This is a genomic window from Candidatus Saccharimonadales bacterium (assembly GCA_039928925.1).
Taxonomy (GTDB): Bacteria; Patescibacteriota; Saccharimonadia; order Saccharimonadales; family Saccharimonadaceae; genus UBA6022.
The window spans coordinates 1-115,343 of record JBDSSF010000001.1 but is presented as its reverse complement, the minus strand read 5'-3'; the positions used below and the strand labels follow the sequence as shown (position 1 = coordinate 115,343).

The following is a 115,343-nucleotide window of genomic DNA, read 5'->3' as shown; positions in this document are numbered from 1 at the left end:
CTACGGCTACTGACGCCGTTTATAAAAACAACCTGACTTGCAACGACATTTGTTCCACTCATATGACTAATATCGTAGCCTTCGATTCGTGCTGGAATCTTCTTAAGACCAAGTAAGTCAACGAGATCTCCCAGAGCTTTATCTTTACTAATATCAAGAAATTCCTTATCACCAAACATGATACGGTGCTGCAGCTCTCGAAGATTATAAAGCTTATTGCGAAGGATTGTCGCACGCTCAAAGTCCTGCAGACCCGCTGCAGTTTTCATTTCTTTTTCGATTTCAGAGACTAATGATTTGCGGTTTCCTTTGACATAACTAATAAGCTTTCTAAGGTTTGCTTTATACTCCTCGTTCGTCATACCAATTGGAGAGAGCCCGAGATGTGCATCAAGATCTGGACGTGCATCCGACTTAGGAGGTTTCGTGTAATATGGAAATACTTTCCTAAGATATCGTAAGGCTTTTTTTACTGCGTAGCCATTGAAGTATGGACCAAAGTACTCAGCGTTATCATCTGCTGGGTTATGAGTAAAACAAACATATGGCCACTCGCTTTTCATATCGATTCGAACAAATAATTGTGATTTATCATCCCTTAGTAAAATATTGAACCTTGGCATGTACCGTTTCACCATTTCAGATTCTAAAAATAGTGCGTCAATTTCACTTTCTGTTTCAACCCAGTCGGTATCATCAATTTCGGCAACAAGGGCCCTGGTCTTTACGTCCATGTCGCGCGTGGATTGAAAGTACTGCCTGACACGATTTTTGAGAACTGCGGCCTTACCAACATAAATGATTTCACCAGCCTTTGACTTATGAAAATAGACGCCAGGAGTTCGTGGCAATGTCTTTAATTTAGTCTCTAATCGTTCATTCATCCTCCTATTATATGTTGTTTTTGCAATATTTTTAGCGCATACTATAGACACGAGCGAGATAATCGCTGCAATGTAGTTATTTTATCGCTACATTAAAACAGTAACGGGAGACTCCACTATGGCTAAAAGCAAAGATCAGCACAAGAATATTAAGAAACCAAAGCAAAAAAAAGTGACTGCGTAGCTACTTGAAAAATACCCCGCTAAGTAGGCGGGGTATTTTTATTGTATTGTCCGCACTGAGAGTTTTTTACTTAAGTATCATGCCAAACAAAAGCCCAATTCCATATGTTGCAGCTGCGCTAAATAGGACAATGCCCAGCTGCCTCAACGCACCAAACGTAATATTTTTTCCACTCGAACGAGAAGTAAAGCCACCAACAAACAGTCCAGCGAGGCCTGTAAGCGTGATGGCAAGAATGATTGCAGGATCATGGCTCATACCAAACATCCATGGAAGCAGTGGTACAACCGCACCAACCATAAAGAGAAGGAACGATGAAATAGCAGCGTTCCAAGGTGAACCTAGCTCATCTTGGTTAAGTCCAATGACCTGTGATGAATAAAGTGACATGAAGTTCTTATCATGTTTTGCGATATCCGCCGCCGCCTCGTGGGCAACATGTTGGTCCATGCCTTTATGTGCTAAGGCGTGAGCTAAGTTATCCGTAAGAGCCGGTCGATCAGTTTTTGTGGCAGATTTCAGATCACTTAGGACACCCTCGAGTAAATCTACTTGAGATTTTACGGATATCCACTCACCTGCTGCCATTGACGTTGCCCCAGCGAGAAGTCCCGCAAGACCAGCAGTAAGAACTGCCTTAGGATCACCCCCAGCGCCCGCTACACCCACAACGAGACACAGTGTACTAACAAGTCCGTCATTCACACCTAAGACGGCCGCTCGGGCACCGCCGCGCTGAACCAATATCGCTCGCTTTTTTAGTGAATCTGTCACTGGTGAAGATATCATGTGTTTCATTATTCTAACTCCTATCCGACTGCTTTGAGAGCACTACTCGGCCAATTTCTTTTAAATGCTTCTTACGATGTTCGTCAAAACTGTGTTTATTAATTCCATGAAGATGAATGAACATGTTGAGCTTTTCTGATCCAATGAAGTGCGGCAACATGACATAGCTTGCCCCCAGGTCATATAGTTCAGCTGCTTCGTTATGGTCTTTAGAATAGCATATGACGACAGCGTCTTTATTATACTTCCTTACGAAACGTACAACTGACATATTAACATTATGATCGCTTACAATGCTAACAACTAGTTTTGCTTTTTCAATATTGATCTCCGCAAGTAGCTCAGGGTCTGTTGCATCTCCGTATAGGTACTCAATGTGCTTTCGTTCTAACTCTTCAATTATTTCTGGGTCATAGTCCACAACAACAAACCGCTGTTTCATCTCACGAAATGTTTTAAGAAACTGCTGTCCGCCATTTTTGTATCCAAATAATACGAGTGGAAATGCTTTGGCGTGGTATTTATGTTCTTCGGTATTTTGCCGTTCAAACAAACTAAGGTGTTTTTCGAGCTTTGTATAAATCCAGTTGTCGTACTGCATTAAGTACGTCGAGGTTGCGATAGTGATGATCGCAACAAGTGTAATCACGACACTAAGGACACCGCCAACCAGACCGGCTTGTGTCGCTAGGAGAACTAAAATAATTGAGAACTCACTAATCTGAGATAAGTTAATGCCAGTTTTAAAACTTGTCCTTTTTGTGTAGCCAAGTATGCCAAGTGACATCATGACGACAGCTGGTTTTATGACTATCGCAACAACTGACAAGACAAGCGCTGGAATAATTGCATGTTCGATATTATGTAGCTGGAGGCTTTCTCCTAGGGTTATAAAGAAGAGGATAATGAAGAAGTCTCTGAGTGGCTTTAGCCTTGCGCCGATCTCATGGACATACGGAAGATGCGCAAGGGCAACGCCAGCAAATAGTGCGCCGATCTCAACGGAAAATCCAACCATGTTGACGATCGTCGCGACACCAAATCCCCAACCAAGTGCAAATAGGAAAAGTAGCTCCTGCGACTGAGCCATGAACTTGGTTAATTTTGGCAGTACTTTCATACTGACAAATACAAGGAGTGCAACGAGAAGTAGTCCCTTTGCGACAAGTATGCCAATGGCGGCAATATCAAGCGCCTGGCCACCCTTTCCCGTTGCAACAAATAGTAGTGCAAACGTCGCGACGATGTCGTCTATAAGAATAACGCCAATCGCGATGCGACCATTAAGGCGTGTGAGTTCTTTTTTATCACTAAGTACTTTAGCGATAATAATCGTACTACTAAAAAAGAGTGCAAGACCTGTGATAACCGCTTCGATGACAGTAAAATGAAATGCAATCCCAATAAGATATCCAAGCGTCCCGACAGTGACGAGAATGGCTCCAGCTGTAAGAAAGACCGGCTTACCGAGTTGTTTAATGACAGTAAGGCTTAGCTCAAGTCCAATAATAAAGAGGAGGAGAGTAATACCAATTTGACTAAATGTATCAAACGCACCCCTAGCTTCAATGAGATTCAAAAAGCTAGGCCCGGCAATAATACCAGTTAAGATGTAACTCATGATGAGTGGTTGCTTCAGTAGCCGCATAACCATCGCAACACCCGCGGCAACAACAATCACAATCGATAGCTGCGCGAAAACATCACCCGACATGATAATAACCTATGAGAGTAATTTTAATTGTTTTTATCTTTGTAACCACTACACATAAGTGTAACCATTTTGAGCACAGTAAGCAACTTGCTCTTAGTTCTTAATCTCGACACCAGCCATAATTGTACTACCAACAATATGGAGGACTGGAGCTCCTTCTTTAGCATCTTGGTCTGTTTTATTTTCAACACCACCTAAAATTGCTGCTGCGTGATTTTTAATGAGAATGTCACGTGGAACGATAATTTCAACACCACCCCAAAATGCAAATACATCAATCGTTGCATCTTTTTTAATAGTCACCTTACGTAGATCAAGTTTCGCGCCGCCCATAATAGCCGTTACTTTTGTACCTAGGTAGTTATCAGAAGTATTCTTATGATCGCTCCCTGCAAGAACGGCCGATATAGTATCGGTATTGTTTTTACCGGTATGACTGCGTCCTGCAGTACTCTGAAACAAGACTGATAAACCGACCACAATAATGGCGACTGGGCCAATAACTTGCCAAGGTTCAAAATTGAGAATAGCAAGTTCACGAAGCAGTAATAATGTACCAACGCCGCTGACAAGAATAGCCCACACGAAAGTTCGTCGATCCTGAATAAAAATAAGTACACCAGCGGCCATGAGTGCGAGTGGCCAAAAATGACGAAATAGTGTTTGAGCAAATGGAATATTGAAGTTATTAAGAAGAAGGAGGCCTCCTACAATGACGATGATAGCTCCCCATGTGATTCGAGACTTGTTTTGTTGCATGTATGTATAATACTACTTTTTAAGAGTAGCTGTCGCATTGTCTTTACATGCGATGGAATGGTACAGGAGATCAGGATTTTGTTTGCAGATAAGACAAATGAGAACGAGATCGTTGCAGTTGTCCCAAGCGCAGTTTTCATAATTATTAGTAGGACCTTCGCAGTGACTACAGACACCAATAGTTTTTGTATGATCACTAAAATCAACAGTCATACGGTCATCGAATACCCGGAGGCTACCTTCCCATAGACCATCATCACCATAGCTTTCTCCATACTTTACTATGCCACCATCAATTTGGTAGACTTCAGAAAAACCACGGTTTTTCATGAGACTGGATAGTATCTCGCAGCGAATACCACCGGTGCAGTACGTAACTATTGGTTTATCTTTTAGATGATCGTATTTACCACTATCTAGCTCACGGATGAAGTCGCGTGATGTATGCGTATCTGGAACGACCGCATTCTTAAATTTTCCTATAGCTGCTTCATGTGCGTTACGCCCGTCGAAGAAAACGACATCATCGCCTCTTCTTTCGACTAGCTCATTTACCTGATTTGGTTTTAAATGAACACCGCCACCAACAACACCATTTTCGTCAACGCGTAGTTCATCAGCAGCATCAAAAGCCACTATTTCGTCACGCACTTTTACGCTCATGCGTGGGAAGAATTCGCTGCCACCATCACTCCATTTAAATACAGTATCTTTAAATCCTGGAAATTGCTTAGTTGCTTTAATGTATTTTTTGATCATTTCCATATCGCCACCAACTGTTCCATTTAGGCCATGAGAGCTAATAAGAATCCGGCCCTTAAGGCCAAGACTGTCACACAGTGTTTTTTGCCATAGCTTCATAGCGACTATATCTTTAATCGGCGTAAATTTATAATAGAGAATAATCTTTTGCATCAATAGTTATTATACTATATAATTTACGTATTATGATCTGGTAGTTCGCTCAAAGATCCGCTATTTCGTGCACGTCAGGACGAGCCAGACCAATCACGACACAAACATCGTTCATAAAACATTTTAGGAGTCTTATGCAAAAGCATATATTTTCACTTTTCTGGCGTAGTGCCATGAAATATCCAGTCAGAACACTGACGGCAATTTTTGGTGCATCTACCGCATCCATAACGGCAGGTTTTCTTGCACCCTTCATTATTGCTCAGCTCTTAAATCAGCTTCAAACAGGTAGCATTGCACTGGGTACGTCATGGCAACTTATAGGTCTTTTTGCACTCACCCAGATTTATGGAGAAATTCTTGGTTGGCGTGCAGTACTTGTGTGTACCTGGACAATGGAAACAGCTGCTCAAAGAGATCTCTACAAAAAAATTTACACCGCACTAACCGAACAAAGTCTCACTTTTCACGCAAATCGATTTGGTGGTGCACTCGTATCACAAACAACGAAGCTCGTTGGTTCATTTGAAAAATTCTGGGACACCGTTATTTTCCAACTCGTGCCATCAATATCAAGTATGATTGCCGCAGTTGTTATAATGAGCTTTCTTTTCTGGCAATACGCAATTGTTCTTGCAGTTGTTATTGTAATTTTCGTCATCACAGTCATTGTAGGATCAAGATTCTTACTCAAACGAAACCGTGAAGAGGCCCAGGCAAGTACAACAACAAATGCCTATATTGCCGACTCTGTGACAAATGTTGCCACGATTAAATCACATGGACACGAATCAAAAGAGCTCTTGAAACTAAGCGAAAAAACTGACGTATGGCGAGACAAAAGTTTATCTGCCATGAGAGGATTCTTAATTGTTAGCGGTAGCTATGCCGTGCTCATGGCAAGTCTTAATATTGTTGCAATTATTGCGGCTATCTGGGCATCGGAACATAATCTTATTGCAGTTGGTACCGTCTACCTCTCAATAACTTATACATTTACTGTGGCACGTCAGCTATGGGAAATGAATAACATTATGCGAACATATTACCGAATCATGGGCGATGCTCATGACATGACTGAAATACTTCGACTATCTCCTCAGGTAACAGATAGGTCGACAGATGAACTGTCAGTAAAAAATGGTGCTGTTGAATTCAAGGACGTTACATTTACACATGATGGAAATAAAAAGCCGCTATTTAATAATTTCTCACTAAAGATTAAGGATGGTGAACGCGTTGGTCTCGTTGGACATTCAGGAAGCGGAAAGACAACTCTCACAAGACTCCTTCTACGATTTGATGATATTGAAGCGGGAGTCATTACAATTGATGGCCAAGATATAGCTGAGGTATCACAGGAATCACTTCGTAAATCAATCGCCTATGTCCCACAAGAACCAATGCTCTTTCACAGAACGCTTCGTGAAAATATAGCCTATGGTAAACCTGATGCAACTGATGCTGAAATTACGGAAGCTGCCATACAAGCAAACGCTCTTGAGTTTATTACGAACTTATCTGATGGTTTTGATACGATGGTCGGCGAACGTGGTGTAAAACTGTCTGGCGGCCAAAGACAGCGTGTTGCAATTGCCAGGGCAATTCTTAAGAATGCACCAATCCTACTTCTCGACGAAGCAACCAGTGCACTTGATAGCGAAAGTGAAAAGCTCATACAAGACGCGCTCACGAAGCTTATGAAAAACCGAACAAGTATTGTGATTGCTCATCGCCTATCTACCATCGCAAAACTTGACCGCATTATAGTTCTCGATAATGGTGTCGTTAAAGAACAAGGTACACATAGCGAGCTAACAAAACAAGCTGGCGTGTATGCGAAACTTTGGTCACACCAATCGGGTGGTTTCATCGAAGAATAAGCGCTCGTAGATAATCATTTGCATTATTGACGCCAATGCGTTTTACTAATGACATCGTAGTTTCAGGAGTTCCAATACTCCCTCACTGATTTTGATTTTGTGAGTGCGATTGTACATCCATAGTTAGGGGCACTATGCCAATTGTCAGAGACGAACGTGGCCACTCGGTCTACGTTTCGGCGAACGAGCTTCAAACGATGAGGCCGGAGTTTTTCTTCGCCGGTAATGATGCGGAGTATGTGAAGCGAGTTGAAGAAGCTCGCCGACGCGTTCTGAACTCCATCAGTACCGCGGAGGTTCCTCTCACCGGACGTGGCACCTGTCACCAGATCGACATCGATCTGCCTGATGGGAAACGTCGCATCGAAGCACTCGCGGATTACGTGGATGCGAAAGATGGCCACCGTGCACGTCGAGTTCGCAAGCAGCGACCGCGACGTGCAAAGGGTGCAGCAACACGGAATGCTGGACTTCTGCGCTCGCCGCAGAACGTCAAGCGACGTCGTTCCGCACTCTTCGGGGGTGCAGACATTGACCAGAGCTACATCGACAAGCGCAATATGAGCCAATCTGATGTCGACCGACTCGTCGACCTGATGCGCTGGTACCTCGTCGAGGATGCAATCCTCACGATGTACTCGCGTGGAGAACTCATGTTCGTGAACGAAACGTGGTATGTCTCCGTTCGCACGATGGACGTGCACCGGCGGACAAAGCATCGTCGACGTATCAAGAACGATCGGGGCTGGCATGGTAGGGCGAGTAATGCTCGCTCTGGGTTCCCTTCGCAGACTGTCGCCTAACTGATCCCTCGGGGAGATTGTAAAAGTGTAGATGAGGATTAAGCCAGCAGGCCACTCTCCTACCAACAATCTCCTCGAGGGTTAAGTTTTTTTGTTTAACACATAACCCCTAATGAACGAGACTGGAACATTTTATTATTAAGTACCAAAAATGTACAACTTGTGTCTGTAGTAATTGTCTTCTTGTGCTAAACTTTATAGCATAGGAGTATAGACATCAAAAATGAGTAAGATTAAAAAAACAGATAACAGACCAGTCGTTGTTTCGATTCTTGGAATTATATTTATCATCTTGACACCGTTTGCGCAATATACAATTGGACAATTACTAATAATGCATTGTCCAGTATTGTATGGTATTAGAGAGTGTGGCTTGGATAACGGCTATAAATATGCGTTCTATGCGGATGCATTTGCAGTACTCTGGCTAGTAATCGGGTTAGCTATTTTAGCCTATGGGCTAGCTAAGTATTTCACAAACAGAAAAAAAGCTAACAAATAGTTCTAAATATAGATTTGACGAGGAGCGGTGTTGCTGAATTGCAACACCGCTCCTCTAGTTCTTCAGCGAGTACATTATAGCTTTAACTAAAACTAATTAATTTTGGCCTCAAATGCAACACCATACCCATAAGTTATCCCATCGACATTCGGATGAAGACTTTCTGATTTCACAGTGTTAAAACCTGTAAAATGGATGTCATTCAAGTATGATGATGAACTATCACACAGGCCATGAGTATCAAATGTGGACGGACTGACATATAACACGTCAGGGTTCGCCAAATTGTCAACTGCATCCGAAACGATCTGGTTTAACTCGTCGACTTTATCATTAAGCCACTGCGCATCGCTATATGCAAAGGCTACTACAGGCCCAATGCCATGTGTAACAATGCATTTATACGCACCAGGAGCATCACCGTCATACTCATAGTTACTAGTGGATGCACCGAACAGATGCGGATAACCAGCAATGTATATTTTTGCATTCGGGGCAGCCGTCACTATCGCTGACAACACGCTCGATAGGGAGTGGATTGGCCTATTTTGCCCAGGAGCATTAACATGTACTGTTGAGTCTTCAAATGCACTCATCCGACTACTTATTGCGCTTGATAGCGAACTATTTGTCGCGCAACTATAGCCGGAATGAGTTGTATAGTCAGCGCACGCGTTGGTCGCATCAGTAAATCCGATGTCATTACCTCCGATCGTTAAAGTGACGACTGCCGTGTCCGCCTTTAGATGACTCATCTGAGCATCCTCTGCAGTATTGATTGAATTCGAGTTGAATAGATCATCTGTTATAGCACCACTACATGCCACAAAATCAAGAGGCACAAGTGGAGCCAGAGGTATAGGTTGGTTATTTACCAAGTAATACGGATAACTTGAAGACGAACGATGACAGTCACCACCAGGAAGATCGTAGTTAAGTGACCCTTCGCCCGAACTGTATGAATCACCCATAGCAACGTACTTCGTTCCAGAAGGCTGAGTAACAATCGACACACCGGCATAACCAGTGGGAAGGTTTTGAGTGGCATTTGTGAAGAAATTCGTCACAATCGGACTGGAACTTCCCGTATTTTGCGAAAGCGTTCCGGTCGTGCTGAAGGCTGGTGTCGAGAATAGATACACCGTAGGATGTAATGTATCGATGCCAGAGTTGCAGCCTATTAATAAGCCATACTGATAGCCCTTAACCGACAGTGCATTATTCCACCCACTCCAATCTAGGTATGAGGTTTTGTCTTCAGAAAAGTAGACCGTGACGTATTTTCCCACTCGTGTTGAGGTTTGCTGCCACGACACTTGACTGACAGATACGTCACCATCTACCATAGCTTCAACGAAAGCAAGCTTTGCATCTTCAGTCATTGAAACTACTTCACCTCCCCAGCGCGTCTCGTCTGTAATGTAAGACGACCACGTATTTGTGATATTGTCTTCGAATTCACAGTTAGCGTCGCCTGCGTACAGCGTATTCGTTTTCACATACGTGTCATCAAATACACTGTTCGCGTTTGCAGCAGTACTTTGCAAGCACAAAGATGCAAACACTAGCAGTAGACATAAAACAACCGAACATTTCCGCTTCATGATTGAGCCTTCTTCCAAGTTGTTAATGAACAGTGTCGCAAGGTTTTCCTTACGATTTGACTATGTCCTCGCTGAAGAACTTATTATTTATAACAGACAGAGATTTTTATTACAAGTTCAAGCCCCCTTAGTGGAAGAACTTCGAACTTTTTGTTATACAATAGTATTAATTATGTCTGATATACAACCTATAATCAAAGGTGCAGAAAACTTAGCTACAACTACACCAGTTAGCATTGCGGACATTATTTCGAAGCCTATCGTGCCCGAAAGTGCACCAAAGGAATAGAATGACTGTATCGAAAGATGCTCCATTTACAGAAAGCATCAAACTTATAGTAAATAACCTAGAGGTCGAACCTGTTGCTGCTGTAGAAATGGTTAATAAAACCTATGAAAACTTTAAAGATCGTAATCAAAAGCTACTAGAAAGACAAAGTGATCGTTCAAATAATGCCCAAGTTCAGCTCATATCTCATTTTGCGCTTTTAGCTACATTGACTCTTACGGTTACAGGATTTGTAATTACACAGACTGAGAATAGATTAACACCCAACCAACAATGGCTCATACTTTTCATATTATTTATTGAAATATTATCTATAGTATCCGGAGCAATAGATTATCTTCAAACGATACATTTTCACGATAAATGGTCAAAGGTTTATCACAATGTCGATAAAGAGGTTAATGCAAAATTCAAAGACGGGACTCTTCAAAGAACTGCTCAGTTGGGAGAAATTGAAGCGAAGTATGTTGACTCTGAAAAAGCTTCAACAAAAATGTGGGTTACCTACACTATGGTCGGATCTTGTGTTTTCGGGCTATTCTCGTTGGTTCTGCTTTTTTATGCCTACTTTTTCGATGTTCCTTTTATTTAAAATAGTAGATGAGGCATATGCCAGCCGGCTACTTTCCTACCAACAATCTCCCCGTGAGTGAAGTTTTTTGTTATATGAAAACACCTCTATATATACGAGGTGTTTTTTTTATTTTTATACTTAGTCTGATCGCGCTGTGGTTCGGCGCTCTTCAATCCGATCCTGAAAACCTTTAATCTCGTTGGTAAGATTAATATTAAAATGGTTCGCAAGCGTCGTAATCGAAACGATCAGGTCAGCAATTTCTGATCCAAGATCAGTAACTTTTTGAATTCGATCTTTATCTCCACTATTTTTACGGATTGCTTCGGCAACTTCACCAAGCTCTTCCATAATAAACAGTAGTTGCAGTTCGACGGATGGGCTACTGGTCGAGTGTTGTTTCCAATCATCAGAAACCCATTTTTGTAATTCTTCAATGTTCATATATATCCTTTTTAGTAAAACAAAAGGAGCCGGAATACCAGCTCCTCTTATTAGCTAGTTTTAGTTCTATTTAGATTCTTTTTTCGTATCTGCTTCAGCATCAGGAGCGGCTTCTTCGCTTCCGTTTTCTGCTTCAACTTCTGACTCGTCTTCAGCTGTACCGCCGGCTGCTTCGTTTGCAGCTTGAAGGGCACTTGGCTCGTAAACGTTTGCAACAACAAGTTCAACGTCTTGTTCGTGGTCTGCAAACTCAACACCCTCAGGTAGTTTAATGTCAGCAAGTGTTAACTTATCTTCAGTTGTTGTAAGACCAAGAATAGATACTTCGAGTGCTTCTGGAAGGTTTGCAGGAATGGCACGGATTTCGACGTGCTCAATTGCCTGGAGGACAACGAGTCCAGCACGTTCAGCTGGGCTTTCGTTTTCACCAGTAAGATGGATTGGCACTTCAGTAACAATCTTTTCGTTTTGCTTAATAGTATGGAAGGCTACGTGTCGCACTTCATGTCGAACTGGATCGATGTCGATGTTCTTAATGATAGCGAGTGTATTTTTTCCGTTTATCATCAAATGCACTGGTGTATGTTTACCAGCTTGATGTGTTACTTTTGTTGTCTCAACAACAAGTGATTGTGTCGACATTGGCTCGGCGTTTCCACCGTAAACAACACTTGGCACAAAACCATCGGCACGCAGTTTAGCAACTTTTTTGCCCTGAACAATTCGTTCATCGAGCTTTAGGGTAATTTCGTTCATATTTCTCCTCTTTGAATATGTGTTCTATTATACCACCTCTGGGCATATCATGCTAAGATAAGAGATATGATACCTGGCTTTAACCTCACCGAACTGACAAACTCCGTTGGCCCACTTGCCGTCGTCCTTATTCTTGCAGCAATTATTTTTGCTGAGTCTGGTCTTCTTATCGGATTCTTCCTTCCTGGTGATACAGTGCTATTTAGTGCTGGTTTCCTCGTCTATGGTGGCATTCTCCACTTTGACATTCATCTTATGGTACTGATTCTGTTCATTGCCGCTGTACTCGGCGACAGTGTTGGCTACCTATTTGGTAGGCGGATAGGAAGAAAGATCTTCAAACGTCCAGATTCTATCTTATTCCGTCAAGAAAATATGGAGCGCGCAGAAGCGTTCTACGAGAAGCATGGTGGCAAGACTATTATTATTGCCCGCTTCGTACCAATTGTTCGAACCTTTGCCCCTATTATTGCTGGTGTTGGTAAAATGAGTTACAAAGTATTTCTTACTTTCAACATGATTGGTGCTGGACTATGGGCAGTTGGCGTGACGTATGCTGGTTATTTTGCAGGTGGTTGGTTAGAAAAAATGGGCGTGAAACCTGAAAGTATCGATAAGGTCATTCTTCCAGTCATTCTTATTGTTATCCTCGCGTCTCTTCTTCCTGCTCTTTACCATCTTTTCAAAGACAAGAAGCAACGTGACGCCGTTTGGGCTGCGACGAAACGACAAGTAAACGTTCTTCTTCGTCGTAAATAGTTTTAGTTTGTACACGTAAAAACGTAGGCTGGTGGTACGTTTCGATATTCACGGGTGATTATAATCTTTTTAAAGAAGCCGTGCATGAAATTCTTTTTAAGAAGTGTGTACTGAAAAGTAATGAATACACCGTGACTATGAACAAGCTTTTTAGTACTTGTGAGAATCCGATCGGATACTTCGACAGGTAGCGCAGCAAATGGAAGTCCAGAAACAATGTAGTCTACTTTTTTAATATCGTGTTTTTTAAGAATTGATTCGACATTTTCTGCGGAGTCATGAAGTATGATTATATTTTTATGATCTACATATGTTTTCTTTAACAGTTCATGAAATGCTTTATTTTGCTCAATGATAATAACCTTCGTTTCAGGCAGAATATTTTTTGCAATTTCTGAAGTAAAGACTCCGGTACCAGGACCATATTCAATAATAACTTTTGCTTGTTCAAAGTCTATTGATTTCATCATGGCTTTTGCCAGGAACCGTGAGCTTGGTGCAACCGCACCAACGGTTCGTACGTTTCTAACGTACTGATAAAAGAAGAGTCGCTTCATTACAACATCGACTTTAGGTAACTACCAGTGAATGATGCTTTAACTTTGCTCACTTCTTCAGGCGTTCCTTCAGCAACGACCATACCACCACCAAGACCACCTTCAGGACCCATGTCGATAACGTGATCGGCAGATTTGATGACATCAAGGTTGTGTTCAATAATCACCATACTGTTACCACCTTCAACTAGTTTTTGAAGAATACCAAGTAGTCGCTTGACGTCTGCGCTATGAAGACCAGTCGTTGGCTCGTCGAGAATATATAGTGTCTTACCAGTTGCGCGCCTAGAGAGTTCTGATGCGAGCTTAATACGCTGAGCTTCACCACCACTAAATGTCGTTGCAGGTTGTCCAAGACGAATATAGCCAAGCCCAACGTCAACAAGTGTGTTTAGTTTACGAGCAATTGCTGGAACGTTTTCAAAGAATTCAGCTGACTGCGCAACGGTCATTTCAAGCACATCACTAATTGTTTTGCCTTTAAATTTTATCTCAAGCGCTTCGCGGTTATAGCGTTTTCCTTTACAAACATCACAGGTTACGTAGACATCTGGTAGGAAGTGCATTTCAATTTTAATCATTCCATCACCCTGACAATTTTCACAGCGACCACCTTTAACGTTAAAGCTAAAACGACCAGATTTGTAGCCCCGAATATTAGACTCCGGCGTTGCCGCAAAGAGGTCACGAATTGGCGTAAAGACACCCGTATATGTCGCTGGGTTAGAACGCGGCGTACGGCCGATTGCTGATTGATCGATGATGATTACTTTATCGAGGTGATTAATACCTTCGATGTTTTCGTGAGCTCCAGGAACCTCATGTGATCTGTGAAGACGAGCTGCAAGTTCTTTTGCAAGAATATCGTTTACGAGTGTTGATTTACCAGATCCACTGACACCACTAACGACTGTCATAACGCCGAGCGGAAACGCAACATCGATATTCTTAAGATTATTTTCTTTTGCGCCCCGAATAACTAGTTTTCGATCACGCAGGATGGCACGACGCTTTTTTGGAACATCTATTTTTTCAGTTCCTGCGAGGTAACGTCCTGTCACACTATCTGGGTTCTTTGCCACTTCTTCCGGTGTACCGGCAGCGACAACTTCACCACCAGCGACTCCAGCGCCTGGGCCTATATCAAGAAGGTAATCAGCGTGACGAATTGTATCTTCATCATGCTCAACCACAAGAACAGTATTCCCAAGATCTCGGAGATGCTTTAATGTTCCAATGAGACGATCATTATCGCGCTGGTGAAGACCAATTGATGGTTCGTCGAGCACATAGAGAACACCTTGAAGACCTGATCCAATTTGTGTTGCCAGGCGAATACGCTGGGCCTCACCACCAGATAATGTATTTGCAGCGCGGGCAAGCTCAAGATAATTAAGACCGACATTACTCATAAATCCAAGTCGTGCATTAATTTCTTTCATGATCTGCTCAGCAATAAATTGTTCTTGTTCTGTTAATTTCAATGTATTCTTGAATAAATCGAGTGCATCGTCGACACCGAGATTACAAATATCCATAATGCTCAGACCATGAACAGTCACCGCTAGAATAACAGGTTTTAGACGAGCGCCTTTGCATGTGTTACATCGTCTTTCGCGCATGAAGCGCTCGATGTCTTTTCGCATAAACTCACTGTCGGTTTCTTTATGTCGTCTTTCAAGATTTGGAACAACGCCTTCATACACCGACTCGTAGCTTCGGCCACTTCCAAGATTAACCATGTATTTTTCATCACCAGTACCGTAAAGAATTTTATCTAAATTATCTTTACTAAGCTCACCAGCAGGAACGTTAAGACTAAACTTATGTGATTTTGCCACCTCAGCAAGCCGCCTCATGTACCATGCGTCGCTGTTGACGCGATTATATGGACGAATAGCCCCTTCCGTAAGCGTAAGATTAGGATTAAAAACAAGGTCAGGATCAACTTCAAGTCGGCTTCCAAGTCCAGTACATACAGGGCATGCACCCTGGGGAGTATTGTAACTAAAAATACGAGGTTCAAGCTCAGGAATTTCTTCATTAGGATGATTCACGCATGCATAGCGCTGGGAATAGGTATCGACTTTATCTGTATCTACTTTTAGCACTTCGACGATTCCAGAGGCAAGCTCGAGCGCCTGTTCAACGGACTGTGTCACACGCCCGTTCATATCGCTTCCCATGGCGATACGATCGACGATTATTTCAATGTCGTGTTTGTAATTCTTTTCAAGATCTGGGAATTCATCAAGCGCATAAACAACCCCATCAACTCGAGCACGAGCGAATCCAAGTCGTCGATACTGTTCAGGAATATGAGCGAACTCACCCTTCTTACTTTTAACGATTGGGGCAAGTATCATAAGACGCATACCCGTCTCATATTTCAAGATTTCATCAATAATGGCCTGTGGTGTACGGCGCTGCACTTCACTACCATCTATCGGACAGTGCGGGACACCAATACGAGCGAATAGTAGACGAAGATAGTCGTAAATTTCAGTAACTGTCGCAACCGTCGAACGAGGGTTTCGGCTTGTTGATTTTTGGTCAATTGAAATTGCAGGACTTAGCCCATCAATTTGATCAACATCTGGTTTATCCATCGTGCCAAGAAACTGGCGTGCATAGCTACTAAGGCTCTCAACGTAACGGCGCTGACCTTCGGCATAAATCGTATCAAAGGCAAGTGAAGACTTCCCTGATCCAGAAAGGCCAGTGATAACAACTAACTTATCTCGAGGTATTTCTACATCGATATTTTTCAAATTGTGCTCGCGTGCTCCGCGAACTTTAATCACCTCAGACATCCCAATAATTATATCATTTTTAGACCCTTTTACGTAAGACTGCTATTCTATCTTGCTTATCGTTGCATGAGGGTAATCTGGCTGCTATATTCGGAGGAAGTCAAAAGATAAAAAAGGTGTGTCAATGCGAAAAACTATCATTTCCGTGCTCATAGTCGTACTTGTTGTGCTGCTTCTTGGGAATTCTGGAATTCTGACCTCACTTCTTTTCTTTCTTCTCGTTGGTGCTGTCCCAGGAACAAGCTACGCCGTTCCTTCAGGTTTGATGCTTCTCATCATTGCGGTTATTATGTGGCTCATTCTTTTGCGATTTGCAGCCTTTGGTCTTATCCGTAATTTGTCATTTCGACGTCTTACCAAGCACCATCTTGCTACGAAGAAGCGAATGCCTCGTCACCGTTACAGCCAAATCTAGTCTTCGCTGTCTTGGTCTGATGTATCAGTTGGTGCAATGCTTTCAAGCCATAGTTGCATTTCCTGCATAACGTACTGCTTTCCGTCATCAAGTTCTGTTGCGGCAAGTTTATGAAGCGACTTCATAAATGATGGAAGCTGGGACTTTATTCTCTCGGTTCGCCACTGCTCCCATGCGCGTGATTCCTCTTCACTTAGTGAACGGGGATAATTACGAGCTTTGTAGTGCATAAGAAGTGTCGGTAATCTCTCATCCGTAAACTCAGGATTAAAATCTGCAAGTGTTCGCTCATCGGCATTTCGAACAGTTTCAATTCTCAGTCTGTCACGATCTGCGACAAAGCCATCATAGAGTTGCGCCTCGGCATCCTTTGATTTTTTAAATTCTGCCCTATTTTCAAATAAGCTACGAATATTTTCAGCAAAGTGAGGTGCTGATACGAGCGCGGATTTATGACTCTCAATTATATCTTTTGTAAGATGTATCTTATTCCAGCCATCACATGATTCCAAAACACCGAGCGGTGCAACTGCGGGTGTGCGGTTATATTGTAGTTCTTTGACCGGAAGAGGCACAAAGTCCTCAGACTTTCGCTCTTCCCATGATGCATAGAGTTTTTTTGCTAGCTCATCGGACGAAAGATTTATAAACAGCGCTGGATCATAGCGAAGATCATAAACAACTACGTTACCATTCTTGCTGCTTGTTAGCGGAAATGCGACGGTTGTCTTTTCATGCTCCGCGTCGAGTCGTCCACTTGTATAGACAAATGGTTTTTTATCGTCAAGATTAATGAGCTGCTGCACTTTTTTCTTATCACGCATATCAAGAAGATAATTATAAAGTTGTGGCTGTTTATCTTTAATAAGACGCGTCACATCAATCAAAGCCTCAACGTCACTGAGTGCATCATGTGCCTTCGCATGAACAATACCGTTTTCTTTTGTAATATGTTCAAGCCTATTAACTGCCTTACCATCAACAACCGGCCACTTGATGCCCTCAGGTCGAAGCGCTCTTGTGATACGAACAACATCAAGAAGGTCCCATCTTGAGCGGCCATCTTTCCAGGCCCACTCATATGGATCTTGGAATGTACGCCAAAAGAGGTGGCGAATAAACTCATCATCAAATCTAATACTATTAAATCCAACAGTGATAGTATCGGGTGTAAATATCTCATCGACGAGGATACGAGCAAACTCAGCCTCGCTATAACCGTCACTAACTGTCTGCTGGGGTGTAATGCCTGTCACCATCAAAGCTTCGGGACTTGGGAGTGTGTCATCATTAAGTCGTACGAGGACGTTGTATGGCTCACCTATAGGCTGAAGGTCCATATCCGTTCGTATACCGGCAAATTGCATTATGCGGTCACTCTGGGCGCTTAGCCCACTTGTTTCAAGGTCATAAAAAAAGAATGTTTTAGGCATTATATCTATTATAGACTGTTTTCTAGCAAAATAAAAAACACCCTTCTGGGTGATCGTTTGAAAGTATAATGATAGACGAGAAGTAATATATTTAAGCCCGAAGGCAGGGACGACGATGCGTCGTCATCCCTGCCCCGGGTGTATCGCAGTGTCCTTCTCGCGAACCGCTGGGTTTCCCCTTGGTCAGCCTTCGCTGCCGCCGCGACCGACTCGGCCACCTCGACCGATCCTGCCACCGCGACCGATACGGCCGCCTCGCTGAATGCAGCTCATGTTGCTTCCTTCCTTGGTCCTTTTGAGACCGAGTAGTGAATCAAACACACCGAACGACACGATGCCTCCGGCTTTGTCCTTTACTGTGAGTCGGCACAGCAAGGAAAGGTAATGTTTATAGCGAAATTGCCATAAACAACACGTTTCCATGCTGTGGTGCGTATACTTCTCGTCTATTAATGTATGTCTTAGGAGTAATCTCACTAAAACCTGGAAAAATTATAACACATATTTCTAAAAATAAATGTGACTTAAGACTCTTGCTGTTCGAGGAACGGGAATTCGCTTTCGCCGATTCGAATAATTGTCTCACCAGTTGCACCTTTTCGGCTTAACTCGTGTGAAATACCAAGTTTTTTCATAATGTCCCTAAGGCGGTTTACGTTCTCAAAACCATCGAAGTTTGTGCGTCTTGCGAACTTTTCGATTTTATCTCCATGAACAACCAGGACGTCACCGTCCTTTTCGACTGTCCAAGCATCATTAATTTGCTGCTCAGAGAGTGTAATAACCGGAAGATCTTCTTCGTCTTCAGCTTCAATTGCCTGCTCAATTTCACGAACTGCATCTACTTTTGCTCGAAGTGAGCGAAGCACTTCAGTAAGACCAGTGTGGCTACTTGCTGAGATTACAAAGACCTCGGCTTTTTTACCGGCAACCGCTTTTACTGCATCAACTTGCATCTTAATCATTTCATCATCAAAGCCTTCACACTTTGTGAGTGCAATGACTTCTGGTCGAGTTGCAAGCTCTTCACTATAGCTAGATAGTTCGTTACGAATTGTTTTGTAGCTCGCAGCCACATCATTACTGTAGATATCTATAAGATGAAGAAGTACCGCAGTACGTTCCACGTGTCGGAGGAATGCATCGCCAAGGCCCTTGCCTTCGCTCGCACCTTCAATAAGGCCAGGAATGTCAGCAACAAGAAGACTTGTGTTATCAATATCTGCAACACCAAGATTTGGTGTCAGAGTCGTAAACGCATAATCTGCAATTTCAGGACGAGCGTTACTGACAACTGATAAAAATGTTGATTTACCAGCATTTGGAAATCCAACAAGTCCAACATCAGCAATAAGCTTTAGTTCAAGTTGTGCTTCAAAATTGTCACCGTCTTCACCAAGTTCAGCGATTCGAGGCGTTTGACGAACTGAGGATTTAAAGTGAGCGTTTCCAAAGCCGCCATCACCACCTTTTGCGATAACGACCTGTTGACCATTTTCAATAAGGTCAGCAATAATCTCACCGTTTTTACGAACAACCGTACCCATTGGAACCTTCACAATTAAGTCTTCGCCAGATCGGCCTCTCTTATTTTGTTTACTTCCTTTATTACCATGATCTGCTTTGAGTTCAGGTTTAAATCGAAAGTCGACGAGTGTGTTGACGTTCTCACTTGCTTCGAAGATGACATCACCACCTTTGCCGCCATCACCACCGTCAGGACCACCTTTATCGACATAGATTTCATGACGAAAACTAACGGCACCATTGCCGCCATTACCGGCATTAATAAAAACTTTTGCTGTATCAACAAACATAACTTTCCCTATTATAGCAAAATCGCCCCTGAATTAACAGAGGCGACAGTGTTTAGGTTTTGTGCGGCCTAGTGAATGTAGTTAAATCCACCAGCTGAACCAGCACTCATAGTACGTGATGTCACGCGGTTAAAGTTACCGGCGTAGTTCATTTCACTTAAGCGAATGCTGCCGTCTGAATATACTTCTTCAACGATTGCGACATGCCCTGCACCACCTTCCATAACTTGGATAGCGCCTGGTTCAGGTGTACGGTCAACAAGGAAACCAGCAGCACGTGCGCTGTTATCCCATTCAGCACCGTTACCCCAGAAGCTACCAACAGGTCGGCCAAGCTGCGCACGGCGTTCGTATGCATACCAAGTACAGTTACCAAATGCATAACGATTACCTGCTGAGGCACGTGCAACTGAGCTACTAATAACAGAGTAGTCTGTTCCGCCGCTAGTACCGCCACCAACATAGACTGGTCGTGGTGCGACATAGCCTGGGCGCTCAGTATCAGGAAGAACACCTCCTGGAATAATAATCTTCATACCTGTTTTGACGCCAGCTAGCTCAAGGTCATTAAATGATACGATACGAGTTTTATCTGCACCGTACTTCGCTGCAAGAGAATCAACTGTATCACCATCTTTTACGACATATACCACACCGTCAACTGGTGGGATCATAAGTTGCTTGTTTGCTTCAATTGCATCACTTGCAATATTGTTTGCCCATTTAAGGGTTGTTGCAGAAATACCATAAAGGCTTGAAACGCCTTCAGCTGTATCACCAGCTTTTGCTGTGTAGGTTTTAATTTCCCTACTACCAGCAGTTGGTTGGATAATTTGAGGTTTAGAAACTGTAGCTGCTGTATCGCCTTGTGATAGTTCACTCCGGACAGAAAGTGAAACTGAAAGGTTAGCAACGTTTGGTGCAATTGGGAGATCTGCACGTTCAGCAATATTTGCTGCAATGTTGGTTGCAACTAATTGGTCAACAGAAGGCTGATCAACTTGATCGGTCGCTGGAGCTGATGTGGACGCACTCGCAAGTGCCTCGATTGACTGAGGTGGTCGGTAGCCAATAGCGACTATCGACATAATGAGCAGGAAGACACCGGTGTAAGCGGCAATCGTTGTCGATTTCGGTCCACCCTTGTTCTTACGGAGATTTTTGTGTCTCGAAAGAACTTGTTGCTTCATAGAAGCAGCGCTTAGAGGTGTATCCAAAACGGATTCTGATTTACTAATTCTGGTTCTCCTGCCGTTCGCATTACTGCAAAGGCGTCTACCTTACTTTGTCTTTCTTCTCGCAAGAACAGGGCACGTGTTTCGACCGATTTCGTTAATGATATTAATTGAAAAGTTCTTTATCGGTGCCCGTAGCGACATTTATTGGTAGGCTCATTTGTAATTCGTACTGCCCACTCGCATATACAGCTTTTGACCGCATTTAGTAGACGAACTTACAAATGTGCTGTGATTTATTGTATCAGGCATTGCAAAGAATGTCAATTTGTTTTATAAAATATCTACCTCTGTTATTTACGGAATTGAACACTTAACTTGGCAGTGATTCGTGATATTTTGCTCATGTTCATCATTTGTACGTGCAAAATACGTAATATTGTCGTCACCACTGAGGAAATACATATAATCTCCTGCTGCAGGATGCGAGGCTGCAATTAGCGCACCAAGGCTTGGCGTTGCTATTGGACCTGGAGGCAGCCCTGTATGAATGCGGGTATTATAAGGAGTATCGACAGTGACAGCATGGGACGCTCCAATAAGGTCCGCGCCGTAGTATGCGGTGACATCAGAACCGAGTGGCATATTTGCCGCAAGCCGTGAGTAAAAAACCTGAGAGACTTGGCTTTGGTCACTACTTGCACTATCAGGCGTAGTTGAGCTTGTTTCTCGTTGGATAATAGATGCAAGTGTAATCCCCTGGTAGAGAGTGAGTCCTTGTTTTTGGAAATCAGCCTTCAGCGTCGCAACATGCGTGTTAAATTCATCAAGAGTCCGGGAAATGATATCCTCAGGCGTTGCAGTTGTAAAAAAGCTATATGTTTGGCCGTACATATAGCCTTCAAGGCCAGCAGATGCTGGATGGCCATTAAATAAATCTGGGTATTTGTCTACATATGATTTATTAAATGCCGCTTCGACATCAGCTTTGGCGTAACCAGCTTTTATAAGGGTTTTTTTATTATCTGTGATTGTTGCACCTGGAAGAAATGTAAGCTGAAACTCGTCTGTTTTTCCCGCTACAAGATGGTCGACTATCTGCTGCGTTGTGTCGTGAGGAGATAAGCTAAATGTCCCAGCTTTTAACTTATCTCTTACACCCGAAAGCCTTGTATAGATATCAAAAGCAAACGTACTTCGAATGAGTTTTTGATCATGCAGCTGCGTAGAGATCATAGCTGGGCTTGCGCCGCTCTCAATTGTTACTCTCACACGGGCAGATTTCGCATCACTTGATACGGCCTGGAGCTGGTTGTTATACCAGACGTAAGATCCGATAACGGCAATGACCGCAAGAACAACGACGACAATAAGACCAATCATAAATTTACGTAGTCCAGAACGCTTCTTTTTATCTGGTAAAGAAAGCTTTGGTGGGTCAGGAATTGGACTAGGCTCAGCAGGAGCAAAAGGAATGTTCTCAGGTGTTGCTATTGGTGCGAATGAAGGGACTGCCTCAGGTCTTATGGTTGGCTGAAGTGGCTTTACGGGCTCATTCTGTACTAATCGCTCAGGACGCTGCTGTGGTCGAGGTGGTCGGATATCATTGTTCATGCATTTTGCTCCAAATAATCCTGAAGGATAATAGCCGCAGCTTGAGCATCAATATCGCCTTTGGAATATGGCTTTTTGTATGACTTCAGCTGCTGTTCTGCGATAACGCTCGTAAGTGACTCGTCCTGAAAAACAAGATCTGGTGCAATGTCTGTAAGCTGCTTTGTAAAATCTTCAACAAACGCGGTCTGTGCAGTTGGTTCGCCCGATTGGTTACGCGGGTATCCAACAACGACCGTGTCGACACTTTCGTCGATAACCAGTCGTGCGATACGTTCAACCTCATTACCATCAACTTCGATCGTATCAAAAGGCACGGCAATCCGGACGCCGCTGTCACCTACGGCGACACCTATGCGCTTTTCACCGACATCAAGAGCGAGATACGACTTAGTTTGAGGCATCTAATTTAAATTCAACATTGATCTTGCTAGTATCATTTGGTGCTGATGTTACCCAGAATGGCCAGAACTGTACATCGACGTTGTTAACGCCCTGAATGCCTTCGATTGCAGATTGAATTTCACCGTATCGTTTGCCCATGGCAGTTGATTTTATGACTGCATCATCAATCTTTGGACCAACTTGAGCTGTTGCGACAATGTTTGCTGTCGGCTTACCGTCAGTTGGTGCATTAACGTTCGTGAATGTTACTTTATCTAAACCATCACCATAGATACGTTGACTATTCTGATCTGTTAGTTGCTTATTAAAGTATGCATCGAGATATGTTTTAATTTCAGACTTATCGATACCAACCATTGTATATGTTAGGCTTGCAGAAAGTTTTGCTTTACCAGCTCCGGCAACAAGTTCTTGGTTTACAGCGGGCGTTGAAGTTGCTCCAGTTTGAGATGACATGAAGCTTGAGTCTAGAACGACTGACTGAGCGCCAAACTGAGTTTTTAGCTGTGTTTTCATGTCATCGTTATTTTTCTGAAGAAGTGCATCTGTTGCTTTTTGGATATCATCTGCAGTAACAATTGTTGCGACCTTATCTGTACCACCAGCACTTGCATCCACGAAGCTTGCCGATGCGGAGCTTGGTGCACCACTCAGTGCACCTGTTGCTCCGTTATATTTTGTACCGCTCGCAGCAGCCGTCACACCGACGGTCACACTCTGTGCACAGAAACTAGGAAAACATGGAGTACTCGGAGGAATTGTCGTGTCAGTATCAGTTGTAAATACGAGTCCAGCGGTACTTGTTAGTTGGCTACCAGCTGGGATTGATGTTGCAGATGGAGAAAGCTTCGATAATTTTACATTGCCTTTCGCCGTATCACCAACATCCTTTTTACCAGTAGCATCAAACTCAATTGAATCATCTTTTTTGATCTGCTGCGTTGCAGATCGAATGACGTTCGAAGTAAGGTCTGTCTTTGCTGTACTATCGAATGTTACTTTGCTGTTTACGGATGAATCTGTAGTTCTTGCAGTAATAAGCACCGTTGCACGTGGAGCGATAAATATTGCCCAAATTAAAAATCCTATAAGCAAAATGCCGCCGCCGATAAGGAGGAGGAGTTTTTTACGAAAAATGTTAAAGTTTGGTACCTTAACGCCACTTTTCGCTTTTGGCTTTGCGAGTGTTCCGCCAACAGAAGGAGCTGCCGCTTTTGCGATGTCATCAACCGCAGTATCCGTACCTGTATTATCTGAGACAGGAATTACTTTACGACCTTGTGGGGTATCGGCAGTTTTTACAAGTTCACCAACAGGGAGCTGAGCGCCATCAATGACATCTTCCCCATCATCAATATCCAGGGCTGGAATATCAGCAAGACCTGGCTTGCTCTGAAGATTTTTTGCGACTGGAAGCAGTGCTGCAGCAGACAGGGCTGAGAGTGCTGGGTTATTCGTAATAACAACGAGGTGTTTATTTGCCTGGCCTGCGGCACGGGCAAGAAGACGAAGATTGACAGCACTCTGTAACACACCAATTCGTTTTGGTGGTACAAGTGCGACGATTTTTTCTTTGGCTGATTTTACCTTACCGATAATTGCCGTGATATCGTCTTCGACATCGATGTAAATAACGTCTTTATTCATTGTTTATATTCTCAGAAGCCGATTTAGTTTATCCTTGATCGTATCTGTATCACTACTACCAATTATTGTATCATATCCAACCCTTAGAAGACCCATGGCTGTGATGAAGGTGTGGTCGTTTGCATCACCTGTTGCATCAGTAATTCCGGCAACTTCTTTAGGATTAATAAGCTGCACCGTAGGCTGTTTTGTAAATGGAAGTTCTTTGTGCCATGCACTTGATTCGAGTGACGTGATAATCTTTTTCAGACTTGAACCACCGCCACAAAGAAGAATACGATTTGGTAAATGATCGACTGAATCAAATTCGCTTAGCGCAAGTTCAACACCAGCAAGCCAGACATCTAGTGTTTTATCGATTGCTGCATTTGCATCTTTTGACACACTGGCTTTGATCTGAGGACTATCAATGTTCACTTTTAGTTTTTCAGCGTCACTGTAATTGAGGTCCATGTCAGTTGCGATTGTGCGCGTAAAGCTACGGCCACCAATACCGAACATTTTTGTTCCCTCGACGCCACCATCATTGACGACCGCAATATCCGTTGTACCACCACCAACGTCGACAAGAATAGCTGTAAACGTACTGCTCGCATCAGTTCCAAGAACCGAACGACTGACGGCAAATGGTTCAGCGGCAACAGCAACAAGCTCGAGCGCCAGTTCGTCTGCGACGCGCTCTAGGGCGCCAATATGCACCATTGGCGCAAAGGCGGTATAGATTTGTACTGCAACGTCTTTACCCTGAAAACCAATTGGATTACTAACCTTGTAGCCATCAATGTGAATACTCACAAGTGCAGAGTTTACGAGCTTTACTTCAACTTCATCGTTACCTGTTTCAAGGGCGATTTGTTTTTGAGCCTTACCCTGGGCGCGCTCTTGAACTTTTTCAATAATGAATTCCATTTCGGCAACATCGAGTGGACGATCTGGTTGTGGGCGGCGGTAACGAATTGTATTTGTGACACCCTTAACGAGTTCACCTGCAATACCGATAACGACACGAGTGGCGTGAATGCCAGATTGATCTTCGGCAGCACTCAGTGCTTCTTCACAGTTACGAACAACGCCAGATATGTCTGCTATTGCACCAGAGTACATGTCACTAACATCTTGGCGTGCACGTCCGACGCCAACAATCTCAAGCGTATCGTCTGTCTGTTTTGCAATAAGTGCTTTGACAAATTCAGTACCGATGTCGAGGGCGACAACGTAATCTGCATCAGATGTATTTTTGCGAGCTTGGCGAAATTTATCAAAAACCATAATTAGTATTCATTATAGAGCACTTTACGCGTTTGATGAAATTTTCTTACCATTAGATGGAGACATATTTTTCTCATCTATTGATATTAAATGAATAACATTGTATAGTTTCATCATCCGTTCCTCGAAAATTTGGAGTTATCATGACGTCAGGATCTGGCAGTAAGCTCGGTAGCGCTCCTCGTCGACTTGGATTTGTACTGAGTATTCTGTTACTCATCTTCGCTGTCGAGCGAGTAACCCTGTTCCTCGTCATCGGTGTCAAGATGAAGGGGTGTGAGTCATTGTCGTCTCTCACCTGCAAGATCGACTGGTGGGGCTATGGTGACGCTCCTACTGGTAAGATTGTGGCATCCTACATTATGGCAGTTTTGATACTGGATGTGCTCATGCTTTTAGTACTACTCGTCCGCTGGATACTGTTCGGCTCGAATGATGGCACCAAGAAGTAGATAATCTTCAATGAGGGCTGTGTAGTAATACACAGCAAAAGACGTGAAGGGCAAGTGTATGAACACTTGCCCTATTTTAATTTCTGATAACTTTACTGGAGGACTGCTTTTATACGACGAATTCCGGCGCTTGATGATTCTTCTTTAATTATTTTGAAGGTTTTGCCACCATCGATAAGTTCGTGTGTGTGATCGACATGAGGACCTCCGCAAATTTCAAAACTAAACGGAACATCTTCACCGTCTGCAATCATCTTGTAGACTTTAACCGTATCACCGTAGCGGTCGCCAAACTGACCAAGCGCACCTTTTTCTTCGCGCGCTACTTTTGTTGGATATTCAGCGAAACTAATCTTTAGATCTTTTTGAATCTGTTCGTTGACGATAGCTTCAACTTCTTGAATTTGTTCAGGAGTTACTTTTTCAGGATGAGAAAAGTCGAAGCGAAGACGTTCTTCAGTGATATTGCTTCCATGTTGTACGACGTGATCACCAAGAACCTGGCGAAGCGCCTGATACATAAGGTGCGTCGCCGTGTGGTATTTCTTATGTTGAAGAGTCTGACCGCCAAGACCACCCTTAAAGGTACCCTTTGCTGCAGTTTGAGAGCGTTCACGCTGCTCGGTCATTTTTGCATCAAATTCTTCGCGCCAATTTTCGCTAAGATCAATTCCTTGCTTAAATGCTTCTTCGGTTGAGAGCTCAGATGGAAAGCCGTATGTGTCATACAGTGTAAATACTTCTTCGCCCGTAAGACCACCTGCTTGTAGTTTTGAAAACACCAAAAGGCCTTTTCTGATTGTTTGGCGGAATGCCTTTTCTTCTTTAATAAGGACTGCAATAATCTGCTCACGGTTTTCGGCAACTTCTGGAAAATCATTATGATAAAGATCAGCGATAACTGGCACGATTTGTTCGAGGAAGTTTTGCTCGATACCAAGATCAAATGCTTTGATCATGGCACGTCTTACGAGACGACGCATAACGTAACCTTGTTGTTTGTTGCTCGGTACGATACCATCAACGGCCATAAATGTTGCAGCGCGAAGATGATCAGCGATGACCCGCATACTTGCCTGATTTGCATCGTAACTCTTGCCGCTAATTTTCTCTAATTTTTCAATGATTGGCCACAAAAGACTGATCTTATATGCATCTGGGTCATTGATTGCAGCAGCTGCAATGCGCTCTAAGCCCGAGCCATGATCAATGTTTGGTTTTTCAAGTGGGACAAAGACACCTTCAGCCTCTTTCCTGTACGCCATAAAGACGTTGTTACCAATTTCCATAAAACGACCACAGTCGCAGTTTGGGTGGCAAAATTCACCATACTCAATGTTATGCGGCGTACCAAAGTCGTAGAACATTTCTGAATCAGGACCACACGGATCACCTACTGGTGTCGTTTCTGGACCACCATTTCGACTCCACCAGTTCTTTGATCCATCGTAGTAGAATATTCGTTCACCATCTTTAATGCCACGAGAATAGCCGTCCTCTTCTGAGCCAATGTCAGCAACTTCAGCCGTAATATTCTTAGTAGCAAAAAGTGTTTGCCAAATTTGTGCAGCATCGGTATCTTTTGGAATATTATATTCTGGTGCACCAATAAAACATGTGACGTAGATCTTGCTTGGATCTAATTTCACAACTTCTGTAAGAAACTCGAACATCCAAGGGACTTGTTCAGCTTTAAAATAGTCACCCATACTCCAGTTGCCGAGCATTTCAAAAAAGGTTGTATGACGGTTATCGCCTACTTCTTCAATGTCCTGAGCTCGAAGACATGTTTGACTATCGACAAGACGAGTCCCTGATGGGTGTGGTTGCCCAAGAAGAAATGGAATCATTGGCTGCATGCCACTTCCTGTAAAAAGAGTCGATGGATCATTTTCCGGCACTATTTTTGCGCGTGGAATAACTGCGTGTCCGCGGTCTTTAAAGAAATCTAGATAAGCTTGACGTATTTCTTGAGCATTCATATCTGTTATTTTACCAGTCATTGTCATTTTGGACTATATTGACAATATTATGATACCATGATATAATTTATTACATTGTCAGATTGGCGATGTTTTTCAAAAAGCCGGAGGGATAGTTATGGATTCGTTCATAACCATTGTCACATATAAAAATGACGGGGAGGACAGAAGGAGAACCGAGAACCGTATACCTATCCGGTTCGAGAATTTCCTTCGAATCATGCACAACAACGAGACCAACTCGACAGTTGTGACTCTCTCAGACCACACCGAGCGTACCATCCCGGAGTGTGATGGCTACTACATCGAGATTGATACACCAGGGCTACAGAGTCTCAGATCCTTAGCGGGTCTCTGACAACGCCGCGAAAACGGCTGGGCTGGTGCCACATGGCGCCGCCCAGCCGGGTCGCGGCTATTTTTATTCCCTTATAAAAAGCTATTCACCATTTGTGTATGGCTTCCATCCGACTGATGGGTCTTGGGTAGCTGACCTCTCATAACCAAAAGATCTTGCATAGCCAGGATCAGTTGTCGCGATGCCTAATCGTGGGCACATCGTTGATTGCTGAGCGATCCAATTCTGTGTGCTCTCAGAAGGACCACCGAATGAAGTGTAGAAAAATATCTTTCCAGATTTACTAAGACTTGCAATTCCCGCTCTTGGATCGGGGCCACTTCGCACACAAATTATGAGATTGCGGCGATTCGTATCGTTACTGGCAGCTGGTGTCGTGACATCATATGCGCTTGTATTAATACGAATTTTTGATTCTGGATAGCCTGTCACCGCATCTGCCATTGACTCAAGTTCAGCCGTAGATTGAGGATAATTGCCCTTAAGGACTTTATACCTGCGAAGTGCTTTAAATATTGCCGTCTCATCGGATTTTACAATTGCATCAGAGGCATTCGATTGGATGCCTCTGTACGCTACGATAACAATAGCTGAAAGAATGCCAATGACGACAATCACGATAAGAAGTTCGACAATTGTAAAGCCTTTTGATTGTCTTAGCGCCCACGCTTTATACATTTACTCAGTATATACCATAAGCTAGATCTCAGTCACCAAGTATTTAACTTCCAGTGAGAGCCTAATCGACAATGCCGCCACCAAGGCATATATCATCTTTGTAGATGACGACTGACTGCCCGGCAGTGACCGCACGCTGCTGATCATGAAGCGTCAGTTTTGCTCCTCCTGCTTCTGTGTGGAATAACGTCGCTTTTGTAAGCGGAGCACGGTGGCGAATCCGAATAGTATAGACTCCTTCTTCTGGTGTTTCGTTTATCCAGTGAAGGTTCTGAAGTCCAACCGTGTCTCTCCATAGTGTTTCATCGTTAAGATTTGTCGTCACGTAGACTTCGTTTTTATCCATATCCTTACCAACGACGTAGTACGGGAGTCCGCCGCCAACATCAAGCCCATGTCGCTGGCCAAGTGTGTAGAAAATTGCCCCGTCATGATGTCCAAGAACTTTACGTGTTATTTTATCTATAATCTCACCCGATGTTTGTTCGACGTACTGAGATAAGAATTCACGTATACCAATTTTTCCAACAAAACAAATACCCTGGCTGTCTTTTTTACCAGCGGTATAAAGGCCTCTTTCTTTCGCCATTTCGCGTACAACAGGTTTTGTGAACTCACCAAGTGGAAACAGTGTTTTTTCAAGTGCCTCGCCCGTTACTCGGTATAAGAAGTAGGTCTGATCTTTATTAGTATCGACGGCTTGTTTTAAGATACCGTTTTCGACACGTGCATAGTGACCTGTTGCGATCATGTCTGCACCGTCCTCAAGTGCTGCCTCTAGGAAGAGTTTAAACTTTACTTCTTGGTTGCACATAATATCTGGATTTGGGGTTCTACCCAGGCGGTATTCTTCGATCATGTAGTCGACGACTTTATGACGGTATTCAGTTTCAAAATCGAATACTTTAAAGTCGATACCGAGCTGAACGGCAACGCGTTTTGCATCAGCTAGATCGTCGGCCCATGGACATTTCATACCAGGAAGATCCTGGGTCCAGTTCTTCATATAAACACCCGTGACGTTATACCCCTGCTCGACAAGAAGTGCCGCAGTTAATGAGGAGTCAACCCCACCGCTCATACCAACATAGACATTGATCATCTGCTACCACCCACGTAAAATGCAATGATTTTGAAAAACTCACTGAGTGCAAGGTACCAGCCTGTTGGCGTTAACCACCACCATGAGGACCACTGCGCATCACTTGCAACGGGATGGTTACGAATTGTAACGTCAGGTGAACGCTGGCTAAACTCAAGTCCTGCCCGTCGTTGGTGGTAGCCGCTTGTCACTAAAATAACGGATTTAATATTATATTCATTGAATATATTACGTGTTTTTTCAGCGTTTTCTTTTGTTGTCTCGCCGTACTCTTCGATGATAATATCACTGTCTGATACGCCGGCTTGTTCCGCTAAACCTTGCATCGCTTTTGCATTACTTGGTCCTGATTTATCGGCTGCGGCGCCTGAGAATATAAGCTTCTTACCCCAACCAGCTTTATACAAATTAATCGCCTCATTAGTTCTTGCAGTGGTATCACCACCACTTACCGCAACGATTGCATCGCTCGCAGCACACTCTGAATTTGTTAGCGATACCGCCGAACACGTACGAAGATCATCAGGTGCAAGGTACGCACTGAGGCTAAAAGCGATAACCGCAAACAAAACGGCGCTTAAAATAAGTCCTTTTATCATTTTGCTAGCCTCTTATATTCAGTAGCAATCACATCGATAAGAATCAACGTTGCAGCCTCGGTATTTTCTTCTGTCGATAGATGGCCAAATGTGAGTCTCAGACTTCCATCTGCGACTGTTGGATCAAGACCGATGGCAGTAAGCACATGTGAACGTGTCCCTTTATTTGCAGCGCAGGCACTACCTGTTGCAACGAGTACACCGCGTGCTTCAAGGCCAAATACAAGACGCTCAGCATCGATACCTGGAAATGAAATGTGAAGATGTCCTGCTAGCCGCTTTTTTTGGTAACCTGAAATGACCGCTTCTGGAAATGTGTTCGTTAGCTTTTCCTCTAACGTGTCCCGTAGTTTTGAGAGTCGCTCAACTTCTGTTTTTCGGTGACGATCAACGAGCGCAAATGCTTTCGCAAATCCGATCACACCAGCAACGTTTTCGGTTCCACTTCGTAGCCCTCGCTCCTGTCCACCGCCAACAATTTGCGGCTGAAGCCGGACATGACTTGCTGCCCAAAGAAGGCCAACTTGTTTTGGACCATACATCTTCCCCGCATTAAGGGTCAGCATATCAACGCCAAGCCGCGCTACGGTAATATCGAGTTGTCCTGCCCCCTGAGATGCATCTGTGTGAAGATAAATAGGCGTGTGGTTACCTGCCTCAAGGCGCTTTTCGCGCTCCTGGTGAATCACAGCTGCGATATCACGGAGAGACTGGACGGTGCCAAGTTCATTGTTAGCGGTGGCAATGCTCACAAGCTCAGTTTCAGGTCGAATCGCCTGCTTCACCGATTCCGGTGAGATAGTTCCACGTTCGTCAGCTGCAATAATGGTATGATCGTGAGTTCTCGCAGCCGCGAGCACAGCATGGTGCTCGATATTTGCCGTGATAACGTGGCCGGTAACGGCTCCAAAAGCAAGATTAATTGATTCAGTTGCGCCTGCAGTCATGACAAGTTCATCTGGTTTTGCGCCTATGATACCTGCAATTGTATGCTTTGCTTCTTCGTAATCTCGCCGTACAGCAATGGCAGGAGAATATGGACTTGATGGATTATAAAAGAGTTCAGAAAAGTACGGCTGCATAGCAGCGTGCACACGTTCGTCCATAGGAGTCGCCGCGGCATGATCAAGATAAATAGTATCAGTGCTCACGTAACTAATTATACCAGTTAGCTAAGCTTTTCACCGCTTGCTGGATCACGCTGGTATACTTCACGCATTACTCGCTCGTGATACATCTGCACGGCAACTGTCAGATTTTTTAACTCTTCACCTTCGATAAATTTATACTTTGCACCTTCTTGTACTTTCAAGATGCCATTATCGTGAACTTCGTACCTTGTTGTCGCTACTTTTTTCTTACCAGTTTCAACATCTATCCATTCTTCGTGCCAAATCCACGTATTTGGATCGAGATTAAAAAATTCTCGTCGATTCCCAGCGGGAATAGGACCAAATAGCTCTGATCCGATATTACTTTCAAGTTGAATTAGTTCACGTTCAGTCAGTGTTTTGAACGGTCGGTTTTTTGGCATACTTAGTTTCGGAAGAGATGAACTGTTTCCGATAAGTAGTTTGAGTGCTTTTTTAAATACATCAGCCATGGCATGATCTCCTTATGCTGCTTTGTCGAGAAATATCGTATTCTCTTGTTTACGGCGACGCGCATCGGCAAGCGATATGACATTACTTTGTGTGTACTCGTAATCATCGTCTGATATTGTAGAGTCAAGTTCATACTGTCGTGCTTCGCTCACAATAACGCTCAGACGTCCAATATACCCATGTGGAGTCGTCTTTAGTGCTTCGGATGCAAGATCATTTTGAGTTTTTTCAAGAAGAATGCGTGCTTCTGCCAAATCCAATAGATCTGGATTGCCAGCATGGAGGGACACATCAGTGTCGGTAGTGAGTTCTGTCGGGATATGTTCAAATTCTGACATAGTTATTACTCCGTCTAGTTGCTATAGAGGTTTCTTTTCGTGTGTATGTTAGAGTGCAAAAAGCACTGTAGCATTTGCGGCCGTTACTGCCGCAAGTTCATCAAGTGGTATATTTCTTACCGCTGCATGATGCTCTGCGACGTACTTCACAAATGCTGGCTCATTGACTATACCACGTACAGGAGCTGGTGTCAAGAAGGGAGCATCAGTTTCAAGAAGTAATTTAGACAGCGGAATTGAGGTGAACATGGCTTTTTGGGCCTCATCTTTTGTAAATGTACTGATACCGTTGACCCCTATAAAAAAATCTCGTTTCAGTCCATTTTCAAGTTGAATCTGTGAATCAGTAAAGCTATGCAGCTCACCCCTTATGCCATGGAAATTATCTATAATTGGCCAAAAGTCATCCCATACTGAGTGTCCTTGTATGACTGTTGCCGCATCACGAACGTGGAAGATAATTGGGAGATTATGAGCGAGTGCCATATGTATTTGGGCTTCTAAGGCCTGTATCTGAATCTCGCGCTTACTATGTGCATAGAAGTAGTCGAGACCAATTTCACCAACAGCCACAAGTCGTGGTGCGTTAAAAAGTCCCTCTATGTCATAGCCATCTTTTGTATCATGTGGATGAACGCCAATCGAGGCGTAAATGTTCTCGTGAAGGCCACCAAACGTAATAGCATCTTTTGAGCTCTTCTCACTGGTTCCGACGCATATCATCTTACCTACCCCAACGTCTTTGGCATGCTGTAAAACAACAGTACTATCTAAAGGATAGTCAGATTCATGGATATGACAATGCGTATCGATTAGCATATTAGCTCTTTGGAGGAAGTCCCGCACGAGGATCAGGAGTGTGAAGATATATCTTTGGAAAGAGAACACTCGTCGACGGAGTCACAAGCCCCGATTCAAACATACCGTGAATAGCAGTAGCCGTCGTTGGTAAGAACGGCAGGAGAAGATCACCGATCTGAAGAAGGTTACCTACTGCATGAGATAATACCTCGGAAAGATGTGCTTCAGCGTCAGGATTTTGTTCACGAGTTTTAGCTATTTCCCAAGGCTTAACGTCTTCAATGTACTGATTAAGGCCTCGGACCATTGCCCATACTTCATCAAGTGCACGGTTGAAGTTAAGTGTCTGCATATGTTCATGATATGTTTTATTGTCATGCTCATTTTGTGGAGCGTCGCCAATAACCCCTGATTGGTAGCGAACGATCATGCTTGATACACGCTGCACTAAGTTACCCAGATCATTGCCAAGCTCGGTGTTATACGCAGTTTCAAGTTTCTCCCATGTGAAATCGCCATCATCCTGAGTTGGGATGTGGCGAGAAAAGAAATAACGAAAAGCATCAAGACCGTATTGATCAATCACCTCATTTGGATCGACGACGTTTCCGACTGTTTTACTAATTTTAGCTCCGGCAATATTAATAAAGCCATGAACGAGTAGCTTCTTTGGAACTGAAAGCTCAAGACCTAGAAGCATGGCAGGCCAAATACCAGCGTGAAAACGAAGAATATCTTTGCCAATTACCTGTACATCTGCAGGCCAGTATTCTTCCCAACCAGCACGATCTGGATAGCCAAGGACGGTGATGTAGTTTGCAAGTGCATCAATCCAGACATACATAACCTGCTCTGGGTCACCAGGAACAGGAACACCCCATGAAAGGTTTTTACGTGGCCGACTAATGCTCACATCCTGAAGCCCGTCTTTCATAAGTTCAAGGAACTCTTTACCACGAAATTCAGGAACAATTTCCATACGCTTTGATTCAATGGCTTCACGAATCTTCTCGGTGAATGCACTAGCTTTTAGGTAGTAGTTCTCTTCGCTGACATGTTCATATGGTGTCTGATGATCGGGGCAGACGCCGTTTGTCGCTTGCACTTCTTTATCTGTAAAAAACGCCTCATGTCCAACACAGTACCAACCTTCGTAGGTACCTTTATAGATATACGGTTGGAGTTTTTGCCAGATATACTGAACTGCACCAATATGGTGCGGGTCTGTTGTGCGGATGAAATCTGTAAACTCGGCACCAGTTTTGAGCATGAGCTGCTCAAAGTTTCCGTACATTTGATCAGTGTAGGCTTGGGGCTGAAGCCCTAGCTCTGCGGCTTTACTGGCAATCTTATTACCATGTTCATCAGTTCCAACTTGAAAACGAACTTCATGGCCATTTTGTTTTTGGTAGCGAGACCAAATATCTGCGATGAGGTAATCAAGCGCATTACCAATGTGCGGTTTGGCATTCACGTAAGGAATGGCGGTAGTGATGTATAATTTTTTTCCCATTGCGTCTTATTGTAACAGATTACATAGGAGGTATAAACTAGTCTTCATAAAGGACGGCAACGACAGCGAAGCGGCCATCACTATCTTTTTCGCCCTTTAGAAATTGACTGTGTGAAAAGTACTTTGGATCGGTTGTTGTATCAATAGGAGATGCGGTAATATTCTCCCTTAAAACACCGGCGCTAAGAAGTTGCTCTATAGCAACGTCGTGCATGCTCCTGTTATCAAATCCAAAGAGAGGATAATTCACTCCACCCGCTGCAGGGCTGAGCCAGGCGGTTATATCACGGAGATCACTGCCACATTGCTGGACCATATATTCGACGGATGTTCTTCCACCTTCTTGTTCAAGATTATGTCTCCCAAGATGAGTGAGCATCACTGCTCCATTTTTAGCGTCGTAAAGCACCGTTCCGATACAATCGGCAAGAGGAAGAAACAGGCTGAGGCCAGCTTCAGTTGTGAGTAGCCCGTCGGCTTCTTTTGTTGATGGTTTAGTAATTCCCTCACCTGCTTCATCTTTACCGACAGTAAAATAGCGGCGGTAATTGTCGCCAGTGTATGTGAGTGGCACAAGAATCATCTGTTCAAGAGTCATGTCATTCTTTTTGAGAAACTTCTCACGATTTGCCCCAATCTCTTCAGGATGAAATGAATCCCCTATTTTCATAGAGCCATCAAGAGTTGTCGAGCAAGCAATCTGAAGTGTTGTCATATGACTACTATACATGAGCTAATAATCTTAGATATAGAAACCCCGCTACCGTGTGCAGCGGAGCGGGGCTCTACACTGCTAGTAGCGGGTCAGGAACACATCGCCTCGTTATCCCTTAGAAACTGGGTGATATCGGCGATGGTTGTTCCGTTGGCGGACGTACTGACATGGAAATCTCCTCCAGTGTACGCGTATCGCGGCATGAGTCCTGCAATCGGGCTACTGGGTGATCCCGCGAAAAACACGACGCAGCTTGACTCATAGGGAGCAATACCGACACCCTGGATCTCACCAGATTCTGGTAAACCATACATGGCCACGAGTCCATACTGCCCAGCGAACTGCCTCTGTTCCTCCGACATCTCATGGCTTGTGAGAATGCACAGTGCATCTGCAAATGCACCTTCCGGATGATCATCGCCCGTCATGTCGTCTACGCACCGAAGCGCAGACGGCCACGTTGACATTTTCCCGGCTGCCACGAGATGAATCATGACTGCAACAAGCATCACAACACCTGATAGGACAAGTCCTAGCAGGATCACAGCGGTTCGTCTTAGAACCATGCGAACTCCGATCGAAGTGTGGGACTACTGGCATAAACCTGTATATATTATTTCACTTTTATATAATTCTAGCAACTTTTTTTAAAAGATATTGACAATAGTATAATTATGATGTAGAGTGTGTAAATCAATCAGTTGAGTGGAGCAATTCAATCCTGGTCGGTACTTTGACAGTTAGGTAATAAAAATACTCCGGTCTGATCTGGACTGAACATAATTTCAGTATAGATCAGACCGGAGTGAATCACACTTCCGGCCAAACGAAAGGTACACCAACCATGTCCCCTCCGTACGGCACCACCTCGCACCACGAGTCCTTCAAGAAGACCAAGTCCGAGATCTCGAACCCCTCCCCGGCCGGCGGCTCCGACCCGATCACCAGCGACAGCTGATCATCGGCCGGCGGCGGCCACTCCAGATGGGACACGGCGCCCATGCAAGTGGCCGTCGTCGCACTCGGTGATCAAGCACATGTAGTCCGAATGGAGAACGAATGACCTTAGTCTAGGGTTTAGAGAGTCCCCCACCAAAGGGTTCTCCGTCTTTTGCCCGCGCAAGGGAAAGACGCCTAGAGCAACTTTGTGACCCATGCGACAGCTAGTTCGCGTGAGAAAGGGTGAAGGAATGTTCACAGTGATTCTCGGGCAGTAGTCTGGGCCGCGTCGATGCAAATCGAAGCAGCGGCCCAAACGTCCACCCGCTCACAAGCCCCCGCAGTGGGGACGCCGTGCCAGCCAAACAGCTGCGCTGGACGGTGAACCCACTGCGGGCCCATGTATTAAACTGATGCGATCGTCACCGGACGAGCAGTTCTGCTCTTCCATCTGTGACAGATACCTCCCCTTCGGGGCGAGCTGATCACTTCAGATTGTATGTGATTTGCCCCTGGGGCGGGTTTACTGGAAACAGTTACCCGCCCCAGGCATATATTTATTATCTAACTGTCGATAACTTCAATCGATATGCATAGCGCCAAGTAGGCGTCTTTTTTTATGTTTTTTTTGTTTTCTACGAATAATACCTGGCCGTATGCCAGGTATTATTGAAGTTTCGTTAGTCGTAGCCAATCATCGAGCGACAAGCTCTCTGCCCTATCGTCCGGGCTGATGTTCGCCTCTTTTAGCATTGCTTCTAGTTCTGGTTTCGTGATACCAAGACCAGCAGACAAACTCGAGCGTAGTTTTTTGCGTTTTGCAGAGAAGCCAGCTTTTACAACTTTAAAGAATTCTTTTTCTGGTATATCACCTAGAAATGATTCAGTGCGGGTTTTTAATACCACCACCTGACTATCTACTTTAGGGGCTGGCTCAAAAAGAGCAGCCGGAACTATGTCGCCAAGACTTACATGAGAAAAAAGCTGCGCACTGACGCCGAGGATACTCAGATCACCTGGTTTTGCCGCGAGGCGCTGGGCTACTTCTTTTTGGACAAGAAGTACTGCTGTTGATGGCTTGTTATCTGCTGTCATAAGAAGCTGAACTATTTTACTCGTGATGTAGTAGGGGACATTGGCAACAACTTTATAGTTTTTCGGAAGCTGGGAAAGATCGAATGAAAGGATGTCACCTGTTTTGACTTCGAGATTCTTGCCAGGAAACTGACCGGGGAGTTTTCGCGCCAGGTCTTCGTCAAATTCAACGGCAATCACCTTGTCTGCACGTCTGAGCAGTTCGGATGTTAGAGTACCAAGTCCAGGACCAATTTCAAGAACCGTATCTGACTTTTTAATATCTGCAAGATCTGCAATGTGCGCTAACACATCGCGATCTCGTAGCCAGTGCTGTCCGAGGGATTTATTTGGCATGATTACCAGTTATGACTAGAGAGCCAGTGGTTATATGCACCCGCCCAGCTACCGTATCTTCCTACTGCGTAACCTGTTGCCCAGCGAAGCTGTGTAATTGGGTTCGTAAGCCAGTCATCTCCGGCTGACGCCATCTTACCGCCAGGAGTTGCCTGCACGATACCATAGCCAGATCCTGCTGGTGCAGAACCGTGATTGACACATCCGCGATCACCTTGCCATCTTACTGGGCACCATCCACCTTCGTGGCCAACGATATATTCGACGTATCCAAAGTCACTCTCGGCAATACCAGCGGCTGCCATCCAGTCCTGATGAGATCCAGGGGGAAGATTTACTTTAATACCAACAGTTTCAACCTGTTTGACCGGTTCTGTTGTTGTGACGCTCTGAATCACCTGACGACTTACTTCAATACCGTTCTTCATTTCGATCTGGTATGAAACGGACTTCTTCCCGTTAACACCAGGAGTTTGGACTACCTTGTAGCCAACTGGCTGATCAGCGTCTTGAATTTGCTGAGTCGTAAAGGCGATATCTTCACTTTGCGTCACTGTCTGGACGCCGTTTCGCCATAGTTCAATTGACATACCAGCCTGTATTTTTGTAGCTGATCCAACTGAAAGTGTGTCATCTTTTCCAAGACTAATGCCCTTACTTTTTAGCATGTCTCCCACAGATGCTGCCTGTGTATACGCGCTAACTTTTTTACCATAAAGTACGAGTGTAAATGGTGTTGCCCGGTTGATCGTAAGGAGGAGGCCACTTCCATCAGCAACGATATTGTCGCTCCTGCTAATAGTTGTCTTATCTTCGTCGTGAAGCTCGATACCAGCGTGCTGGGTAATTTGCTCGGCTGTTTGGTATGGGGTCATAACGTTTTGACGAACCGCACCGTCGATGATCATGACAGGACGTGCTCTATAGACATTCACTTCATAGTTATTTGCGACGAGTTGTTCATCAAGACCAGGTTCAACCAGGTCATTTTTATCTAGTGGAATATGGGCTTCATTAAACGCATCTCGAAGAGTCGTTGCGTTTGTCATAAGGCCACGGTCCTGTCCGTTATCGTGGATCGTAATGAGGCGTCCGCCGGTTCCTGTCCTGGTTGTAGCCGCCTGTGCAGTCATAACTGAGCTAAAAAGCGTAAACAATAACAAAACGACGCCGGTAAAAGCGAAAACACGGAATAGGTGGGTGGGATTAATACGAAATAAATTTCTCATACACAAGGTAGCATTCAATTTAGAATGTACTTTGATTAATTATACCAAATTAGGCCGTATGGCGCTAATTTTGAAAACTATATTTTTTCAAGCCGTGCGTATTCAACATTTAGTTTTTTCCGCTGGCCGCTGTCAAATAACACCGTTACCGCCATGCCGTCTATATCAACGATCTCGCCTGCCCCAAATTGTAATGAGCGAACTCGGTCTGATATTTCAAACTGTGGTACGTCAAAGAATGTCTCGTCTGAGGTATTTTGCTTAAATGATGGTGATGGCATCGAAGCGAGTTCGTAGCCCATATCACTCAGAAATCTAGATGCTGGATTATATGCCCGCTGGCCAAACTGCAGCCTGCTCTGTGCGTAGCTAAGATGAAGCTCCTGCCTTGCTCTCGTCATACCGACGTAGCAAAGACGACGCTCTTCTTCAAGTTCGCTCGGACCTGCCTCGTAGACTCTCGAATGTGGGAAAATACCCTCTTCCATGCCGACCATAAAAACAACAGGGAACTCGAGACCCTTTGCAGCATGGATCGTCATAAGCGTCACCTTTTGATCATTACTACTCGTATCGGCACTCGACATGAGCGCCACTTCTTCGAGGAAGTCTGGAAGCGAGGCAAACGATGCGGCGTCAGATATAAGGGAACCGATGTTGGCTTCCCGCTCCTCTGCCTGCGGTGTTCCATCGAGAAGATAGTTTCGATACCCAGTTTTTTCAATAAGGTATTCAATAATCTCAGTTGGTGATTGCTCTGCCTGGACTTTTGCCTGTAAGATTCTTAGTAACTCACCGAATTTAGCGAGGGCCATTCGCGCCCTTGGCATCAGGCTGCTAGTCTGCTCGACATTTGAAAGAGCGCCGATAATATCCATGCCACTACCTGCCTGCCATGATAGGAATTTTTCGAGACTGGTTGCGCCGATACCTCTTACTGGGATGTTCACAATACGAGTAAAGCTCATCCTGTCGTTTGGCTGGTAGAGGAGTCGAAGATAAGCAATCATATCCTTAATTTCTTTACGGTCATAGAAACGAACACCGCCAATAATCTGGTAGGGGATACGGAGCTGTAAAAATGAGCGCTCAAGTGTGTAGCTCTGGGAGTTTGTTCGGTACAAGACAGCGAAGTCTCCATATGCCCTTGCCCCAATTGCCGCCTGAGCGCTGATTCTACTTGCAACCGTATAGGCTTCTTCGGCTTCATCGTAGACCCCGTGGACTTGAACTGGATCACCCATTGGTTCAGCTGTCCAAAGCTTCTTATCTGTTCTTGTCGTATTTTTAGTAATAACATTCTGTGCGGCTTCAAGAATAGAGCCAGTGCTACGATAGTTCTGCTCGAGTTTTATAATCTTTGCACCTGGAAAGTCACGTTCGAAGTTCAAAATGTTCGTAAAGTCTGCCCCTCGCCAGCTATAGATCGACTGCCAGTCGTCACCGACGACGCAGACATTACGAGATTCACCGATGAGGCTCTTAATAATGGCGTACTGGGCAGCGTTTGTGTCCTGGTACTCGTCGACTAAAATATGCTTAAAGCGGTCGCGCCAAATAGCTTTTATATCTAGTTTTTCTTTAAACAGACGAACTGTTTCAATCAGAAGATCGTCAAAATCTAGTGCGCCGGCTTTTTTGCGGAGTGTTTCGTAGTGCTCATATATTTTCCCTACTGATTGTTCGAATGGATACTGAGCCGTAGAAATAAATTCTCCAGGACTGACAAGCTCATTTTTTGCATTACTAATAATACTACTGACGGCACGGGGTTTAATCTGCTTGTCCGTAAGGGACAGTTGCTTCATCGCCTGCTTAATAAGTCCCTGACGATCATCCTCATCGTAAATAACGTAGTTTGGTGCAATACCAATCTTGTCTCCGTCTTGTCTTAGCAGTCGAACGCAGATACCATGGAATGTTCCCATCCATGGCATAAAAGAACGGTTGGAACCGTTCTGATTCAGAAGATGGCCGAGACGTTCGCGCATTTCCTTAGCGGCCTTGTTCGTAAACGTAACGGCTAAAATTTCATTTGGCCAGATATGTTCGTGCGCAATAAGATACGCAATACGGTGCGTCAGTGTCTTTGTTTTCCCACTCCCCGCACCTGCCAAAATGAGTACTGGGCCGTCCACAGTTTGTACTGCCTCGGACTGTGCCGGGTTAAGTCCTTCGAATAAATCCATTGTATCTAGTATAGCCGACTTAAGACGTGAATCACACTGAAGCTGACTATTTTACAATACCGAAATAGTAGAGTCCGGCACCAATGCCTGCACCAACGGCAAGAATAAGAAGGATCCAAACAATCCATAGCCAACTAGCTTTTTTCTTAGCTGGATGCGCAAGTGGTTTATGGTATGAATCCGTGTCATAGATTGAGCCATTCGTCTGGTCACCAGTGCTTGCTTCTTCGCGGTACTGCTGTGCAATAGACGATGGTCCTTTTGGAAGATCTTCGTCAGGGAAATGGTCTGGAATAAGTGCTTTGACTGGCTCTTTAGAGGTCACGCGCTCTGGAGCTGATGCCATTTTTGTCGTGACAACGAGTGCAGGTGCTTCAACTGGAGCTGGAACTAGATCTGGTGTTGGTTCATTCGCCTCACCAGATTCAATTGCCACAAGATCAGATTGGAATTCTTCAGGAAGTGGTGCTTCAAATGCCGTAGGGTCTGTAACCGTCTGATCTTCAGCTGTCACTTCTGGAACGGGTACATCACTTGCTAGCGCGTTTGTTTGCTCACTTACTGTAAATGAGCCAGAGCCACCGAGTGGTCGCTTTTCAACTTTCGTATCACTCAGAAACGGTGATGCAAGTGGTGAAGATTTTACTTCCTCATCAATAGCAGGGAGCGATTCAAGAGCTGCTGCAAGTTCTGTATCAGGTTCAGTATCTAAAACTTTCTCTTCAGGCTTCTCTTCTTGCTTTTCCTCAGACGGTTTCGCCATATCAAGTGGGTCAGGCCAGTCGCTCGTAGCAGCTTCTTCTTTTACTTCAGGTTCAGAGACCACTGGTGCTGCTGTTGGCGTTTGTTCGATTGGCTCAACTGGTTTTGGTGGCTCAGTCGGCATAGCAAGAACCGATGGGGCAGGGGAGATACTTATTCCCTGCCTCGGTGCTGAAGTAAATGATGGACCTGCTTGTTTCATATCTGATGAGGGGTGAACAACGTCCATAAAGCGGCCATTCGAACGACGAATCGCTGGTGGTGCTTTGACAACTGGCGTATTATCTTCTTCGTCCGCATCGTCGTCGTCTTCGGCCTTATCGACTTTCTGAGCGCCAGGCATCATAAAGCCACCTGCTTGAGATGCAGGCTGTGTATCTGTCAGTGGAATGTCAAGGATTTTTTCTTTTGGTCCATCAGGAGCGGAAGTAGCAAAAGATGAGGCATCAGACATGAGAGAGCTCACTGCCCGGTCTAGTTCGTCAAAATCAAGTTCTTTCATTGGTCCCCACCCTTACTTTTTAGTTTATGTGCCCCTTTTATGATACTGACAAATCCTTCTGCTTCGAGACTTGCTCCACCAATCAGTAATCCATCAACTCCAGGAGTTGCGAGGTATGCTGCAGCACTATCTGCCTTCACACTACCACCATAAAGAACTGCGATTGCTTCGGCTGCTTCTTTACCATAAAGGTGTTTAACCTGGTTACGTATCGTCTTCACTGCTTTTTCAACGTCTGCCGGCATAGCGCTAACACCCGTTCCGATTGCCCAGACTGGTTCGTAGGCGATGACAACACTTTTTAGTTCTTCGCTTGTCACATTAGCAAGTCCACCAAGAAGTTGATCGTGAAGGACGTCATGCGTTTCACCATCGGCACGTTCACTGGCTGTTTCACCAATACAGAGGATTGGCTTAATGTCATTACGAATCGCTGCCTGTACCTTCGCACGGGTATCTTTGTCTGATTCATGGAAAATATGACGTCGTTCGGAGTGACCGACAATAGCGTAGTTAACAATGCCGTGAAGCTGCGCGGCTGAAACCTCGCCTGTAAATGCACCGCTATCTCGCCAGTAGAGATTTTGAACAGCGAGTTTAAACTGTTTTCGGTCTATTTGAAGACTCAGTGATTGGAGTGAAAGAAGTGACGGTGCGATGACAACTTCGACGTCACGGTGAGGTTTTACGAGACCTGCGAGCTTATGAATATATAAACTTGCCTCATGAGTAGTGAGGTTCATTTTCCAGTTGCCGACAATGAGTGTTTTATCTTGAGCCATAATGCTTCTGCTTTTCTTATTCTTTAGTGTAACGTACTTATTTACGGGCGTCTAGCAAACTTTCAATACCTGGCAATTTGTCCCCAGCCATGAGCTCTAAGCTCGCGCCGCCGCCAGTAGAAACGTGCGTAAAACTACCACCTTTTTTTGCGTCCCATTTGATAATGAAATCGGCCGTATCACCACCACCAATAATTGATGTTGTCTCTGGTTTTGTCGCAAGTGCCATCGCAAGTCTTGCAGAGCCATGAGCAAAGTTTGGAAGTTCAGCGTAGCCAAGCGTTCCGTTCCAGATGACGGTCGCGGCGTTATCTGTGACATCTTTTACAATCACTTCGATCGTCTGATCACCAATATCGAGTGCTTCGTCTTTGTCTCCTATTTTATCAACTGAGACATTTTTACGAGGCTGATCAGCATCAATTGAGGTTGCAACTGCGACATCACTTGGGAGAACCAAGAAACTATCGACATCATCGCCTACTTTTTCACGGACCGCAGCATAAATACCATCAATGGTATCTTTTTGATCTGATTCGTATTTACTTGCACCAAGCGAGAGCCCTTTATATGCAAGAAATGTATTTGCCATGGCGCCGCCGACAATAATCTTATCGGCACGTGTCACGAATTCTTTAATAAGCCCGATTTTATCGCTCACTTTTGCTCCGCCCATGACTGCGTAAAGTGGTCGTTTTGGATGATTCATTGCACCTGTAATAGACATGTATTCTTTTTCAAGAAGAAGACCAGCAACACTTGGGAGGCACATCGTAATTGCGTGTGTACTGGCATGAGCACGGTGAACAACACCGAACCCATCCTGCACGAAATAGCGTGCGCCTGATGCTTTAGCGATTGCTTTTGCAAAGTCCATGTCATCAGCTTCTTCGCGCTTATCAAAACGAAGGTTCTCAAGCACGATAACACTGTTTTTTGGTGCACGTTTTACAACCTGAGCTGCACGGTCATGAATCGTATCATTAATAAACCTAATCTCACGACTAAGGAGCTGTGCGAGTCGAACCGCAATAGGTTCGAGACTCAGTTTTGGATCGATACCTTCTGGGCGACCAAGGTGGCTAATAATCACCACCTTGCAGCCGCGTTCAAGCAAATATTCAATCGTTGGAAGACTGGCGCGAATACGAAGATCGTCGTCAATTTCACCCTTAGCATTTAACGGCACATTATAGTCTGCGCGCATAAGAACAGTCTGGTGTTCTAGCGGCACGTCACGTATAGTCTCTTTAAAAAATTTCATCCCCACCCCTTTTGTTGTTATTTTAGCACACGCATCCTAATTGTGTCAGTGGTTCCTGGCATGCCTGGTTGACTTCCGCTTACAATAGCGATTCGGATAGGTTTATCATCGATAGATTTGAAGTATCCTTCTTCTTTTAGTTCCATACCTAATTTGTACGCAACCCCTTCGCCGTCAGGACGAACATACGTTCGGTTTCCATAACAGAGCGCTAGTTTTTGGGCTGTCTTTATGTCACTTGTTAGGCTAATGATCGGAAGGTTTGGACGGTAGGCAGCAATGGCACAGGCAGTGGCGCCTGTCTTCGTTTTCGCAATAATAGCCGTTACTTTAAGCTGCTCTGCAAGTTTTACTGCAGCAGCTGCGATCGCATCAAGATCTGCTGCTCCGCGTGTTGTGACTTCAGCAATCGGCGCAACTGGAACATTCTCTTGGGTATGGATAATTACCTTTTTCATAGCAGCAACTGTTTCAAGCGGATACGATCCGTTGGCCGTTTCATCGGAGAGCATGACAGTGTCCGCGCCAAGGATAACAGCAGTCGCGACGTCACTTACTTCGGCGCGAGTTGGCTCTGGTGCGTCAACCATACTTGCCATCATCTGCGTCGCAACGATACTTAGTTTTCCATGCTTACGGCAAAGAGCGATGATTTTACGCTGAACGATTGGAACAACTTCTGCACCTGCTTCAACCGCAAGGTCTCCGCGGGCAACCATGACACCGTCACTTACTTTTACAATTTCTTCAAGAACACCGTCCATAATTGCAGCTTTTGTTTCAATTTTCGAAATGATCTGAGCGTTTGAGCCGAGGCTTACAAGAATTTGACGAAGGTTAATAATATCTTCAGGACTTTGGATGAAACTAAGAGCGACATAATCAAAGTCACGGGTCGCACCAAACTCAACATCTTTGAGATCTTTTGCGGTAAGAATGTCACCACCAAAGTCCGTATCAGGAAGGTTAATTCCCTTTCGGCTCATCAGTGTTCCATTGTTTTCAACACGAACTTTAATTGCTGTTTGAGAAGATATTTCAAGAACAGTCGTTCGAATCTTACCATCAAAGATATAGACAGGCTCCCCTACTTTTACTTTTTCGGCAAGGTTGTACTGAATTGGGATAATAAGTCCATCGTGTTCAGCGGCGTGATCAAGTGTTAATACATCACCAGTCTTCACTGACATATTTTCGTTTAAATTACCGAGTCGGATTTTTGGACCTTGAAGATCCTGCAAGATAGCAACTGGCTTCCCAAGTTTCTCACTTGCTTCGCGAATCCATCTGATTTGATCATCGCGCTCTGGGTAGTCACCATGACTAAAGTTCAGGCGAAATCCGTTGACGCCAGCGCTCGCAAGCTTCTCGATCATTTCTGGTGTACTTGTCGGAGGGCCAAGCGTCGCTAGTATTTTTGTTCGTTTAAAAATGATACTCATATGGATCAGTATACCATTTTTCATCAGGGGTGGCCATCGAAAAATGTGAGCCGCTGTCGACACGTATAGTTGCTAATTACGTGTTTTTATGATATATTATATGTATTCCCGACTGAAAGGATGTACCTGCGATGGATATCGCGAGAATCAACGTACTCCTCAACGACTCGCTCGGCGAGGCGGATGAGAACCAACAACCCGTCGAAGGTAGCGAAGTATTCAACTTCTTCCTCGTCAAGATTGCTCTCAAGACCAACAAGGTTCACGAGCATGCAGCTGAGATGATCGAACTCCTCAAAGGCTGGCCCAGTGAGAGCTACGGTAGGTCAGTTCCCCGTCTCGGTGAGGAGATCAACTACATCACCGCAGGAAGAATTCTCGGTGATCAAACGATGGCGTTCATGTTGTTCGCATTCGGGAAGACTCTCGACTGGTGGTACATCCTGGATCCATTCACCATGCTTGGTCTCGAGTACGACAATCCACAGGGCATCCAGCTCGCACTCAAGGGCAAGGTCGCCGTCATGGGCTACCAGCCGGCGGGTATTCCTGCATAGCTAGACAGGATCAGTTCGGGAATAGGACGCACACTACGTGCGTCCTATTTTCATTTCATTAGATTTAAATAATATCGTCGCCTTATACGTGTTTCATCGAAATAATGTAAAAATGTAAAAAAATAACCCAAACTTGGGTTGTGTGTCCACCAGGTGGGAACGTTCTGGGAGAGAAGTGGCTTTTCATGGCCGCCTCATCGGATCCCGAACGTTCCCACCTGGGGAATGGTCATGCGATCTGTCGCACGGCCTTGCTGCTTCGAACCTGCTTGCTGGACGAACCGCAACCAGGTGTGATTCGGTAGATGGATGTGTCGCCCACCCACTTGCCCCCGAGGAACTCCGGCACAGAGATCAAGTTGACCTCTGAAGATGCCTTGAGCCTTGCAAGTGCAATCTCGAACGACTGAAGTCGCTCGTCGTACGTGCCCCCTACTTTGTCGGTGTCGAACCGCTTCCAGAGTGCCTCTCTGGTGAGGCCCTGGCCCCTGCGCCGGTGTCGGCTCAGGGTACGCCTGATGATGTTCATCGCCGAGACGATGCAGGTTTCTGACGGACGATCGTTCTCCTCTTGTTCTTGAGCACTCGTGACCGTGTGCATCGGCGGAAGGTTGTACCTACTCAGATCGGTAAGCATAAACACTCCTCTGACAAACGCAATAGATAGCCAACTACAGCTATCCTCACCGGGAACATCCCGTACGCTTACATATAAAATACTCCTGAAATGTCAGGAGGTCAATATAAATACACAATAAACTCATAAAGCAAACATAAATAATGCATACTAGTTATGCTTAAACCTATTTTGAAATAATATAGTTGACACGTCAAATATATATGCTACGATTTAGAGACTATTATCGTAGCCAAAGAGGAGTACCTGCCCCATGACGAAGCGAAATATAAAATTTATCATTCAGCTTAGTGCGGTGATTGTCATCCAGGTACTATCTTTTACTCCGGTCTTTGCGGCGACAGGGGATGTGTCGCAGGTACAAAACTTCATACGCAGTATCATACAGATTATTGCAGGATTAGCCGGTCTCACAGCGACCGGCTTTTTTGTTGTAGGGGGGTTCACTTACATTACCAGCTCCGGTAATCCGGAGCACCTTGACCGAGCAAAGCGGACAATTACCTGGGCGGCTATCGGACTAGCCATTACAATTGCAGCTTTCGTCATCGCAAATATTGTTACATCACTCGCCACTGGGGCATTCGGGAGTTAATCGGTTATGAGCTACCTATCAGCCCATTTCTCACTTGTGGCTGATATAGCAGCTACAACCAACTCAATGCAAACGTTTATCCATCCTATAGTCGTAAGCCTATTCGTTCTTGCTGGAATAGTAGCTGTCGGTTTTATCGTTAACGGCGGCATCCAGATGATAACGAGTAGCGGTAGACCGGAAAAACTTCAGCATGCAAAACATATCATTCGTAATGCGATCATCGGCCTAGTTGTTGTACTCGCTGCTGTGACACTTACTGGTATTCTTACAAATACATTTACATCAAGTGGATCAACTCCGTCAAGCGAAGTACCCGCACTAGCTCCAGTTCAGCCAACGGCAAGTTCAGGTAGTTTGGTGGATGTACTTGTTGAGGCTATTACTGGGCTTCTCAGGAATATTATCGAGTCAGCAGCTCAGCCCTTTATTGGTGCACTGGGCTACTTCACGAATGCGACTCCGCTAATGTCCCCTAACAGTAGTGTGCTTAATTTATGGCTTGCGATTCTGGCCATTGCAGATGTCTTATTTATACTTGTCGTCATACTACTTGGATTTCATATTATGAGTGCGAGCTCACTTGGGATAGATGAGCTAGAGTTCAAGCATCTAATACCACAGCTAATTCTGATCTTCATGCTGATGAATAGTTCGATCTTTCTCATCGACGGCATCGTTAGCCTGTCGAACGGTATGATTAATGCATTAAAAGCAGGGTTTTCGATCTCGAGCGTGTGGGATAGCTTAAAACTGGTTGCCGAGCAGTCAAAGGATATGAAGCTGGCGGCGCTCCTTGTATTTATCGTGTTTATTGTATTGTCTATTATTCTGCTCATCTACTATATTCTTCGACTTGTCATCTTATACATTGGAGCCGTACTTGCACCGCTCGTACTTCTCCTTTGGCTGGTACCTAGTTTTAAGGATTTCGCGATTAATGCACTGCGTACATATCTAACAACGGTGTTTGTACTCTTCATTCATGTAGTCATCTTGGTACTGGCAGCTTCAATCTTTAACGGCATGATACAAAATGATCCGCATAAAGTGCTCGATCCAGTTATGTCGACACTCGTAGGTGTCGCGACCTTACTCGCGCTTCTCAAAACTGAACACTCAATGTCGTCACTTGTAGTGGCGAGTGCTGGTGCGCGGTCGGCTCGAAGGCTAGGTGGTCAGTTTATGTACGGCATAGACCAGGCGACAAGTCGATTTAGAGATAGTCGCAAAGTAGCTGCTCAAGTTCCAAAAACCGTAACAATAACGAAAGTGGTAAATAAATGAAAATTGCTATTGTTCCAGCACAGGTCACGAGCATCGAGGATAAGGTCGCTGGGAATCTTAGTTTGACACAGTTAATACTGATCGCTTTACCTATTTTTATATCGGGTGTTATATATGCAGCGTTACCACCCACATTTGCGATTGGCGTGTATAAAGTTATTGTCATGTTGATCATAATCGTCAGTTTTGGAGTACTAGCGATACGCGTACGTGGAACACTTATCCTCGACTGGGCGCAACTACTTGCACGCTACAACATGAGGCCTCGCTATTATGTATTTAATAAAAACGATAAGACACTGAGACCAATTCTTATCAAACGAAACCAAGAAAAAAATTTGGATAAGCCAAAAGAAATAAATATCCCAAGTCCACCGCTGCACATTTCTACAACTGCGGAGCGAATTGGGTTTGAGCAGTTGATACACGGTGGCACAAAAAAGATCGTATATAAACGTAGTAGGAAAGGATCACTCTATGTCAGTGTTTCAAAAAACGATTAAAAAAGCTTCGTCGCGGCAGCAGATAGCTATAGAGGGAGTTGATGATGGAGTGCTTATGCTCGCTGGCAATAGGTTTCGTGTGATACTCGAATCGTCATCGATTAACTTTGAGCTAAAGAGTGAAGATGAGCAAGATGCAATGATCGACACATACCAAGCTTTTTTAAATGCTCTCTCGTCTCCTCTTCAGATGATTATACGAGTTAGAGAAATGGATATGGATACATATCTAGAAGCATTCCGATCACGAGTGGAGAGTGAGGAAGAATCAATCTATAGAGAGCAAGCGAGACACTATAGCGAATTTATACAAAGTCTGGTTATAAAAAATAAGATTCTCACTAGACGTTTTTATATCGTTATTCCTTACACAGGCTCGCTTGTTGCAAGCAGTAAAAATACCGCCATTATCCACGAGCAACTCCGACTCAGTAGTGACATTGTCAGTAAGGGCCTTGGCAGGCTAGGCGTCCAAACAAGGAAACTGAGTAGCTTAGAAGTGCTTGATATGTTCTACGAGTTCTATAGCCCTGTTCAAGCTAAACGTCAGTCACTGACCGAACAAACAATGAAACTATTTACGGAGGCTATCTTATGACACTTATAAGGCAATCGAAAATGATTTGTACTCTTTTGTCACGCAAAACAAAGCCGCGTGCAAGTACGCAAAAACTTGATTTTAGCTATGGTCAACAAGATCCGATGGATGTCATTTCTTATGCAGGGCTTGAAGAGCAGCCAAACTACATAGAGATTGATGATATTTATATGCGTACCCTTTTTATATCAGGGTATCCTCTAACAGCTTCATCTGGTTGGCTCAACAGCCTCATTAACTTCTCTCATAACTGCGACATCTCGTATCATGTTCACGAGGTCGATGCACTACAGGCCTTACCAAAGTTGCGACGTAAAATTACAGAGCTTGAATCGACGAGAAGAGCCATGATACGGAGTGGTCGAATAGTTGGATCTGAAATTACCGATCCGCTCGAATCAGCGACCGATCTTAGAGATAAGATCCAACGTGGACAAGAAAAACTATTTCAGATGTCTATCTATATCACTATTAGTGCACTGACACTTGAAGCTCTGGATAATACGACAAAGCTACTTGAAACTGAATTATCGGCTCGACTATTCTATATCAAATCAGCCAGGTTTCAACAAATAGAAGGACTGCAGTCGGTACTCCCTCGAGGTGAAGACATCTTGTCGCAGAAACGAAATCTCGATAGCTCATCAGCTGCCCTTACCTTCCCACTTCTTTCGTCTGAACTCGTGCATGAAGCGGGTATTTTATACGGCATCAATAAATCCAACAATTCGCTTGTGATATTAGACCGTTTCAGTCTTAACAATGCCAACAGTATTATGTTTGCTCAGTCAGGAAGTGGAAAAAGCTACGCAGCCAAAGTTGAAATTCTTCGTCAACTGATGCAAGGGACAAGTGTTATTGTGATTGATCCTGAACGTGAATATAAACAACTAGCAAATTCAGTAGAAGGCACATACATTAAACTATCTGCAAGAAGTCAGGAGAAAATTAATCCATTTGATCTAGCGACTAACTCTTATTCAAATGATAGCCTGGCAGAACATGTGCAAGATTTAATAGAGATACTTTCACTTATGGCTGAGGGTCTGAACCCACGCGAGAAAGCGGCGATTGATAGAGCTATCTTATGCGTCTATAAAGATGAGAGTATAGGTACGCCACTCCTGCAAGATATATACGCCCAGCTTCATGGTATGGGTCAACTTGAGTTATGTGAACGACTCGAGAAATATATTAGCGGATCGCTAGCTGGTGTCTTTAATGCTCAGACCAATATAAAACTTGATAACCGATTAGTTATATTCGATATTAAAGACCTACCCGAAAGCTTGCGCCAGATCATGATGATGATCATTGCTAATTTCGTCCAGAATCAAGTGAAGGTTTACCCAAAAAAGCGATTACTCGTTATAGATGAAGGCTGGCTACTACTGGAGCATGAAGAGAGTGCACGTTTTGTAGCTGGGCTTGTACGTAGGGCGCGTAAATATTATCTTGGTGTAGCTATAATATCGCAACAAGCAAATGACTTTCTAAAAAGTGAATATGGCCGAGCAATCGCATCTCAGAGTTCACTTCGTATTCTTATGAGACAAGATACGACAACAATAAAAAACGTCGTGTCGGAATTTAACCTGAGTGAATATGAGCAGTCCTTTCTTCTTACCTGTGATAGGGGTGATGGAATTATTATTGCTGATCAAAACCATGTAGCAGTACAGATAGTTGCATCCGAAAAGGAGCATCCACTTATTACGACAAATCCAAATGAGGTATACACATCATGAATCTCATGACTGCTAAGATTATCACTACGTTTCGAAATGAAATTATGCTGGTACTAGGCGTCATATTACTTCTCATTACTCTTCCGGTTATTGCAGTAGTTGAACTTGCAAATGTTGGTGTATCAGCCGCAGCGAGTAGCCTTGTAGGTGTTAACCCATCGAACCACAAGGTAGAGATATATGATCCGAAAGGTGATCTTGTGACGACCCTCGACGTAACAACAACCTGGCCAGTTGCTGGTGTAGTTACGCTCGAATTTGGAGCATCTGATCCACCATACCAAGATCATCATACGGGTATTGATATAGCCGATAGTTACGGCAAGATTGGCCAACCTGTCACAACTTTCATGCCGGGTACCGTAAGCGTCGTTATGAATGTTGATAACCAGTATGGACGATATGTTTTTATAGATCACGGCAATGCTATTCAGTCACAGTACTGGCACCTATCTGAGGCTCTCGTAAAAGTCGGGCAACAAGTAAAACCGGATGATGTGATCGGACTTGAGGGTGCGACTGGGCGAGCGACTGGGCCACATGTCCACTTTCAAATTGATGTGTTTGGTATTCCGGTAGATCCTCGAGACTTTATAAGTGGTAATCCAAGGCTGGATCCATGATGATCGATTCGCTCATTCAGTGGGTACGCGTGTCAAATACGCTACTTATTAGCATTGGAATTATTATCCTGACCATTTTTCTACTACTAGCTATCGGGCGTGTAGTAATATGGTTCGTACGAAATCATTACATACGCCATAGAGATATCGTATTCCTAGAACTCACCCCACCTCAAAATATGACTAAAGAGCCGCTTGCGACAGAAGAGTTTTTTCGAGTGCTCCACGGTATCGAAGATACTAGATCTTTAAAAGATAGAGTTTTAGGCCATGAATTGATTACATCACTTGAGATCGTATCTTCTCGAAAAGAGGGTATCCGATATATCATAGGAACACACCCAAATCTCACAAGTACAGTTAAGCAAATCCTTATTTCTTACATACCAAATGTTCTCATTAAAAAAATAAATGATCCGCTAGTCTCTTTTAAAAATATGCGAACACAAACGAACATATTTTTGCAGTCAAAGCACTTTGCCTTTCCCATTAATGGTCATCAGCGATTACAACAACATGATCCGATATCCTATATTACGGGAGCGATGACAAAACTAGAAGATAACGAGCAGATTATCTTTCAGCTAGTTATACGTCCCCACAAAAGCCGTGAGGCCAAGGCCATCGCAGGTAAGATTCTATCAAATGAAGATTTAATTCAGCATATATCAAGAAGACGCCTACGAACTACCGGCATTATTACTTCCTTAAATTCATTTCTATTTGGTTTGATAAATATTTTCTCCCAATCAACAACTCAAAGACATTCGATTGAAGTCGCTCGGCAACAGCAGGTAGCACTTGGCCTACGGCCAGCCCGGGCTCTCAGTAATTTTGAACGAGAGTTAGTCGAGTCGATTCATGAAAAAGTAAACCAGCCGCTATTTAAGGTAAGTATGCGCATGTTGGTTATTGCAGACTCGAAACAAAAAACTCGTGAGCGAATGAAGGGTCTCATTTTATCAATGAAGGCTTTTTCGGTACCCAATTACCAGATAATTGTATCTAAGAACCTCTTAGCTAAGTCGTCCAGCTCTGTACGTCGTCGCATTCCGTCCATACTTTTATATAAGGAGTCAATTTTTGCAGCATCTGAGGTTGGAGACTTTTATCACTTTCCGTTTATAGGATCCTCTCAGACAGAGAACTTAGTCAGCTCACTTAGCAGAACACTCCCCGCTCCACTCTCGCTAAAAAGTAACACGGAACTCGATGTACTGATTGGTACTAATAACCATCATGGCTCTAGAACACCCATCGGAATGACCAGAGCAGAACGGGAACGACACATGTATATTATTGGCGGCACAGGCAATGGGAAGACAACCATGATTCAATATATGATAATGCAGGATATAGAAAATGGTAAAGGCCTTGCCATTATCGATCCTCACGGTGATATGGCCAAGGAGGTTGCTAGCCGAATTCCAGAGCACAGAGTAAGAGATGTTATTTACTTTAATCCTGATGACCTTTCCTATCCTATAGGCATGAACCTACTTGAGTTAAACGAAGAGCTTGAAGGAGATGACTTACTTAGAGAGAAAGATATTATTACTGAATCTGTCGTGTCTATATTTAGGAAAATATTCTCGAATGACGATACCGGCGGACACCGAATTGAATATGTACTTCGTAATGCTACCCAAACTGCCTTAACAGTTAAAAATGCTACACTCTTTACTATCTACGACTTACTGAATGACGGAAGATATCGCCGGAATGTTACGGCCACCTTAGAGGATGAAAACTTGCAAAAGTTTTGGAGAAACGAATTTGGGAAAGCTGGCAATTTCCAACAAGTTAAAATGGCGGCCGGTATAACCTCCAAGGTAGGTCGATTCCTCTTCTCAGCTACAGCAAAAGGCATCTTAGAGCAGCCAAAATCTACCATCGACTTTGATATGATAATGGATGAAGGTAAGATATTAATCTGCAACTTCTCTAAAGGAATGATTGGAGAAGATACTTCAGAACTACTCGGCATAGCAGTTCTCGCAAAGCTCCAACTGGCATCACTACGACGTGCTCGTATAAAAAATACCGATCGGAGACCATTTTATCTTTATGTTGATGAGTTCCAGAATTTTGCCACCATGTCGTTCGTGCAGATGTTATCTGAATCTCGTAAGTACAAACTATTTCTTACGATGGCTGAGCAATCTACCTCGCAACAGTCTGATAAAGATATGATTAACATCATTCTAGCCAATGTCGGTACAGTCGTAGTCTTTAGAACTGGAAATCCAGCCGATGAAAAAATCTTAAGGCCACTTTTTAATCCCTATCTTAATGAAGGAGAAATCATGAATTTAGCTTCATTTAGTTTTTACATAAGACTTGCAGCAATTCACTCACAAAAACCTTTATCTGGTTTGACTCTACTATTAAAGACTGTACCCGGTGAGGCTGTGTTTGATAATGTAGTAGCTTCATCAAGAAAAATTTTTGCAATAAAAAAATCCGCTGAAAAGTCTGTTATATTACTTTCGAAAATTGAGGATAGTGTTAAGAGATCAATTGACAAGAAAACTATCGTCTAAACCAGTTTGCCTGTGAATATTATTAGTGATGTTATCATCAATCGATCAAGAAAGTGTAAAATCTAACACAAGGCCTTGATGATCAGATGCAACAACCTTGGACAGATAAAAATCTGTAACATGTACTGACTCATTCACAAATATGTAGTCACACACTTCCGTTTTTTTTGTCAAACTATTGCGTGTCGTTTTCAGTTTATATTCTGTAGATAAATTGCGGAACGACTTTTCAATTGCAGCAAGTGATTCACTTCCCGGCTCTAAGTTAAAGTCCCCAGATATAATGACTGGACCGTCAAGTGAATTTGCATACTTTGCAATTTGCTCACATGCTTTTAGAGTAAACTGATCACCCTTCTTATGTTCTGGTACGTGATAACCATGGTGGTTAATAAGGTGAAACTTATTTCCGTTTTCATCCTTAGCGGTAACGTGTTGAAAATTTCTTACATTATAATCATCATCTTGAAGGGAGAAGTTATCTTTATACTTCAAGTTTGTAAAAACTGTGTTTTGGTCTAGGAGTTCTAAATTACTAATTATCGCATTCCCAAATTCTATCGATCCAGACATATATAAAAAGCTATACACTGGAGAAAAGTATGTATGATGAAATTTTACTCTATCCATGAACTCAGTTAACGAAGGGAAAAGTCCAATTTGTATTTTTGAATCTGCTATTTCTTGAAATGCTACAATATCCGGCGCTTCATTAATGATCATATCTGAAAGATTGAATGATAATCTTAATGTCCATGTATTTATTTGGAGGAGTTTCATTAAACTATTGTAGCAAACTACTAACTTACCAATTTAAATATTTTATCTGAAAGAGGCGGATTATTAAAATATATATCAGGTATCAATAATCTTATTACAGACCTTAGTGGATTTACCGAGGCTTACTGTTTCAATTATGCTTACTAAAAATTCTTTGCCAAATATTTGGCTTAGAAATTTTACGTAATTTGTCTCCCACAGAAGTGAGTGAAAGTGTGCCGTTCAAATCCTTGATTGCCTTGGTTGCTTCATAGAGTGGTTTATTCGGTTTATATAAAAATAGATTTTCGGGTTTCATAAATGTATTAGTAACCCTACGTCTAAATTCGACATATTGGCCATCTAGTTCATCATCAGACATAACCGATGTATCTCCTAAAATCGTTACGGCTAAACCGAAAGCTAATGCACCGTTAACGCTTGTACGGAATGCTTCTATGTCGTGTTCTAAACTTGAGCCGTCATAATTGATAGCTTTATCATATCGTGAACACCTATTATAAAAATCAGAAACTGTATCCCACTCTCTGGACGAGAAATCTCGCCCAAGAAGATGGCGATATTTTTCCCAACTTGAGGTAGGCATTAAAAGAGTATTTTCAGGTAAACTATCTGACTCATTACCTTTTATGGCTACAAGCTGACCTTCGGCATTTTCTATCTCAATCAAAATAATCCTTGCAATGGTTTTTTTATGATCAATCTTTTGCCAAAGGTAAACACCAAACACCCCAAGGCCCACTATGAGTGTGACAGCTGCAGTTACTACAGTTTGAGAATATATTGCTAAGACATCAGGACTCATACGAACATATTACTCTTAATCTTCATTAGCAAGCAAGCATGAGTAAAATGATAGTCTTATATATAAATAGCCGTAAGCATTGATAGCTTTTTATAATAATTCGGCTTAACAGACTTTTATGTATGAGATTAAAATGTATATTACAAATACATTATCATATTGAATATGTATTAAGGCTAAGTAGGTCTCGTCCTTATGTTTAATGTATATAATATAATCATTTTTTTCGAAATGTTCCCAGAAGTAAGAAAATAGAGGCAATAAATAATAGGCCAAGAGAAAGAATGATTGTTATTGGAATTTCACCTAGTTGACAGAATGACCAGACTGCTTGACTGTCGCATGTGGAAGATATTAATAATTTTGATCCAAAGTATGCGAAAAAAGGAGTTACTATGAGAGTTACTATGCCTATTACTATTTGTTTTCTTTGTGCTGAGAGTTTTGTCATTCTACTATAATAACAAAAATATCTACAACAAAGAACCAAGGACCTAATTATTTATGATTAGTAAAATTTAATTGGAAGCGGGGCGGAATTACTCGAAAGTAAAACCGCCCCGCTCCTACATCTTCAGCTAGCTAATCGTTGTTTCAAATATCAAACCGTAACCGAGTGACATGCCGGTTGGGGTCGGATGAAAACTTTCTGACTTTGAGTGATCAAAACTATCAAGAAACACCCAGTTTATCCATGACCCTCCACTATCACACAGTCCATGACTATCAAACAACGCAGGTGAAACATAATGTGCATCTATACTGCTAAGCACGGCATCGTCAACTGCTCCGCTAATTGCGGAATTGATGTCGTCAGCCCAATCATTCATCCACTGAGCATCCGCGTAAGAAAAACTGGCAGGAAACGAAGCACACTTGTAACCACCTGGCGCGCTACTATCTGCATCAAAATAGCTAGTTGATGATCCAAAAAGTTTTGGATAACCAGCAATATAGATCGATGCATTGGGTGCATTATCTGCAATTTCTTCAATAATCGACGATAGTGAATGAATCTCACGACCGTCGATATACATAGCCGTACTAGCGGTCCCATCGAGAGCGGCCAACCTGTCATTCATAGTATTTGTCAATGTGCTATCAGAAGAGCATCCGTAACCAGGATGATCTCCATACTTTGCACATTCGTTCATCACGTTAGCGAAACCCATGTCGTTTCCTCCTATCGTGAGGGTTACGACCTGTGTATCATGATTCAAATGATCTAATTGCGCATCTTCCATGGGATTAGCGGAATTTTGATGAAAGAAATCATCACTTACTGCTCCGCTACATGCCACAAAATCCAAAGTTTCAAGTGGCAAGTTGTTTTTCAAGTAATAAGCGTAGCTATCCGTTGAACGATGGCAGTCCCCGCCCGGGAGATCATAGTTAAACGACCCTTCGCCGGAGCTAAATGAATCTCCCATTGCGACATACTTCGTTCCAGTCGGCTGAGTCATGATTGACACGCCGGCATATCCAGTGGGTAGATTTTGCGTCACTGTGGTGAAGAAATTCGTCACGACAGGGCTTGAACCTCCACTGTTTTGTGAAAGTGTGCCGGGTGAATTATACGTAGGTGTTAAAAATAGATACGGCGTGGGGTGCGCAGTATCTAGTCCACCATTACAGCCTATCAACAGGCCATATTGGTAACCTCTCGTAGATACTGCTCCACTCCATTCTAAGTTCGAAGTCTTATCTTCAGAAAAATAGACCGTTACATACTTACCAACCCTACTTGACGTCTGTTGCCAGGTCACCTGACTGACTGACACATCACCGTTCTGCATCGCTTCGATAAACGCCAGTTTGGCATCCTCAGTCATCGAAACAACCTCAGTACCCCAGCGCACCTCGTCGGTGATGTAGGACGACCATGTGTTTGTTATGTTAGCTTCGAACTCGCAGTTAGCATCACCCGCGTACAAAGTATTCGTTTTCACATAAACGCTATCGTATACACTACTTGCGTTTGCGAATGTGCCTTGTAGGCACATAGATGAAAATACTAGGATTAAAAACATTACAGCCGAAAATTTCCGCTTCATGATGTTGCCCTCTTCCGAGTTGTCAATGAACTGTATCGCAAGGTTTTCCTTACGATTGAACTACGTTCTCGCTGAAGAACTTATAATTTATATCATACTGAAATTTTTATTACAAGTAGCTGAGTAGAAGGTATGGAACTCAACGTGTTCGATATAGGGGAAATAATAATCCATACATCTTAAATATTTATGGATTATTATAAGTTTGGCACTTACCTGAAGGTGGTATTCATAATGTTTAGTTAATGTAATTACTTTTTCTTACTTAAAGCTAGAAAACCGTTCGTAAGAGTCCATTTGCTGCCCTAGACTCATAGATCTCATATCACCATGTGTATATATTTGTATAGTTTTGCAGTACGAAGACCCTTTACAGTTATCGTATAGACTTCATCTTCGCTTACTTTCTCACCGCTGTTGCTCATCTCATATTCAAATGTAATATATCCCTTTTCCCTTAATTCCGCCAGGTATATAATATTTGCATAAGAGTTGCCATTTTTACCACCATCCATAAAGTATTCCCAGTAATCATTAGCGACATCACCCTGCTTGGGCATTACACTAAAGACAATTCCTCCACCAAATTTCCTAAAAACTGATATTATCTTTGGTTCCGACTGCTCCAATGCAAGGAGTACATTTATCTGAAATGAGTTAAGCCAAATATTTACTATAAAAAGCTTAATTGCTGCCAATATTCCAGCAATAGAGCCAATCAGAGTAAGCCAGCCCAACCAATCATCTGGAAATTTTGGCATATTAATATTTACCAAGAATTTCAAGTAATGCAAATCCTTCTTGAATAGACAGATCAATGGAACGGTTTCTTGAAAATGCATTTTTAACTCGTATATTCTTAAGACTTGCAAATATTCTCGTAAAGTATTTACGAAATTTATATTTTTTTTCCATTTTTATAGTATAGACCTTCATTAGCTTGAGTTTACTATTTAATTTATGTTTAATAGTAGCTCAATGTATTCTTAGAACTTACTTATTGAATATGGATAGATTCAATTCATGTTTAGGAATTTTAAAAAATGTATTTGTCTAACAAAAGAGCAAGAATTACCAACATAAGGAATGCCACTACCGTTAAAGAGTACCATTCATACTCATCCCATACATAGCCGAACCTTAAAATGTAATCTTTAACAGATCTCAGATCACCGCCACGCACATTATTTAATCCTCGCTGTTTCATAAGCGCACGAACCATCTTGTTTTCTCTCTGTTCGGCGTGAGACTTTTCAATTAATCCGAGATCTTCTTGATGAATAATCTCTAAAGGTTTATGTTTGGCAGTCCAATATGCAGACCTAACCCCATTTCGATGTTCTTGCATTCTTATTTCAGGAGTCTTTGAAGTTATGCCAACATAAAATTTACCGTCCTCTAACCTCAGAACATAGAGGTACCATCGATTAATATAAGTTTTTGCTGCCATAGTATATCTAAAGGATACCACTTATGCTTAATGTGACGAAACTTATATATATTAACTCATGATTTGCATGCATTAATAAAGTAATCTGCAGTTTCTTTATCCGTACAGTAAATATAACACCCTTTTTGTTTTCTAGTCATGAGAGTGCGGTATGTGTTTTTTATGATCATGTCAAATCGAGCTGAAGCAGACTTTGGATCTTCTTTCATCATTTTTTTCCATCCCTGCACAGATTTATCCGAACTTGCACGCTTACTTACATCAGTGATTATCTTGCCATTACGTACGATAAGATCAGGGCCAATAATCACTCCAACGTAATCTAACTCCAGACCCTGGCTTGTATGAATACACCCAACCTCACTCACCGACTCTGGATGAATTATCCAAGATTGGCCATGAGCTTTTAAGTTCCATGTAGCCTTGTAGTTATCAATTTGGATATCCTTTAAGGACGAGTCTTTCCCACTTATCCATTTCCAACAATAGCCAGCAAGAAGTCGTGCTTTATTTTTTAAATTGTTCTTTTCAACTATAACTTCGTGTAATTCAGCTGGGCTATCAAGTACCTTGAAATCGTAGTCTATTCCATCAAGTAATTTATTGGCAGTCTCGCGAATTTGTAAAGTATTATCTAACCATGATAGATAACCATCTGATCCATTACATCGAAATTGCGACTCGAGAGATATATTAGTCACTTTTGCTCCTAATTTATTTGCCCAAAAACTAATCTCATCCTTATCGCCAATATCTTTTAAAGTAACTTTTTGATCTTCATCTACAAAAAAGATACTAAACTTGCTGGTAGAAATAATTTCCTTCACCTGGTTTTCTCCAAGATGATTAAATAGTCCTGACTTTTCAGTTAAACGGTGAGCTTCGTCGACAATGAGACAATCAAATGTGTCATTCTTTAAACTATGAAACGATCCTGAACCGCTAAACATATTATCTATACGTGACTTACTAAACGTGCCTGTTAGCTTAGCTTTGTAGACTTCACGAGGGGCTGAATTTCTTGTCACATATTGCGCTACAGTTTCACGCTTTGTGAGTTCAACGAGTAAATTTATTGCGAGAACAGACTTTCCAGTCCCCGGTCCACCTTCAACTATAAAAACATTCTTCATACCCGCTTGAGATTCTTCGGCAAGTTTGAGGGCTGTTTCATAAGCCACCTTTTGATCATCAATTAATACAAATTCATTATTGCCAGACAGCATTGAGGTTAATTGGTCGGCTAGGTTTTTAGAGGGTTTGATCTTACCGTTATCTATACGATACATCACATTAGATGTATCGCCATATTTAACATGCGTCTTGATGAATTCCCTAAGCTTTAGCGCATCATCTTTTAAAAACACAGGTGCTTCATCAATGTACTTGGAGTAAAAATCATTTTTGATAACATTATCTTCACTATAGTTATGCAGATAAGCGCACGGAACAAGATTGATCTCTTCATCTTGTACTGTTTGATTATAATCTTCAAGCAGGCACTTGTATGACCAGGCCTGGTAAGAAGGATGTGATGTTTCTTTGACTCCGTGCCTAAACCTGGTGCTTACCACCCCGTCCTTGTCAGTAAGCGAAGACTCTTGCCACTGCTTTAGCTCTATGAGTATAGCTGTATCTTCATGTTTGCTATTTTTACCAGACAGAATAAAATCGATTCGCTTCGAAGACTGCGGAATATGGTATTCAACCGCCACGCCAGCGTCTTCAGGTATCAAAGGATCGCTCAATACGCGATCTACATATTGTAATGAGTTGCGCCAAGATTCTACTTCGGATATTCCCGTAGAATGACCAGTTGCGTTTTTAAAAGCAGATTGAATAATACCAGCAATGTCATTTGACATTATGTCACTTTGAAACTTCTGCTTCGTTGACGAATAGACTATCATTTATTTAGCTCAGTGTACTTCTTGTGGCTACCCTTCGACTGATCAATTGCATACTTTTCTTCATTCTTGATCATTTTATGGTCGAATGCTTCTACAAGATTAATTTCTAATTTATTTGCCATTAATAATACCCAATAGAATACGTCTGCTAGCTCTGCAGCGACCTCATCCTTATGCTTCTCCATATGTATATGTATCTCATCCTCATTTTTCCACTGAAAATGCTCCAAAAGCTCAGCCGCCTCTAATGAAAGAGAGATAGATAAATCTTTTGGATTATGAAATTGATCCCAGTTTCGGTCATCACAAAACTTACGAATCATTACCTGCATATCTGCAAGAGATTTATTTTGACTGTCATCCATTAGATATATTTTACTTCTATTAGTGGAAATATCATAACTCGTGATGTGTGCCTTTCGATAATAAGTATAGCCCGCTCCCGAAGGAGCAGGCTCTACTTCGGTGCGGGCTATGTGTCCGAAGGCACATTTTCAGATTTGGAGTACATTAACAGCACACGGTCGGTACCGTCCCAGTTGCGACGCCTATACCATTTGAGCTCGATACCGTACTTCTCGAGTTCATCATGAAGGACCTCCTCGATGAGTTCTTTCAGACGATCGTCGTTGATCTTCTCGCCGAGCGCATCTTCCTTGTACTCGCGGGCTGTCTGAGTCAGTTCACTGCCCCCAAGGTAAAGGCGGCCATAGAGACCCTTGAGCTCTGGCTTGGCGTAGTAGCGATCATGAGTGACGGTTGATCCACCAGTATAGCTCCTAAGCGATGAGTCTAGCGCCTTGAACCAGTTGTCCTTGACTGTCAGCTCGAAGAGTTGATTGCTAATTACTTTTCTCTGCGCCTGAACCTCAAGAAAAGCTTCGGACGGCTGCGTGGTAGACTTCATGTACCTTCCTTCCATGAGAGAGTGGGTGTGCTGCCATGACCTGATGTCCTGAAAGCACTACACCTCCTCATTAAGGAATGGTATTAGTATGGTTTTGCTTGATGCATATTGCAAGCATAAACAAATTGGGGATCTATACGTAGGTATGTCAATCCTTGTTTTAAAGCCCAATAAGGTTCTACACTATATAGAGGGGGATGTACATTTGTTCGTTTAATAAGGCCAATTATATACAGGAGAAATTATTATGAAAATGACAAATAACACAATTCTTATTACAGGTGGTGGATCAGGAATCGGCAGAGCACTTGCCGAAATGTTCCATGCTAAAGGTAATAAAGTTATTATTGCTGGTCGAAGACAGGCGTTACTTGATGAGGTCGCACATGCAAATGATGGTATCGAGACGATCGCTCTTGATATTAGTAACTCTGATTCAATCGAAGATGTTGTGGCAAAGCTCGAAGAAACACATCCCGGGCTTAATACAGTGATACACAATGCTGGCATCATGAAGCCAGAAGAAATTGGTAATAACGATAGGGATATCTCACGGGCAATCATCGAGACGAACCTTATTGGTCAAATTAATCTCAATTCAGCTCTTCTTCCGCTACTTAAGAAACAGTCAGAGGGTACTATCATGACAGTGTCTTCAGGGCTCGCTTTTCTCCCCACTGCAACATTTCCAACGTATAACGCAACGAAGGCTGCGATCCATTCGTACACACAGTCATTACGGACACAGCTAGCACACACAAAGCTACAAGTTATTGAGCTCATACCGCCGTACGTACAAACGGAGCTTATTAGCCCCGAACAGGCGCATGATCCAAATGCGATGCCACTTAAAGATTTCATTGAAGAAGTGGGAAGTATTTTAGAAACCCAGCCTGACATCAAGGAAGTCTGTGTTGAAAAAGTCATGTTCCAGCGTACGGCTGAGGCAAGTGGCGAATACGACGCAAGGTACCAACAGCGCAATCAGGCATATATTTCAGAGTAGTAGTAGTTGCCTTCCGAGTAAAGCACGTATCAGAGCAATAGCCAGTATTTGGCTAGCTAAGTGGGATCCTTTAGGCTGTCAAAAATATCTCTATCTGTGAAATTATTTGCGTACTTCTTGGTTAATATATTTTTTCCTATATCTAAAGCGATGAATTAGCACCGGCCACGACAAAAGAGTATAATAATGGTCATGGATAGAGAAACAGCTAAAAAGAGACTTGATAATCTTCATACGAAACTTCTAGAAGATATACTTTATACAGAACTCATTAATGAGGGGCGTGGATATGTTGATCATAACCTTTACGTTATTGAGCAGGAATCTGGTAGCGAGTGGGATGAACTCGTCGCTAAAACAAGAGTTGAGCTACTAGAGGAAACCGCTTTAATACCGCCAAAGTCTATGCAGGATTAAATAGTACTTTTTTATTTTAATGTTACTTAAAGTGTTGTTTCGCGTTCAAGATTAATCTTTCCCCACCAACACCGTACTTTATATGCTCATTAAGATGTTCTAGGTCAACCAATGTATGGCCTACTATGTTTCCACCTGGATCATTTATGAACCTTCCTATTCTTTCAAGCTTAGCGTAAGCTCTAAACTGATTATTTACTTCCCCGTTGTCCCTACGTGTACATATCTGGTAGCCAAGTGGCTCCCAGCTTATAACGCGCATATTTGTTTCTTCCTCAACTTCTCTTACAAGCGTCTGTTCTATAGATTCACCAGTCTCAGTTTTACCGCCGGGTAAATTCTCATTACCCGATGGAAAAATGACTACTGGCACTTTGCCTTTATAATCCCCAATAACATATACGTGTTGCCATGGGAGATCTGGAATATCCTCTTTTTTAAAGATATCGTACCACTCGACATCGATGATGCCGTTGTAATCGAATGTGCTCACAAGGTCTGGTTGAGACTTATCCATTTTTAAAGCTTTTGTGAGGATCTCTTTATCAATCTCTCTTGTCAGGATTGTTCCAGCATCTTTGACGTTAATCCAAACATTTTTGAACGTCTCATGCTTTTCCCTCTCAGGCGTGGGTGACTTATCGTCCACTAACTTGAGTAAAAAGTAGTCGACTGTTTTTGCATGATGTTTGCCATCGATCCAGTCATACTCATAATGCGTTTTGCCAATAAACTTAACTATTTCAGTTTTATATCCTGTCTCCTCGTATACTTCTCTAGTACAGGTCTGTTCTACGGTCTCATCTGGATTAATACTTCCTTTAGGAAAATCGTAGGTGTCTCTCGGGGCGTCCCAATGAATCAGAAGGACTTTATTATCTTTAATAACAAGCCCACCGGCAGAATGTTTTTGAACTACTTCGGTCATGCTCTTATCATAGCAAAAAGCTAAAATTGTATGACAATATTTTTAAACAAAATATTGTTAATATATTAAATAAGTGTTATAATATTTTTAACGTTTCACCAACCGAAAGGAAATCATGAAACGAACGGTAGCTACTGTCGCCGCATGGATCGAAATGGTGATCTTGTTCTTCGTAGAAGTGAAGTTCATCGAAGTATTCGAAGTCGTATCGGCCGACAAGTACGGCGGAACGGTTCCAAACAGACCACGAGAGTTGACCGTAGAAGTTGCTCGTCAGGAAGCATTGATCTTCGGATTGCTTTTCATGACGCTCATCCTCGTGCTCGTCCTGACTGTGGCGTACGCAGCGTCCCAAAAAAACGCCACACGCAAAGCCCTCGGCTGAGCGGAAGAAACAGACCTCTGACATTCAAACGTCATTGATGTCATTTCATCCCTCAAAGAGGGCTGTTTCTTTTTCTTGATCTAAAAATAGTTTATGAAATGGAGTAATTAGACTTTTGAATCAATCATTGAGTCCGATCGATGAGTTGGGGGCTTTGCAAGATTTTGAGGCTTATCTTCACGGGTTATATTTCTAAACCAGTTAAGTGTATACATCGCAGTTACGATGAAGATAGGGAGAAATAGGAATATATATCGGGAGCGACCTTCAAAGATTAATAGGAATACGATGATGCCAACAATCATTAAATGAAGCATAGTGAGAAATAGATTAAGACGTGCCGGCTTCCATAGTATGCTAATCATGAGCTGAAGCGCTATGAGGAATAAGACTGCAACCCAGAATGCCTGGAGGATGTTACCGAATAAAGCATAGTACTTTCCTTGTGGTGTCGTAAACTGTCGAACGTTCTGGCTAAACTCACTGTTATTTTCAAACTTAATTGAATTAAGATCACCTTCTCCATAGGCAAAGAATGTACCGTCAGACATAATCCACATGAGCTTATCTTTTAGAAAGTCAAGATATCCTAACATACCATACGATCGTAGCTGAGTCGTAATTGCATCATCAGAGTAAGCAACTTTAGCATCATGGCCGTCTAGTTTTGACACAATACCAGCAGTATCACCGTCATAGCCACCATAGTTCACCGAATATCCGTTAATTTTCGTCTTTGTACCAATATTTATAAAGTGCTCGGGGGGTAACGAGTTCTTACCAGACTGTGAGTATGCATACGGAAGAATATGCTGACTATCAACGTAAGACCCGTAACCAATATAACCAGCTGCAGCTGTCGCAAAAAATACGATGAATGACATAATAACGGTAAGCCAAAGTTTATCTTTTCTAATCGTTTTACGTTCACTAATGGCCCAAATGATTGCAACGGCTACAAGTGCAATTGCCGCTATAACGACTGTCGGTTTAATAAGAGTTCCCATTATCGTCGCCGCGCCGATAAGGAAAGCAAATAGTAGCCGTAGCCCGGTATTTTGAAACTTCACAAGATAGAGACCGAGGAGGAATATTAAAATTGGGAATAAAATAGCTAGTGTATCCGTATATGGCGTTTGGATATGGAGATTGAGCCCAATGAGCACGAAGCTAACAATGAGAGAGCAAAGAGCTGTCCTTCTTCCAAATAGCATTTTTACGACGAAATATATAATGATCTGAGTCAGAAATGTCACAGCGACGTTGAGAACAACCGCTCCCCAAAGGAAATTAGTTGAACCAAAATGTTTCATGATAGAAAATAAATTATCGAGAATAAAGAAGAGTGCTAGGTTATTCGGGCTGGACTGAAAGTATCCTGTACTGCCACTATCAATAACACCAGATTGAACATGCATGACAGCTGCTTGAAAGACAGTGTTACTATCCCATGTGTAGCCTGAAGATAAAAGTGCCTGCGCAAAGAAAAGCTGTGCCACTAAAATACCAATGAATATTACTATAGTCGTTGGAACAATAAGCCACCTAAGTTTTCCTAAATTAAAACGTACGTTCGCAATAGCAATCAGAATAATGTTGATTAATATCGCACCAAAGAATATCAAAATGACTGGCTGAAACAAGCCAAACTTATTGACAGTCGGATGAAGCGCAGTCGCAAGTGCAAGAACTGCAAGTATTGATAATGTACCAATATTAAAAATTGTAAGTAAGCGGACGAGGAACTTACTTCTTATCATAGACTCTCACATAATCAACTAACATGACGGCTTTTTTCGGAGTTGTATCATCAATCTCTCCCGGAAGCGTTCCGCCAACCGCAAGGTTCATGATAATTTGCATACGCTTTGACGGAACATTTGCGCTGTCAGTCGTCTTCGTTAGTACTCCATCGGTGTACCATTCAAGTTTTCCTGGTTGCCAGTTAACTGCGTAGGTATGCCACGAATCACTCGTAGATTTTTCGAGTGTTTTCGTACTGCTATCCTGAGCAACGGTACCGTCTGGTTTTTTCCAGTGGTAGGTATAAAGTACATCATGAGGTTTTTGTCCTAAGATTTCCATGATATCTATTTCGGGTGGCCAATCGCGGTCAGTTGGAAGGAGCCAAAATGCTGGCCAAACTGCCTGTCCTGCAGGCACTAAAATACGAGCTTCGTAGTATCCATAGAGACCGTCCCATTTGGCTGAAGTTTTATCATCTTTTGCGCCAGTAGATACCATACCTGACCTATACGCATAGTCTTGCTCTGACCCGTTGCGGTTATCCCCAGTTGTTTTTTGACGATCGGCTGCTAGGATTAGATTGCCCGCCCCCTGCGTCACTTGGGACTGTAAATACCATTCATTTTCTGAATTACCGTAATTTGTACAGCCACTATATTTATATGAGTATCTGTCATAGCAATAATTCCATTTCGATTCATCAACTTTATTACCACTAAACTCATCACTAAAAAGTAACTTTCGGCCATTCTGAGATGCGGCAGCAACGGTTGGTGTTTTCATGGTATCCGGTGTCGTAAAAACAAATTGATTAATTGCAACAAGCGCGCCAATAACTATTGCCACAATTCCTGCTGAGACTATGTATTTTTTCTTATTGCTTGATTGTGCCATTACTATTGTTCCTTCTCTATTATGAGGGTTCTTGATTTAACATAAATATCATATTTGGTTGATAGAATTATACTGCTTGAAATTACAACGAGAGTAAGAGCAATGAGTGCCACATAAGCATACGCATGGATACTTCGATATGCTTTTTTAAGGACAATCACATTTGTGAACATGTGGTGCAGATATATGAGGTGTATGCCAAGACCGATCAAAAAACTAATTATCAGTACGATCGATGGGCTAAATTCTAGACGCTGGTTTATGAGCGTTACTCCAAGTGTAACAAGATATATGCCTACAAAACAAACTGAACATAATATTTTAAATGCAATAAAATGGGTATTCTTCTTTTTTGTCGATTTTGCTCCTGTCGCTTCCCACCCAAGTGGTCGCCGTATAATAACAAGAAATAGTGCTTGAACGAATGTATAGGCGTTTGATATGACGGCAAGCGATCCTGCGATTGGGTTAAAAGTACGCCGTAAAATAATTGGTGTAACAAGAAAGTTTAATAGAAGCGACGGAATAAATAGCAGCAGGATTGACCAATCAACATGGACGTTCGTAAGAGCGATGTAAAGAATTTGAATCGGACTAAATAGCAGTGCCATTGTATAAAAGTAATACGTTGAATTAGAAAAGTAACATAATTTTTGAGCGAGACTGAGATTTGGAGATAGTAGCGTTAGTTTTGAAAAAATTAACTGCATACTTCCTGTAGCCCAGCGGTTTTGCTGCTTGTAGAAAGACAAATGGTCGTCGGGACATGTACCTTGAGCGAGCATGACTGGGACATACGAAATCTTGTAATGTTTTTTATTAGGCGCATATGAATTTAACATCTTAAGACCTGTATAAACGTCTTCGGAGTGTCCCCAGTCAGCTGGACCAACACCTTCGTATCCACCAACCTGCTCAAGTGCTCTAACGTTATATAGTGCGTTCGTCCCGACACATATCGAACCGCCCATACTACTCCTTGCTGGCTGCGTAATACGGTAAAAGTCTCTCTGTATTAAAGCCGCTCCGTATTCAAACTTTGAGCGCCTATATATTTCTTTTGATAGGCGAAAATGCTGTGGTGACTGGACGATACCGACGTCCTCACCTGCGTATGGAACGAGCTCGCTCAGTATTTCCGAACTCGGTACGAAGTCAGCGTCGAGAACAAGAATATAATCGAGTTTTTCGCCGACTTTTTTAATAAGTGCATTCATATTACCCGCTTTTTTATGAACGCCAACGTTGCTGCGTCGGAAATATTTGACACCGAGGCTGAGTGCCAGGTCCTTGTACATACCGGGTTTAGAATCATCAAGAACGTAGACGTCAAAATTCGGATAATTGATTCGCACAGCAGCTTCAATTGTCTCACGAAGAACGGATAGCGGCTCACCTGCAGCAGGGATCATAACTGCTACTTTTGGTGAGTTACCTATTTGTTTAAAATGTCGAACCCTATCGTTATGGTTTCGAATCGAAAACGCCGGATACTGCGACATGATGATTGCATTAATCAGTTGATACAAAATAACAATAATTGATAAAGGTGTAAAAAGGATCAAGGCAACAAGTGAATGTGAGGCAAAAAAATAAAAGCCCCCTACGAGGTTGAGGGTTGTAAAAATACCTATAACTCCGAGCCATCTGACTTTGACGGCATCATCTCGTTCTAGTGAATAGTAATACTTATCATTATTTTTTTTAGTAATTCGCAAAAGTTCAAATGTCCCTAGGTGTACTGGTTTTTTATTATCTTAATACCTTCATAATAACATAGGGCTACAGAGATATAAAATTTGACTAAGGAGTGTAAACGTTATAATATATAAAGGTTGTTAAAAAATAGTAACATTCACTTACAACCTAACCTATGACCCAAAAAGACAAGATTATATTTGCCTCCTTTATGAGTGTCGCATTAACAGCGATATCAGTCTTCGGGTACCTGTGGTTTTTTAAAGGTGGCATGGCTCATAACTTTTACGGACCGTGGCATTTTCTCGACATCGTTATTTTTATTATGGTTTCATACGTTATATGGCACCCTATCTTTATGAAAGTAGTCACCTACACTATTTCATCACATATAAAGCCCCAGCCCGAAGAATCACCACGCCCAAAGCCAGGATCAAAAGTAGCGTTTGTTACGACATTCGTGCCTGCTTCTGAATCTGTGGATTTATTACACAAAACTCTTCCAGCAATGGTAAGAGCAAACTATGCGCACGATACCTGGCTTCTAGATGAAGGTGATGACGAGGAAGTACGTATTATATGTAAACGCTATGGTGTAAAACATTTTAGCCGGCACGGTATCCCAGATTATAATCAGGATAAAGGAAAATTCGCTAAAAAAACGAAAGGTGGCAACCACAACTCTTGGTATAACAGCCACGGCGATGAATATGATTTTGTCGCACAAATTGACACTGATTTCATACCCCGTAAAGACTTTCTAACGAAGACTCTTGGGTTTTTTGATGATCCACTGATTGCCTTTGTTGGCACTCCGCAAATTTATGGAAATATTGATGATTCAGTTATTGCGCACGGATCGGCACAACAAACCTACAGTTTCTACGGACCGCTTCTTCGTGGTATGTCAGGTCAAAATAATTCAATGCTTATTGGTGCCAACCATGTCATTAGAGTAAAGGCGCTCAAAAGTGTTAGCCATTACAGTGCGCATATTACAGAAGATCTTCTTACTGGTATGAAACTCCATTCAAATGGATGGAATAGTATTTATTATCCCTACCCACTTGCAATTGGAGAAGGCCCAACGAGTTGGAAGTCGTATTTTAGCCAGCAAAAAAGATGGGCATATGGCTGTATGAATATATTATTTGGACATAGCTACAGACTGTTTTCAAAGATGACGTTCAGGCAGTCTATTTACTATTTCTGCATACAACAACACTATTTTTCTGGCCTTGTCATGGTACTTGGTATTGTTAGCCTCTGTCTCTATTTCTATGCTGGAATCATTTCAGTTAACTTATCTATCTTCGAATTTCTAGGTTCATATATTGTACTGATTCTTCTTTTTAATTGTATTGACCTTTGGCTACAACGATTCAATGCGCGGCCTAAAACTGAACGTGGATTTATGTGGTACGGCATGTACATTGGAGTTGCCGCATGGCCGATATATTTTCAGGCATTTTTAGCTTTATTCAATACCACAAAACTTCGCTACAAAGTAACGCCAAAAGGTAAAAAAATTAAATCAAATGACATGGCCCTTTCATTATTTGCGCCTCACTTCATACTCGGAGCTATCGCACTAAGTGGTGCCGTCTCATCCCTGTTCACGGGACGCACAGCTATACTTATGGTGTTTTGGTCAATCGTGACTGGACTCGGACTTTTGATTGTACCCGTGCTCCCTCACCTCATACGAATATCTCGCAGACTTTTTAATAAAAAGGCATATATAAGTAGTACTCTTGCGGGTGATGAACCTGTTAAATCTAAGCAAATTCTTTGAACCGGCAAATTAGTTCAAAGTGTTTTCCGGTAAACGAGACATCATAATCTCAGGAATTTTATTATCGTAGAGAGTTTCAGAGCCTGGTATCTCGACAAAGCCCCACTTACGGTAAAACGCTTTGGCCCTCTCATTATAAGTAACGACTCCGAGAATTATCGGCTTCGTGTCATCGAACCAGTTGATGATTCTTTGCATCAATTCACCCGCAATACCCTTACCATGCCAGTTCTTATCAACATACAAAGATCCGACATGCTGTACACCTTCATCGTCAATGCGTGGTGTTGCCACTCCGATAATAGTTCCTGCAGAGTCTTTTACCACCCAGCCGGTAGATTTTTCACTTTTTAATCTTTCTAGCCTATTATTCCTATATTCATCTGACATTTGTTTTTCATTGCGTTTAGATATCCAGTCATGTGTAATGCCAAGTTCATCGTTTACATATGTATCAAGCCAGGATGCAAGGCGCATATTATTCGCTTCATCAATATTATCGGGTATAAGTAGTTCAATCGTATATGCTGGATTTTCGGTCATAACTTAATAATAGCAAATGAAATTATTTATCATATTATTGATATGTATTTTAAATCTGGCAATGTAAGCTGTAGAGCCTATAGACACAAGTTTTGTTGAAAATTTGCACAACGCTTCTCCTGAAAAATCTGCAAACGATTTCCAGGGTTCATACGTCAATCTGTATAGAACTTATGAGTTCAACAAATTCTGATTGTTTAAAATGTCCTCTATCTGAGTACTTCTTAACCGTTAGATCATTACATGTTTTGGTTAATTGAGTGACCGTCTCGACAACACTTTTGTCGTCGTCAGTGGAATAGAAAACTGTCACACCGGCTGTTCTTGATGGAAAGTTTGCATCTATTTCAAAATCAAAGAAATCTGCTGTATCGGATTCTAGATTGTCATAAGGATTTGTCCAAGGTGCAACTAAGACAACTTGACCCACATGTAGCTCTTTATGTTCACTTAGGTAGCGAATTAAAAAACCACCGCCACAGCTGTGCCCTACGAGAATTGTTTCGGGTGTAATATCGCAGCGCTCAAATTCTTTTTCCCACTCATCATAACGCGGCCGAAATGGCATCGGAGGTTCAATAGAGATAGTATGGACGTCTCGAAGTATCAACTTTCGTTTCAACCAGCTGAACCAGTACTCTTCACTATTACTTGGAAGTGATGGGTCATAGTGTTGATCTTTATCTGGTCTTCCGGGAACAAGAATGGCGTTTCTCATATTTATATAATATCAATTATGACGAGATATAGAAGCACCCTCAATTCGAGGGGCTCCCATTACTGAGTGCATCTCCTCTCGTTGAGGGTGTGTGCTGTGACTTCACCACTTGAAGATAGTGCCGTTCACATATCCGCAGCCGCTGGTCGGGCCCCAAAGGACGTCGAGAACGAAGCTGGAAAACATCTCGAAGCCCTCACCATGGAACACGCCATGGATCAAGCTGTAGATCGAATTGACGATCTTCTCCCTCGATGATTCCTCGGGAGCTGTTTCGCTGAACTGGACCTTGACCCAGAAATTAGCGACATTGATGTCGTCTTTCCCGAAGTCGTGGAACTGCACCTGGATAGCATCTTCAGGAGTTCCGTCCTCCATGCCAAGTGCTTCGCTGTTCGCTACGAACAGAGGAGGCAGCGATGGCCCGAAAATGGTTCTGATGAATCTGTTGATCACCGGCTGTGAACATGTCTTGCCCCAAGATACTAGGACCAGTTCACTTCCCGGTTTGAGCGTCACATCGATGAGCGGCATACGCCACTCCTTTCGAGGTTCAATACGACACTGTCGCATAGCAGACTCGAGCAAGGGCTTGAGTTTCTATATTATAACAAGTAAGTTAGTTTGTGTCAATAATTGGTACGTTGCTATGCACTTTTTAGAAGTAGTTCAAAGTACTCAGTTCCACCAAATGGAATCTTTTGTTTTATAATTTTTTTACCCTCGAGGCTGTTAGCAGAGTAGACAGTAAATGTGCCGTAGAAGTCGTTTATCTCATCAACAGATTTTGTGAGCCAATCTTTTTTTGCGACATCATCAAACATACTAAGCTGACTTCTTCTTGAAGGTTCAAGACCATAGCAGTAAATTCCCATAGTTCTCACAATACCGTGTGGCCGTTTATTAAAAATCCCCATAGCTCGACGGTAAATCTCCTGGTTCGTGTAGAACGTAGATTTTTGCTTATCTTTTGACTGCCAGTATTCCCCATTCTGGTATGACAACCATATACAGACCCCTCGAGCCTCAACCTCCCTGAAGCGTAACTTCATACCAGTTGTTTCGCATAAAAAGCTTAGGCAGGGCAAAAGGTAACTGTCTTTATCTGAGGGGTCTTTTACGACCCATTGCCTACCGACCATACCAAGATTTGTTTCATAGTCGTCTATCTCAAAGCCGCGAAGCCTCATATACCAGTACAGACCATTGATACTTTTAAAAACCTGCTTCTTTAGCATGTATTCTGGAGCTTTTAAAAAGTCCATCGGTGTCATAATGCCATAGGCGTTCAAACGGGCTCCATAACGATCAGCGATACCGCTGAGATCTGTCAGTGAACGCTCTTTATAGTACGTTAGAAGATTAGTATGATCGATTGTGTCAAGACCGTCTGGCTTATGCCAACCGGCAGCTTCTTTTGCAAGAAATCTATTAGTACCAATCCCAACGTTAATCTTCATCCAGTCACCAATTTCGTCTCGTACCCGCTGCTTAATCTCGTACCCAATATCCTGTAGTGTTCGTCCCGCGAGTATAGGCTCCATGCCGTGAAAATCTATAATACCCTCATCAATACTTTTCATTTTAATTTTAGGGGAGTACGAGCGCATAATCTTGATTAGTTTTTGGTATACCGCATTGTATTTTGGTGGATCAGTTTCAAGAAGAATAAAGCTTGGGCATATGGCAACTGCCTCCGTTCTTCGCATGCCAACTTTAATGCCTATACCTTTAGCTTCATACGAAGCAGCGATAACACAGCATTCTTTAGAGAGTCTATTCGTGACACCCATAGGCTTACCTCTAAGCGAGGGGTGAGCCTGTTGTTCTGCAGTTGCAAAAGCACTGTTAAGGTCAATATGCATGACCATTGGTTTTTCGGTATTAATCCCGTACATTTGTTCCCTCCACCATACTGACAAGTGTCCAAATTAATCTTTCTGCATCAAACTCTAAGCGGTAGTCGTTGACTCCGTCGCTCATTTCAAATACATGTATCATACGTTTACCTTTAGCGGTTGGGTGTCTCATGCCAAACTTAGTAAAAATAATCTCCTGCATTCCAAACTTCATTTTCCATGGAACACACACCATCGTCTCCGAAGCAAAGGCACGAAAAATAGGAACGATGTCTACTCTTTTATTTATAGGTATTGTAGGATCCATCGTTTATCCTTCAAGTTGAGAGAACTTCAGCTCACGAGCTTTTATGAATACTTTCATACGCTGCTGTAATACGATGTCTAACTTAACAGGTTTTGAAGTATAGCGATTTGTTTCAATGTAGCAGTTCCATGATATTTGTAATAGTGAGTGTGTCATTATATAAGCTCCGATAAGATAATAAAAAACAACTAAAACGACTTGTGTTTAGCTGTAACGGATTTTATTGTATGGAGCTTACCGGTGGCACGTACAGACCGTTTATCTGTTTATACACGACGGGAAACTAAGAATGCTTATAAAGCCTGTAGGTGGAGACGCAGTGCGAATACTTACATGACTACCTATAATTGTACTCCAGTAAATAGAAAAGTCGATAAGAGCATAGGAGCTACTCTCGGTTTGTAAGCATGTCCAAGTTATCTATAACTTTAAATTCCGGTTCGTTTTCATCCATGTGACCATTAATGACAAGATCTTCGATATATTCCCGTAACCGTTTTTTCTGCCCCTTAGTCTGGACTATAAAAATAACCTGGGGATACTCTTGATGCGGCCATTCTCCGGTTTCCAAATGATCAATATACTGGTTAATGCGTTTTTTAGTAATGAAAAAATGATCATTACCGACCATCTCCAGGAAATATGCCTTCGGTCCTAGCGTATCATCGTTTACTTTCTTAACATATAGGTCTGGATGCGGAATAGGAAAATAGTCATATTTCGCTAGTTCATAACGTGTAAAAATAATCCTCTTATCTGGATAATGTGAACGAATGAATAGTGCTGTTTTAAAAATATCTAGCGACCTTTGTATGAAATCTTCGGATACTGATGCGTCTTTATATCTAGCGTGTAGTACTTTTTCACTGACACCTTCTTGGTCTTTTAAAAGTTTTATGGATTTAGTTGTTAGATAATATCGGGCAGGCTTACCAAGTAGTTTGTATGATTTATCGTAATGCCGTTCAATATAACCATGTTTCAACATTGACGATAGTGTTCCTTTTGACGTTTCTACTGATATGGCTCGATACTGAGAAAGCAAGCCGACGGTTATAAAGCGAAATTTGTAGATAATTTTAAGAGTTGTGAGTTGATTGGTTGTTATTGGTGTGGATGATAGTGTCATAGATTAGTGTGATGTGAGGTATTAGATTGAGTAAGATACATAGGATGATATTTGATATGTGTATTCTATACATAGTATATAGAGAGGGAGAATATTTGTACAGTTTATCATCTGTTAAAAGTAATTTATATACCACCTATCGATAGGTGGTATATATACGATAGGTTATAAGCCTTTGAATGCTCTAATTATTTGTTGAATGTATAGATTTATTCGTCTCGACAAGCGGCAACAATTGACTGACCTATCTCTATGGTTACCATGGTCTGGGCCGTGTAAAGCATAATCCCTCGGTGTGTTCGTGCGCGAAACCTTTTGGTAAAATAAAGATCTTTATCTGATTTAACGATTTCGCGCGCGATAGTCTCAACATTCTTATAGGTCGCATCAACGTAAGGATATTTCCTACGAATAATATTAATGAGTTCATTAATGCTGATATACGATGTATCCCCGACTCGAAGCCCCTGGCCTGTATGAACAGCGTTTGGAAGATCGGCAATCTTTTCTTGAATTTGCGCTTCATCATATGCCTCAATTGCTTCGTGGTGTCTTCGTACCATGCGAATCTCGATATCCTGATGTTTTTTAAGATGTTCAAGAGCAAAGCTATCGAGTGAAAGCCTGGTAAATAGCCGGCCTGCAGAGGCGAATGTACGTACTTTGCCGTCTTGTTTAATTGATGCCTGTCCACGGGTTAAGTGTGGTAATGTTTCAAGCATCTCGTTATAGAGCGTGTAGTGATTGATAATTTTCTCAACGGCGCCGTATTTTTTAAAGATCTGCTTAACAGAACGCTTCATTGCTTCTTCGTGAGCTGGATCGATGTCGCCTATTGCAGAGCCATTGTTGATACTTTCTAATGTAAAGATATCTGCCATTGAGACCTGAGGTGCAGTATTTGAAGCAATGACATCAACAATGTCTATCGCTAGGGCTGGACGGCCATCATGTTTATTTCTAAGAATTCTTCCTGTTCGCTGACGGGCCGAGACAAGTGATCTCGTTGGACGGGCATTAATAATGACATTTGCACGCTGACTATCCCATCCTTCTGTAAGGACATCAATATAAGTAAGTGCGTCAATCTCACCTTTTTCAAGCTCTCCGTAAATCTTTTGGCGAGTTGCAGCTGAGATTGAACTTGTTATTGCGCTCACTCGTATACGTCGCGGAATGCCATGTTCGTCGTCAATGAGTTGTTCAGATAGCATTTCGGCAATAACATGAGGATGCGCCATAATATCTCCCGGAATACAGGCAATGATTGGAGTATTGCCAGCTTGAATGAGTTCCGTCGCAAGGGATACAACCATCCTGTTACGTGCCGGGTTATGTATTAGCTGTTTCAGGCTTTTATTCTCATATTCACCAAGTGCACCGATGGAAAATTCCTGCGCAGTGGTTGTTGGTGCTGGAATGGCCATTGGAATAACAGATGAAAGCATATTGAGTTTAATCGCTTCTTTTAGGTCAAGTCGGTGGATTAAAGCTGGGAGTAAACTTTCAAGACTTCGAGATGCATGATACTCAGGTGTTGCAGTAAAGCCAATAATAAGCGTGCCCGGGTTAATATCTTTTATAATCCTCTGGCTCGAGGTACCAAGTGCTTTATGTCCTTCATCGAGGAAGATAATATCAAAATGGTCATTGATAAGATTGGTTAACTTGGTATGACGAATACCCTCTTTATCTGTTGTGGTAAAGGGCGCATCTGCTAGTTTAGCAAGAGAGGCATAAGTAGTAATCGTCACCTGAGCCTCAAGACCACGCATGCCAGATGGTGTGTCGCTATAAAACGTCCCAACACTCATATATGGTGCAAACCCAGCAAAGCCTTTATCCCCGCGGCTTCCGCCGAGAGTCTGGCGCACAAGATCTTTCGTTGGAGTCACGACAAGAATCTTCGGTGCTTTTTCCGCCTGATAACTAAATGCTTCAGCGAGTGTCACAAAAAGTACCGTCTTACCTGTTCCCGTTGGGGCTTCGATATAGCCCCGGTGATTACCACCACGTAAAAATTCAGCTGTATCTTTTATAATTGCTTTTTGATGCTCATATAAAACATCTGCTTTTCTACCGTCAGCGACATACCTTTCTAGATTACGAAGATAATCGTCGAGTTTTGGCGATAGACTTGGCGCATTACTAGAAGATATTGAAGATTGTATCATCAAGCAACCATTATCTCATTTTACTGACGATCTGTCGCCTACAAGTTTACTAATTTTTATTTTTTGCTATCTACATACATTTGATAAACCATTCCATTCATCTTGCGACTGTGCTTTATGACGCTAGTAGCTCAGGAACAAAAATACTGCTGTTTACAAAAGTGAGTACTATAAGTAAGAAGTTGTCTACAAAAAATCTCATGTGTTTGATGAACAGATTAGAGAAATACCAGTCAGGCTCTACCAAGTCTTTGCTCAATTCGCACGACAGCACCGAGCGGTTGCTCATGAAATTTAACTGACAAAAGGTCCGTTTTAAGTCCTAGCTCGGGATTGATATCTTTACTCATTCCTTTAGTATCAAATTTCAGGTCTGAATGCTTTTTAGCGAATCTGGCTAATCCACCTATAACCACCATCTCAGCGTGTTCTAGTCCCTCGGGGTATGGCGAGTTTTCTTTTGGTTCTGGCAATTCCAGATAAGGGACGGTCCAACCATTAACCTCAAGATAATTATAGAGTTCAAATGTAGCTATATTTCGACCAGAAACCACTGATTCCCCTAAAAGAATTGCAGCTCGGTTCAGCTTATCAAGCATTTCATTATAGCGATTTTGCGTTTCTACTCTGTAACAAATATGATCCATCATGGCTAGCTCTTTGCGGTCAATACCTGAAGCGGCCAAACCTGAGTCTATACGTGCGATAAACGTTTCGTACTTTCCAATAATTTCTTTCATACAAGTAAGTATAACAAAAGCCTCCGTGACGGAGACTTTCATATTTCATATGCTTGGTGACCCACGTTGACCAAACATGGAACTCTTTACTTGAGAGTATGCAAAAGATTGATGCTGCCGTCGAAGAACAATTGAACGACGAGGAGCTATAGTATGGCAAGGAATTCTCGCGCTCAGAGTAATGACGTGTCGTTTGTTATCGTTATCCTGGTCGGTGCTGCCGCATGGACGCACCGTGCACAACTCGTCGACATGGCATATGTGGCACTCGGGGTACTAGGCTTTCTAATTCTTGCGAAGTTGTGTTGGAAACTCTTTCGTAATCGTCGTTCTGCAGGCTTTCGCAGAGTTGACAATATGGATGGATTAGACTTTGAAAAGTATATTGCGAAGCTTTTACGAAAAAGTGGCTTCACTTCAGTTTCTCTTACTGAACGATACGATTATGGCGTAGATATAATCGCCGAAAAGAATGGTATACGCTGGGGTGTCCAGGTCAAACGATACACTGGCTTAGTGAAGGCTGACGCCGTACGGCAAGTAGTAACGGGACTACGGCTTTATCACTGTGAGCGATCTATGGTTATTACGAACAGTACATATAGCTCTGTGGCGCGCCGTTTGGCTGCCAGTAATGATTGCGTACTTATTGATCGTACGGGGTTAGCAAAATTAATGCGAACATGCGACTAGCCAATGAGATACATATTGAACATTAACAGAGGTGTTATACTATGAATATGACTGGATACATACCAACCGATGAAGATATTGCCGTAATGGTACGAGATCTTGAAAAGAATGATCCTGAAAATGCAAACCCAGCTTTTGCTCGGCAGATGCTCATTCGGATGAAGCTCATGTACCGCGAGATTGGACGCGTTGACGAAGAACTACTGCGAAAAGAGATGGAAGAGTTCAATACCGAACAAAATAACTAGTAGCCAACGATGTCTGTGATGGTAACGTTCAAGACTTTCGCTATTTTGCGTAACGTCTTAAGAGACGGTATACCATCGCCACGTTCGACCTTGGCGTAATAGTTTGGGTTTAGTCCCGCCAGGTCAGCCACTTCTTTCTGGGTATAACGAAGCTGCTTTCGCATCTTCGAAAGATTATCATGTATTTTTTCGGCAAAATTATCCGTACTCATACAGCTCATCATACCAGATACTGATAGTTTTGGCGTTTTATGTTGAAGTATATATACCATTGGTAGCGTCTCACTTACCGCAATTCCTTGCTATTACATTTCTGTTATTGTGAAATAGTTGGTCAGTTTTTTCACGTACCACTCTTGCATCTGTGGATAACTACGTTACTATAGAAGCAACATCCCACAAAAATAGGATGGTGAGGTATTGATGAATATACAATTTGCATCATCACTATTTACCCGTATCTTTGGCGACGGACCCCTTAGCATGATTATCAATACTGCCATCATCGTAGGCCTTGTCTACTATACATGGCGGCGTGTATTTCGACCGGTGTCAGATACCATTACTCGTATAGTAGCTTTCTCACGACCACGAGAGCTTGGCGCTCTTGAGATAACCCCACCGAAACAATCTACGATACATCCCCACAATACCCAAAGTCTCTTTGCTATTTTGCAACAACAAATCACAAGTGGCAGTCCAGTCTCGTTCGAAATTATTGGTAGCAAAAAGAAAGGTATTACCTACCGCGTTATTGCCGAGAGACAGGATTTACCTAGTATTCAGAAGCACTTTGCATCATACATGACAGAGCTCCGATTTAACCAGGTTGAGCTATCTTTAGAACCAAGAGAGAACGTACTCGTTTCTAGCATCAGACAGTCCCGCCATTTTGCCTATCCATTAAAACCACATGTAGGTCTCGAGCAATCTGATCCCATTGCTTTTATCGCAGGTTCAATGACACGGTTACGTGACGAAGAGGAGGTTACATTGCAACTGGTTACTCGCCGCTATACGTCACGCAGAGCACAAAAGATCCACAGTGTACTAATCGCTAAAGGCAGCGTTATGATTGACGGCAAACTGCGCTACCGCGTGCTTGCCTATGCCTGGATATGGCTACCGGCTATCCTAGTCGGAGGACTGACGCATCAGTGGCAAATTGGGTTAGTTCTTGCCTTAGTACTCTGGCTACCTAGTCTATTCGAGGAACGTGCCGAGCGAGAGCTTACGCGTCTTGAAACAACTATCTATGACAATGTCGCCGCTAAACTTGAACAACCGTTACTGCAGACGGACATACGTCTCAGTGTTTCTTCTCCAGACCGTGCAGCAGCCCTGACAAATGAATTCACGGCTTCACTAGAGACACTCAATACAAAAGGGTTCCAGCGTCTTGAGCTCTCACGCTGGCCATCTCCTCTTTCACGCCAACGCTACCTTGGTCTATTATTTAGCCGTCGGCTCGGCTCTATCCTCCCATACAATAGTTCCGTACTCAGCATGTCAGAGATAGCAACGTTATTCCACTTTCCGTATGGCATCATACGCACCGAAGGCATGATGCGCACGCACAGCCGAGTGTTACCTGCGCCAGTCAGCTTACACGGACACCTTGATCTCGATGTCATTATTGGCGTGAACAAATACCATGGCAACGAGACATTGATCGGGCTAATGATACCAGAACGAGAAAGACATATGTACGTAGTAGGCGGTACCGGTAGCGGTAAGACAACGTTATTAAAGTATCAGATTATACAAGATATCCGTAACGGCAAAGGTGTCGCGGTGATTGATCCGCATGGTGACTTTGCAGAGGAACTACTTGAATACATTCCAAAAGAGCGAGAAAAAGATTTAATTTATCTCAACCCGGACGATCTTGATCACCCGATTGGTATCAATCTCCTTGAACTACCCGACGGCCTCACGGGTAACGATTTACTCCGCGAAAAGGACCGTGTTACAGAGTCAGTTATTTCGGTCATGCGCAAGATATTTTCCGAGGATGATAGTGGTGGCCACCGTATTGAATACATTCTACGCAATGCAACGCAGACAGCACTCACTCTTGAAAAACCAACCTTGTTTACTATCTTTCGTTTACTAAACGATGGTAAATTTGCCAAGAATGCTATCAATAACCTTACGGACGAAGATCTGAAAGCATTCTGGAAAAATGAGCTTGGCAAAGCTGGCAGTATGCAGAAGGTTAAAATGGCTGCCGGTATCACTGCTAAGATTGGTCGCTTCTTGTTCTCTGCCAGTGCTCGGGCTATGTTGGAGCAAGAGAAGTCTACCATCGATTTCAGTGAGATACTTGATAGCAAGATTCTGATCTGTAATTTTAGTAAAGGACGCTTAGGCGAGGATACGTCTATGCTGTTCGGCATAACAATCCTCGCCAAACTGCAATTGGCCGCTCTCAAACGTTCTGAGAAAAAACAAGATGACCGTAAGCCATTCTATCTTTACGTCGATGAGTTTCAAAACTTCGCAACGCTATCATTCACGCAGATGCTCAGTGAATCACGTAAGTATAAGGTGTACTTAACAATGGCTGAGCAATCCACTCAGCAGCAAAACGACCAAAAACTAGTGAATATCATCTTGGCGAATGTCGGTACCATTATAGTATTCCGAACAGGCAGCCCGAAGGATGAAGAATTACTGCTACCCCTCTTCGAGCCGTACCTCGAAAAGGGTGAAATCTCAAACCTTTCGGCCTATAACTTTTACTGCCGTATAACAGGCGTGGATGCTCAAGAGCCAATGAGCGGCGAGACGATAGTATCTCACTAAAACAAATACCCCGTCTCTTTATCTTTTTCTCATACGTCTAGTTGGTATATAACATCCCATACTGACTCGAGGCATACGGCAAGACTGCGGACCTATCTATACTATTCTTACCTTGGTCATAGCGCATGGTCATCTTTGGATCGACATGGCGTAACTGCAATTGGACATCTCGCAGTGGTATACCTTGAGCCAGCATGTTGGTAGCGGCTGAGCGGCGTAAGCCATGCGGTGTAATTGGCCGAAATATACCAGCTCTTGCAGCCAGCTTATTCACCAGTCGAGCAACCGATGCTCGGTTCATGCGGTCACCACGGGTATTGAGTACTAACGGTTCATCTGGGTCTTTCCCATCGATGAGCTTCTCTAGATCGGAGATAACCTGGATGGGTATGACTCGTTCGTAGATATTGCCGCCCTTACCCTTGAAGCGAAGTACATGCCAGCCTTGGTTGCGCTGAATGGAACTGACGTTCAAAGAACACAGCTCGCCGACACGGAGTGCCATCTGACTCAGGATGACCACAATGACATGCTCGCGCTCACCAGTCTTCATGGCGACACTGAGCAGGGCTACAGAGTCAAGAATTGGCAACCAGGTGAGCTTGCGGGAGCCACTAAGCACCCGAGGGCGCGTGATGTGTTCAGTTGGGCTTTCTGGAATAATCCGATCTATCCGAGCATATTTATAGAACAAGTGGATAATGCCGAACTTCTGTGCCCGTGTGGAAGAGGATAACCCTGCTTGTTCTAAGCTTCGGAGCCATAGTTCAAGGTGTGCTCGCTTGGCCTGCAGTGGCGGTAGATGGTGGATACTACACCAACGGAACCAGAGCTCCAGATGAAGCCGGTAGGATGCGAGGGTATAGCCGTTGTAGCGTGACAAGAAGCCAATGTAGGCGAGTCGCAAGGGATCTGGTTTTTGTTTTGTTAGGAAATGGTTTGGGTTTAGTATGAGTTGTTTTATGATGGTTTTACCGCGAACGGCCTCCTGTTGTTATAAGGTTATTGGTATATACAAAAGAGGGCTCTTGTTTGAGCCCTCTTTTTTAAATTTTACTATATCTGGGTAGCAGTGCCCTGACGGCTAGGGCTAGGTACCTAAGGAAGCTGCTAAGCAGCGACCAGTTTCAGTTCTTTACCCAGTACAGCAGCAACTCGGCTCACTGTCCCAACGGTTGAGTTGTTGGTGCCACTCTCAAGTCGGGCTATCATCACCTGACTGACGCCTGCTCGTTCTGCGAGCTCTGCTTGGGTCATCTTTTGAGCGATGCGTGCCTTGATCAGACTGTGTGCAAGTTTATATTCCGGTTCAAGTTCATCGTAGGCCGTACGAACCTCAGGGTTCTTGAGTAATTCTTGCTTAATTGTCTTCCAGTCTTTCATGAGTGTCCTTTCGTTATCTTGTGCTGTATTATAACTTATAAGTTATAATACAGTCAATAGGATTATCCCTTTTACGGTATACTCTCGATTTCTATTTGACGCTGTCTGGCGATGGTTAGCTCTTTCTTCGGTGTTGTCTGGGTTTTTTTCTGAAAGGCATGGAGAAGATAAATGTGTCGGGCTACAGCGAATATATAAAAAACACGTACCTCTTGCTTGCCACGTATTCGTAGTTCGTAGAGGCTATCACCAAGTGGTTTAGAGTGCGGCATACTAAGTTCTGCCCCAAACTCTTCAAGCATAGTGAGGAGACGAGCTAGTTTTGCTTGAGCTGGTGGCTGCATGCCTTTAATGAAGGTTTCTACGGGCGTCTGACCACTCTTGGTTTCGTAGACTTTAATATGCAATACCATATATGTACTATAGCAAATAACTCACAGACGTTACTGTTAAGCGACAATTATCTAGATTTCTAGTCTTTTTGAGACTAATTTATAACACCACATATGATTCAATAAGTATATAGAAAAGCTTAAGATTTTAGGTAACAACATAAACAAGAGTTCTCACATTACTGACCGATAAGTTTGTCGTAAGCTATCCGATATGTGCCCGCCCACCAGTACCCATTTGAAATCACCGCATCACTCAGGATTTGGCTTGAAATGAGAGTTGCTGAGTTTACGTCCTCTAGGAGGTGCGGCGTATCAAATGGCGGTGCGCTCATCCATAGGGAGTCGGCAGTACCATGGGCTCCATTTTCCGAGACGCCCGCCCAGATCAGATTATTCTCTGGAGTGAGACCCATCGATCGCATCGTTTGTCCGTAGACAAACGGTATCTGATGGAGAGCCGTCACTGCAGCAGATACTCCAGGTGCAGCGGACGGAAATACAAGTGGTCCATCGTTTATACTCCCGTCAGACTCCCCAACAATTACCGTTTTTCCATTGAAAGTTACTGGGAAGAAAGATATGACGTCTCGGGTTGTCCCGCTGCCGCCACTTCCTGCGACGCCAGGGTTGCTCCACACAGTTGGAGACGTGAGCGACGTTGCACGGGATATACCAATATCAGGGAATTGGATGTATGGTTGAGCAGTACCACCCATATCACCGAGTGATACCCACGGGTAACCACCAATAATTTTAACGGCGTGTCCGTGTTTTGCTTGTGGCCACTGCTTAGATAATGTCCACGTCACACTTCCAGCTGTCGCAGTAAAGATATTCGCCGAGTGGTAAATCGCCGGACCACCTACGCAGACGCCGGCCCCCAGTGTTGTATTTGTAAAAGTAATTGTTGCGGCGGATGAATCAGTCGCAGCTGGGGTATTCAATACGGCTATATTCTGACAGGTGTATTCGATTGACGTGATTGTGCCCGTGTAGGTACTACCGGCCGCACCAGCACCTGATACCGTGACAACTTGTCCAATCATAGATGCCGAAAACTTCGTTCCAAGTGAAGTTAAGCGGTTCGAGCCAGCCCGCATAATGCCATCGGATAGTGTAGGAAATTGTTGAGTTGCGTTCGGCGAACCGTAGGTAAGGGCAAAAGCATGTCCAGATGGATCAACTGCAAAAGAACCATTGCGCATGGTTGAGTTGACTGGTGCAAATGCCGCGCTACTACCTGGACCCAGTGCCAGACCGTTTGCTCTCCACACGCAGGTCCAGACTAAACCCGTACCTGTCGCACTCGGTGCTGGTGAGCGCCATATCTCCCCTGAAGATGGTACCGAAGCACTAGTACCGGTGACTAGAAAGACCCACTTATTCGCGCTGCTATCAGTTGCAAAGTACATACCTACTACACCGGATGGTACTGCATCAGTGGTCGGGTTCGCTGTAGTAGCAGTACCATTAACTCCGTCATCATCAGTAAATACTATATAGCCATGAGCATTTGATACACCCCAGAGACGACCCGTACCATTTACACCTGAGAAATTGGGATCCACCGCGACGGGACGATATGTCCCGGTGTGACCACCTGGTACGTTCACGACTGGCTGTGTTCTTGCGTATAATCCTTGCCATGCAAGTGAAGATAAAGCGAAACGAGACGATGTTGCCGCATGCGTTACATACGTGGCATTAAGTGTCGATAACGGTAAGTTTGCTTTACTCATGAAAGATAGCCTATATTTTTATTGCTTCGAGTCCCTGCTAGTTTTTGCGCATGTGTGGCATTGAGTGTAGACAGTGATAAATTAGGCTTACTCATTTAGGTATAGTATACCATAAGCTCCTTTCATTGACTCGCGCTTTACTGGAGGCTGTGATTCAGTAGATAATGTTACCTTTAAACGCCATACAGTATATTAACGCCTAGAGAAACATACCCTGAAGTGCCCGACACAGTTGGCGTTGCTATGTTGCAGGTAGCGGTGACCCTGCCCTGACTTTATTAGTGGCATAAGCTATGAAGAAGCGGTCAGAGTAACAACTGAATCATATGAGTCTGCATTGCGGCTTTAGCCGCAGGAGCTGGCAACTGATCCATTCATCATACAAGCCTACCATAAACCCGTCTTATTCCATCAAAATAGTTTTGGAAGTTGAGAGACGTACTTGCATAGTATTTACTGCATATCCAGAAAATTTATGATCTCAAGCATCACCTCCTACGCTGCAAGCAATGGCATTTCATACCGGTCGTACAATAATTGCTATATTGGACAGGAAAGCGTACTAACCAACACCCATCATCAGTGATGTTGCACCGATAGCAGTCGCGGGTTGAGAAGTAAATATCCAGCCAGTGTTGTTAGAAACATTCTTGGAATTTGACCCCGCATAGAATGTGGCGCCCCCATTAGCGGTAGAGTCTTGAACTGTGAGGTAATCGGCCGAGACGACACCACTAGCCTTCGAGAGCGTAGCTGCCGTACCAGACGTAGAGGCATTTATAGCGGTTCGGCCATCACCCGCTTGCGCCACAGCACCCGTTATTGTCACCGTAGCAGCATTAACAGACGATTCAGTGAAGCTATTAGCCCCGAAGGGTTTGGTCGTAAAGTTTGCGTCAAATGCAACCGTTCCACCAACGCCGCTCAAAATCTGTGCCCTATACATTTTGCCAGGGAAAAAGCTGATAATACCCCCATCTCTGGTGCCTATCTCGACTGGTGAGGTTGAATTAAATATGGAAGCTACAGCATTAGTTTGGTTCGTTCCTAACTGGGTCCAACTAACAGAGCTAGGTGCCGTAAAAACTGGGTCAGCAGAAGTAAAGAACTGCACGATATTCGTCGAAGCTACCCAGGTTGCTCTTACCCAGCCGGCAGCGCTGGCAGCAAACGGTATGTTGGTTGAACTCGTAGTGAGATTCTGAGCGATACCATCAGCCGATAGCATGAGTTGCAGCTTTTGTAAGTTTAGTTCAAATCGGTAGGACCGATGGGCGGTATCCGATTCTTTAGCGATTAGTACTACTGGATTATTCGTGTAGTTATCAGCGGCCATGTAACAGCGCAGGTCGATATCGCCCGTTATTTGCAGTGCTATAGCGCTCGGAGTTGATACAAGACTACCAGTTGCTCCAGGAAAGTACTCGTAGCCGTTATTCGTACCCGCCGCGTTAAAGTTCGTGACCGTTGTGATTGTACTACTCGGCAGTGTTAGCGTGCGACCCGTGCCGACATTGATAGTAGTGAAAGTATTAGCCCCCGTGACTACGAGACTTCCTGATGAGCCAGCATTTGTATAATTCAGAGTTCCGAAACTTTGCCCAGCGCCAACAAAACTCCTACTAGCTGGCTGGGAGTCAACAAGATTGATAGTAGTGTTACCGGCGCTGACTGTTAATCCTGTTACGGTAAAAGAAACGGCTGTCAGCGAAAAGATAGTCAATCCTTGCACGTTGACAGTACTATTATTCAAGATAACCGACCTAGTTAAAGCACCGCTTGATACCAGACCAAGACAGCGAATACTATAGCTATTAACACTCGTATCCAAGGTCCCAGCCGTAATACTGAAATTCGCATTACCAGTTCCGATATTACCACTCAGCGTATAAGTTCCACCGGGAGCAAGTATGATAAGTCCAGCTCCATAGTGAACGCCACCTACACCCCCTAGCGTATAACTACCTCGACCCCTCGCGATAAGTCCTACAGTACCAAAAATATAGGATACTCCGCTCAAGACCGACAGGGCTGTAGGTGGCATGAATAAACTCCCGTAAAAGGATTGCCCGATTGCATTCGTGTCAGCCCATGATACCGTCTTATTGACAGCTGACATATCTATACTCCGACCCATAGCTGGCATATCAAAGGTGATGGTCTGAGAAGCGAGCGAAAAAGAATTTGCATCGAAGATGAGATCATCTTGGGCTAGAGGTATTCTTCCAGCACCTCCCGCCCCACCACTTGCTAGAAACCACTTGGTTACATCAGAGGCGACACCTGCGTTGCCGTACCAATACAGTGTTTTCGACACATCAAACGTAATACCAGAGTTTCCTTGGCAATCGCCAATTGATGTTCCAGTAAACGGTGTAGCTGCGCCAGCTCCAATAGTGTCCATAAAATCTATGTTACTCATTGCTGCTAGTGTGCCTATAGTTATCGTGCGAGAAGTACCTGGGATATTACTAACAATTTGGATACGATTGAGGCTACTATTACCATTTAATATCACTGAACCAATTGGAGAAAAATTAGATCCAAGACTAAAAACAGAATATTTAACCGCAGGGCCTGCCACTTGCCACGACAAACAAACCCCACCGTTTATTGTGATGATACTCCCAGATATTATGCCTGAGTTAGTGTCAAAAATCGCATCATCAGATGTAGTCGGAGCGCTTGCTCCAGCGGCACCTCCACTCGTAGCCGACCAGTTCGCTGTGGCAATTGCCGTCCATGACCCGACACCACCAACCCAAAACCTCGAAGCCATTAGGTATTGGCTACCGTCAGGGCAGTTATGATTACTGAAGTTACCGCGTTAGATACGGTAGCGGTCCAGTTGTTTGTAACGGCCGATTGTTTAATTGCGCCGCTTTCAGGGAGCATCAAACCACGAGTATCATTGCCTGGTACGGCAATAGTCAGACGAGTTGTACCAGCGGTAGCGTCTTTTATGACTACATTTATTGCCGTTGGTGAAGTGTTCGTAACGATTAGACCATATAGATCTAAAAATGAACTAGCAACAGCGGTAACGATTGTGGTCTCGGCAGTTGATGCCGTGATAGTTGTTATCTGATTTGCCTTAAGATCGCGGATAGAACCAACCACGACCTGTTTGCCCAGTTTGTCGGCTAGCGCGCCTACCAAGTTTCCCGCAGTTGCAGCCGCAGGGTTTGCCGTTTGGGCTAATAAGCCGCTATAGCTAGCGCTGGCTGGGACGGCAGTATTAGTGGCTTTGGTGCCCGTATCTGCTGTAAGCCAGGCCGTAGTATTCGCAGTGTTGCCAGGCTGCACTGTCCATATGCCTGACTGGGTCGAGGCTACTGTGCCGGTTACCGTTTGCGTACCGGATGGAGTTGTTGTGACACTGCCAGATATGGGTTGCGTAACGGCCGAGCCGTCCACTTTTAGTGGTGTCATACTAGTTGCACCTTGGACACTCAAAATGTCAGCTGAAGGTGTACCGGCCGTACCTAAAGCTGGCTGCTTGGCACTAGTGGCGGCAGCTGTTGGCAGTGGCAACGAACCTACGGTAATTGGGACGGCCGATTGGTCGCTTGCGATAACAACTGGCGCTGAATTAGTGCTTATTGCCGAACCATTCGGATTCTGAGGGTTATAGCTCATGCTCGTACCTTAGTATAGTTAAATAACATACCAATTGCCCCCACTCGCTATACAGGTTACTGCTGCATATTGGACTTTGACTACTGCAGAGCTACTACCATCAATCTGACCACTACTCGGTACAACAGTAACGGCGTGAGCGGAGTTATCTATTTTTTTAATGTCGTATGTCTTACCATTCACTACGCCCGATGGTAACGTTATAGTGAATCCAGTAGTAGTTGTGTCGGCAAGTATAATTTCGTCTGTAGCGGAGGCGGTATAGCTTCCCGTGCGCACAGTAACTGCATGACTGATAGCGGTGGTGTCGACGTACGATTTCGTTGAAGCGTCAGTAGGATTTATAGGAGTCGCTACCGTTATGGCGCCGCTAAACGTTTTATCACCCGTAATCGTTTCTGTTCCAGCCAGATGTACTACAGTAGTATCAGTCGCTTTGGCGGCTAAGTCAGCCGGCAAATTGGTCACCGCAGACTCGGGAATGGCAGATAATGTGTTGCTAGCACCTGAAATGGATTTATTGGTAAGGGCGGCGGTAGCACTATTTTTAGTTACGTCACTGGTATTATCAACGTTTTCCAGCCCCACGTCAGAACTTACTAATAGTACGTCACCTGTTTTGCCCGCGACACTTGTTACGGGTGCAGTTTGGAGCGCGGTATCGGCTTTTCCAAGACTGGTTTGAGTACTGGTATCTAATTTGGTTCGAGCTATGCCCGCAGAGGCGGCTATATCAGTGTCTGTTATCGTGGCGTCAGCTATCTCGTTTGTAGTGACAGAACCAGCCGCCAGTTTGTTGGTGCTAATACTACCGTTGGCAAGCTTACTGTTCGTTATGGCACCATCAGAGATAACAGGATTGGTAGCGATAGTGCCACTGCCTCCCAAATCCCCAGATAACTGAATGAGACCAACACTCGTAGTTGTTGCTGCAGATGCCGCCGCACCACTTGGCACTGCCCAGATGCCATCACCGCGAAGAAAGTTGCTACTCCCGGCAGTTCCAGAACCGAGATTACTTGAGGGAACTTTACCGCCTGTTAGCGGAGCAAGGTTACCGACTGCAGCAGTTGTAACGGCGCTTGGAAGAAGTACACCATCCGCATTATGCGAGACGGTAAGAAAATCATTGAGTATATTTCCCCAATCACCATCGTCTCCGCCGGGTACCGGTAAACGAGCCGTACTCATAGTATATGTTTTGTACTCATTATACTCATATTATTGTACCTAATACTATAGCACAAGGGGTATCCCTCATACTGTTTATGCTATATGTACTAATGTATGATGTCCTCTTAATTAACTGAGCGTTCGTAGTAATGAATAACTACGATTCAGTATGTGTTATTTAACGCCGATTACTAGATTATTACAATATTTGCTGATTACTCAATACAAGAACGCTAGGTGCACCAAAATAGACTTAAGCAACTAATGGACTAGCTGCGGTGTGCTTGAGAGTGGCGCAGAACGTGAGCTTCGTGGAGCGAATGGCTACGAGATTATAGTAAGCCCTCAGTCGCTAATACTTACCAGTTGTTTAGCCGACTTCTGCCCAGATTGGCGTCGGGGTAGCCACGATAGTCGCGGTCGGGGGCAGGTCGGTTTGTGAGGCGATTTTACCGCACATTCTTGGGAGCCGAGCAGTGAGGACGCTACTAATTGCACCCATGAACAGTGATCCGGCACTCAGACCAACGCCGAGGACGCCGACTGCGTATCGCTGTCCTGCCTTGAGAGTGTAAGCGGTCGGGAGACCGCCAGTGGTACCGAGTACCTTGCGGTAAACAGTGCTCGGTGCAGTGAAAAGTGTCGTGTCACTGTCAGTCGCAGCCACCAGAGTGATTGCACCTGTAGATGGATCAGTAGTGAACAGTCCTATCCTAGTCAATGTCGATCCGGCGAATGCAGTAGAGCCTGACATGGCTGACATCGCGGTGATTGTGATATCCACAACCGGAGTGAAACAGACAAGGTTCAGATCACCTGCGGTTACAGCGGTAGCGACCGGTGAACTGATCCTGTAGGGGTAGCACCCGATTCGGGTCGAGGTGTTGCCAAGTGTCTGGTTGACGAGCTGTGCGGTGGTGTAGCCGCTAACCGGGACCGGTGCATTCATCCGGGACATGACATCCGCGACCGAACTCACCCGAATCCCTACCGTTGCGCAGTAATCAACAATCGTCTGATGGTCCGCAATGGCATATTGATCACTGGACGTTGCTGTCGTAACCAAATCGTGGAATGTGAGAACGAGCCAGCCCTTACTGGCCAGCGCGTTGTCTATTAGGTTCTTGATATACGCTACTGTTGTTGTGTTAACCAACGATGCGGATCGAATCCTCAGCGCGTCCGAAGGTCGGAGCGTCTCCAAGGTTTGGTGGTTCACTGTGCGCGCCGAGGTATGGAATTGGTCGGTTACTGCCAAAACGGCAGCGTTGTACCCACCACCGGGGTAGGCAAGGTGGTCACCACCCTGGAGTCCCCATGCGGTAAGTTGACGACGCATATTGCGCAGGTTGTCAGTCAGTTGCTGCGTATTTAGATTAGTAAAGCCCGTAGCATGGTCGGCAAGGGTGTACGAGTGCGCCCCCACAGTCCAGCCAGCATCTTCCAGCGTCTGTAAATCAGCGAGACTGATATATTTCCCACCGGAACCAACAAGGTCACAGATCACATACTCAGTACCCACCCAGCCGTACTTATCTAGCGCAACCCTAGCCTGGGTGTAGGTGGACTCTAGCGAGTCGTCATAGCAAAACGAAACAACCCCGGACGGAAACGCGGTCGATTCATCCACCAACGCAATCCCACCGAAGTGAACGGTAATAGAGCTACCATTCGCCGCAGAAGCAGCGAGCCTGATGTGTGTCAACGCCGACCTGTCCGGCGTACCGACAATACCTGCGTCTTGGAATCCAAACGTGATCCATACCCACTCGCCAGCCTTAACGTAGTGCTGCGCCTTAGTAAGCGACGGATCAGTCTGGGCTATAAACCACTGATATGACGAAGATAGCGCCGCGTTCCCTACATAGAATAGCCAGGTCGCAAGGTTAGTAGCATCATCAACCTTTACCAACACCCTAAATGACATAGCGGTCGCATTGATGGTAAGGGCGGAGTTGTCGACCTTCGCAGTAGTGCCGTCGGTTTTTGTGACCACCTTAAGCGACTGCGAACCGCTGAGGTAATCAGTGGTGTCATCGCTGACAGATGCGGCAGTGGTGCCAATATCGTGGAACCCGTGTCCCGGTTGGAACGTAGTGACAATTCCAGTGTTGACCGGAATGAGCGCACGCGGGGTATTTCGCATAGCACCGTCGGGAATCTGCGCATACGTGGCATTAAGTGTCGATAACGGTAAGTTTGCTTTACTCATGAAATAATTCCTTGGGCAGTAGGTTTACGATAATGATTTGCTGCTTTATGAGCCATAGCTACACCGTTCTCCAGTTAGATCCATCTGAAATAAGATCGACAGAACTCCATGGAGCACCAGACGCTTGGTTTCCAATGGTAGTAGTTGCCGCACCATCAATTGTTTGTCCGCCAGAAGCGGCTACTGTTACAAGATTGTTTCCTCCCGAGATGGCATCAATTGTGTAGCGACCGACGTATCCAGCTGCTGTTGGCAGCGTTAATGTAAATGTAGCAGATGTAGCGTCTACCAAGATAACAGTGTCGTTAGCTGTGATAGTGTAGGCAGAGGTCTTAGTGACTGCTGCAACATTCAGTGCAGCACCGTTTACTCGTACGACCGATGGAGCTGTAGCGCTCCCGCCGAGGTCGCCAGCGAGTTGGATAATACCAAGCGTACTAGAGGTTGCGTTACCTGCACCAGCGGCAGGGCTAGACCAAGCTGCAGCAGAGGTGCTACTTGCCGTCAGGACTTGCCCTGTGGTTGGTGTACCCGTTACAGTGACTCCATTTACTTTAGCAACTACTGGAAGTGCCGCCGTACCCGCCAGGTCTCCCGCGAGTTGTACTTTACCTTTAGTGTTCGTTGTAGCGTCTGCTGTACCGCTACTGACTTGGGTATCTACGTATGTTTTTGTTGCGGCGTCAGTACCGTTTGTTGGAGTAGGTATAGTCACTGTGCCGGTAAAGGTTGGACTAGCCAGAGGAGCTTTACTCGTTAATCCAGGTACGGTAGGGGCTGCAGCTGTTCCAGCAAGATCTCCCGCGAGTTGTACGATACCTTTAGCTCCGGCTGTTGCGTCTGTCACAGTAGTACTTGAAACAGTTCCGGGCGCCCACTTGGTCGTCGTGCTGTTATAGACGAGTACTTGGTTATTCGTCGCACCGGTACCACCTTGAACGTCACCGATGTCGGCAACATTGAGGGTAACGTTTCCGCTCGTAGGCGTCTTGGTGTTAACTGTCTGTATAGCGGTGCTTGCAGCAGCGAGGCTGTTTTGGACGGCAGTAGTGAGATCAGTCGCGGGGATACCGGGACCTGGTTTCGTGTATTTGGAGGCTACGGCCGTAAGAGTAGTCTGTGTCGCAGTATCAAGGTCAGTTCCAGGTATGCCACTTCCTGGTTTAGTGTAAGTACCTGCTCCTGCTTGAGTAACGGCTGTCGAGATCAGTGTGCCATCAGGATTATGAGAAACATCAAGAAAGTCATTGAGAATAGTGCCCCAAGTGCCGCTATCTTGACCAGGTGTTGGGAGCCTTGCTGCCATAGGAGCTTATATATGTCCTTTTTAACTTGAATATGCTATTGGTTTAATGATACGGGGATTGGGGCGAGGAGTCAAGCACCAGTAGGCATCACTTCAAACTGAGCGACTCTTACAATACCCTGCTTACCTAATTGACTCAGCAATAACAGTAATTACTCGCGGAACGACCTCAAACGTTATATCGGTTTCATCAAAGTAACTGTCATCCATTTTTTCTTCTACGTACGCCATCAGCTTCTTTCTCTCTCCTTTTAGTCTGCGGGCAATGCGCACATTGGGATACGTCTCCCAGTCCCACTCGTTAGAATCATAGTCTTCAATATACTTTCGAATACGCTTTTTAACGAGAAATAGCGGCTGAGCATCAGTCAGCTCAACAAAGAAGTGTTCCTTCTTGTTCTGTACGTACAATGCGGGATACGGCTTTATCACGGCGTCGATAGATGAGAGCTCAGTTGCCGTTTGTATAACGGCGCTATCACCCAATGCTTCTTTGATTTCGAGGTAGGCCGTATGCACAGCGACTTGATAGTCGACGAAGACTGTTGACTTAGTTTTTTCTCTCATCCGCGCACTCAGCACGTCCTCGTTTAGCCCTAGCTCCGCTTGACGAAGATATTTTATAGCTTGTGGTGTTAAGAAGTAGCGAGCTGACTTATTCATCAGCCTATAGTTTTTATTATATTTGATGCCGAGATAGCCATTTCTATGTAATATTTTTAATGCACTATAGGCTGAGTTCTGCGTTAGGTTTTTTTGTTTTGCGATGTTATCTGTTGTGAGATATCTGAATAGGTATGCAGTTTTGAGAATGTTGATTTGTTTAGTGTTGAGTTTTCTGTTGCTCATAGTATACGTAGTATAAAAGAGAGAACATAAATAAACAATATTAACAGATAAGAATGATGGATAAACTTCTAAGTACGGTATTAGAATAAAATACAACGATTATCTGTTGATACTATCCCTATTTGTGTAGTATAATTATCCATATAAGGTAAGCTATGAGGGTAGATATGAGTAGACCTATAGGATCACAAAACAAGCAATTGCCACCGGAAACGGTCTACGCTGACGCATCTGAACGGCTTGACTACCTCGCAGCACTCCTGCTTGAAATAGTCGAGAAAGAGCTGTTGTGAGAGAGACTGTATGCACTCTGATCTAAGCGGTAAAGGTGCCATTGCGGCGATTCGTGTCTCTACCACTAAACAAGGTACCGACGGAGACTCACCTGAGGCACAAAAAGAGCAGATTGAGCGTTTTGCCGAAACAAAAGGCATCACGATTAAAAAGATCTTTGTCTTTATGGAGTCCGCCAGCAAAGAGCAGCAGCCAATGCAAGAAGCAGTCGACTACTGCAAGAAGTCCAAAAATGGCATCGATTTGTTTATAATCAAGTCAATAGATCGGTTCACTCGTGGTGGTTCCCTCAGCTACGATATACTAAAGACTCAGCTAGAGTCGAGTGGCGTTCAACTCGTTGATATATATGGGGTTATCGGCTCGCAACAAATTAACACCCTTGATCACCTTGGCTTTGAATATAAATGGAGTATCTATAACCCAACCAAAAAGTCAGAGATACTTGAAGCTGAACGCTCAAAAGATGAACTTCGCGACATCATGAGCCGTATGATAGGCGCGGAAATCCGTTATACGAAAAATGGTTACTGGATGCGCCAACCACCCTATGGATACAATAGCGAGAAGGTAGACACCAACCAGGGAAAGCGTACGTTACTACGACCGCGTGCTGAAGAAGCCGTATTTATTAAAATGATGTTTGAACTTCGTGCAGAAGGACTATTGAACGATCAGGAGATAGTCGACAAGCTTAATGACGCAGGCTATCACACACGGACACACTATATTTGCCATACCGATGACCTTACTAGAATAATTGCAAAGAAAGGTGGCAACATACTCACTGTCAAAAGTATGCAGCGTATTATCCAAAATACGATATATGCAGGTATCAATGTCGAGAAATGGACAAACTACGCTCCAGTGAAGTGTGTCTTTGACGGTCTTATAACAACGGACCTATTCAACAGAGCTAATCGAGGCAAGAAGTATATTGCCTACAACGCAGCCGATGGTGAATACGAGATTCAACGCCAAGCCCCAAAAAAACACCTGGTAGAGAAAGTTATGAATAATCCTGATTTTCCTTACAAGAAATTCGTGCTGTGCCCCGAGTGTAGAGGTACTTTACTTGGCAGCGCCTCTCGGGGGAAAACAGGGAAATATTATCCTGCCTACCACTGTAGCAATAAGGGTCACTACTTTCGTATACCAAAAGACCAAATGGACGAGCGAATCACACAATTTATTAGCCGTATTAAAGTGAACCAGGAGCAGGTAGACTTACTTCTTGCCACTGTACGCAGTGAGTTTGAACATCGCCACATGTTGACTGGCGATGGACAAAAAGCTCTGGATAAGCATATTCAGGAGCTCAGGAACGAGGCCGAGGCAACAATGAGTAAGATTATGCTGCTGTCTAATGCAACGGCTATAGCTTACCTAGAGAACGAAGTAGAGCGGATTCATAACAATATAATCAAGCTAGAGAAGGAGAAATTAGGGATGAAGAACAAAAAACCAATGAATATCGATCAAATACTGGTACGGGTACGGTATCTCCTGGAACACTTAGATCTACTACTGTTAAAACAGTCCGATCCACACAAGAAAGCCCAGTTATTTGGTGTATTGTTCGATACACTACCAACCTACGATGATTTAGATTATGGAACACAAAAAACACCCCTTTTCACAGGGGTGAATTCTGTATTTAAACTGTTGTCGATGGAAAAATCTCATATGGTGATCTCACGGAGAATCGAACTCCGATTGCCAGGATGAAAACCTGGTGTCCTAACCGTTAGACGATGAGACCATACGTGTAATTAACTAAGCGATTGTAACAAAAAAAGCCTCCTTTTTCAAGGGGCCATCAGTAAAAACCAGTGTCGGTGAAGTGTGTGGATAGATCTACACACACTTCACCGACGGGACAGAGGATCAGGTCTGGCTGACCAGATCGGGTTCGGGCTGCTGCGACTCGATGACAGACGCACCGTCACGGACGATCCGCAGCGCGTCACGCATTGCGCTCAGCTGGCACGACTTGACGGTCGCCAGTTTGGTGAGAACACCCATGGTCACCGTATCTCCGATGACCACGTCGAGAAGCGTTTCCGCCTTGAGCTCGAGTGACGATTCGCACCGAAGTCGCCTCCGGTCGCCTCGTGAAAGACGATCGTTCAGCAGTTGTGACAGCTCCTGCAACAATTCTCCGGTTGAAGAACGGTTGTCGATGGACATACGCTACCAACTCCTCTGTGCCGCACTATGCCTAAGGGATTTCCCTAGACGTGCTTGATATATGTTTATACGCTTATTGACAATATATGTCAAATATTACATATATAGTATACCTATAGTGAACAGCTACGCTACCCGTAGTAGGACATACTTTTTTATGATTTTAAAATAGCACAGACCATTGACATTTTAGCAATAATATGATAGATTAGTAACATCACTCGTACGTTCGAGAAATCTAAATGTGCGGGTGGGAACATTAACAAATCAGATCATTACAGCACATGTCCTAACTGCTGTAACCTGTAGCATCGTGCGTACAACTTAGTTGCCCGTATAATGCTGCAGTTTGCAGCGCCTACGTGATAGATTTATTTATCCGTAGAAGACATACTGTTTATTCATATACTATAGCTCTTCTACCCGTAAGGGTTAACAGCCAGTCGATATTTGTCGATTGACTGTTGACCCTTACCTGGGTGCAACCGATGGCATCGTGCCGTCGCAAACACCTTGAAAGGGTACGAAATGACCGAAATGAAGTACACGAAAACCGAACTGCACGCTCGCCTCGGCGGCCCGGAAGGGCTCAACGAGACGCGCAAAGCGCTCCGTGTCACCCTCAAAACGGAGATCGAAGCGCTCACGCAGCTCGGAGCGAGCGACCCGAAGACCACCGAGACCATTGCCAATCTCACCGATGCGTACAACCTCATCGGCAAGAAGTGGTGGTCGATCTTCGTGGTCGTCAGGGAGTTCATCAAGAACGACGACCTGACAAATGCCAACAAGCTCTACGGGGAACTCCTGCAGCGGTACTCCGCTGCATCCGATTCCCTCACGCAGAGCCTGCGCAGCCAGCTTCTCAGTGGTCCGGACGACAACAAGAGCGACATCCTCACTGGAGTGAAGGACGTGGTCAGCGCCTCATTCATGGGCGTGCCACCCCGTACTCCAGCAAAGCCCGTCGCTCGACCTGTTCGTCCGACCCGTCGACCGAATCCGCCCAGTGCAGAATCGATCGACACGGACAGCCCGAAGAAGGAGACCGCGACTTCCCGCCTCAGGCGTGTTGCTCGTGATTTCCGCATCAAGTACAGCCCCAAGGACCCCACCATCAACGAAGGAAAGTGACAACCATGTTCTGGATTTTCGTAGTGGTACTGGTGGTCCTCGGGATCGTCAGCTTCGCATTGGTTCTGCCGCAGTTCTTCGTACTCGCATGGATGGCAGCAGGATTTCTCCTGTTCACCACCTACGGGTACCCCGTCAACGGCTTGATCACCCTGCTTTTTTGGGTGATCTGGGTCATACTGGTCATCGTCGCGTTTGGAATCCCCAATGACTTCGGCTTTCGAGTCGTGGTCACCGGATTCTTGATTGCTGTGGCTATGATTCTCTTCTCACTTCCATGGGGAGGGGCGGCAACGCCTCCCGCCAATGCGGTGGTAGGGAGTCAGGCAACAACTGCACCGGCGACGGTGGTGGCAACTGCACCATCGTCGGCCTCGACCGCACAAGCTGCCGCTGCAACCAAGCAGCCGACTCCGGTCGGCGCAGGTAAAGCAGCAGCCGTGATCAAGACCAACCCGAATGAGTGGTTGGTGGACATGTCCACCAACGCTCATCACAACTTCATCGAGAATGGGATTGCGGGCGAAACCCCGAAGCAGAAGGCCGCCAACTTGTTGGAGGCTGCGAAGCACAATCCCTACACGCTCGCAACGCTTGGCTACGCGGCCAACATGTGGAACGACCCCAACAATGTCGGACCACTGTTGACCAAGAACAACGTCTATATCTCGCAAGAGGGACAGGCGCTCCACGCCAAGCTGGTGAAGCTGTACGCGACGGGTAAGCTCTTCATCGGGCTTGCCCCCGCCGATGCCATGAACACCGGCTACTCCTCTGAAGGAGTGACCGGGACGCGTGGCATTTCGGGTAACCGCAGTGCACTGATCATCCAGAAGGATAAGGTCACCGTTGTGACATTGGTGAGATGTGGAAACACAGTTCTCCCCCCTGTCACTCCGGCGGTTCCTCCCGCAAAGACGCCGCCGGTAACGACGACGCCCCCTGTGTTGACGACACCGCCTACATCAACGGTACCGACGACTCCGACGACTCCCACCACGCCGACGACGCCAACAACGCCGACGACGCCGGGAACTCCGACGACTCCCACCACGCCGACGACGCCTACCACTCCGACCACCCCCACGACGCCGACGACGCCTACCACGCCGACGACGCCGCCAGTCGAGTACTGCCCGCCTCCGGCTCCGCCGAAGACGCCAGTACCCAGCAATGGGTTGTGCCCGAAGCCTGGTGGAGTGGAACCATCGGAGTCGGGGAAGCCGACCGCACCATCTCCATCAGGACCGCCGGAAACGGTGGCACCGGTGGAGACGTCTCCGGCAAATCCGACAACGACACCAGGAGAAGAAGTGACTAACATCACTGCACCTGGTGCCACGACGGAACCGTCGGAGAGCTCGGTCGAAGCACCGAGTACCACCGATTCGACAATCGCCCCCGAGACATCCGACCCTGGGACTTCCAGTCCCGATCCGGATGCCAAGGTTGCGTTGACTTCTTCGTCGACCTCGACGACTCCTAGCAGCACTGCTGGAGCCTTCGCAGTCCCGTTCCTCTTCGGAGGAATGATGCTGAAGCGACGCAAGAACAGTCGTATCGTGCGTCGCCCTCGGGCAACGCAGAAGCACTAAACTTCTCAGGGAGGGGGCAACCGCGCTTGTCGCGCTGCCCTCTCCCTGCGGGAGTAGTATGTTGAATAACAGTATGTAACCCAGGGGCTCACCTCCCACGCCGCGTATTTATACGCACGTTGTTGATGGTGAGCTCCCGGGCTTACCCATGTTTTGTAATGATCTGATTTGTGTTCCCTAGTAGGTGTTCGTTAACAATTCTGCTCATATCAGAACATAAGTATTTACTTTTATAAACAATTGTGATATAATTCGATTAATTCCAATAAACCTAGCACGTGGAGTGCTAAAGGAGAAATGTTATGAATAAATTTTTCGCCGCGATTTCTCGTGCGCCAAAACGTACAGCTGGTCTTGCAATTATTGCAGCGGCCGTACTTGTCCCAGCAGCATTATTTGCCTGGGGACCAGATCGTCCAACGTTTACAATGGAAGTTCCTGCTTCGTATGTAACGTTTAACTCGATCACAAACAACCCAACACAGGGCGATGAACGAAACTTCGTTCAAATCAAAGAAGATACTGCACCTGCGAGTGCTTATGGTGAGAACGTTACGTTACAACCAGGTAAGACATACGATGTGTATTCTTTCTACCACAACAATGCAGCAAGCAACTTAAACGACGCAGCTCATAACTACGCTGGTATTGCAAAGAACGCATTCATGCGAACTCAGATGCCTGCAACAGTTAAAAGCGGCGAAAAAGCTCGCATCACATCATTTGTTGGTGCAAGTAATAGCAACCCTAGCCAAGTCTGGGACGAAGCTTATGCGACTGCAACAAGTGATGTTGCACTTCGCTACGTACCAAACTCTGCTGTGATTCACAGCAATGGTGCCGTAAACGGTGCGACACTACCAGACAGTTTATTTACTACTGGTACACCCCTTGGTTACGACAAATTAGACGGTACAGTACCTGGTTGTAACCAGTACGCTGGATACGTTGTATATAAATTTACAGTTGATCAACCAAACTTTGAAGTAACTAAACAAGTCAGCAAAAACGGTGCAAACACTTACGGTGAATCTGTAACTGTTAATCCTGGTGACGAAGTTCAGTACAAAATCCAGTACAAAAATAATGGTACAACTCAGCAAAATGACGTCGCTATCCGTGACGCACTCCCTGCTGGCGTCAGTTATGTTGCCGGAACTACTGAAGTTTCAAACAGCAAAACTAACGGTCAATGGACAAAGACTATTGATGGCGTTACAAGCCCATCTGGTCTTGCTATCGGTGCATACGCACCAACCGGTAATGCTTATGTCAAGTTCACAGCTAAAATTGCTGACAACGATAAGCTTGCAAAGTGTGGCGTTAATACACTTGTTAACACAGCAACTGCTGTAACTAACAATGGTAATAAGAGTGACACAGCAAATGTCGTTGTTAGTAAAACATGTGCACCAGGAACACCAGTACTATGTACTGTTCCAGGCAAAGAAACATTGCCAGTAAACAGTCCTGACTGTGTTACCGCACCTGTTACTGAACTACCTACAACTGGTATGACAGAAAACATCGTAAGCGTTCTAGGTCTTGGTGCACTTATTGCAGCAATCGCCTACTACGTAACAAGCCGACGTGCAGTTGCACAACGTTAATCGAGTCTGACCGCTCTCAACCTACTGAAGCATCAGCGCTCAGATCAAATTACCCCCGTATCATGCGGGGGTAATTTTTGTTATACTATATATATTATGGCAAAGCAAAAAAAGAAGCGTAACAAAGTTTATAAAGGCGTTGATGCTGCTATCACCCGCCCTACTATAACTCGTATTGAAGCTGCGAACCGTAGCAAGATAGGTCAGTGGTGGTTTGAGAAAAAGCGTTTTGCAAAGCCAGTTCTAATTGGTAGTGGCGTCGCGCTTGTCGTTATCTGGCTTATCACGGAACTACTGCGCGTTTTCTAGCGGCGGTTCAGACAATTTCTTTACCGGTAAACGGAAACCGAACGTACTTCCCTGACCTTCAACGGAATCAAATATCATTGAGCCTCCATGGGCAATGATAACTTTCTTTGCGAGAAATAGACCGACACCAGTTCCGTCTGGACGCTGAGTCCTGGCGTTAGTAGCGCGGAAGAACTTACCAAAGAGATGTTTTTGTTCGCCAAGCGGAACACCGATACCTGTGTCTTTCACGACAAATACCACATCACCATTTTCGACTGAAAGTCCCACTGAGATCGTGCTATTTTCGCGGGAGTAGTAAATGGCATTATCGACAAAATTCATAATGACCTGACGAAGCTTTCCTTCATCAAGGTAAAGAAGAGGTATGTGTGAAGGCCGACGATAACGAAGCTTCAAATCGTGTGACCTTGCTGTTGTTTGAAGACTATCAAGTTCCTGCTCCACTAGTTTTGCAAGATCGATCTCGCGACGATCAATCATAAATTTACCTGTCTGTAGCCTTGAAACATTCAAGAAGTCGTTGATGAGATGCACCATGCGCTCACTACTAGTAAAGGCCTCACTAAGTAGCTGCTTTTGTGCACCACTAATCTTACCTACGTCACCTTCAATCACCATGCTAATATAGCCCTTGACGCTTGTAAGCGGAGTACGCAGCTGGTGACTTGCCATACTGATAAACTCATCTTTTGTCGCATCAAGGTGCTGTAACTGAGCGTTTGATTCACGTAGTTCTTTTGTTGCTTCATCAATACGATGCTCAAGGGTTGCGTTAAGCTCTTTTATCTCCTGGACGGATAGTGCATTCTGGATTGCAATGACTAACTCATCTGAAATCGTTTCAATTGTATGTATGTCTCGTTTAGAGTAACGACCACTCTTATGCGTACCAAGCGCAAAAAAACCTATAATCTCACCAGGTGCTCTAAATAGCGGCAATGTAACGGCAACATCGTGCTGATTTAAAAGGCGGCTTTGAAACGAAGAGTCGTCGTCGAACAACTCAGTAATCACTGCATGATCGCCGTTAGTGCGCAAATACTCATTGATTTTATGCATGTCACTTGTTGAAAAATGATCGTGCTTGCCAGTACCGGCTGAAACATAATGACCGTCATCGTCATAAACGACAAAAAAGCCAAATTCTGAATGAAGCGTATTACTAATTTCAGTCGCAGCACGCTCAAGAAGCCCACGTAGATCTGTTGTTGATGTCAAAAGACTGCTAAACCGTGCGAAAAAGTCACCTCTACTGTAATAGTCTTGATAAAAAAAGTGATTTGTCAGACGATCGAAAAATCGCTTAATTGGCTGGAAAATAAATGCAAGCAGGAGTGCAAGCGCCATATTAATCAGACCCTGCGTCGCTGTTGATGTGTAATCTAAAATCCACTGCGAGATGCTATATGCAATTAATGCATATATAAGTGCAAGGCTCAGAATAGAGAGAAGATAGACGACTGTACGTACCGCATACAACTTAATATCGAGCAGCTGTCCTCTCATGACGCTCATCGTAAAACCGATTGCAAATATTACAACCGTCAGAGAGCCAAATTCAGCATACATTTGGCTACTTGTCATTAACGGAAGAATCACATTAAACGTAAGGCCAAATAGCACAGCTATGATGAGCGTGTCGAAAACTGTTTGAATGGCCCGGTGATCACGAGAGTTTTTTCGAACGATGAGTGTATTTAAAAACACGTAGCTAACGACTGCTGCAAGCGACATAAGGAGCCCTACAATATATGTAATGTATTGGCTTCCTCTTACGAATACATCGGCTTGATCTCCCTGGACGTAAATCTGATTACTAAAAAGTGCTAAAAGCTGTAATGTTAAGCCAACTGTTAATACGACATTCGGAAAATATTTCACCACAGTATGTAGCCGATTTCCCGGTAGCCACTTTTTGTGGGTCCCGAGTTGATGCACAAATATGAAGAAACTAATAATAGCGAGGCCTGGCCATACAAATGCAAGGTTATTCCAAAACTCCACTGCCTCGTGGGTATTATTTGAAATATACACAGTATCTTGCCAGGCAGCCAAACTTCCAATTGTAAGTATTAAAGTGACCCTCAGTCTTCGTGGAACTGTTGTCGCGAACATAACAACTAATATTACGAGGGCGACAATTATATTTGTCGTTAGCAGTAGCCAGAGTTCGAATAGCATAAGCATAGTATAGCGTGAAAGGTGGGTATACGTATACTGGCTATTTAACTGCTTCTAATTCACGAAAGATCCGTTTATTCCTCCGATTTTTCGCAACCTCTTGTAGTGTCGCAAGCCCAACAAAGCCAGCGATAGCTCCATCGACAATTGGCGGATAATGATCCCCTGTTCCAATAAGATATGCATAAGGCGTCGCAAAACCCCCAACAGCAGCCGAAGCCCCGACGAGACGGCGGCGGCGGGTCGTACCTGTCGCAGCCGTTGTAATTCCCCAGGTATACGGTGCAACAGTTACTAAATCCAATGCTAAAAATACTCGCCAATCACCGTGAAACTGATCTATAGCTGGGAGTGGTGCTGCCCTTGCAAGGGCATATGCTCCGAGCGCGGTATTAACCCAAGTCTTTGGACTTTTTACAAGCCGCTCGAGGCGTGGAGTTTTGACATATGGAATTCCTCTCCGTTCAAGAGCTGCCTTCGTCTCTTTAGACAATTTGTCGGCATTGACACCGGGAAGAGCTTCCATAAGATGATGCCGTTTCGCTTCTCCGTGAATACTATCATCATTGAGCGCGCTCGTTACAACAGATTGGGGATTAATCGCAACTGGAACTGTCATTGATCCCATATAGTCCATAGGCGCACCGAGTCTATGAATCTGATCTGGACCTAGAATAATTTCAAGTTGGCGAATAAGTGTCTCGTGAGTATTAAGAAGCCATAACTTATGCCCCTGGTCAAGTGACTCACGAAGAGCGGCAGAGTGAAGAAGCCAGGTTGCGTTCAGGTCACCCGAATGTCCTACCTCTTTATCTTCTCGCTTTACTGAAACGAGTCCTGATATTTCTACGACTTCGGAAGCTCTTAGGTCAACCAGCCGTGTACCTGCGACGTCCTGCACTTCTTTCGCATCAAGTGCAAAGTGCCTTGGAGTAGGGAGTGACATAAGTCCTTCTTTTTTTGTTGCAGCGATATATCGACACGCCGAGTAGCGCTGTCCATTTTCCGCAACTACATATGTAGCCCTGTCATTATATTCATCAGTAAACATGCCCCGTTCGTCAAGATCAACCGGTTCAATAAAGTGCTTATCAAGATAGACCTGGGTGTGCATTGACTGAGCAAACTCACGAACAACCTGTCCCTGCGTGGGATCGCGTGACGAGATCGTGTGCTTGCCACTACGAAACATGGGTGCTTTTGGTACTTCTGAAAGTCTTTCTGTGCCGTAGCGTTCAGCTGCTGTCATGGTCTTATCATACCATCACCACCTGTCCAGGTACTGCTTGTGGTATACTATTTTTAGTATATGACCAAAATAGCTATCATCGAAGACGACCCAGTAATTAACCAAATGTACCGCATGAAATTTGAAGCTGATGGCTTTGATGTGCAGCTTGCAGATAACGGCGAGCGTGGCGTTACTATGGTTGAAAAATTCCTGCCAGACATTATTCTACTTGATCTACAAATGCCCCACATGGGTGGCGCAGAAGCACTTGAAAATATCCGTGCGAAGAGTTGGGGTAAAACAATTCCTGTCATTATTCTTACAAATCTAGGCGAGGAAGAAGCACCAAAGAGCCTGCGTGCATTAGGAATTCATAGTTATATCGTCAAAGCCGATCTTACGCCGCGTCAAGTTGTTGGACGTGTCAAAGAAGCGCTTAATCTAGTGTAGTTTTCGCTGATTCAGTTGCTGCACGAATCACATGATCAAATAACGCTGTAATCGTAAGCGGGCCTACGCCGCCTTTTTCAGGTGTAATTGTAAGATCTTCCCTGGCGCGAACAGACTGATCAACATCACCTACGATCACGCCGTCTTCACTTGCAGTACCCGCATCAACAACGACAGCACCAATAGCAACCATATCGCTTGTAAGAAGCCCTGCTGATCCAGTTGCAGTTACTATAATGTCAGCGGATACTAGACTTGCTTTTAGGTCATCATCTCTTCCGACGATCGTGACATTGTAGCCTCCTGATTGCCATATTTTATACAGTGGAGCACCTACTAGTCTACCGTTACCGATAATTACAATCTTTTTGGTTTTTAGTTCCACACCGTAACCAACTAACAGCCAATTAATTGCTTCTGCAGTTGCGCTATCAAACGCTGCGTCCTTGCCAAGCCCATCAACATCTTTGCTTGGTGCGATTAAATTGACGATCTCATCAGTTTTCGTTGGATCAGTTAATGGTAGCTGAACAATAATGCCATGAATACTTGGATCAGAACTTAACTTTTCGAGTACAGCAGGCATATCATTATCATCAACAGTCTCGATAACTGTATCTATAAGTATGTCAGCGGCATATCGCTGTTTCATACGCACATAGGCTTCAATAACGGGTGAAGAGTCAGTGGCTTTTACGATCGCAAGAGTCGGCGCAACATGATCAGCCTGGCGAAGTGCGCGTACCTGACGAGCCTGACGCTCCTTAATAAATTCAGCAATTTCACTACCGCTAAGTATTTTTGTCATATCATTTATACTACCATATCAGGGGTCAAAAAGATATTTTCACCATCTCTTGACGTGATATAATAACCTGAAGAACCATAAAAAGGAGTCCAAATGAGTTTATTAACACAGTTAGCCCAGTCGTATACCTACACGACAACAGAGACGACCAATAGTGTCGATTCAGGAACCGCTCTTGCAATAGCAGGAACACTGATGGTCGTTTATGTGATAGTTCTCATTCTCGCATATGTCGTTCACTCATTCCTACTTAGTCGAATCTTCAAAAAAGCTGGTGTTGCTCCATCAAAAGCTTGGATCCCTGTCTATAACATATGGATCATGCTTGAACTAGGTGACCAAAAAGGATACTGGTCAGTCCTGATGTTTGTTCCAATTGTTAATATCGTTGCACTTGTCTTCTATGTTATTGCTGAACATAACATTGGACTTAAGTTTGGTAAAGAAGGTTGGTTTGTACTATTTGCAATCTTCCTCCCACTTGTTTGGCTTATCTGGCTTGCAGTTGATGATTCAAAATGGAACCAAAATCTCGCAGCAAACCCTATGCAGCCTCCTGTTTACCAGCCGCCAACAAATATACCTCCGACTCCACCAGCAGCTGTCTAATAAGTACTAAAATAATATGCCTCCGCTTACAATAAAGCGGAGGCTCTTATTTACAAATTACCCTTTATTTGCTATAGTTTTTAGAGTTAAATTGACGTAAAGTCGTACATTTCATCAACACACTATATATGGGCCAGTAGCTCAGCTGGTTAGAGCACCTGCCTCTTAAGCAGGGTGTCCGGGGTTCAAGTCCCCGCTGGCCCTCCAAATAAAGAACGTCGTCCTTTTCGCTACCGGTCGGCGTTTTTTATTTGGATTCAATATCGAATATTTAGTATCTACTTTTTTTGTAATCTGCTAATAAGATAAAGAACGCCCATAGTAACACCACCGACCGCAGTTATAATGACAAAAGCGTCCTGAAGCATCATAAGCCAGCTAGTATCAGTTGCTTTTACAATAGTCGCAACTACCCACACGATTCCCGTAGCGACAGCTGAACCTACAGTTATTGTTTGAGCTAAATTTCGATATGTCGTTATATTATTCTCTTTTGGCATAGTTACTCCTTATACATAGTATGGACCAAATATACTCTTTATATGTACACTGTACAAACTTGACGATAGAGATAAAAAGCAGCCTTTATTGTCGCATGCGAGTGGTATAGTTAAGTTATAACCTATAGGAAAGAACTACTATGGCTACTGGCAGTGGCACAAAGGAAAATCCTTGGCAACTAAAAACTCCCCCGCTATCTTCTGAATACCAGATGTATTTCGATACAAAATATGACAAGGAAGTTATTGTCTGCATCGTAGGTAAAACAACCCTCATATACGAAAGACGTGCAATCGATGATGCCTGTGCAATGCTAAAAGAACATGGTGGCTGGATGGAGCTCGGAAGCGCCGATGAGCAAAAACCTGCAAGAGAAAATACTATTGAGGCCTGGGCTCGCTCAGATAAAAATCCAATCGGTGGGTGGTACGTCCTAAAGAAAGGCCTCAGAGGAAGATTTGGCATGTATATGCCCCCATTACTTGAAGAGCTTGGCCTCGTTGAACTTGAGCATAACCCTCGCGGCAACCGAATTCGCATCAAATAGATCTCATTTACGGCAGACTAGAAAACAAAAGTTCCGCATCGATGACGCAGAGCTTTTGCTCGATGCGACGATGCGGAGATCAGTCCTTCTTGCCGATGATGTGCTTGGTGAGCGAATAGACTGCGATCATCGGTGATCCAACAATTGCGATCAACCCGATCGCCGTAACAGCCAACTTGGTCTGCGCCAGTACCGTTACCTGCTCGACGGGGAGACTGGGCGAACCAATGTTCTTGAAGATTGTGAAGAACAGGATGAGCGTGACTGTGGCTGCAATGGCCCACATCCCGACGATCGCAATTCCAGCACCAACCGAAAGGTTGACTGCTTTGGTTTCATCTTTTTCTATTGAGACAGACAATTTCTTATCCAATCGTTCGAAGGGCGAGTACTACTGCAATGAAATACTTGCAGTATTATATCATTTATAGGTATGTTAGTAAATTAATTTAGGCAAGAAAATAGACTTATCTTTCGATAAGTCTATTTTCTTGGTACACCCGGCTAGATTCGAACTAGCGACACCTGGTTCCGAAGACCAGTGCTCTAATCCACTGAGCTACGGGTGCATATCTCCGCTATTATAACAGATACCAGACGTATGAGCGACAAATTCCATAATGCTATAATAAAAATATCATGGAAATCCACACTAACATTCCTTTAAAAAATTACACGACGATGAAACTTGGTGGTAATGCGCGCTTTATGTCAGATGCCCACACTCCACAAGAAGTAAAAGAAATATGTGTTAATGCTGGAAAACAAAATCTTCCCGTCTTTATAATCGGCGGTGGCAGTAATGTCATAGCTCGCGATGAGGGGTTTAACGGAATCGTCATTCGTAATAGAATCATGGGTTTTGAAATAGTGGCCGATGACGCGTCTAGCACGACGTTTAAAATTGGCGCTGGTGAAAACTGGGATTCAGTCGTAAAAAGAACTGTTGATCTTAATCTTAGCGGTATCGAGGCGATGTCTGCTATCCCAGGTACTACAGGTGGGGCGCCAGTACAAAATGTAGGTGCCTATGGACAAGAAATTGCCGAAACTCTTGTATCTCTAGAGGCATACGACATTAAGACTGATGACTTTGTTAGCCTAAGTAGTGAAGAGTGTGGTTTTTCATACCGACATAGTATTTTTCGTGGAGATCAAAGTGGCCGTTATGTCATTACTTCCGTAAACCTTAGGCTATACAAGGCTGTACCCGCCCAGCCATTCTATAAAGCAGTTCAAGAGTATTTTGATGAGCATAATATAACACTATTTACACCCGATATTATTCGTAATGCCGTCATAGCTATTCGAACTGATAAATTACCCGATCCACTTGAGCGACCTAATACGGGATCATTCTTCAAAAATGCTATTGTTGAGGATTGGCAATTGGGAGACCTCAAGAAAGACTTCCCTGACATTCCAACTTATGACCTTGGTAATAATACATATAAAATTCCGACAGGATGGCTTATTGAGCAAGTTGGCTTTAAGGGTAAACTTATCCACGGTATGCGTGTTCATGATAAAAATGCACTCGTTCTTATTAATGAGGCTGCAACTTCTTACCATGACCTAGAGCTTGCCCGTGATGAGATTATTGGTGGTGTCCGTGATACATTCAGAATCATCATCGAACAAGAACCCCTCGAAATATAAAGCACTTGCGCCTATAGTCAAAACCTCTTATGCTTGATGTATGAAGCGTACTTCTGGCTTTACTATTGTTGAGCTGTTAATTGTGATAGCCATTCTTGGTATCTTGTTGACGCTTGTTGTCGTTAATCTTAGCTCGAGCCAAGTAAGCGCACGTGATGATGAACGTAAGGTTGATATTGCAAATATTGCCTCTAATTTGGAAACTTTCTATACTTCCGGAACAGACACATTATCCCCAGGCAGTTATCCCGGGGTTGATCAATTATCAAGTGAATCAAACTTTCTACTTGCCCTACGCGACTTAAACCCAGCGAATCTTCGGGCACCGGGATATACCGGTGGCACCATCAGCCTCGTCCCAGCAACAAATAATAATACAACGACAACCGGCGTCACCCCACAGCCTACGCCTACTCAGTACGTGTATCAGCCTCTCTCAAACTCAAAAAACGCGCCGACAAATGGAGGACTTTGTAATGCTACTGCCGATGCATGCCGTCAATATATTCTATATTATATGCTCGAATCAACCGGCACCGTTGTATCAGTTAAGAGTAAAAATCAATGACAAGTAGTAGTCAAACATACTCATCTGAATCTGGTTTTACAGCCATTGAGCTTTTAATCACGCTTTTTATTGCGGCCGTCTTTATTATTTCGGGCTATCAACTTTATTCTGCTGTCATGAGTGATGGTACGAGTGCACGAAACCAAGCAAAAGCTGGTAATATAGCTTATGAATATCTCAATAACTACGCAACGGCCGTTCCAGGAACATGTTCAGTGAACACGGATAGCCCAACTCCACCGACAGATTCTGGAGTCCCAAATATCTCAATCACAGTGAACACGACGTGTCCTTATGGAGATGGAGCAACGTTATCAAGGATAGAAGTTATTGTTAATTACGGTTCAGCAGTACCGCAGGCGGGAGTTAGTAGTGTCATTTATGCAGCTCAGTAATAAAAAGATACATGGCTTTACGCTTGTCGAGCTTCTTGTAGTTACGCCAATTGTATTACTTATTATTAGCTCATTTGTGGTTGTACTCATCAACCTTACTGGTGACGCACTCATCAATCGGGAGCAACTGGTTCAAGCGAAAGATAACCAAAGTGCGCTTGATCGTATTGAACAGGACGTTAGACTCAGTAATCGCTTCTTGGCACAGAATCGTACAATAATGAACTCCCCTCAAGGTGTTAACGATAATACGACTAATTTTACAAACGTTGGCGCAGGCAATGGTACTGCACTTATACTCCAAACAATTTCAACGGATAAAAACCCGATCGACACATCACGTAATCTTGTTTTTTTGACAAATAGCCCAAATGCATGTGCCAGTCCACTCGTCACGTCTAATTCACCGTACTATGTTAATATTGCTTATTTCGTTAAAAATACCAATCTTTACCGCCGAGTACTCATGACGTATAACCCATCACCCGCCCCATGCGTCACACCCTGGCAACAGCCAACGTGCACAACAGGATTACAGAATGGAAATACATGTATTAGTGAGGACTCAATACTTGCGACTGGGGTATCCAGTCTCAATCTTGACTACTATACTGACCCGAGTAGCTCGACAGCCATTACGGATGCTTCTTCAACATCACTAACAGTTACCCAACGTGACTCTGCTCTAGCAAACGCCAATTCAGTGAAAGCTTCAATTACCTTAGCAAAAACCATATCAGGACGGAATATCTCCTACTCAGGATCAACTCGTGTCACGAAGCTTAACAGCAGTGCGGTTGAACAGCCTAATGCGCCCGTTGTAACAGGTAGATTATCTGGTCCTGCACAAGTCACATTCACATGGCCAGCCATTTCGAGCGCAACATCTTACGTTATATCCTACAATATCAACGGAACTGGATGGATTGATGTGCCAGGTGGGACATCATCTACTTCTTATACGATCAATGCATACCGTAGTAATACTGTTTCAATTCGTGTAGCTGCCAATAATCCAACTGGTACATCGCCGAGTGGAACATCAAGTTATCTTATACCTGACTGGACAGCTTGTGCACTACAAAATAGCTGGGTAAATTACGGAGCTCCGCATGCTGCAGCAGCATTTACTAAAACTTCGGCAGACGTTGTCGTTCTCAAGGGTCTTGTTAAGAACGGCACCGGTAATGGTAGCGAGGTCTTATGTACACTTCCCCCAGGATATAGGCCTAGTTACCGCCTACTGTTTGAAGTAGCCGTAAGCGGAGGTGCTACTGGTCGTATTGATATTGATACGGCTGGCAATATAATCTGGGTCGGGGGAAGTACGAGTTGGACAAACCTTTCAGGCCTTACTTTTATCGCAAATGGTGACTATAATTTTACAAATTTAACAGCTTATAACGGCTGGGGCAAGTGGAACGACTCAAGGTTTGCGCCCGTTCAAGCTGCAAAAGATAGCCTAGGACGCGTACACATCCAGGGTCTTCCATCTAGCGGTACCGTTACTAACGGCACAAATATGTTTAAACTCCCAGCGGGATCTACTGTGGCAGGATTTGATCTCTATAATGCAAGCAGTAGCTCAGCCAATTCCATCATGCTTAGCGCATCAGGTTATATAGTGGCTAGAGGTCAAGCGGGAGCTGGATTTACATCTACTCAATTAATATACTTACCGACGCCTATACTTGGATGGACAGCAGCAACTCTCGGTAACGGCTGGGTAAATTACGGTGGCGGCTTCTCAGCCGCGCAGTATACCGAATCCGCTGATGGAATGGTGTTCATGAAGGGTCTTATAAAAAGTGGCACAACAACAAGTGGAACTGTCCTATTTACATTGCCGGTCGGTAAACGACCAAAAGAGATAATTATATGCAACATGGTTACCTATCCAACTACAAATAACTATGGGCGTGTCGATGTTTATCCAGATGGTACCGTCGTCCTTCGAGAAGGTGTTGATCCAGCATGGATAAGCCTCGCTGGATGTCCGTTCATATCAGAGCAATAATTTCATTAAGCTTGTGCTTGCAGATCATGCGTTGTATATTATTAGTAATACGCAGTGCTAAATTAGGGGGCGCATAACGAGTGAGTTTTGCAAACATTAAAAAAATGAAGTCAGAAAAAGGCTTTACGATCGTTGAGCTCTTGATCGTTATTGTAGTCATTGGTATATTGGCTTCAATTGTTATCGTTGCTTACAACGGGGTGCAAGGTCGTGCCAAAAGTTCAAAGGCACTTACTAATGCCCGTGCTGTTCAAGATTCAGCGGAAGCATACAACGGAGATAATGGAAGTTACCCTCTAACCCTAGCTGCTCTACGTGCAAACACCAACTCTGTTACGGTCCCTAGCACTGTTATTATAATTACTAACGCAGGTAACCCTGTCGCCGCAACACCAGTTACATCCCTTAATACATCCAACGGAGATACAAACATACAGTACGACTGCATGGGGCCAACAACATGTACTGGCACAGGTGGGCGGATTGTGTATTGGGATTTTGGGACAAGTAAGCCGTCTATAAATATTTTCTATCTAGGCGTCGCAACTTCTGCATCAACTTTTCTTGCTACCCCTTAAATGAGTACACTTAAAAATGCTTGCGCTTAATTATTAAACGTAGTATATTACAGACATAAAGTAATTAATTAGGGGGCACCTAGCATGAGTTTCGCAAATATTAAAAAAATGAAGTCAGAAAAAGGCTTTACGATCGTTGAGCTCTTGATCGTCATTGTGGTCATTGGTATTTTAGCCGCGATCATTATTGTTGCTTA

The 115,343-nt window shown here is 43.9% G+C and carries 111 protein-coding genes and 3 tRNA genes (1 of these 114 running past the window's edge); 37 read left to right on the top strand and 77 right to left on the bottom strand.

From position 1 onward, the window contains the following. From ABIS22_00570 to ABIS22_00550, 5 genes are all read right to left on the bottom strand, one after another. Positions 1-884, bottom strand: partial view of a UvrB/UvrC motif-containing protein gene (locus tag ABIS22_00570; protein ID MEO7740392.1) — the 5' portion only. The gene continues 601 nt to the left of window position 1, outside the view; 884 of the gene's 1,485 nt are visible here — the first part of the coding sequence; its start codon is at positions 882-884; the stop codon falls past the left edge of the window. 250 nt (positions 885-1,134) lie between these two features. Continuing rightward, positions 1,135-1,866: a VIT1/CCC1 transporter family protein gene (locus ABIS22_00565; protein MEO7740391.1), complete on the bottom strand. Its 732-nt coding sequence runs from the start codon at positions 1,864-1,866 to the stop codon at positions 1,135-1,137. A gap of 4 nt (positions 1,867-1,870) precedes the next feature. Further along, entirely contained in the window at positions 1,871-3,571 is a 1,701-nt protein-coding gene (locus tag ABIS22_00560; GenBank protein MEO7740390.1) for a cation:proton antiporter, read from the bottom strand. Between the two features lie 93 nt (positions 3,572-3,664). Beyond that, positions 3,665-4,330 carry a DUF5668 domain-containing protein gene (locus ABIS22_00555; GenBank protein ID MEO7740389.1) on the bottom strand — a complete coding sequence of 222 codons (666 nt, stop codon included), beginning with the start codon at positions 4,328-4,330 and terminating at the stop codon, positions 3,665-3,667. 12 nt (positions 4,331-4,342) lie between these two features. Continuing rightward, complete coding sequence (locus ABIS22_00550) at positions 4,343-5,245, bottom strand: rhodanese-related sulfurtransferase (protein MEO7740388.1); 903 nt, start codon at positions 5,243-5,245, stop codon at positions 4,343-4,345. A 134-nt stretch (positions 5,246-5,379) separates the two neighbouring features. Here ABIS22_00550 and ABIS22_00545 point away from each other — a divergent pair, with 134 nt between their 5' ends. The 3 genes from ABIS22_00545 (at position 5,380) to ABIS22_00535 (ending at position 8,433) form a co-directional block, all read left to right on the top strand. After that, positions 5,380-7,128, top strand: a complete 1,749-nt coding sequence (locus ABIS22_00545; GenBank protein ID MEO7740387.1) for an ABC transporter ATP-binding protein — start codon at positions 5,380-5,382, stop codon at positions 7,126-7,128. A gap of 134 nt (positions 7,129-7,262) precedes the next feature. After that, positions 7,263-7,931, top strand: coding sequence for a hypothetical protein (locus tag ABIS22_00540; GenBank protein MEO7740386.1), 669 nt, complete (start codon positions 7,263-7,265; stop codon positions 7,929-7,931). Between the two features lie 223 nt (positions 7,932-8,154). After that, a complete protein-coding gene (locus ABIS22_00535; protein MEO7740385.1) occupies positions 8,155-8,433 on the top strand; it encodes a hypothetical protein in 279 nt (92 codons plus the stop codon). A gap of 92 nt (positions 8,434-8,525) precedes the next feature. Here ABIS22_00535 and ABIS22_00530 read toward each other — a convergent pair whose 3' ends face one another. After that, positions 8,526-9,932: an SGNH/GDSL hydrolase family protein gene (locus ABIS22_00530; protein ID MEO7740384.1), complete on the bottom strand. Its 1,407-nt coding sequence runs from the start codon at positions 9,930-9,932 to the stop codon at positions 8,526-8,528. A 395-nt stretch (positions 9,933-10,327) separates the two neighbouring features. Here ABIS22_00530 and ABIS22_00525 point away from each other — a divergent pair, with 395 nt between their 5' ends. Next, positions 10,328-10,918, top strand: a complete 591-nt coding sequence (locus tag ABIS22_00525) for a hypothetical protein (GenBank protein ID MEO7740383.1) — start codon at positions 10,328-10,330, stop codon at positions 10,916-10,918. Positions 10,919-11,038: 120 nt separating this feature from the next. Here the strand turns inward: ABIS22_00525 and ABIS22_00520 are convergent, their stop codons facing one another. Together ABIS22_00520 and ABIS22_00515 are read right to left on the bottom strand one after the other, a co-directional pair. Continuing rightward, positions 11,039-11,344, bottom strand: coding sequence for a MazG nucleotide pyrophosphohydrolase domain-containing protein (locus ABIS22_00520; protein ID MEO7740382.1), 306 nt, complete (start codon positions 11,342-11,344; stop codon positions 11,039-11,041). 66 nt (positions 11,345-11,410) lie between these two features. Then, the gene (locus ABIS22_00515) at positions 11,411-12,100 is read right to left on the bottom strand and encodes a 50S ribosomal protein L25 (GenBank protein ID MEO7740381.1); all 690 of its coding nucleotides are present in this window, start codon (positions 12,098-12,100) and stop codon (positions 11,411-11,413) included. A gap of 66 nt (positions 12,101-12,166) precedes the next feature. Here ABIS22_00515 and ABIS22_00510 point away from each other — a divergent pair, with 66 nt between their 5' ends. Beyond that, complete coding sequence (locus ABIS22_00510) at positions 12,167-12,859, top strand: VTT domain-containing protein (protein ID MEO7740380.1); 693 nt, start codon at positions 12,167-12,169, stop codon at positions 12,857-12,859. A gap of 2 nt (positions 12,860-12,861) precedes the next feature. On the opposite strand, the gene ABIS22_00505 is transcribed toward ABIS22_00510, so the two are convergent. Then, positions 12,862-13,416, bottom strand: coding sequence for an rRNA adenine N-6-methyltransferase family protein (locus ABIS22_00505; GenBank protein MEO7740379.1), 555 nt, complete (start codon positions 13,414-13,416; stop codon positions 12,862-12,864). Next, positions 13,416-16,229, bottom strand: a complete 2,814-nt coding sequence (gene uvrA / locus ABIS22_00500; GenBank protein ID MEO7740378.1) for an excinuclease ABC subunit UvrA — start codon at positions 16,227-16,229, stop codon at positions 13,416-13,418. Before uvrA ends, ABIS22_00505 begins: the two co-directional genes overlap by 1 nt. A gap of 124 nt (positions 16,230-16,353) precedes the next feature. Here uvrA and ABIS22_00495 point away from each other — a divergent pair, with 124 nt between their 5' ends. Beyond that, positions 16,354-16,644, top strand: a complete 291-nt coding sequence (locus tag ABIS22_00495) for a hypothetical protein (protein ID MEO7740377.1) — start codon at positions 16,354-16,356, stop codon at positions 16,642-16,644. Here ABIS22_00495 and sbcB read toward each other — a convergent pair. The 7 genes from sbcB to ABIS22_00460 form a co-directional block, all read right to left on the bottom strand. After that, complete coding sequence (gene sbcB, locus ABIS22_00490; GenBank protein ID MEO7740376.1) at positions 16,641-18,077, bottom strand: exodeoxyribonuclease I; 1,437 nt, start codon at positions 18,075-18,077, stop codon at positions 16,641-16,643. The two genes, ABIS22_00495 and sbcB, sit on opposite strands and share 4 nt — an antisense overlap. A 524-nt stretch (positions 18,078-18,601) precedes the next feature. Further along, positions 18,602-19,894: a GTPase ObgE gene (gene obgE / locus ABIS22_00485; GenBank protein MEO7740375.1), complete on the bottom strand. Its 1,293-nt coding sequence runs from the start codon at positions 19,892-19,894 to the stop codon at positions 18,602-18,604. Between the two features lie 68 nt (positions 19,895-19,962). Next, entirely contained in the window at positions 19,963-21,084 is a 1,122-nt protein-coding gene (locus ABIS22_00480; GenBank protein MEO7740374.1) for a CHAP domain-containing protein, read from the bottom strand. Between the two features lie 342 nt (positions 21,085-21,426). Beyond that, entirely contained in the window at positions 21,427-22,683 is a 1,257-nt protein-coding gene (gene mltG / locus ABIS22_00475) for an endolytic transglycosylase MltG (protein ID MEO7740373.1), read from the bottom strand. Further along, positions 22,680-23,087, bottom strand: a complete 408-nt coding sequence (gene ruvX / locus ABIS22_00470; GenBank protein MEO7740372.1) for a Holliday junction resolvase RuvX — start codon at positions 23,085-23,087, stop codon at positions 22,680-22,682. The genes mltG and ruvX overlap by 4 nt, the downstream gene beginning before the upstream one ends. Continuing rightward, entirely contained in the window at positions 23,074-24,735 is a 1,662-nt protein-coding gene (locus ABIS22_00465; GenBank protein ID MEO7740371.1) for a hypothetical protein, read from the bottom strand. Before ABIS22_00465 ends, ruvX begins: the two co-directional genes overlap by 14 nt. Before the next feature lie 3 nt (positions 24,736-24,738). Continuing rightward, positions 24,739-26,004 (bottom strand): cell division FtsA domain-containing protein, encoded by a 1,266-nt coding sequence (locus ABIS22_00460; protein ID MEO7740370.1) that lies wholly within the window; start codon positions 26,002-26,004, stop codon positions 24,739-24,741. A 143-nt stretch (positions 26,005-26,147) separates the two neighbouring features. Here ABIS22_00460 and ABIS22_00455 point away from each other — a divergent pair, with 143 nt between their 5' ends. Then, on the top strand, positions 26,148-26,456 hold the full coding sequence (locus tag ABIS22_00455) for a hypothetical protein (protein MEO7740369.1): 309 nt from the start codon (positions 26,148-26,150) through the stop codon (positions 26,454-26,456). 92 nt (positions 26,457-26,548) lie between these two features. Here the strand turns inward: ABIS22_00455 and ABIS22_00450 are convergent, their stop codons facing one another. From ABIS22_00450 to pyk, 18 genes are all read right to left on the bottom strand, one after another. Further along, the gene (locus tag ABIS22_00450) at positions 26,549-28,459 is read right to left on the bottom strand and encodes an alanine--tRNA ligase (GenBank protein ID MEO7740368.1); all 1,911 of its coding nucleotides are present in this window, start codon (positions 28,457-28,459) and stop codon (positions 26,549-26,551) included. 418 nt (positions 28,460-28,877) lie between these two features. Continuing rightward, positions 28,878-29,474 (bottom strand): type II secretion system protein, encoded by a 597-nt coding sequence (locus ABIS22_00445; GenBank protein MEO7740367.1) that lies wholly within the window; start codon positions 29,472-29,474, stop codon positions 28,878-28,880. Positions 29,475-29,535: 61 nt separating this feature from the next. Beyond that, positions 29,536-30,576, bottom strand: a complete 1,041-nt coding sequence (mnmA, locus tag ABIS22_00440; GenBank protein MEO7740366.1) for a tRNA 2-thiouridine(34) synthase MnmA — start codon at positions 30,574-30,576, stop codon at positions 29,536-29,538. Then, positions 30,573-31,175, bottom strand: a complete 603-nt coding sequence (locus ABIS22_00435; GenBank protein MEO7740365.1) for a YdcF family protein — start codon at positions 31,173-31,175, stop codon at positions 30,573-30,575. Before ABIS22_00435 ends, mnmA begins: the two co-directional genes overlap by 4 nt. Further along, complete coding sequence (locus ABIS22_00430; protein MEO7740364.1) at positions 31,172-32,326, bottom strand: cysteine desulfurase family protein; 1,155 nt, start codon at positions 32,324-32,326, stop codon at positions 31,172-31,174. The genes ABIS22_00435 and ABIS22_00430 overlap by 4 nt, the downstream gene beginning before the upstream one ends. A 17-nt stretch (positions 32,327-32,343) precedes the next feature. After that, on the bottom strand, positions 32,344-32,778 hold the full coding sequence (locus ABIS22_00425) for a hypothetical protein (GenBank protein MEO7740363.1): 435 nt from the start codon (positions 32,776-32,778) through the stop codon (positions 32,344-32,346). Between the two features lie 12 nt (positions 32,779-32,790). Continuing rightward, the gene (locus tag ABIS22_00420; GenBank protein ID MEO7740362.1) at positions 32,791-33,117 is read right to left on the bottom strand and encodes a hypothetical protein; all 327 of its coding nucleotides are present in this window, start codon (positions 33,115-33,117) and stop codon (positions 32,791-32,793) included. A 48-nt stretch (positions 33,118-33,165) separates the two neighbouring features. Continuing rightward, positions 33,166-33,936, bottom strand: coding sequence for a TatD family hydrolase (locus tag ABIS22_00415; protein MEO7740361.1), 771 nt, complete (start codon positions 33,934-33,936; stop codon positions 33,166-33,168). Position 33,937: 1 nt separating this feature from the next. Next, positions 33,938-35,431, bottom strand: a complete 1,494-nt coding sequence (locus ABIS22_00410; protein ID MEO7740360.1) for a class I tRNA ligase family protein — start codon at positions 35,429-35,431, stop codon at positions 33,938-33,940. A 37-nt stretch (positions 35,432-35,468) separates the two neighbouring features. Continuing rightward, on the bottom strand, positions 35,469-36,146 hold the full coding sequence (locus ABIS22_00405; protein MEO7740359.1) for a polyphenol oxidase family protein: 678 nt from the start codon (positions 36,144-36,146) through the stop codon (positions 35,469-35,471). Between the two features lie 89 nt (positions 36,147-36,235). After that, positions 36,236-36,712: a hypothetical protein gene (locus ABIS22_00400; GenBank protein MEO7740358.1), complete on the bottom strand. Its 477-nt coding sequence runs from the start codon at positions 36,710-36,712 to the stop codon at positions 36,236-36,238. A gap of 1,039 nt (positions 36,713-37,751) precedes the next feature. After that, the gene (rsmA, locus tag ABIS22_00395) at positions 37,752-38,516 is read right to left on the bottom strand and encodes a 16S rRNA (adenine(1518)-N(6)/adenine(1519)-N(6))-dimethyltransferase RsmA (protein MEO7740357.1); all 765 of its coding nucleotides are present in this window, start codon (positions 38,514-38,516) and stop codon (positions 37,752-37,754) included. A gap of 2 nt (positions 38,517-38,518) precedes the next feature. Next, positions 38,519-39,745 (bottom strand): ubiquitin-like domain-containing protein, encoded by a 1,227-nt coding sequence (locus ABIS22_00390; GenBank protein ID MEO7740356.1) that lies wholly within the window; start codon positions 39,743-39,745, stop codon positions 38,519-38,521. Positions 39,746-39,822: 77 nt separating this feature from the next. Next, positions 39,823-41,934, bottom strand: coding sequence for a UvrD-helicase domain-containing protein (locus ABIS22_00385; GenBank protein ID MEO7740355.1), 2,112 nt, complete (start codon positions 41,932-41,934; stop codon positions 39,823-39,825). 46 nt (positions 41,935-41,980) lie between these two features. Further along, positions 41,981-43,198, bottom strand: a complete 1,218-nt coding sequence (locus ABIS22_00380; GenBank protein MEO7740354.1) for a hypothetical protein — start codon at positions 43,196-43,198, stop codon at positions 41,981-41,983. Next, on the bottom strand, positions 43,195-43,980 hold the full coding sequence (tpiA, locus tag ABIS22_00375) for a triose-phosphate isomerase (protein MEO7740353.1): 786 nt from the start codon (positions 43,978-43,980) through the stop codon (positions 43,195-43,197). Before tpiA ends, ABIS22_00380 begins: the two co-directional genes overlap by 4 nt. Positions 43,981-44,017: 37 nt before the next feature. Beyond that, positions 44,018-45,244 (bottom strand): phosphoglycerate kinase, encoded by a 1,227-nt coding sequence (locus ABIS22_00370; protein MEO7740352.1) that lies wholly within the window; start codon positions 45,242-45,244, stop codon positions 44,018-44,020. Between the two features lie 17 nt (positions 45,245-45,261). Continuing rightward, entirely contained in the window at positions 45,262-46,686 is a 1,425-nt protein-coding gene (pyk, locus tag ABIS22_00365) for a pyruvate kinase (GenBank protein ID MEO7740351.1), read from the bottom strand. A 131-nt stretch (positions 46,687-46,817) separates the two neighbouring features. Between pyk and ABIS22_00360 the strand changes: the two genes are divergently transcribed. Next, entirely contained in the window at positions 46,818-47,243 is a 426-nt protein-coding gene (locus ABIS22_00360) for a hypothetical protein (GenBank protein MEO7740350.1), read from the top strand. Between the two features lie 229 nt (positions 47,244-47,472). Here ABIS22_00360 and ABIS22_00355 read toward each other — a convergent pair whose 3' ends face one another. Then, positions 47,473-47,880 carry a hypothetical protein gene (locus ABIS22_00355; protein MEO7740349.1) on the bottom strand — a complete coding sequence of 136 codons (408 nt, stop codon included), beginning with the start codon at positions 47,878-47,880 and terminating at the stop codon, positions 47,473-47,475. Positions 47,881-48,133: 253 nt separating this feature from the next. On the opposite strand from ABIS22_00355, the gene ABIS22_00350 reads away from it, so the two are divergent. Genes ABIS22_00350 through ABIS22_00320 form a run of 7 tightly spaced genes read left to right on the top strand, consistent with a single transcriptional unit; the run spans position 48,134 to position 55,777 of the window. Then, positions 48,134-48,475 carry an MMCAP2_0565 family pilin-like conjugal transfer protein gene (locus ABIS22_00350; GenBank protein MEO7740348.1) on the top strand — a complete coding sequence of 114 codons (342 nt, stop codon included), beginning with the start codon at positions 48,134-48,136 and terminating at the stop codon, positions 48,473-48,475. Positions 48,476-48,481: 6 nt separating this feature from the next. After that, entirely contained in the window at positions 48,482-49,762 is a 1,281-nt protein-coding gene (locus ABIS22_00345) for a pilin (protein ID MEO7740347.1), read from the top strand. Next, positions 49,759-50,265, top strand: a complete 507-nt coding sequence (locus ABIS22_00340) for a PrgI family protein (GenBank protein ID MEO7740346.1) — start codon at positions 49,759-49,761, stop codon at positions 50,263-50,265. The genes ABIS22_00345 and ABIS22_00340 overlap by 4 nt, the downstream gene beginning before the upstream one ends. Beyond that, positions 50,240-50,863 carry a TraC family protein gene (locus tag ABIS22_00335; protein ID MEO7740345.1) on the top strand — a complete coding sequence of 208 codons (624 nt, stop codon included), beginning with the start codon at positions 50,240-50,242 and terminating at the stop codon, positions 50,861-50,863. The genes ABIS22_00340 and ABIS22_00335 overlap by 26 nt, the downstream gene beginning before the upstream one ends. 20 nt (positions 50,864-50,883) lie before the next feature. After that, the gene (locus ABIS22_00330) at positions 50,884-52,611 is read left to right on the top strand and encodes an ATP-binding protein (GenBank protein ID MEO7740344.1); all 1,728 of its coding nucleotides are present in this window, start codon (positions 50,884-50,886) and stop codon (positions 52,609-52,611) included. Beyond that, on the top strand, positions 52,608-53,234 hold the full coding sequence (locus ABIS22_00325; GenBank protein MEO7740343.1) for a M23 family metallopeptidase: 627 nt from the start codon (positions 52,608-52,610) through the stop codon (positions 53,232-53,234). The genes ABIS22_00330 and ABIS22_00325 overlap by 4 nt, the downstream gene beginning before the upstream one ends. Further along, positions 53,231-55,777: a type IV secretion system DNA-binding domain-containing protein gene (locus ABIS22_00320; GenBank protein ID MEO7740342.1), complete on the top strand. Its 2,547-nt coding sequence runs from the start codon at positions 53,231-53,233 to the stop codon at positions 55,775-55,777. The genes ABIS22_00325 and ABIS22_00320 overlap by 4 nt, the downstream gene beginning before the upstream one ends. A gap of 45 nt (positions 55,778-55,822) precedes the next feature. Here ABIS22_00320 and ABIS22_00315 read toward each other — a convergent pair whose 3' ends face one another. From ABIS22_00315 to ABIS22_00275, 9 genes are all read right to left on the bottom strand, one after another. Continuing rightward, positions 55,823-56,557 (bottom strand): endonuclease/exonuclease/phosphatase family protein, encoded by a 735-nt coding sequence (locus ABIS22_00315; protein MEO7740341.1) that lies wholly within the window; start codon positions 56,555-56,557, stop codon positions 55,823-55,825. Positions 56,558-56,687: 130 nt separating this feature from the next. After that, complete coding sequence (locus tag ABIS22_00310) at positions 56,688-57,362, bottom strand: hypothetical protein (protein MEO7740340.1); 675 nt, start codon at positions 57,360-57,362, stop codon at positions 56,688-56,690. Between the two features lie 578 nt (positions 57,363-57,940). Further along, entirely contained in the window at positions 57,941-59,311 is a 1,371-nt protein-coding gene (locus tag ABIS22_00305; GenBank protein MEO7740339.1) for an SGNH/GDSL hydrolase family protein, read from the bottom strand. 425 nt (positions 59,312-59,736) lie between these two features. Then, positions 59,737-60,177: a hypothetical protein gene (locus tag ABIS22_00300; GenBank protein MEO7740338.1), complete on the bottom strand. Its 441-nt coding sequence runs from the start codon at positions 60,175-60,177 to the stop codon at positions 59,737-59,739. Between the two features lies 1 nt (position 60,178). Next, entirely contained in the window at positions 60,179-60,352 is a 174-nt protein-coding gene (locus ABIS22_00295) for a hypothetical protein (GenBank protein MEO7740337.1), read from the bottom strand. 100 nt (positions 60,353-60,452) lie between these two features. Next, positions 60,453-60,866, bottom strand: coding sequence for a GIY-YIG nuclease family protein (locus ABIS22_00290; protein MEO7740336.1), 414 nt, complete (start codon positions 60,864-60,866; stop codon positions 60,453-60,455). 56 nt (positions 60,867-60,922) lie between these two features. Continuing rightward, positions 60,923-62,731: a DUF2075 domain-containing protein gene (locus ABIS22_00285; GenBank protein MEO7740335.1), complete on the bottom strand. Its 1,809-nt coding sequence runs from the start codon at positions 62,729-62,731 to the stop codon at positions 60,923-60,925. A gap of 41 nt (positions 62,732-62,772) precedes the next feature. Continuing rightward, entirely contained in the window at positions 62,773-63,141 is a 369-nt protein-coding gene (locus tag ABIS22_00280; protein ID MEO7740334.1) for a nucleotide pyrophosphohydrolase, read from the bottom strand. Between the two features lie 107 nt (positions 63,142-63,248). Next, complete coding sequence (locus ABIS22_00275; GenBank protein MEO7740333.1) at positions 63,249-63,683, bottom strand: hypothetical protein; 435 nt, start codon at positions 63,681-63,683, stop codon at positions 63,249-63,251. A 247-nt stretch (positions 63,684-63,930) separates the two neighbouring features. On the opposite strand from ABIS22_00275, the gene ABIS22_00270 reads away from it, so the two are divergent. Further along, entirely contained in the window at positions 63,931-64,689 is a 759-nt protein-coding gene (locus tag ABIS22_00270) for an SDR family NAD(P)-dependent oxidoreductase (GenBank protein MEO7740332.1), read from the top strand. Between the two features lie 192 nt (positions 64,690-64,881). Next, positions 64,882-65,106, top strand: coding sequence for a hypothetical protein (locus ABIS22_00265; GenBank protein ID MEO7740331.1), 225 nt, complete (start codon positions 64,882-64,884; stop codon positions 65,104-65,106). A 22-nt stretch (positions 65,107-65,128) separates the two neighbouring features. On the opposite strand, the gene ABIS22_00260 is transcribed toward ABIS22_00265, so the two are convergent. Beyond that, positions 65,129-66,034 carry an NUDIX hydrolase gene (locus ABIS22_00260; GenBank protein MEO7740330.1) on the bottom strand — a complete coding sequence of 302 codons (906 nt, stop codon included), beginning with the start codon at positions 66,032-66,034 and terminating at the stop codon, positions 65,129-65,131. A 115-nt stretch (positions 66,035-66,149) separates the two neighbouring features. On the opposite strand from ABIS22_00260, the gene ABIS22_00255 reads away from it, so the two are divergent. Continuing rightward, positions 66,150-66,419 (top strand): hypothetical protein, encoded by a 270-nt coding sequence (locus tag ABIS22_00255; protein ID MEO7740329.1) that lies wholly within the window; start codon positions 66,150-66,152, stop codon positions 66,417-66,419. A 107-nt stretch (positions 66,420-66,526) separates the two neighbouring features. Here the strand turns inward: ABIS22_00255 and ABIS22_00250 are convergent, their stop codons facing one another. Genes ABIS22_00250 through ABIS22_00240 form a run of 3 tightly spaced genes read right to left on the bottom strand, consistent with a single transcriptional unit; the run spans position 66,527 to position 70,777 of the window. Beyond that, a complete protein-coding gene (locus tag ABIS22_00250) occupies positions 66,527-68,179 on the bottom strand; it encodes a glycosyltransferase family 39 protein (protein MEO7740328.1) in 1,653 nt (550 codons plus the stop codon). Beyond that, complete coding sequence (locus ABIS22_00245) at positions 68,166-69,059, bottom strand: glycoside hydrolase family 16 protein (protein ID MEO7740327.1); 894 nt, start codon at positions 69,057-69,059, stop codon at positions 68,166-68,168. The genes ABIS22_00250 and ABIS22_00245 overlap by 14 nt, the downstream gene beginning before the upstream one ends. 2 nt (positions 69,060-69,061) lie before the next feature. Then, positions 69,062-70,777 carry a glycosyltransferase gene (locus tag ABIS22_00240; protein ID MEO7740326.1) on the bottom strand — a complete coding sequence of 572 codons (1,716 nt, stop codon included), beginning with the start codon at positions 70,775-70,777 and terminating at the stop codon, positions 69,062-69,064. A gap of 155 nt (positions 70,778-70,932) precedes the next feature. On the opposite strand from ABIS22_00240, the gene ABIS22_00235 reads away from it, so the two are divergent. Next, positions 70,933-72,552 carry a glycosyltransferase family 2 protein gene (locus ABIS22_00235; GenBank protein ID MEO7740325.1) on the top strand — a complete coding sequence of 540 codons (1,620 nt, stop codon included), beginning with the start codon at positions 70,933-70,935 and terminating at the stop codon, positions 72,550-72,552. 9 nt (positions 72,553-72,561) lie between these two features. Here ABIS22_00235 and ABIS22_00230 read toward each other — a convergent pair whose 3' ends face one another. The 9 genes from ABIS22_00230 to ABIS22_00190 form a co-directional block, all read right to left on the bottom strand. Continuing rightward, complete coding sequence (locus tag ABIS22_00230; GenBank protein MEO7740324.1) at positions 72,562-73,095, bottom strand: GNAT family N-acetyltransferase; 534 nt, start codon at positions 73,093-73,095, stop codon at positions 72,562-72,564. Positions 73,096-73,243: 148 nt separating this feature from the next. Then, complete coding sequence (locus ABIS22_00225) at positions 73,244-73,813, bottom strand: alpha/beta hydrolase (GenBank protein MEO7740323.1); 570 nt, start codon at positions 73,811-73,813, stop codon at positions 73,244-73,246. A gap of 102 nt (positions 73,814-73,915) precedes the next feature. Further along, positions 73,916-74,347, bottom strand: coding sequence for a hypothetical protein (locus ABIS22_00220; protein MEO7740322.1), 432 nt, complete (start codon positions 74,345-74,347; stop codon positions 73,916-73,918). 113 nt (positions 74,348-74,460) lie between these two features. Then, a complete protein-coding gene (locus ABIS22_00215) occupies positions 74,461-75,711 on the bottom strand; it encodes a hypothetical protein (GenBank protein ID MEO7740321.1) in 1,251 nt (416 codons plus the stop codon). Further along, positions 75,698-75,979, bottom strand: coding sequence for a hypothetical protein (locus tag ABIS22_00210; GenBank protein ID MEO7740320.1), 282 nt, complete (start codon positions 75,977-75,979; stop codon positions 75,698-75,700). Before ABIS22_00210 ends, ABIS22_00215 begins: the two co-directional genes overlap by 14 nt. 3 nt (positions 75,980-75,982) lie before the next feature. Further along, entirely contained in the window at positions 75,983-76,135 is a 153-nt protein-coding gene (locus ABIS22_00205; GenBank protein MEO7740319.1) for a hypothetical protein, read from the bottom strand. 232 nt (positions 76,136-76,367) lie between these two features. Next, entirely contained in the window at positions 76,368-77,108 is a 741-nt protein-coding gene (locus ABIS22_00200; GenBank protein MEO7740318.1) for a hypothetical protein, read from the bottom strand. A gap of 209 nt (positions 77,109-77,317) precedes the next feature. Continuing rightward, on the bottom strand, positions 77,318-79,282 hold the full coding sequence (locus ABIS22_00195) for a DEAD/DEAH box helicase family protein (GenBank protein MEO7740317.1): 1,965 nt from the start codon (positions 79,280-79,282) through the stop codon (positions 77,318-77,320). A gap of 233 nt (positions 79,283-79,515) precedes the next feature. After that, positions 79,516-80,022: a VOC family protein gene (locus ABIS22_00190; GenBank protein MEO7740316.1), complete on the bottom strand. Its 507-nt coding sequence runs from the start codon at positions 80,020-80,022 to the stop codon at positions 79,516-79,518. 153 nt (positions 80,023-80,175) lie between these two features. Here ABIS22_00190 and ABIS22_00185 point away from each other — a divergent pair, with 153 nt between their 5' ends. Both ABIS22_00185 and ABIS22_00180 read left to right on the top strand, forming a co-directional pair. Beyond that, on the top strand, positions 80,176-80,715 hold the full coding sequence (locus ABIS22_00185; protein MEO7740315.1) for a restriction endonuclease: 540 nt from the start codon (positions 80,176-80,178) through the stop codon (positions 80,713-80,715). A gap of 47 nt (positions 80,716-80,762) precedes the next feature. Then, positions 80,763-80,963, top strand: coding sequence for a hypothetical protein (locus ABIS22_00180; GenBank protein ID MEO7740314.1), 201 nt, complete (start codon positions 80,763-80,765; stop codon positions 80,961-80,963). Here ABIS22_00180 and ABIS22_00175 read toward each other — a convergent pair. Next, positions 80,960-81,175: a helix-turn-helix transcriptional regulator gene (locus ABIS22_00175; protein ID MEO7740313.1), complete on the bottom strand. Its 216-nt coding sequence runs from the start codon at positions 81,173-81,175 to the stop codon at positions 80,960-80,962. The genes ABIS22_00180 and ABIS22_00175 overlap by 4 nt on opposite strands. A 211-nt stretch (positions 81,176-81,386) precedes the next feature. On the opposite strand from ABIS22_00175, the gene ABIS22_00170 reads away from it, so the two are divergent. After that, positions 81,387-83,771 (top strand): type IV secretion system DNA-binding domain-containing protein, encoded by a 2,385-nt coding sequence (locus ABIS22_00170; protein ID MEO7740312.1) that lies wholly within the window; start codon positions 81,387-81,389, stop codon positions 83,769-83,771. A 37-nt stretch (positions 83,772-83,808) separates the two neighbouring features. On the opposite strand, the gene ABIS22_00165 is transcribed toward ABIS22_00170, so the two are convergent. The 10 genes from ABIS22_00165 to ABIS22_00120 form a co-directional block, all read right to left on the bottom strand. Then, positions 83,809-84,654, bottom strand: coding sequence for a tyrosine-type recombinase/integrase (locus tag ABIS22_00165; GenBank protein ID MEO7740311.1), 846 nt, complete (start codon positions 84,652-84,654; stop codon positions 83,809-83,811). Between the two features lie 227 nt (positions 84,655-84,881). After that, complete coding sequence (locus ABIS22_00160; protein MEO7740310.1) at positions 84,882-85,154, bottom strand: helix-turn-helix transcriptional regulator; 273 nt, start codon at positions 85,152-85,154, stop codon at positions 84,882-84,884. Between the two features lie 71 nt (positions 85,155-85,225). Beyond that, on the bottom strand, positions 85,226-85,567 hold the full coding sequence (locus ABIS22_00155; protein MEO7740309.1) for a type II toxin-antitoxin system RelE/ParE family toxin: 342 nt from the start codon (positions 85,565-85,567) through the stop codon (positions 85,226-85,228). A gap of 158 nt (positions 85,568-85,725) precedes the next feature. Then, positions 85,726-87,288, bottom strand: coding sequence for a hypothetical protein (locus ABIS22_00150; GenBank protein ID MEO7740308.1), 1,563 nt, complete (start codon positions 87,286-87,288; stop codon positions 85,726-85,728). Between the two features lie 562 nt (positions 87,289-87,850). After that, the gene (locus tag ABIS22_00145) at positions 87,851-90,067 is read right to left on the bottom strand and encodes a hypothetical protein (GenBank protein MEO7740307.1); all 2,217 of its coding nucleotides are present in this window, start codon (positions 90,065-90,067) and stop codon (positions 87,851-87,853) included. Continuing rightward, a complete protein-coding gene (locus ABIS22_00140) occupies positions 90,067-90,927 on the bottom strand; it encodes a hypothetical protein (GenBank protein ID MEO7740306.1) in 861 nt (286 codons plus the stop codon). Before ABIS22_00140 ends, ABIS22_00145 begins: the two co-directional genes overlap by 1 nt. A gap of 18 nt (positions 90,928-90,945) precedes the next feature. Further along, positions 90,946-92,118 (bottom strand): hypothetical protein, encoded by a 1,173-nt coding sequence (locus ABIS22_00135; protein MEO7740305.1) that lies wholly within the window; start codon positions 92,116-92,118, stop codon positions 90,946-90,948. A gap of 352 nt (positions 92,119-92,470) precedes the next feature. Continuing rightward, on the bottom strand, positions 92,471-94,027 hold the full coding sequence (locus ABIS22_00130) for a polysaccharide deacetylase family protein (GenBank protein MEO7740304.1): 1,557 nt from the start codon (positions 94,025-94,027) through the stop codon (positions 92,471-92,473). A 343-nt stretch (positions 94,028-94,370) separates the two neighbouring features. Beyond that, positions 94,371-95,618 (bottom strand): hypothetical protein, encoded by a 1,248-nt coding sequence (locus ABIS22_00125; GenBank protein MEO7740303.1) that lies wholly within the window; start codon positions 95,616-95,618, stop codon positions 94,371-94,373. Positions 95,619-95,741: 123 nt separating this feature from the next. Continuing rightward, a complete protein-coding gene (locus ABIS22_00120; protein ID MEO7740302.1) occupies positions 95,742-96,467 on the bottom strand; it encodes a hypothetical protein in 726 nt (241 codons plus the stop codon). Positions 96,468-96,634: 167 nt separating this feature from the next. On the opposite strand from ABIS22_00120, the gene ABIS22_00115 reads away from it, so the two are divergent. Next, on the top strand, positions 96,635-96,760 hold the full coding sequence (locus tag ABIS22_00115; GenBank protein MEO7740301.1) for a hypothetical protein: 126 nt from the start codon (positions 96,635-96,637) through the stop codon (positions 96,758-96,760). 1,688 nt (positions 96,761-98,448) lie between these two features. On the opposite strand, the gene ABIS22_00110 is transcribed toward ABIS22_00115, so the two are convergent. Then, positions 98,449-98,523: transfer RNA gene (locus ABIS22_00110), tRNA-Glu, on the bottom strand. A gap of 125 nt (positions 98,524-98,648) precedes the next feature. Then, the gene (locus ABIS22_00105) at positions 98,649-98,951 is read right to left on the bottom strand and encodes a hypothetical protein (GenBank protein MEO7740300.1); all 303 of its coding nucleotides are present in this window, start codon (positions 98,949-98,951) and stop codon (positions 98,649-98,651) included. 528 nt (positions 98,952-99,479) lie between these two features. Here ABIS22_00105 and ABIS22_00100 point away from each other — a divergent pair. The 4 genes from ABIS22_00100 (at position 99,480) to ABIS22_00085 (ending at position 103,599) form a co-directional block, all read left to right on the top strand. Continuing rightward, positions 99,480-100,085: a hypothetical protein gene (locus tag ABIS22_00100; protein ID MEO7740299.1), complete on the top strand. Its 606-nt coding sequence runs from the start codon at positions 99,480-99,482 to the stop codon at positions 100,083-100,085. Between the two features lie 5 nt (positions 100,086-100,090). Next, the gene (locus ABIS22_00095; protein MEO7740298.1) at positions 100,091-101,680 is read left to right on the top strand and encodes a hypothetical protein; all 1,590 of its coding nucleotides are present in this window, start codon (positions 100,091-100,093) and stop codon (positions 101,678-101,680) included. Between the two features lie 302 nt (positions 101,681-101,982). Next, on the top strand, positions 101,983-103,290 hold the full coding sequence (locus ABIS22_00090) for an LPXTG cell wall anchor domain-containing protein (protein ID MEO7740297.1): 1,308 nt from the start codon (positions 101,983-101,985) through the stop codon (positions 103,288-103,290). A gap of 96 nt (positions 103,291-103,386) precedes the next feature. Further along, positions 103,387-103,599 (top strand): hypothetical protein, encoded by a 213-nt coding sequence (locus tag ABIS22_00085; GenBank protein ID MEO7740296.1) that lies wholly within the window; start codon positions 103,387-103,389, stop codon positions 103,597-103,599. Here the strand turns inward: ABIS22_00085 and ABIS22_00080 are convergent. Then, positions 103,582-105,783 (bottom strand): HAMP domain-containing sensor histidine kinase, encoded by a 2,202-nt coding sequence (locus ABIS22_00080; GenBank protein MEO7740295.1) that lies wholly within the window; start codon positions 105,781-105,783, stop codon positions 103,582-103,584. The genes ABIS22_00085 and ABIS22_00080 overlap by 18 nt on opposite strands. A 40-nt stretch (positions 105,784-105,823) precedes the next feature. Further along, positions 105,824-107,032 (bottom strand): hypothetical protein, encoded by a 1,209-nt coding sequence (locus ABIS22_00075; protein ID MEO7740294.1) that lies wholly within the window; start codon positions 107,030-107,032, stop codon positions 105,824-105,826. A gap of 60 nt (positions 107,033-107,092) precedes the next feature. Between ABIS22_00075 and ABIS22_00070 the strand changes: the two genes are divergently transcribed. Then, positions 107,093-107,464: a response regulator gene (locus ABIS22_00070; GenBank protein ID MEO7740293.1), complete on the top strand. Its 372-nt coding sequence runs from the start codon at positions 107,093-107,095 to the stop codon at positions 107,462-107,464. Here ABIS22_00070 and ABIS22_00065 read toward each other — a convergent pair. After that, entirely contained in the window at positions 107,451-108,272 is an 822-nt protein-coding gene (locus tag ABIS22_00065; GenBank protein MEO7740292.1) for a bifunctional 5,10-methylenetetrahydrofolate dehydrogenase/5,10-methenyltetrahydrofolate cyclohydrolase, read from the bottom strand. The genes ABIS22_00070 and ABIS22_00065 overlap by 14 nt on opposite strands. Positions 108,273-108,365: 93 nt before the next feature. Here ABIS22_00065 and ABIS22_00060 point away from each other — a divergent pair, with 93 nt between their 5' ends. Together ABIS22_00060 and ABIS22_00055 are read left to right on the top strand one after the other, a co-directional pair. Next, positions 108,366-108,881, top strand: a complete 516-nt coding sequence (locus ABIS22_00060) for a DUF5684 domain-containing protein (protein ID MEO7740291.1) — start codon at positions 108,366-108,368, stop codon at positions 108,879-108,881. 130 nt (positions 108,882-109,011) lie between these two features. Further along, positions 109,012-109,088 (top strand) — tRNA-Lys (locus ABIS22_00055). 71 nt (positions 109,089-109,159) lie between these two features. Here the strand turns inward: ABIS22_00055 and ABIS22_00050 are convergent. Continuing rightward, positions 109,160-109,381: a hypothetical protein gene (locus tag ABIS22_00050; protein ID MEO7740290.1), complete on the bottom strand. Its 222-nt coding sequence runs from the start codon at positions 109,379-109,381 to the stop codon at positions 109,160-109,162. Between the two features lie 140 nt (positions 109,382-109,521). Here ABIS22_00050 and ABIS22_00045 point away from each other — a divergent pair, with 140 nt between their 5' ends. Beyond that, positions 109,522-109,929, top strand: a complete 408-nt coding sequence (locus ABIS22_00045; GenBank protein MEO7740289.1) for a DUF6855 family protein — start codon at positions 109,522-109,524, stop codon at positions 109,927-109,929. Positions 109,930-110,008: 79 nt separating this feature from the next. Here the strand turns inward: ABIS22_00045 and ABIS22_00040 are convergent, their stop codons facing one another. Further along, on the bottom strand, positions 110,009-110,302 hold the full coding sequence (locus tag ABIS22_00040) for a hypothetical protein (protein ID MEO7740288.1): 294 nt from the start codon (positions 110,300-110,302) through the stop codon (positions 110,009-110,011). Between the two features lie 119 nt (positions 110,303-110,421). Then, positions 110,422-110,498: transfer RNA gene (locus tag ABIS22_00035), tRNA-Arg, on the bottom strand. A gap of 70 nt (positions 110,499-110,568) precedes the next feature. Between ABIS22_00035 and murB the strand changes: the two genes are divergently transcribed. From murB to ABIS22_00005, 6 genes are all read left to right on the top strand, one after another. Then, positions 110,569-111,588 carry a UDP-N-acetylmuramate dehydrogenase gene (gene murB / locus ABIS22_00030; protein ID MEO7740287.1) on the top strand — a complete coding sequence of 340 codons (1,020 nt, stop codon included), beginning with the start codon at positions 110,569-110,571 and terminating at the stop codon, positions 111,586-111,588. Positions 111,589-111,628: 40 nt separating this feature from the next. Then, positions 111,629-112,156: a type II secretion system protein gene (locus ABIS22_00025; GenBank protein ID MEO7740286.1), complete on the top strand. Its 528-nt coding sequence runs from the start codon at positions 111,629-111,631 to the stop codon at positions 112,154-112,156. Further along, positions 112,153-112,551: a prepilin-type N-terminal cleavage/methylation domain-containing protein gene (locus ABIS22_00020; protein MEO7740285.1), complete on the top strand. Its 399-nt coding sequence runs from the start codon at positions 112,153-112,155 to the stop codon at positions 112,549-112,551. Before ABIS22_00025 ends, ABIS22_00020 begins: the two co-directional genes overlap by 4 nt. Then, on the top strand, positions 112,538-114,568 hold the full coding sequence (locus tag ABIS22_00015; GenBank protein MEO7740284.1) for a fibronectin type III domain-containing protein: 2,031 nt from the start codon (positions 112,538-112,540) through the stop codon (positions 114,566-114,568). Before ABIS22_00020 ends, ABIS22_00015 begins: the two co-directional genes overlap by 14 nt. Positions 114,569-114,648: 80 nt before the next feature. After that, complete coding sequence (locus tag ABIS22_00010) at positions 114,649-115,146, top strand: type II secretion system protein (GenBank protein MEO7740283.1); 498 nt, start codon at positions 114,649-114,651, stop codon at positions 115,144-115,146. An 84-nt stretch (positions 115,147-115,230) separates the two neighbouring features. Next, positions 115,231-115,343 (top strand): prepilin-type N-terminal cleavage/methylation domain-containing protein (locus ABIS22_00005; GenBank protein MEO7740282.1); only part of this gene is annotated, 113 nt, incomplete at its 3' end.

Coding starts and splice junctions, on each gene's coding strand:
- ABIS22_00565 (MEO7740391.1), bottom strand. CDS start 1,866: ATGAAACACATGATATCTTCACCAGTGACAGATTCACTAAAAAAGCGA.
- ABIS22_00560 (MEO7740390.1), bottom strand. CDS start 3,571: ATGTCGGGTGATGTTTTCGCGCAGCTATCGATTGTGATTGTTGTTGCC.
- ABIS22_00555 (MEO7740389.1), bottom strand. CDS start 4,330: ATGCAACAAAACAAGTCTCGAATCACATGGGGAGCTATCATCGTCATT.
- ABIS22_00550 (MEO7740388.1), bottom strand. CDS start 5,245: ATGCAAAAGATTATTCTCTATTATAAATTTACGCCGATTAAAGATATA.
- ABIS22_00545 (MEO7740387.1), top strand. CDS start 5,380: ATGCAAAAGCATATATTTTCACTTTTCTGGCGTAGTGCCATGAAATAT.
- ABIS22_00540 (MEO7740386.1), top strand. CDS start 7,263: ATGCCAATTGTCAGAGACGAACGTGGCCACTCGGTCTACGTTTCGGCG.
- ABIS22_00535 (MEO7740385.1), top strand. CDS start 8,155: ATGAGTAAGATTAAAAAAACAGATAACAGACCAGTCGTTGTTTCGATT.
- ABIS22_00525 (MEO7740383.1), top strand. CDS start 10,328: ATGACTGTATCGAAAGATGCTCCATTTACAGAAAGCATCAAACTTATA.
- ABIS22_00520 (MEO7740382.1), bottom strand. CDS start 11,344: ATGAACATTGAAGAATTACAAAAATGGGTTTCTGATGATTGGAAACAA.
- ABIS22_00515 (MEO7740381.1), bottom strand. CDS start 12,100: ATGAACGAAATTACCCTAAAGCTCGATGAACGAATTGTTCAGGGCAAA.
- ABIS22_00510 (MEO7740380.1), top strand. CDS start 12,167: ATGATACCTGGCTTTAACCTCACCGAACTGACAAACTCCGTTGGCCCA.
- ABIS22_00505 (MEO7740379.1), bottom strand. CDS start 13,416: ATGAAGCGACTCTTCTTTTATCAGTACGTTAGAAACGTACGAACCGTT.
- uvrA (MEO7740378.1), bottom strand. CDS start 16,229: ATGTCTGAGGTGATTAAAGTTCGCGGAGCACGCGAGCACAATTTGAAA.
- ABIS22_00495 (MEO7740377.1), top strand. CDS start 16,354: ATGCGAAAAACTATCATTTCCGTGCTCATAGTCGTACTTGTTGTGCTG.
- sbcB (MEO7740376.1), bottom strand. CDS start 18,077: ATGCCTAAAACATTCTTTTTTTATGACCTTGAAACAAGTGGGCTAAGC.
- obgE (MEO7740375.1), bottom strand. CDS start 19,894: ATGTTTGTTGATACAGCAAAAGTTTTTATTAATGCCGGTAATGGCGGC.
- ABIS22_00480 (MEO7740374.1), bottom strand. CDS start 21,084: ATGAAGCAACAAGTTCTTTCGAGACACAAAAATCTCCGTAAGAACAAG.
- mltG (MEO7740373.1), bottom strand. CDS start 22,683: ATGAACAATGATATCCGACCACCTCGACCACAGCAGCGTCCTGAGCGA.
- ruvX (MEO7740372.1), bottom strand. CDS start 23,087: ATGCCTCAAACTAAGTCGTATCTCGCTCTTGATGTCGGTGAAAAGCGC.
- ABIS22_00465 (MEO7740371.1), bottom strand. CDS start 24,735: ATGAATAAAGACGTTATTTACATCGATGTCGAAGACGATATCACGGCA.
- ABIS22_00460 (MEO7740370.1), bottom strand. CDS start 26,004: ATGGTTTTTGATAAATTTCGCCAAGCTCGCAAAAATACATCTGATGCA.
- ABIS22_00455 (MEO7740369.1), top strand. CDS start 26,148: ATGACGTCAGGATCTGGCAGTAAGCTCGGTAGCGCTCCTCGTCGACTT.
- ABIS22_00450 (MEO7740368.1), bottom strand. CDS start 28,459: ATGACTGGTAAAATAACAGATATGAATGCTCAAGAAATACGTCAAGCT.
- ABIS22_00445 (MEO7740367.1), bottom strand. CDS start 29,474: ATGTATAAAGCGTGGGCGCTAAGACAATCAAAAGGCTTTACAATTGTC.
- mnmA (MEO7740366.1), bottom strand. CDS start 30,576: ATGATCAATGTCTATGTTGGTATGAGCGGTGGGGTTGACTCCTCATTA.
- ABIS22_00435 (MEO7740365.1), bottom strand. CDS start 31,175: ATGATAAAAGGACTTATTTTAAGCGCCGTTTTGTTTGCGGTTATCGCT.
- ABIS22_00425 (MEO7740363.1), bottom strand. CDS start 32,778: ATGGCTGATGTATTTAAAAAAGCACTCAAACTACTTATCGGAAACAGT.
- ABIS22_00420 (MEO7740362.1), bottom strand. CDS start 33,117: ATGTCAGAATTTGAACATATCCCGACAGAACTCACTACCGACACTGAT.
- ABIS22_00415 (MEO7740361.1), bottom strand. CDS start 33,936: ATGCTAATCGATACGCATTGTCATATCCATGAATCTGACTATCCTTTA.
- ABIS22_00410 (MEO7740360.1), bottom strand. CDS start 35,431: ATGGGAAAAAAATTATACATCACTACCGCCATTCCTTACGTGAATGCC.
- ABIS22_00405 (MEO7740359.1), bottom strand. CDS start 36,146: ATGACAACACTTCAGATTGCTTGCTCGACAACTCTTGATGGCTCTATG.
- ABIS22_00400 (MEO7740358.1), bottom strand. CDS start 36,712: ATGGTTCTAAGACGAACCGCTGTGATCCTGCTAGGACTTGTCCTATCA.
- rsmA (MEO7740357.1), bottom strand. CDS start 38,516: ATGCCAAATAAATCCCTCGGACAGCACTGGCTACGAGATCGCGATGTG.
- ABIS22_00390 (MEO7740356.1), bottom strand. CDS start 39,745: ATGAGAAATTTATTTCGTATTAATCCCACCCACCTATTCCGTGTTTTC.
- ABIS22_00385 (MEO7740355.1), bottom strand. CDS start 41,934: ATGGATTTATTCGAAGGACTTAACCCGGCACAGTCCGAGGCAGTACAA.
- ABIS22_00380 (MEO7740354.1), bottom strand. CDS start 43,198: ATGAAAGAACTTGATTTTGACGAACTAGACCGGGCAGTGAGCTCTCTC.
- tpiA (MEO7740353.1), bottom strand. CDS start 43,980: ATGGCTCAAGATAAAACACTCATTGTCGGCAACTGGAAAATGAACCTC.
- ABIS22_00370 (MEO7740352.1), bottom strand. CDS start 45,244: ATGAAATTTTTTAAAGAGACTATACGTGACGTGCCGCTAGAACACCAG.
- pyk (MEO7740351.1), bottom strand. CDS start 46,686: ATGAGTATCATTTTTAAACGAACAAAAATACTAGCGACGCTTGGCCCT.
- ABIS22_00360 (MEO7740350.1), top strand. CDS start 46,818: ATGGATATCGCGAGAATCAACGTACTCCTCAACGACTCGCTCGGCGAG.
- ABIS22_00355 (MEO7740349.1), bottom strand. CDS start 47,880: ATGCTTACCGATCTGAGTAGGTACAACCTTCCGCCGATGCACACGGTC.
- ABIS22_00350 (MEO7740348.1), top strand. CDS start 48,134: ATGACGAAGCGAAATATAAAATTTATCATTCAGCTTAGTGCGGTGATT.
- ABIS22_00345 (MEO7740347.1), top strand. CDS start 48,482: ATGAGCTACCTATCAGCCCATTTCTCACTTGTGGCTGATATAGCAGCT.
- ABIS22_00340 (MEO7740346.1), top strand. CDS start 49,759: ATGAAAATTGCTATTGTTCCAGCACAGGTCACGAGCATCGAGGATAAG.
- ABIS22_00335 (MEO7740345.1), top strand. CDS start 50,240: ATGTCAGTGTTTCAAAAAACGATTAAAAAAGCTTCGTCGCGGCAGCAG.
- ABIS22_00330 (MEO7740344.1), top strand. CDS start 50,884: ATGATTTGTACTCTTTTGTCACGCAAAACAAAGCCGCGTGCAAGTACG.
- ABIS22_00325 (MEO7740343.1), top strand. CDS start 52,608: ATGAATCTCATGACTGCTAAGATTATCACTACGTTTCGAAATGAAATT.
- ABIS22_00320 (MEO7740342.1), top strand. CDS start 53,231: ATGATGATCGATTCGCTCATTCAGTGGGTACGCGTGTCAAATACGCTA.
- ABIS22_00315 (MEO7740341.1), bottom strand. CDS start 56,557: ATGAAACTCCTCCAAATAAATACATGGACATTAAGATTATCATTCAAT.
- ABIS22_00310 (MEO7740340.1), bottom strand. CDS start 57,362: ATGAGTCCTGATGTCTTAGCAATATATTCTCAAACTGTAGTAACTGCA.
- ABIS22_00300 (MEO7740338.1), bottom strand. CDS start 60,177: ATGCCAAAATTTCCAGATGATTGGTTGGGCTGGCTTACTCTGATTGGC.
- ABIS22_00295 (MEO7740337.1), bottom strand. CDS start 60,352: ATGAAGGTCTATACTATAAAAATGGAAAAAAAATATAAATTTCGTAAA.
- ABIS22_00290 (MEO7740336.1), bottom strand. CDS start 60,866: ATGGCAGCAAAAACTTATATTAATCGATGGTACCTCTATGTTCTGAGG.
- ABIS22_00285 (MEO7740335.1), bottom strand. CDS start 62,731: ATGTCAAATGACATTGCTGGTATTATTCAATCTGCTTTTAAAAACGCA.
- ABIS22_00280 (MEO7740334.1), bottom strand. CDS start 63,141: ATGGATGACAGTCAAAATAAATCTCTTGCAGATATGCAGGTAATGATT.
- ABIS22_00275 (MEO7740333.1), bottom strand. CDS start 63,683: ATGAAGTCTACCACGCAGCCGTCCGAAGCTTTTCTTGAGGTTCAGGCG.
- ABIS22_00270 (MEO7740332.1), top strand. CDS start 63,931: ATGAAAATGACAAATAACACAATTCTTATTACAGGTGGTGGATCAGGA.
- ABIS22_00265 (MEO7740331.1), top strand. CDS start 64,882: ATGGATAGAGAAACAGCTAAAAAGAGACTTGATAATCTTCATACGAAA.
- ABIS22_00260 (MEO7740330.1), bottom strand. CDS start 66,034: ATGACCGAAGTAGTTCAAAAACATTCTGCCGGTGGGCTTGTTATTAAA.
- ABIS22_00255 (MEO7740329.1), top strand. CDS start 66,150: ATGAAACGAACGGTAGCTACTGTCGCCGCATGGATCGAAATGGTGATC.
- ABIS22_00250 (MEO7740328.1), bottom strand. CDS start 68,179: ATGATAAGAAGTAAGTTCCTCGTCCGCTTACTTACAATTTTTAATATT.
- ABIS22_00245 (MEO7740327.1), bottom strand. CDS start 69,059: ATGGCACAATCAAGCAATAAGAAAAAATACATAGTCTCAGCAGGAATT.
- ABIS22_00235 (MEO7740325.1), top strand. CDS start 70,933: ATGACCCAAAAAGACAAGATTATATTTGCCTCCTTTATGAGTGTCGCA.
- ABIS22_00230 (MEO7740324.1), bottom strand. CDS start 73,095: ATGACCGAAAATCCAGCATATACGATTGAACTACTTATACCCGATAAT.
- ABIS22_00225 (MEO7740323.1), bottom strand. CDS start 73,813: ATGAGAAACGCCATTCTTGTTCCCGGAAGACCAGATAAAGATCAACAC.
- ABIS22_00220 (MEO7740322.1), bottom strand. CDS start 74,347: ATGCCGCTCATCGATGTGACGCTCAAACCGGGAAGTGAACTGGTCCTA.
- ABIS22_00215 (MEO7740321.1), bottom strand. CDS start 75,711: ATGTACGGGATTAATACCGAAAAACCAATGGTCATGCATATTGACCTT.
- ABIS22_00210 (MEO7740320.1), bottom strand. CDS start 75,979: ATGGATCCTACAATACCTATAAATAAAAGAGTAGACATCGTTCCTATT.
- ABIS22_00205 (MEO7740319.1), bottom strand. CDS start 76,135: ATGACACACTCACTATTACAAATATCATGGAACTGCTACATTGAAACA.
- ABIS22_00200 (MEO7740318.1), bottom strand. CDS start 77,108: ATGACACTATCATCCACACCAATAACAACCAATCAACTCACAACTCTT.
- ABIS22_00195 (MEO7740317.1), bottom strand. CDS start 79,282: ATGATACAATCTTCAATATCTTCTAGTAATGCGCCAAGTCTATCGCCA.
- ABIS22_00190 (MEO7740316.1), bottom strand. CDS start 80,022: ATGAAAGAAATTATTGGAAAGTACGAAACGTTTATCGCACGTATAGAC.
- ABIS22_00185 (MEO7740315.1), top strand. CDS start 80,176: ATGGCAAGGAATTCTCGCGCTCAGAGTAATGACGTGTCGTTTGTTATC.
- ABIS22_00180 (MEO7740314.1), top strand. CDS start 80,763: ATGACTGGATACATACCAACCGATGAAGATATTGCCGTAATGGTACGA.
- ABIS22_00175 (MEO7740313.1), bottom strand. CDS start 81,175: ATGAGTACGGATAATTTTGCCGAAAAAATACATGATAATCTTTCGAAG.
- ABIS22_00170 (MEO7740312.1), top strand. CDS start 81,387: ATGAATATACAATTTGCATCATCACTATTTACCCGTATCTTTGGCGAC.
- ABIS22_00160 (MEO7740310.1), bottom strand. CDS start 85,154: ATGAAAGACTGGAAGACAATTAAGCAAGAATTACTCAAGAACCCTGAG.
- ABIS22_00155 (MEO7740309.1), bottom strand. CDS start 85,567: ATGGTATTGCATATTAAAGTCTACGAAACCAAGAGTGGTCAGACGCCC.
- ABIS22_00150 (MEO7740308.1), bottom strand. CDS start 87,288: ATGAGTAAAGCAAACTTACCGTTATCGACACTTAATGCCACGTATGTA.
- ABIS22_00145 (MEO7740307.1), bottom strand. CDS start 90,067: ATGGCTTCGAGGTTTTGGGTTGGTGGTGTCGGGTCATGGACGGCAATT.
- ABIS22_00140 (MEO7740306.1), bottom strand. CDS start 90,927: ATGAGCTATAACCCTCAGAATCCGAATGGTTCGGCAATAAGCACTAAT.
- ABIS22_00135 (MEO7740305.1), bottom strand. CDS start 92,118: ATGAGTACGGCTCGTTTACCGGTACCCGGCGGAGACGATGGTGATTGG.
- ABIS22_00130 (MEO7740304.1), bottom strand. CDS start 94,027: ATGTCATTTAGGGTGTTGGTAAAGGTTGATGATGCTACTAACCTTGCG.
- ABIS22_00125 (MEO7740303.1), bottom strand. CDS start 95,618: ATGGCAGCAAGGCTCCCAACACCTGGTCAAGATAGCGGCACTTGGGGC.
- ABIS22_00120 (MEO7740302.1), bottom strand. CDS start 96,467: ATGAGCAACAGAAAACTCAACACTAAACAAATCAACATTCTCAAAACT.
- ABIS22_00115 (MEO7740301.1), top strand. CDS start 96,635: ATGAGTAGACCTATAGGATCACAAAACAAGCAATTGCCACCGGAAACG.
- ABIS22_00105 (MEO7740300.1), bottom strand. CDS start 98,951: ATGTCCATCGACAACCGTTCTTCAACCGGAGAATTGTTGCAGGAGCTG.
- ABIS22_00100 (MEO7740299.1), top strand. CDS start 99,480: ATGACCGAAATGAAGTACACGAAAACCGAACTGCACGCTCGCCTCGGC.
- ABIS22_00095 (MEO7740298.1), top strand. CDS start 100,091: ATGTTCTGGATTTTCGTAGTGGTACTGGTGGTCCTCGGGATCGTCAGC.
- ABIS22_00090 (MEO7740297.1), top strand. CDS start 101,983: ATGAATAAATTTTTCGCCGCGATTTCTCGTGCGCCAAAACGTACAGCT.
- ABIS22_00085 (MEO7740296.1), top strand. CDS start 103,387: ATGGCAAAGCAAAAAAAGAAGCGTAACAAAGTTTATAAAGGCGTTGAT.
- ABIS22_00080 (MEO7740295.1), bottom strand. CDS start 105,783: ATGCTATTCGAACTCTGGCTACTGCTAACGACAAATATAATTGTCGCC.
- ABIS22_00075 (MEO7740294.1), bottom strand. CDS start 107,032: ATGACAGCAGCTGAACGCTACGGCACAGAAAGACTTTCAGAAGTACCA.
- ABIS22_00070 (MEO7740293.1), top strand. CDS start 107,093: ATGACCAAAATAGCTATCATCGAAGACGACCCAGTAATTAACCAAATG.
- ABIS22_00065 (MEO7740292.1), bottom strand. CDS start 108,272: ATGACAAAAATACTTAGCGGTAGTGAAATTGCTGAATTTATTAAGGAG.
- ABIS22_00060 (MEO7740291.1), top strand. CDS start 108,366: ATGAGTTTATTAACACAGTTAGCCCAGTCGTATACCTACACGACAACA.
- ABIS22_00050 (MEO7740290.1), bottom strand. CDS start 109,381: ATGCCAAAAGAGAATAATATAACGACATATCGAAATTTAGCTCAAACA.
- ABIS22_00045 (MEO7740289.1), top strand. CDS start 109,522: ATGGCTACTGGCAGTGGCACAAAGGAAAATCCTTGGCAACTAAAAACT.
- murB (MEO7740287.1), top strand. CDS start 110,569: ATGGAAATCCACACTAACATTCCTTTAAAAAATTACACGACGATGAAA.
- ABIS22_00025 (MEO7740286.1), top strand. CDS start 111,629: ATGAAGCGTACTTCTGGCTTTACTATTGTTGAGCTGTTAATTGTGATA.
- ABIS22_00020 (MEO7740285.1), top strand. CDS start 112,153: ATGACAAGTAGTAGTCAAACATACTCATCTGAATCTGGTTTTACAGCC.
- ABIS22_00015 (MEO7740284.1), top strand. CDS start 112,538: ATGCAGCTCAGTAATAAAAAGATACATGGCTTTACGCTTGTCGAGCTT.